The 109944-nt window shown below is 62.4% G+C and carries 112 protein-coding genes, 2 tRNA genes and 2 riboswitches (2 of these 116 running past the window's edge); of the genes, 59 read left to right on the top strand and 55 right to left on the bottom strand.

The features are described 5' to 3' along the window. The 4 genes in view from E4662_RS02420 to gspG are tightly spaced (each overlapping or abutting the next) and all read right to left on the bottom strand, a layout consistent with a single transcriptional unit that may run on beyond the window. A protein-coding gene (locus E4662_RS02420) for a type II secretion system protein GspJ (protein ID WP_136439668.1) crosses the window boundary here: on the bottom strand, positions 1–580 show its 5' portion. Its footprint begins 74 nt before the window's first position; the window shows 580 of its 654 coding nt (coding positions 1–580); the start codon lies at positions 578–580; the stop codon falls past the left edge of the window. Then, a complete protein-coding gene (locus tag E4662_RS02415) occupies positions 577–951 on the bottom strand; it encodes a type IV pilus modification PilV family protein (RefSeq protein WP_136439667.1) in 375 nt (124 codons plus the stop codon). Before E4662_RS02415 ends, E4662_RS02420 begins: the two co-directional genes overlap by 4 nt. Then, entirely contained in the window at positions 936–1394 is a 459-nt protein-coding gene (locus tag E4662_RS02410) for a pilus assembly FimT family protein (RefSeq protein ID WP_136439666.1), read from the bottom strand. Before E4662_RS02410 ends, E4662_RS02415 begins: the two co-directional genes overlap by 16 nt. Beyond that, complete coding sequence (gspG, locus tag E4662_RS02405) at positions 1379–1840, bottom strand: type II secretion system major pseudopilin GspG (protein WP_136439665.1); 462 nt, start codon at positions 1838–1840, stop codon at positions 1379–1381. The genes E4662_RS02410 and gspG overlap by 16 nt, the downstream gene beginning before the upstream one ends. 78 nt (positions 1841–1918) lie before the next feature. Here gspG and E4662_RS02400 point away from each other — a divergent pair, with 78 nt between their 5' ends. The 3 genes from E4662_RS02400 to E4662_RS02390 all read left to right on the top strand — a co-directional run bounded on the left by E4662_RS02400 (position 1919) and on the right by E4662_RS02390 (position 5533). Further along, entirely contained in the window at positions 1919–2677 is a 759-nt protein-coding gene (locus tag E4662_RS02400; RefSeq protein WP_136439664.1) for a prepilin peptidase, read from the top strand. A gap of 94 nt (positions 2678–2771) precedes the next feature. After that, complete coding sequence (locus E4662_RS02395) at positions 2772–4325, top strand: SEL1-like repeat protein (RefSeq protein WP_136439663.1); 1554 nt, start codon at positions 2772–2774, stop codon at positions 4323–4325. Further along, the gene (locus E4662_RS02390) at positions 4322–5533 is read left to right on the top strand and encodes a tetratricopeptide repeat protein (RefSeq protein ID WP_136439662.1); all 1212 of its coding nucleotides are present in this window, start codon (positions 4322–4324) and stop codon (positions 5531–5533) included. Before E4662_RS02395 ends, E4662_RS02390 begins: the two co-directional genes overlap by 4 nt. 1 nt (position 5534) lies before the next feature. Here E4662_RS02390 and E4662_RS02385 read toward each other — a convergent pair whose 3' ends face one another. Then, positions 5535–6047: an outer membrane protein assembly factor BamD gene (locus E4662_RS02385; RefSeq protein WP_136439661.1), complete on the bottom strand. Its 513-nt coding sequence runs from the start codon at positions 6045–6047 to the stop codon at positions 5535–5537. Positions 6048–6158: 111 nt separating this feature from the next. Between E4662_RS02385 and E4662_RS02380 the strand changes: the two genes are divergently transcribed. Beyond that, positions 6159–6647 carry a hypothetical protein gene (locus tag E4662_RS02380; protein ID WP_136439660.1) on the top strand — a complete coding sequence of 163 codons (489 nt, stop codon included), beginning with the start codon at positions 6159–6161 and terminating at the stop codon, positions 6645–6647. A gap of 2 nt (positions 6648–6649) precedes the next feature. Here E4662_RS02380 and E4662_RS02375 read toward each other — a convergent pair whose 3' ends face one another. Genes E4662_RS02375 through gspD form a run of 3 tightly spaced genes read right to left on the bottom strand, consistent with a single transcriptional unit; the run spans position 6650 to position 11161 of the window. After that, positions 6650–7858: a type II secretion system F family protein gene (locus tag E4662_RS02375; protein WP_136439659.1), complete on the bottom strand. Its 1209-nt coding sequence runs from the start codon at positions 7856–7858 to the stop codon at positions 6650–6652. After that, positions 7855–9378 carry a GspE/PulE family protein gene (locus E4662_RS02370; protein ID WP_136439658.1) on the bottom strand — a complete coding sequence of 508 codons (1524 nt, stop codon included), beginning with the start codon at positions 9376–9378 and terminating at the stop codon, positions 7855–7857. Before E4662_RS02370 ends, E4662_RS02375 begins: the two co-directional genes overlap by 4 nt. Then, a complete protein-coding gene (gene gspD, locus E4662_RS02365) occupies positions 9314–11161 on the bottom strand; it encodes a type II secretion system secretin GspD (RefSeq protein WP_240705098.1) in 1848 nt (615 codons plus the stop codon). The genes E4662_RS02370 and gspD overlap by 65 nt, the downstream gene beginning before the upstream one ends. Positions 11162–11542: 381 nt before the next feature. On the opposite strand from gspD, the gene E4662_RS02360 reads away from it, so the two are divergent. Both E4662_RS02360 and E4662_RS02355 read left to right on the top strand, forming a co-directional pair. Beyond that, positions 11543–12004, top strand: coding sequence for a GNAT family N-acetyltransferase (locus E4662_RS02360; protein ID WP_136439657.1), 462 nt, complete (start codon positions 11543–11545; stop codon positions 12002–12004). A 63-nt stretch (positions 12005–12067) separates the two neighbouring features. Further along, positions 12068–12144 (top strand) — tRNA-Arg (locus tag E4662_RS02355). A gap of 153 nt (positions 12145–12297) precedes the next feature. On the opposite strand, the gene E4662_RS02350 is transcribed toward E4662_RS02355, so the two are convergent. The 3 genes from E4662_RS02350 to E4662_RS02340 form a co-directional block, all read right to left on the bottom strand. After that, a complete protein-coding gene (locus E4662_RS02350) occupies positions 12298–14292 on the bottom strand; it encodes an ABC transporter permease (RefSeq protein ID WP_136439656.1) in 1995 nt (664 codons plus the stop codon). Position 14293: 1 nt separating this feature from the next. Beyond that, complete coding sequence (locus E4662_RS02345; protein WP_136439655.1) at positions 14294–15322, bottom strand: quaternary amine ABC transporter ATP-binding protein; 1029 nt, start codon at positions 15320–15322, stop codon at positions 14294–14296. 137 nt (positions 15323–15459) lie between these two features. Beyond that, positions 15460–16368, bottom strand: coding sequence for an ABC transporter substrate-binding protein (locus E4662_RS02340; protein WP_240705124.1), 909 nt, complete (start codon positions 16366–16368; stop codon positions 15460–15462). A gap of 225 nt (positions 16369–16593) precedes the next feature. On the opposite strand from E4662_RS02340, the gene E4662_RS02335 reads away from it, so the two are divergent. Next, positions 16594–17286 carry a response regulator gene (locus E4662_RS02335; RefSeq protein ID WP_136439653.1) on the top strand — a complete coding sequence of 231 codons (693 nt, stop codon included), beginning with the start codon at positions 16594–16596 and terminating at the stop codon, positions 17284–17286. Here the strand turns inward: E4662_RS02335 and E4662_RS02330 are convergent. Further along, positions 17267–20113 (bottom strand): sensor histidine kinase, encoded by a 2847-nt coding sequence (locus E4662_RS02330; protein ID WP_168797872.1) that lies wholly within the window; start codon positions 20111–20113, stop codon positions 17267–17269. The genes E4662_RS02335 and E4662_RS02330 overlap by 20 nt on opposite strands. A gap of 122 nt (positions 20114–20235) precedes the next feature. Between E4662_RS02330 and torT the strand changes: the two genes are divergently transcribed. From torT to E4662_RS02315, 3 genes are all read left to right on the top strand, one after another. Further along, positions 20236–21279 (top strand): TMAO reductase system periplasmic protein TorT, encoded by a 1044-nt coding sequence (torT, locus tag E4662_RS02325; protein WP_240705097.1) that lies wholly within the window; start codon positions 20236–20238, stop codon positions 21277–21279. A 113-nt stretch (positions 21280–21392) separates the two neighbouring features. Next, a complete protein-coding gene (locus tag E4662_RS02320; RefSeq protein ID WP_136439651.1) occupies positions 21393–23273 on the top strand; it encodes a cation:proton antiporter domain-containing protein in 1881 nt (626 codons plus the stop codon). After that, positions 23270–24673 carry an MATE family efflux transporter gene (locus E4662_RS02315; RefSeq protein WP_136439650.1) on the top strand — a complete coding sequence of 468 codons (1404 nt, stop codon included), beginning with the start codon at positions 23270–23272 and terminating at the stop codon, positions 24671–24673. The genes E4662_RS02320 and E4662_RS02315 overlap by 4 nt, the downstream gene beginning before the upstream one ends. A 32-nt stretch (positions 24674–24705) precedes the next feature. Here E4662_RS02315 and E4662_RS02310 read toward each other — a convergent pair whose 3' ends face one another. After that, entirely contained in the window at positions 24706–25176 is a 471-nt protein-coding gene (locus E4662_RS02310; protein ID WP_136439649.1) for an RrF2 family transcriptional regulator, read from the bottom strand. A 122-nt stretch (positions 25177–25298) separates the two neighbouring features. On the opposite strand from E4662_RS02310, the gene E4662_RS02305 reads away from it, so the two are divergent. The 9 genes from E4662_RS02305 to E4662_RS02265 all read left to right on the top strand — a co-directional run bounded on the left by E4662_RS02305 (position 25299) and on the right by E4662_RS02265 (position 34463). Further along, on the top strand, positions 25299–26936 hold the full coding sequence (locus E4662_RS02305) for an ABC transporter ATP-binding protein/permease (protein ID WP_136439648.1): 1638 nt from the start codon (positions 25299–25301) through the stop codon (positions 26934–26936). Then, on the top strand, positions 26933–28570 hold the full coding sequence (cydC, locus tag E4662_RS02300) for a thiol reductant ABC exporter subunit CydC (protein WP_240705096.1): 1638 nt from the start codon (positions 26933–26935) through the stop codon (positions 28568–28570). The genes E4662_RS02305 and cydC overlap by 4 nt, the downstream gene beginning before the upstream one ends. Positions 28571–28702: 132 nt before the next feature. Continuing rightward, the gene (locus E4662_RS02295; protein WP_136439647.1) at positions 28703–30316 is read left to right on the top strand and encodes a cytochrome ubiquinol oxidase subunit I; all 1614 of its coding nucleotides are present in this window, start codon (positions 28703–28705) and stop codon (positions 30314–30316) included. Positions 30317–30321: 5 nt separating this feature from the next. After that, on the top strand, positions 30322–31485 hold the full coding sequence (gene cydB / locus E4662_RS02290; protein WP_136439646.1) for a cytochrome d ubiquinol oxidase subunit II: 1164 nt from the start codon (positions 30322–30324) through the stop codon (positions 31483–31485). Positions 31486–31500: 15 nt separating this feature from the next. Beyond that, positions 31501–31962, top strand: coding sequence for a DsrE family protein (locus tag E4662_RS02285; protein ID WP_136439645.1), 462 nt, complete (start codon positions 31501–31503; stop codon positions 31960–31962). An 18-nt stretch (positions 31963–31980) separates the two neighbouring features. Continuing rightward, positions 31981–32118, top strand: a complete 138-nt coding sequence (cydX, locus tag E4662_RS02280; protein WP_136439644.1) for a cytochrome bd-I oxidase subunit CydX — start codon at positions 31981–31983, stop codon at positions 32116–32118. 111 nt (positions 32119–32229) lie between these two features. Beyond that, positions 32230–32667 carry a DsrE family protein gene (locus E4662_RS02275; RefSeq protein ID WP_136439643.1) on the top strand — a complete coding sequence of 146 codons (438 nt, stop codon included), beginning with the start codon at positions 32230–32232 and terminating at the stop codon, positions 32665–32667. A gap of 110 nt (positions 32668–32777) precedes the next feature. Further along, positions 32778–34091 (top strand): NAD(P)/FAD-dependent oxidoreductase, encoded by a 1314-nt coding sequence (locus E4662_RS02270; protein ID WP_136439642.1) that lies wholly within the window; start codon positions 32778–32780, stop codon positions 34089–34091. Positions 34092–34103: 12 nt separating this feature from the next. Continuing rightward, positions 34104–34463, top strand: a complete 360-nt coding sequence (locus E4662_RS02265; RefSeq protein ID WP_136439641.1) for a DUF5368 domain-containing protein — start codon at positions 34104–34106, stop codon at positions 34461–34463. A gap of 10 nt (positions 34464–34473) precedes the next feature. On the opposite strand, the gene E4662_RS02260 is transcribed toward E4662_RS02265, so the two are convergent. Next, positions 34474–35421, bottom strand: coding sequence for a GlxA family transcriptional regulator (locus tag E4662_RS02260; RefSeq protein ID WP_240705095.1), 948 nt, complete (start codon positions 35419–35421; stop codon positions 34474–34476). 132 nt (positions 35422–35553) lie between these two features. Between E4662_RS02260 and E4662_RS02255 the strand changes: the two genes are divergently transcribed. Genes E4662_RS02255 through E4662_RS02240 form a run of 4 tightly spaced genes read left to right on the top strand, consistent with a single transcriptional unit; the run spans position 35554 to position 40022 of the window. Next, complete coding sequence (locus tag E4662_RS02255) at positions 35554–36261, top strand: GntR family transcriptional regulator (protein WP_240705094.1); 708 nt, start codon at positions 35554–35556, stop codon at positions 36259–36261. 7 nt (positions 36262–36268) lie between these two features. After that, positions 36269–37192 carry a dihydrodipicolinate synthase family protein gene (locus E4662_RS02250; RefSeq protein ID WP_136439639.1) on the top strand — a complete coding sequence of 308 codons (924 nt, stop codon included), beginning with the start codon at positions 36269–36271 and terminating at the stop codon, positions 37190–37192. Beyond that, on the top strand, positions 37189–38685 hold the full coding sequence (locus tag E4662_RS02245; protein WP_136439638.1) for an aldehyde dehydrogenase: 1497 nt from the start codon (positions 37189–37191) through the stop codon (positions 38683–38685). Before E4662_RS02250 ends, E4662_RS02245 begins: the two co-directional genes overlap by 4 nt. Continuing rightward, positions 38682–40022: an NAD(P)/FAD-dependent oxidoreductase gene (locus E4662_RS02240; RefSeq protein ID WP_136439637.1), complete on the top strand. Its 1341-nt coding sequence runs from the start codon at positions 38682–38684 to the stop codon at positions 40020–40022. The genes E4662_RS02245 and E4662_RS02240 overlap by 4 nt, the downstream gene beginning before the upstream one ends. Positions 40023–40049: 27 nt before the next feature. On the opposite strand, the gene E4662_RS02235 is transcribed toward E4662_RS02240, so the two are convergent. Next, a complete protein-coding gene (locus E4662_RS02235) occupies positions 40050–41534 on the bottom strand; it encodes a phosphatase PAP2 family protein (RefSeq protein WP_136439636.1) in 1485 nt (494 codons plus the stop codon). Between the two features lie 254 nt (positions 41535–41788). Between E4662_RS02235 and E4662_RS02230 the strand changes: the two genes are divergently transcribed. Then, positions 41789–43843 carry a S8 family serine peptidase gene (locus E4662_RS02230; RefSeq protein ID WP_136439635.1) on the top strand — a complete coding sequence of 685 codons (2055 nt, stop codon included), beginning with the start codon at positions 41789–41791 and terminating at the stop codon, positions 43841–43843. A 99-nt stretch (positions 43844–43942) separates the two neighbouring features. On the opposite strand, the gene E4662_RS02225 is transcribed toward E4662_RS02230, so the two are convergent. Beyond that, entirely contained in the window at positions 43943–45034 is a 1092-nt protein-coding gene (locus E4662_RS02225; RefSeq protein ID WP_136439634.1) for a phosphatase PAP2 family protein, read from the bottom strand. 164 nt (positions 45035–45198) lie between these two features. On the opposite strand from E4662_RS02225, the gene E4662_RS02220 reads away from it, so the two are divergent. Next, positions 45199–46803: an AfsR/SARP family transcriptional regulator gene (locus tag E4662_RS02220; RefSeq protein ID WP_136439633.1), complete on the top strand. Its 1605-nt coding sequence runs from the start codon at positions 45199–45201 to the stop codon at positions 46801–46803. Between the two features lie 4 nt (positions 46804–46807). Here E4662_RS02220 and E4662_RS02215 read toward each other — a convergent pair whose 3' ends face one another. Beyond that, positions 46808–47998 carry a lytic murein transglycosylase gene (locus tag E4662_RS02215; protein ID WP_240705093.1) on the bottom strand — a complete coding sequence of 397 codons (1191 nt, stop codon included), beginning with the start codon at positions 47996–47998 and terminating at the stop codon, positions 46808–46810. A gap of 186 nt (positions 47999–48184) precedes the next feature. Beyond that, on the bottom strand, positions 48185–48622 hold the full coding sequence (locus tag E4662_RS02210; protein WP_136439631.1) for a 6,7-dimethyl-8-ribityllumazine synthase: 438 nt from the start codon (positions 48620–48622) through the stop codon (positions 48185–48187). Positions 48623–48693: 71 nt separating this feature from the next. Further along, a riboswitch (FMN riboswitch) is annotated at positions 48694–48831 on the bottom strand. Between the two features lie 165 nt (positions 48832–48996). On the opposite strand from E4662_RS02210, the gene E4662_RS02205 reads away from it, so the two are divergent. Then, a complete protein-coding gene (locus tag E4662_RS02205; protein WP_136439630.1) occupies positions 48997–50559 on the top strand; it encodes a trimethylamine methyltransferase family protein in 1563 nt (520 codons plus the stop codon). Between the two features lie 82 nt (positions 50560–50641). Continuing rightward, a complete protein-coding gene (locus E4662_RS02200; RefSeq protein WP_136439629.1) occupies positions 50642–51040 on the top strand; it encodes a c-type cytochrome in 399 nt (132 codons plus the stop codon). Between the two features lies 1 nt (position 51041). Here the strand turns inward: E4662_RS02200 and E4662_RS02195 are convergent, their stop codons facing one another. From E4662_RS02195 to E4662_RS02170, 6 genes are all read right to left on the bottom strand, one after another. Beyond that, complete coding sequence (locus tag E4662_RS02195) at positions 51042–51728, bottom strand: hypothetical protein (protein WP_136439628.1); 687 nt, start codon at positions 51726–51728, stop codon at positions 51042–51044. Positions 51729–51769: 41 nt separating this feature from the next. Continuing rightward, entirely contained in the window at positions 51770–52261 is a 492-nt protein-coding gene (locus tag E4662_RS02190) for a hypothetical protein (protein WP_136439627.1), read from the bottom strand. A gap of 42 nt (positions 52262–52303) precedes the next feature. Continuing rightward, positions 52304–54262 carry a DNA topoisomerase IV subunit B gene (parE, locus tag E4662_RS02185; protein ID WP_136439626.1) on the bottom strand — a complete coding sequence of 653 codons (1959 nt, stop codon included), beginning with the start codon at positions 54260–54262 and terminating at the stop codon, positions 52304–52306. Between the two features lie 306 nt (positions 54263–54568). Beyond that, positions 54569–55342 (bottom strand): hypothetical protein, encoded by a 774-nt coding sequence (locus E4662_RS02180; protein WP_136439625.1) that lies wholly within the window; start codon positions 55340–55342, stop codon positions 54569–54571. After that, the gene (locus E4662_RS02175) at positions 55323–55835 is read right to left on the bottom strand and encodes a dihydrofolate reductase (RefSeq protein ID WP_136439624.1); all 513 of its coding nucleotides are present in this window, start codon (positions 55833–55835) and stop codon (positions 55323–55325) included. The genes E4662_RS02180 and E4662_RS02175 overlap by 20 nt, the downstream gene beginning before the upstream one ends. Before the next feature lie 40 nt (positions 55836–55875). Next, positions 55876–56667 carry a thymidylate synthase gene (locus E4662_RS02170; protein ID WP_136439623.1) on the bottom strand — a complete coding sequence of 264 codons (792 nt, stop codon included), beginning with the start codon at positions 56665–56667 and terminating at the stop codon, positions 55876–55878. A 206-nt stretch (positions 56668–56873) separates the two neighbouring features. Here E4662_RS02170 and E4662_RS02165 point away from each other — a divergent pair, with 206 nt between their 5' ends. From E4662_RS02165 to E4662_RS02150, 4 genes are read left to right on the top strand one after another with little or no spacing between them, the layout of a single operon-like run. Further along, positions 56874–57857: a hypothetical protein gene (locus tag E4662_RS02165; RefSeq protein WP_136439622.1), complete on the top strand. Its 984-nt coding sequence runs from the start codon at positions 56874–56876 to the stop codon at positions 57855–57857. A 3-nt stretch (positions 57858–57860) separates the two neighbouring features. Next, entirely contained in the window at positions 57861–59255 is a 1395-nt protein-coding gene (locus E4662_RS02160; RefSeq protein ID WP_136439621.1) for a surface lipoprotein assembly modifier, read from the top strand. 30 nt (positions 59256–59285) lie between these two features. Further along, complete coding sequence (locus tag E4662_RS02155) at positions 59286–59720, top strand: VOC family protein (RefSeq protein ID WP_136439620.1); 435 nt, start codon at positions 59286–59288, stop codon at positions 59718–59720. A gap of 7 nt (positions 59721–59727) precedes the next feature. Next, complete coding sequence (locus tag E4662_RS02150) at positions 59728–60411, top strand: DUF1194 domain-containing protein (protein ID WP_338113489.1); 684 nt, start codon at positions 59728–59730, stop codon at positions 60409–60411. Between the two features lie 6 nt (positions 60412–60417). Here E4662_RS02150 and E4662_RS02145 read toward each other — a convergent pair whose 3' ends face one another. Together E4662_RS02145 and E4662_RS02140 are read right to left on the bottom strand one after the other, a co-directional pair. Next, positions 60418–60819: a hypothetical protein gene (locus E4662_RS02145; protein WP_136439618.1), complete on the bottom strand. Its 402-nt coding sequence runs from the start codon at positions 60817–60819 to the stop codon at positions 60418–60420. Positions 60820–60830: 11 nt separating this feature from the next. Further along, on the bottom strand, positions 60831–62033 hold the full coding sequence (locus E4662_RS02140; RefSeq protein ID WP_136439617.1) for a pyridoxal phosphate-dependent aminotransferase: 1203 nt from the start codon (positions 62031–62033) through the stop codon (positions 60831–60833). 99 nt (positions 62034–62132) lie between these two features. Between E4662_RS02140 and E4662_RS02135 the strand changes: the two genes are divergently transcribed. The 5 genes from E4662_RS02135 to E4662_RS02115 all read left to right on the top strand — a co-directional run bounded on the left by E4662_RS02135 (position 62133) and on the right by E4662_RS02115 (position 64930). Continuing rightward, positions 62133–62531: a helix-turn-helix domain-containing protein gene (locus E4662_RS02135; protein WP_136439616.1), complete on the top strand. Its 399-nt coding sequence runs from the start codon at positions 62133–62135 to the stop codon at positions 62529–62531. Position 62532: 1 nt separating this feature from the next. Further along, the gene (locus E4662_RS02130; protein WP_136439615.1) at positions 62533–62796 is read left to right on the top strand and encodes an FAD assembly factor SdhE; all 264 of its coding nucleotides are present in this window, start codon (positions 62533–62535) and stop codon (positions 62794–62796) included. Between the two features lie 145 nt (positions 62797–62941). Continuing rightward, positions 62942–63439, top strand: coding sequence for a MarR family winged helix-turn-helix transcriptional regulator (locus tag E4662_RS02125; RefSeq protein ID WP_136439614.1), 498 nt, complete (start codon positions 62942–62944; stop codon positions 63437–63439). Positions 63440–63734: 295 nt separating this feature from the next. Continuing rightward, complete coding sequence (locus tag E4662_RS02120) at positions 63735–64046, top strand: hypothetical protein (protein WP_136439613.1); 312 nt, start codon at positions 63735–63737, stop codon at positions 64044–64046. A gap of 95 nt (positions 64047–64141) precedes the next feature. Next, the gene (locus E4662_RS02115) at positions 64142–64930 is read left to right on the top strand and encodes an inositol monophosphatase family protein (protein ID WP_136439612.1); all 789 of its coding nucleotides are present in this window, start codon (positions 64142–64144) and stop codon (positions 64928–64930) included. Between the two features lie 12 nt (positions 64931–64942). Here E4662_RS02115 and E4662_RS02110 read toward each other — a convergent pair whose 3' ends face one another. Together E4662_RS02110 and putA are read right to left on the bottom strand one after the other, a co-directional pair. Next, on the bottom strand, positions 64943–65686 hold the full coding sequence (locus E4662_RS02110) for a rhomboid family intramembrane serine protease (protein ID WP_136439611.1): 744 nt from the start codon (positions 65684–65686) through the stop codon (positions 64943–64945). A gap of 45 nt (positions 65687–65731) precedes the next feature. Continuing rightward, on the bottom strand, positions 65732–69175 hold the full coding sequence (gene putA / locus E4662_RS02105) for a bifunctional proline dehydrogenase/L-glutamate gamma-semialdehyde dehydrogenase PutA (RefSeq protein ID WP_136439610.1): 3444 nt from the start codon (positions 69173–69175) through the stop codon (positions 65732–65734). A gap of 144 nt (positions 69176–69319) precedes the next feature. On the opposite strand from putA, the gene E4662_RS02100 reads away from it, so the two are divergent. From E4662_RS02100 to E4662_RS02090, 3 genes are all read left to right on the top strand, one after another. Continuing rightward, on the top strand, positions 69320–69790 hold the full coding sequence (locus tag E4662_RS02100) for an Lrp/AsnC family transcriptional regulator (RefSeq protein WP_136439609.1): 471 nt from the start codon (positions 69320–69322) through the stop codon (positions 69788–69790). A 30-nt stretch (positions 69791–69820) separates the two neighbouring features. Beyond that, positions 69821–70363, top strand: a complete 543-nt coding sequence (locus tag E4662_RS02095) for a tetratricopeptide repeat protein (protein WP_136439608.1) — start codon at positions 69821–69823, stop codon at positions 70361–70363. Between the two features lie 63 nt (positions 70364–70426). After that, a tRNA-Leu gene (locus tag E4662_RS02090) sits at positions 70427–70512 on the top strand. Between the two features lie 44 nt (positions 70513–70556). Here the strand turns inward: E4662_RS02090 and E4662_RS02085 are convergent. The 3 genes from E4662_RS02085 to E4662_RS02075 all read right to left on the bottom strand — a co-directional run bounded on the left by E4662_RS02085 (position 70557) and on the right by E4662_RS02075 (position 73323). Then, entirely contained in the window at positions 70557–71117 is a 561-nt protein-coding gene (locus tag E4662_RS02085) for a cupin domain-containing protein (protein ID WP_240705092.1), read from the bottom strand. Between the two features lie 49 nt (positions 71118–71166). Beyond that, a complete protein-coding gene (locus E4662_RS02080; protein ID WP_136439607.1) occupies positions 71167–72471 on the bottom strand; it encodes a glycosyltransferase family 2 protein in 1305 nt (434 codons plus the stop codon). Positions 72472–72669: 198 nt separating this feature from the next. Continuing rightward, complete coding sequence (locus tag E4662_RS02075; protein WP_136439606.1) at positions 72670–73323, bottom strand: hypothetical protein; 654 nt, start codon at positions 73321–73323, stop codon at positions 72670–72672. 165 nt (positions 73324–73488) lie between these two features. On the opposite strand from E4662_RS02075, the gene E4662_RS02070 reads away from it, so the two are divergent. From E4662_RS02070 to E4662_RS02060, 3 genes are all read left to right on the top strand, one after another. Further along, positions 73489–74340 (top strand): glucosamine kinase nucleotide-binding domain-containing protein, encoded by an 852-nt coding sequence (locus E4662_RS02070; protein ID WP_136439605.1) that lies wholly within the window; start codon positions 73489–73491, stop codon positions 74338–74340. Continuing rightward, positions 74337–75449 (top strand): N-acetylglucosamine-6-phosphate deacetylase, encoded by a 1113-nt coding sequence (nagA, locus tag E4662_RS02065; protein ID WP_136439604.1) that lies wholly within the window; start codon positions 74337–74339, stop codon positions 75447–75449. Before E4662_RS02070 ends, nagA begins: the two co-directional genes overlap by 4 nt. A 109-nt stretch (positions 75450–75558) precedes the next feature. Next, on the top strand, positions 75559–76149 hold the full coding sequence (locus tag E4662_RS02060; RefSeq protein ID WP_136439603.1) for a hypothetical protein: 591 nt from the start codon (positions 75559–75561) through the stop codon (positions 76147–76149). A gap of 269 nt (positions 76150–76418) precedes the next feature. Here the strand turns inward: E4662_RS02060 and E4662_RS02055 are convergent, their stop codons facing one another. The 6 genes from E4662_RS02055 to trmB all read right to left on the bottom strand — a co-directional run bounded on the left by E4662_RS02055 (position 76419) and on the right by trmB (position 81491). After that, positions 76419–77417, bottom strand: a complete 999-nt coding sequence (locus E4662_RS02055; protein ID WP_136439602.1) for an aldo/keto reductase — start codon at positions 77415–77417, stop codon at positions 76419–76421. An 11-nt stretch (positions 77418–77428) separates the two neighbouring features. Then, positions 77429–78040, bottom strand: a complete 612-nt coding sequence (cmk, locus tag E4662_RS02050) for a (d)CMP kinase (protein ID WP_136439601.1) — start codon at positions 78038–78040, stop codon at positions 77429–77431. Between the two features lie 98 nt (positions 78041–78138). Next, entirely contained in the window at positions 78139–78759 is a 621-nt protein-coding gene (locus tag E4662_RS02045) for a hypothetical protein (protein WP_136439600.1), read from the bottom strand. Beyond that, positions 78756–79292, bottom strand: coding sequence for a hypothetical protein (locus E4662_RS02040; RefSeq protein ID WP_136439599.1), 537 nt, complete (start codon positions 79290–79292; stop codon positions 78756–78758). The genes E4662_RS02045 and E4662_RS02040 overlap by 4 nt, the downstream gene beginning before the upstream one ends. Further along, positions 79285–80628: a 3-phosphoshikimate 1-carboxyvinyltransferase gene (gene aroA, locus E4662_RS02035; RefSeq protein WP_136439598.1), complete on the bottom strand. Its 1344-nt coding sequence runs from the start codon at positions 80626–80628 to the stop codon at positions 79285–79287. The genes E4662_RS02040 and aroA overlap by 8 nt, the downstream gene beginning before the upstream one ends. A gap of 146 nt (positions 80629–80774) precedes the next feature. Then, the gene (gene trmB, locus E4662_RS02030; RefSeq protein WP_136439597.1) at positions 80775–81491 is read right to left on the bottom strand and encodes a tRNA (guanosine(46)-N7)-methyltransferase TrmB; all 717 of its coding nucleotides are present in this window, start codon (positions 81489–81491) and stop codon (positions 80775–80777) included. A gap of 257 nt (positions 81492–81748) precedes the next feature. On the opposite strand from trmB, the gene E4662_RS02025 reads away from it, so the two are divergent. Both E4662_RS02025 and E4662_RS02020 read left to right on the top strand, forming a co-directional pair. Beyond that, on the top strand, positions 81749–82423 hold the full coding sequence (locus E4662_RS02025) for a VPLPA-CTERM sorting domain-containing protein (RefSeq protein WP_136439596.1): 675 nt from the start codon (positions 81749–81751) through the stop codon (positions 82421–82423). A 242-nt stretch (positions 82424–82665) separates the two neighbouring features. Beyond that, positions 82666–83235 (top strand): VPLPA-CTERM sorting domain-containing protein, encoded by a 570-nt coding sequence (locus E4662_RS02020; protein ID WP_136439595.1) that lies wholly within the window; start codon positions 82666–82668, stop codon positions 83233–83235. Positions 83236–83238: 3 nt separating this feature from the next. On the opposite strand, the gene E4662_RS02015 is transcribed toward E4662_RS02020, so the two are convergent. Then, positions 83239–84111, bottom strand: a complete 873-nt coding sequence (locus E4662_RS02015) for a LysR family transcriptional regulator (protein ID WP_136439594.1) — start codon at positions 84109–84111, stop codon at positions 83239–83241. A gap of 98 nt (positions 84112–84209) precedes the next feature. Between E4662_RS02015 and E4662_RS02010 the strand changes: the two genes are divergently transcribed. Continuing rightward, complete coding sequence (locus tag E4662_RS02010; RefSeq protein WP_136439593.1) at positions 84210–84491, top strand: DUF1330 domain-containing protein; 282 nt, start codon at positions 84210–84212, stop codon at positions 84489–84491. Between the two features lie 55 nt (positions 84492–84546). On the opposite strand, the gene metK is transcribed toward E4662_RS02010, so the two are convergent. The 9 genes from metK to miaB form a co-directional block, all read right to left on the bottom strand. Continuing rightward, the gene (gene metK / locus E4662_RS02005; protein WP_136439592.1) at positions 84547–85725 is read right to left on the bottom strand and encodes a methionine adenosyltransferase; all 1179 of its coding nucleotides are present in this window, start codon (positions 85723–85725) and stop codon (positions 84547–84549) included. A gap of 6 nt (positions 85726–85731) precedes the next feature. Further along, positions 85732–85779, bottom strand: a riboswitch (SAM-SAH riboswitch). Between the two features lie 37 nt (positions 85780–85816). Beyond that, positions 85817–87334: an apolipoprotein N-acyltransferase gene (gene lnt / locus E4662_RS02000; protein WP_136439591.1), complete on the bottom strand. Its 1518-nt coding sequence runs from the start codon at positions 87332–87334 to the stop codon at positions 85817–85819. A gap of 2 nt (positions 87335–87336) precedes the next feature. Then, entirely contained in the window at positions 87337–88254 is a 918-nt protein-coding gene (locus E4662_RS01995) for a hemolysin family protein (RefSeq protein WP_136439590.1), read from the bottom strand. Positions 88255–88303: 49 nt separating this feature from the next. Then, positions 88304–88804: an rRNA maturation RNase YbeY gene (gene ybeY, locus E4662_RS01990; protein ID WP_136439589.1), complete on the bottom strand. Its 501-nt coding sequence runs from the start codon at positions 88802–88804 to the stop codon at positions 88304–88306. Positions 88805–89207: 403 nt separating this feature from the next. Then, positions 89208–90176 (bottom strand): PhoH family protein, encoded by a 969-nt coding sequence (locus tag E4662_RS01985; RefSeq protein WP_420819256.1) that lies wholly within the window; start codon positions 90174–90176, stop codon positions 89208–89210. A gap of 118 nt (positions 90177–90294) precedes the next feature. Next, positions 90295–91074: a GNAT family N-acetyltransferase gene (locus E4662_RS01980; RefSeq protein ID WP_136439587.1), complete on the bottom strand. Its 780-nt coding sequence runs from the start codon at positions 91072–91074 to the stop codon at positions 90295–90297. Between the two features lie 75 nt (positions 91075–91149). After that, on the bottom strand, positions 91150–91458 hold the full coding sequence (locus E4662_RS01975; RefSeq protein WP_136439586.1) for a hypothetical protein: 309 nt from the start codon (positions 91456–91458) through the stop codon (positions 91150–91152). 14 nt (positions 91459–91472) lie between these two features. Next, positions 91473–92072: an OmpA family protein gene (locus E4662_RS01970; protein WP_240705090.1), complete on the bottom strand. Its 600-nt coding sequence runs from the start codon at positions 92070–92072 to the stop codon at positions 91473–91475. Positions 92073–92275: 203 nt separating this feature from the next. After that, entirely contained in the window at positions 92276–93601 is a 1326-nt protein-coding gene (gene miaB, locus E4662_RS01965; RefSeq protein ID WP_136439585.1) for a tRNA (N6-isopentenyl adenosine(37)-C2)-methylthiotransferase MiaB, read from the bottom strand. A gap of 115 nt (positions 93602–93716) precedes the next feature. On the opposite strand from miaB, the gene E4662_RS01960 reads away from it, so the two are divergent. Then, entirely contained in the window at positions 93717–94586 is an 870-nt protein-coding gene (locus tag E4662_RS01960) for a glycosyltransferase family 2 protein (protein WP_136439583.1), read from the top strand. Positions 94587–94619: 33 nt separating this feature from the next. Here the strand turns inward: E4662_RS01960 and E4662_RS01955 are convergent, their stop codons facing one another. Next, complete coding sequence (locus tag E4662_RS01955) at positions 94620–94853, bottom strand: hypothetical protein (RefSeq protein WP_136439581.1); 234 nt, start codon at positions 94851–94853, stop codon at positions 94620–94622. An 80-nt stretch (positions 94854–94933) separates the two neighbouring features. Between E4662_RS01955 and E4662_RS01950 the strand changes: the two genes are divergently transcribed. After that, entirely contained in the window at positions 94934–95560 is a 627-nt protein-coding gene (locus E4662_RS01950; protein ID WP_136439579.1) for a hypothetical protein, read from the top strand. A 28-nt stretch (positions 95561–95588) separates the two neighbouring features. On the opposite strand, the gene E4662_RS01945 is transcribed toward E4662_RS01950, so the two are convergent. Further along, positions 95589–95801 carry a hypothetical protein gene (locus E4662_RS01945; RefSeq protein WP_136439578.1) on the bottom strand — a complete coding sequence of 71 codons (213 nt, stop codon included), beginning with the start codon at positions 95799–95801 and terminating at the stop codon, positions 95589–95591. A 106-nt stretch (positions 95802–95907) separates the two neighbouring features. Further along, positions 95908–96795: a sulfotransferase family protein gene (locus E4662_RS01940; protein ID WP_136439576.1), complete on the bottom strand. Its 888-nt coding sequence runs from the start codon at positions 96793–96795 to the stop codon at positions 95908–95910. Between the two features lie 127 nt (positions 96796–96922). On the opposite strand from E4662_RS01940, the gene fabB reads away from it, so the two are divergent. The 3 genes from fabB (at position 96923) to E4662_RS01925 (ending at position 99759) form a co-directional block, all read left to right on the top strand. Continuing rightward, positions 96923–98152, top strand: coding sequence for a beta-ketoacyl-ACP synthase I (fabB, locus tag E4662_RS01935; RefSeq protein WP_136439575.1), 1230 nt, complete (start codon positions 96923–96925; stop codon positions 98150–98152). A gap of 490 nt (positions 98153–98642) precedes the next feature. Continuing rightward, entirely contained in the window at positions 98643–99431 is a 789-nt protein-coding gene (locus E4662_RS01930; RefSeq protein ID WP_136439573.1) for an enoyl-ACP reductase FabI, read from the top strand. Positions 99432–99456: 25 nt separating this feature from the next. After that, positions 99457–99759: a hypothetical protein gene (locus E4662_RS01925; RefSeq protein ID WP_136439571.1), complete on the top strand. Its 303-nt coding sequence runs from the start codon at positions 99457–99459 to the stop codon at positions 99757–99759. Positions 99760–99765: 6 nt separating this feature from the next. Here the strand turns inward: E4662_RS01925 and E4662_RS01920 are convergent, their stop codons facing one another. Beyond that, positions 99766–100476, bottom strand: a complete 711-nt coding sequence (locus tag E4662_RS01920; RefSeq protein WP_136439569.1) for a PEP-CTERM sorting domain-containing protein — start codon at positions 100474–100476, stop codon at positions 99766–99768. A 177-nt stretch (positions 100477–100653) separates the two neighbouring features. On the opposite strand from E4662_RS01920, the gene E4662_RS01915 reads away from it, so the two are divergent. Continuing rightward, complete coding sequence (locus E4662_RS01915; protein WP_136439567.1) at positions 100654–101220, top strand: VPLPA-CTERM sorting domain-containing protein; 567 nt, start codon at positions 100654–100656, stop codon at positions 101218–101220. A 77-nt stretch (positions 101221–101297) separates the two neighbouring features. On the opposite strand, the gene fabA is transcribed toward E4662_RS01915, so the two are convergent. Beyond that, positions 101298–101807 (bottom strand): bifunctional 3-hydroxydecanoyl-ACP dehydratase/trans-2-decenoyl-ACP isomerase, encoded by a 510-nt coding sequence (fabA, locus tag E4662_RS01910; protein ID WP_136439565.1) that lies wholly within the window; start codon positions 101805–101807, stop codon positions 101298–101300. Positions 101808–102015: 208 nt separating this feature from the next. Here fabA and irrA point away from each other — a divergent pair, with 208 nt between their 5' ends. From irrA to E4662_RS01885, 5 genes are all read left to right on the top strand, one after another. Further along, positions 102016–102432: an iron response transcriptional regulator IrrA gene (irrA, locus tag E4662_RS01905; RefSeq protein ID WP_136439563.1), complete on the top strand. Its 417-nt coding sequence runs from the start codon at positions 102016–102018 to the stop codon at positions 102430–102432. A 76-nt stretch (positions 102433–102508) separates the two neighbouring features. After that, the gene (rpsA, locus tag E4662_RS01900) at positions 102509–104434 is read left to right on the top strand and encodes a 30S ribosomal protein S1 (RefSeq protein WP_338113487.1); all 1926 of its coding nucleotides are present in this window, start codon (positions 102509–102511) and stop codon (positions 104432–104434) included. Positions 104435–104593: 159 nt separating this feature from the next. Beyond that, positions 104594–105268, top strand: coding sequence for a VPLPA-CTERM sorting domain-containing protein (locus E4662_RS01895; protein WP_136439559.1), 675 nt, complete (start codon positions 104594–104596; stop codon positions 105266–105268). A 262-nt stretch (positions 105269–105530) separates the two neighbouring features. Continuing rightward, on the top strand, positions 105531–106121 hold the full coding sequence (locus tag E4662_RS01890) for a glutathione S-transferase family protein (protein WP_136439557.1): 591 nt from the start codon (positions 105531–105533) through the stop codon (positions 106119–106121). Positions 106122–106246: 125 nt separating this feature from the next. Beyond that, the gene (locus tag E4662_RS01885; protein WP_136439555.1) at positions 106247–106903 is read left to right on the top strand and encodes a VPLPA-CTERM sorting domain-containing protein; all 657 of its coding nucleotides are present in this window, start codon (positions 106247–106249) and stop codon (positions 106901–106903) included. On the opposite strand, the gene E4662_RS01880 is transcribed toward E4662_RS01885, so the two are convergent. Beyond that, positions 106900–107427 (bottom strand): chloramphenicol phosphotransferase CPT family protein, encoded by a 528-nt coding sequence (locus E4662_RS01880; protein ID WP_136439553.1) that lies wholly within the window; start codon positions 107425–107427, stop codon positions 106900–106902. The two genes, E4662_RS01885 and E4662_RS01880, sit on opposite strands and share 4 nt — an antisense overlap. Before the next feature lie 350 nt (positions 107428–107777). On the opposite strand from E4662_RS01880, the gene ihfB reads away from it, so the two are divergent. From ihfB to E4662_RS01865, 3 genes are all read left to right on the top strand, one after another. Next, entirely contained in the window at positions 107778–108059 is a 282-nt protein-coding gene (gene ihfB, locus E4662_RS01875; protein WP_136439552.1) for an integration host factor subunit beta, read from the top strand. 8 nt (positions 108060–108067) lie between these two features. Beyond that, positions 108068–108427 (top strand): LapA family protein, encoded by a 360-nt coding sequence (locus E4662_RS01870; protein ID WP_136439551.1) that lies wholly within the window; start codon positions 108068–108070, stop codon positions 108425–108427. Positions 108428–108501: 74 nt separating this feature from the next. Next, a complete protein-coding gene (locus E4662_RS01865) occupies positions 108502–109164 on the top strand; it encodes a phosphoribosylanthranilate isomerase (protein ID WP_136439550.1) in 663 nt (220 codons plus the stop codon). A 152-nt stretch (positions 109165–109316) separates the two neighbouring features. Here E4662_RS01865 and arsC read toward each other — a convergent pair whose 3' ends face one another. Continuing rightward, positions 109317–109661 carry an arsenate reductase (glutaredoxin) gene (arsC, locus tag E4662_RS01860; RefSeq protein WP_136439548.1) on the bottom strand — a complete coding sequence of 115 codons (345 nt, stop codon included), beginning with the start codon at positions 109659–109661 and terminating at the stop codon, positions 109317–109319. Further along, positions 109652–109944: the 3' portion of a quinone-dependent dihydroorotate dehydrogenase gene (locus E4662_RS01855; protein WP_136439546.1), read on the bottom strand. The gene runs 766 nt beyond the window's last position; 293 of the gene's 1059 nt are visible here — the last part of the coding sequence; its start codon lies beyond the right edge, outside the window; the stop codon is at positions 109652–109654. The genes arsC and E4662_RS01855 overlap by 10 nt, the downstream gene beginning before the upstream one ends.

Below are 109944 nucleotides of genomic sequence, written 5' to 3'. Positions count from 1 at the left end.
AGCCGCTGGAATAACTTGAGGCAATGAGCGCTCCTTCGTCGCCGTCTACCGCCTGGTCTTGTGTGTTGGATGGCACGCGCAGACCCTCGACCCAGCCGACATCCGGCAGATAGCTGCGCAGCCGCAGCGCGTCGACGCCTTGCATCACCGGCTGGTCCGGGGTGGGGCGCACGGTGGCGGCTGGGGTCAGCGTGGGCCATGTGCGACGGATCAGCGTACCGTCTTCGATGCGCCAGCTGACGCGGCTCAGAGGAATGTCGTTGTCGCCGGTCAGCATCCCGCGCTGTCCGCCGACGGACAGGCCAAGCTCACCGGACTCAAACAAAATTGCGGACTCGGCGTAGGAAACATCCGGCGCAAAGAACAGCATGGGGATGGCGGCGGCCATATCCGCGCGCAGCAGGCTGGTCGCTTCGGCCAGCGCAGCCGCGTCATCGGAACGGGCCGTAATTCCGTTGCGCATCCGCAGCATCCCGGTCAGCGTTTGCGCGCCCATGATGGCCACCAGCGCAAAGATCGCCATGGCCACCACCAGCTCGATCAGGCTCAGGCCCTTGTCCCCTCCGCCGCGCCCGTTCACAGCCCGGCCCCCGGCAGGTAGACCACCAAGGACGCGCCTTCGCCGCTTTCGGTCCGGGCGGTCACGGTGGCGCGGATCAATCCGCCTGCGGTGCGTTCGGTCTCTGTCACTAAGGTGATCAAGCTCTCGCCAATCTGCGTGCTGGCGGGCAAGGTACTGAACAGCGGGGCGGCAAGACGCAGTTCCTCGGCCCGGTTCATGGCTGCGATACGCGCCAGCAGGCGGGGCATTTCACCGCCCACCACGCGTGCGGATTGATCGGCGGCGCGCAGGGCGGCGATGCTGCCGATCGACAGCACAAGAATGGCAACCGCCAGTTCGACCAGCGTCAATCCCTTGTCGGAACGGCCCCGCTTCAGTCTCCGGAACATGTCAGCCCCGTCCAGCCGTCACTTTCGCAAAATCCACTGGAGCCAAAGGCGACGCGAAAGGCGTTGGTCTGTCCATTCGCCAGAAAAACCAGATCCGGCGCAGGCACGCCCGGCGGCGCGGTACGGTCAGCGGACAGCGACACGCGGCCTCGCCAGCGCTGCAACTGTCCGGGTTTTTGCCAGCCCGACAGGTCCTTGGTCACGGACCGTAGCCCGCCCGGAGCAATGTCCAAACCCATGGTTTGCTGGCCAAGCACAGCCATCTGCCGTGCGGTTTCATAGCGGCTCTGGAACAGGGACATGTCGCTTTGTTGCTGGCCGGTCCCGCGCGAGACGGCAAGGCTCGCGCCGACGGACAGAACAGAGATGATCGCAACGCTGACCAGAAGCTCGATCAGCGTGAAGCCGTCGTCTTTCGCGTCAGGCGTTACTGCACGGTCCATGAACCGATGTCCGCATCCGCGCCCGATCCGCCCGCAACACCATCCGCGCCATAGGAAAACACGTCAAACTCTCCGTGCACGCCCGGTTCAAGGTATTGATAAGGCTGCCCCCAGGGATCCACGGGCATCCGGTCCATATAGCCGTTGGCGGCATAGTTGGCGGGCACCGGATCGCTGGTTGGCTTGTCAACAAGCGCAGACAACCCCTGCGCGGCGGTTGGATACCGGAAATTGTCCAGCCGGTAGAGATTGATGGCGCTGACGATGGCGGCGATGTCCGATTGCGCCCGCGCGGCGCGTGCCTGATCCGGGCGGTCGATGACGCGCGGCACGATAACCAGTGCGAGGATCGACAGGATCACCACGACAACCATCAGTTCCAACAGCGAAAATCCTTCGTCTCGGCGAGAAGGGTTCGGGGCGGTCTGGCAAGGAGTCGGGGTCATGGTACGCTTTCGTCTGAATGGGGGTATGATAAGGTGGCTTTCAAACTTTTGTCCATTCCTCGCACCAAGTCCCCCCGGATGACCAGCCCCGAAATCGACACAGTGACCCAAGCCGCGCTGCTCATCATCCTGTCGCCCTTTATCGGCTCGCACCTCGGGGTGCTGGTGGATCGTCTGCCGCGCGGGGAAAATGTGGTGACCCGTCCGTCTGCGTGCCGTGCCTGCGGCACCCGGCTTGCCGCGCGCGATCTGATCCCGATTTTGTCGTTTGCCCTGAACGGCGGGCGGTGCCGTAGCTGCCGGGCAGCTCTGCCCGCATGGCTTCTCTATATCGAAATCGCCGCACTGGGTGTGGGCGTCTGCGCGGTGGCCTCTGGGGCGTCAGGTCTGACCCTCTGGCTGACGGCAGGGTTTTTGTGGGTGCTTCTGGCACTTGGGTTTGCAGACGCGCTTTGGATGCGCCTGCCTGATGTATTGAACGCGATGCTGTTGGTGCTGGCCCTGGCTCTGGCCTGGTTTGCCGGATCCTTGCAGTTGGCGCTGATCGGTGCCTGCCTCGGCAGCGGGGCCTTTTTCCTGATCCGCGTTCTTTATCGGACCTTGCGGGGGCGCGAAGGGCTTGGGCTCGGGGATGTCAAACTGATGGCTGGCCTCGGAGCCTTTGCCGGGCCGTTCGATCTGCCGCTTCTGGTCCTGATCGCCTCTCTCGGCGGGTTGATCGCGGCGCTGGTTCTGCGCGCGGGGCAGATCAGAGCAGATCAGCGATTGCCGTTCGGTGCTGCCCTTTGCGCGGCGGCGGCCGTGCTCTGGGTTCTCCGGGCTGGCGGGGCGATATAGGGTCAGCGTTGCAATCGAAGCACCCTGACTCTAGGCTCCGCCTGACGCCGGGTCGATTTGCCCGAATGCGTCGCACCAAACGATCGAGAGACCCATGCCTTTTTCAAAGTCCGTATTGCCTCTGACCCTTCTGCTCGCCCTGTCTCCGCTGCCCGCACTGGCACAGGAAACCGCGCAAGAGCCGCTCACCATGACCCAGATCGAAGCAGCCTGGGCCGCCGGAGATTTTGTGACGGTTCGCGAAGGTCTCAAAACTCTGGCGGAAACCGAAGGCACGCCTTTCGCCATGTACCGCTATGGACGGGTGTTGATCGAAGGGCGGGGCGGTCCGGCGGACTTGATGGGCGCGCGTGACTGGCTGGAGAAAGCCTCGACGGCCAATCAGATCGACGCCATGGTTCTGCTTGCCCGGCTCTACCTCAGTGGCGCGCAGGGCGGGCCGGAGCGCAATCCTGAACGCGCCGTGAGCTTGCTCAAGAGTGCGGCAGCGCGAGGCAACTCAGAGGCGCAGTATTATCTTGGCCTGCTCTATGCGCGCGGCACCGGGATTACGCAAAGCGCCGAGGATGCGGTGACATGGTTCCTGGCCTCCGCCGAAAACGGCAATGTGTCCGCGATGTTCGAACTGAGCCGCGCCTACGCGCGCGGCGTGGGCGCAGAACAGAACACCGAGCAGGCCGTGCGCTGGCTGACCGAAGCCGCTGCTGGCGGCCATGCGGAAGCGCAGTACTTCCTGTCTTTCGCGCTCGATAGCGGTCAGGGCTTGGCGCAGGACAGGGCGCAGGCGGCCAATTGGCTGCGCCGCTCTGCTGAAGCTGGCTTCATTCGGGCTCAGACCGCTTTGGGGCGGAAGTACCTCAAGGGCGATGGGCTGGAGCAGAACCTGGGCGAAGGTCAACGCTGGCTACAACAGGCGGCAAACAGTGGTGACATGACGGCCATGACCGATCTTGCCGATGCCTTTCGCGGCGCCAACGGGGTAACACCGAACCCGGCATTGGCGATGCAGTTTTATTCGCGCGCCGCCGATGCCGGGTATCCGCGCGCCATGCTGGGAATGGCCCGCCTGCTCGAAGACGGGTTCGAGGGGCAGCCGGGGGATATGGAGAAGGCGGTCGAGTATTACCGCAAGGCGGTTGAGGCCGGCAGCGAAGAGGCGATTTTGGTGCTTGGCCAGCGCGCTGGAGAGGGCAAACTCGATGGCTTGCTTGCCCCGCACCGCGCCGTACCCTGGGCTATGGCCGCCGCGCAGAACGGCGATGAAGCCGCGCTTGCCTGGCTCAAAGCGCGCTCCGACGAAGGGCTGCGCCCCGCGCGCACGGCGCTTGCGCTCTGGTTGCTGGCTAACGACGGCGATCCTGCAGAAGCATCGGCTTTGCTGACCACGGCGGCTGAGGCGGGAGATGTTGTTGCACAGCATCAGCTTGGACTGGCCTACATGAAGGGCACCGGGGTCGAGCAGGACTATATCACGGCGCACAAATGGCTGAACATTGCGGCCGCTGGCGGCAGTTCTGACGCGTTGGAAATGCGCGGGATCGCTGCCGATCTGATGACCGCCGAACAGGTTGCCGAAGCGCAGACCGCCGCGCGCCAGTTCTTTGAACAGGCCCGCCCGCCGGCGCAGGCCACAGGAGCAGGCGAATGAGCCGCAGGATTGCGTCCACGCTGGCGCTGATCCTGGCCCTCTCGGCAAGCCCTACCTTGAGTGAAGAAGGCAACCGCTGGCAGTCGGCCCCGTTGAATGAGGTTCAGACAGCTGCGACCGGCGGCGATGTGTCTGCGCAATTCGCGCTTGGCCTGCGGCTTGAGAACGGGGAAGGGGTTTTGCAGAACTACGCCTCTGCTGCGGCATGGTTTACTAAGGCAGCGGAGCAGGGCAGCGCCGCAGCGGCGCACCGGCTCGGCCAGTATTACTTTACCGGCATCGGTGTCGATCAGAACCGCGCGGCAGGGCTTTCATGGCTCGCCAAGGCGGCACAAACCGGCGAAGCGCGGTATTTGCATGACTATGGCACGGCGCTGGAAACCGGCAGCGAAGACCCGGCAGATTTTGCCCGCGCCGCCGAAGCTTACGCAAAAGCAGCTGAGCAGGGGTTTGAGGACGCATCCGTCAGTCTCGGCGTCCTGTACCAGAACGGCAAAGGCGTCGCGCAGGACCTGCTCCGCGCCAAAGCGCTCTATGAAGGCCCGGCGGAACGCGGCCATGCACGAGCGCAGAACAACCTCGGTCTGCTTTATGTACGTGGTGAGGGTGTGCCGCAGGATTATGCGCGGGCCGTTGCCTTGTTCGAGTCAGCCGCATCGCAGGGGTTGGACGTGGCCCTGCGCAATCTCGGGGTCATGTTTGAAAACGGCTTTGGCGTGGATCAGGATGAGGCCCGCGCGCATGAGCTTTACCGCTTGGCAGCCGGGGACGCTCAAGCGCCCGGCGCGCCCGCAGGGCTGCCCCGCGTCGTCTTTGATCCGCGTATCCTGCCGCCAGACATGAGCGAAGAGGGCATGGCCAAGATCCAGAACGGTGTGCGCGCGCGCGATCCACTGGCGCTGTTTTCCGCCGGATGGATTCTGATGCAGCTCGAAAACCCGGGCTTCGCCGACATCCAGCAGGCGGCTCAACTGTTCAATGCAGCGGCGCAGGCCGGGAACCCGGCGGCCATGACCAACCTTGCCCTGATGTATTTCGAAGGCCGCGTGGTGCCGCAGGACTATGCCACCGGCTACATGTGGCTGGTGTTGGCAGGCACGGCCGGTTTTGATCAGGCTTTGGATCTGAGCGCCGCCTTGGCCAGCCGGATGACACCCGGCCAGATCGCAGAGGCACAGAAGATGGCCGAAGCCCGCGTTCAGCAGTAGGTCAGAGCGTTTTCAGCGTCTTGCGAATTTGGCCCAATCGCCCGGCAAGCGAGCCGATCGGATCGAGATCCGGATGGTCCTTGATCACCGTCGCCAGAGCTTTCTCGGCGCCTTTGAGTTGCTCTTTCGCGCCGGATTTCTGCCCTTCGGCAAGCAGTTCCAGCGCCAGTTCGTGCTGCGCCGTGCCTTGTACGGACAAAGAAGAGGCGCGCGCCTTGCCGCTTTGGGAGGCGGCCAGATTGGAAGCAATGCTTGCGGCCTGCGCGTAGTTTCCGCTGCGCAATTCGGCATGGGCATATTCAAGCTGCAGTCGCGAAGCCAGCGGTCCGGCTTCCTTGATCAGCGCGAGATACTGGCGTTTGGCACGATCATACTGACCGTTCTCAAGCGCATCACGGGCCACGGCATATTTCGCCTTGAAGCTGCCGCCGGAAACGGCCGTTTCGTCACAACTGCTCAACGCCAGCAGTGCCACACCGGCAAAGCCGGCCCGGAGGATAGAGGTTACCTGCATGTCTGCTCTCTTTTACGCTTGTTTCTTGTCGCGTATTATCAAAGGAGTATAGGCAATACGGGTCCATGCGTCTACGGCGCGGCGGGCTGAACACTGATTTGGGCGGATTTGATGCGCGTCTTGGCGTGGATTGTGACCTTTGCGCTACTGGCTTTCGCCGGGCAAACGGGGTTTGCGCTCTGGACGGCTGTGAATGCGCCCGAGCCGGAAGTGGCCTTGGCGGCTGTGCCGGACGGCGATACCGGAACGGCAGAACCGGCCCCGCCAGTCCCGCCACGCGGCTGGCCCGCCGTCTTTGGCGAGCCGCAGCCGCCCAAGCCGCCCAAGCCGCCCGCACCACCGCCCCCGCCGCCGCCGCGCGAAGAACCGCAACCGCCCAAGCCCCCCAAACCGCCGCTCGAGACCTTGGGCTATGAGCTCAAGGGCATGGTGCAGATGGAGGATGTGACCTGGGCGATGATCAACCACGCCACCGGCGAACAGCTTGTCAGGCCCGGTCATATGCTGCGCGACGGTATTGAAGTTGTGCGCATTGACGACGCGGGCGTCTGGGTCTCCCGCGACGGCGATGCACCCGAGTTGCTGGAGTTCGTCGAGTAACGTCAGCCTGCCACGGCGGATTGAAGATCGAAGACCGGCAACAGGATCGCCAGAACGATCACCAGCACCAAACCGCCAACCACCATCATCAACATAGGCTCAAGCAACGCTGCAATTCTTTTGCGTTCTGTGGTCAATCTGTGCTCGGTTAATGCGGCGGCGCGGTCTGTCATGCGGGCCAGGCGCACAGAAACCTCTCCTGCCGCAATAAGTTGGCGCGATACGGGTGGAAGAATGCTGAGCGATTCCAAGGCGGAGGCGAGGCTTTGCCCCTGCCGCACGCCGGTGCCGACGTCTTGCGCTTCGGTCTGAAACGCCTCGATTGTCAGAACCGAGGCCGCGCTGTCCACCGCGCTCAGAACCGCGTGGCGGGAGCCGAGCACAAGCGCCAGCGTGCGCATGTATTGCACCGCCTCCGTGAGCCGCGCCAGACGCCCGAGCACCGGGGTTTTGAGCAGAACACGATCTTTGGCCCGTTTCAGGGCTGGCACGCGAGGGATTGCCAGAAACAGCAGGATCAGCGCGGCAACTCCGCATGAAATCAGCTCCCAATGCGCACGAATTGCGTCCGAGACGCCCATCACGAAAACCGTGAGAGGCGGCAGCGGGCGGCCGGTCATTTCGAACATCGCCACAATCTCGGGCGCGACATTGACCATGAGAATGCCGCAGACCAGCAGCGACACAGCGGCGACGAAAGCCGGGTAGATCAGCGCCGTGGCGATCTGGGCTTTGCCGGTGTTTTCCTGCTCCAGGTGATCCGCCAATTCGCCGAACACCGCCGCCAACTCGCCCGCGTCTTCGCCCGCGCGCATGGCGGCGATGTAATAGGGGGGGAAGCCTGCGCCCGATTGTTCCAAGGCGTCCGAGAGCGCCGCGCCGTCGAGCAGATCGGCGCGCGCCTGCGCGGCAACGGTTTCAAGCGCCGGATGTCCGCCAGTTCTGACGGCCTCCAAAGCGGCATCCACCGGCAATTCCGCCGCCAACATCACCGCCATCTGCCGGGTGAAGACCGCCTGCAAGTCCGGCACCAGTTTTCGGGCAAAGAGGCTGCGTTTGCCGGTTTTGGCCGCGCCGGTTTCCGTCAGCTCCGAGGTGAACAGGTCCTGCTCGGCCAGTTGTTCTGTCGCATGGGCCTCGGTCTCGGCCACAATTGTTCCGGTCTTGCGTTTGCCGGAGCTGGTGTAGGCCGTGTAGCTGTAGGCTCTCATGTGGCGTCCCCGACCACGCGCAGCGCCTCTTCAAGGCTGACACGCCCATCGGCTACGGCCTGAAGGCCCTGTCCGGTCAGCGTGTCGCCGGGCGCGAGGGCAATCGCCTTGATTGCCGCTTCGCTTTCGCCGCCGTCGATGGCGGTGCGCAGACGTTCGTCTACCTCCGTTATCTCGAAAATCCCCATGCGCCCGGCGTGGCCTGTGCCCTGACATTCAGGGCATCCAACTGGGTGGTAAGTGACATTGGGCAAAGCGATGCGATGGCGATCAAACAGACGTTCGTGTTCTTCGGCCAGAGGCTCGGCTTCGGCACAATGCGGGCAAAGCTTTCGCAGGAGGCGTTGGGCGATGACACCACGCAGGGTGGCGGCGATGAGGAAGTTTTCCAGCCCCAGATCGCGCAGGCGCACGATGGCGCCGACAGAGCTGTTGGCGTGTAGGGATGAAAACACGAGGTGTCCCGTGAGCGCGGCCTGCGCGGCGGTGCTGGCGGTTTCGCCATCGCGGATTTCGCCGACGAGGATCACATCCGGGTCCTGACGCAGCGTGGCGCGAAGACCGGCGGCAAAGGTCATGCCGATCTCGGAGTTGATCTGGCTCTGGCTGACGCCGGGCAGGTCGTACTCGATGGGGTCTTCCACGGTGACAATGTTGCGCGCGTCGCGGTCGGCCAGTTGCAGCAGGGAATAGAGCGTCGTCGTCTTGCCCGCGCCAGTTGGCCCGGTGGCAAGGATCACGCCGTTGGGGAAGGCGGCGAGGCGGCGTAGCAGCCGCTCCTGGCTCTCTGAAAGGCCCAGATCGACCAGCGGCATCAAGCCGGTAGAGCGGTCGAGAATCCGCAGCACGATGCGCTCGCCATAATGGCCGGGCAGCGAGCTGACGCGGGTGTCGATCACCTTGCCGCCAAGCGAGAGAGGAATGCGCCCGTCCTGCGGCAGGCGGGTTTCGGCAATGTCCAGTCCGGCCATGACTTTGAGGCGCGAGACAATCCGGCGCACGGGGACATCGGGGCGGTTCAGAACTTCCTGCAAGACACCATCAATGCGCATGCGCACGCGAAGACCGCCTTCGTGTGGCTCGATATGCAAATCTGAGGCCGCGCTTTGCACCGCGCGGCGCAGAAGTTGGTTGACCAGTTGGATCACCGGGGCGTCGCCCGGCTCGTCCAGCAGATCACGCTGGCGGCGGGCAAATTCGGCCTCTTCAAGATCAAAGCTGATGTCATCACCTGCGGCGGCGGCACTGTGTTCGCCATCGCGGTAGGCATCGGCCAGCGCCTTGTCAAAGGCGATCTGGTCGACCTCGATGACCTCTATCGGATCAAGCCCGACGCGCCGTTGCACCTCGCGCAGACCAAGCTGCGTGGCATTGGGCCCCAGCGTCACCCGCGCGCCCTCCAACACAACCTGCTGGTCCTGCGCAAAGGAAAACGGCAGGTGCCCGAGCGAGCCGCTATTTTCCGTCGAAACGGAGGCGGCCCGGGAGCGGGGGGAAGTTTCGGCTTTGGGCGACGTCATCAATGAATCCGGCATCAAAAGGTTGGTTCAAGTCAACCCCGTCGAAGGGCAGGCTGTTGATATGTGATGTCGGGTACTTTCCATCATCCAGCGGCGCGATGGAAGCGGCGGTTTGCTTGGCCTTGCGGGCAAGCTGGCGGCTGATGCGGGCGGCTTCGCTGTCGTTCGAGACGACCTGAGGGCGCATCATGACCAACAACACACGTTGGCTGCGGTTGGCATTTTTGCCCCGGAACAGCGCGCCAAGGACCGGCAGTTTCGACAGGCCGGGGACAGCTTGCCGCGCGGTGCCGTTGCCGTTCTCCAAAAGACCGCCGAGCATGATCACCGAACCGTCGCTGACCAGCGCCGCGGTCGACAGAGAGCGTTTGGTGGTGATCTCGCCGCCCGAGGAGGCGTTGGAGTTGGTCAGGTTTGAAACCTCCTGCTTGATCAGCAGGCGCACGGTGCGGTCGGCGTTGATCTGTGGGGTGACGTTTAGCGTCAGGCCCACGTCCTGCCGTTCGATGGTCTGAAACGGGTTTTCGACGGCGCTTTCGCTGACCGTGGTGAAGCTGCCGGTCACGAAGGGCACGTTCTGGGCCACCACGATTTCCGCTTCCTGATTGTTCAGGGTCAGGATTGAGGGGGTGGACAGCAGGCGTGTGGAGTTGACGGAGGTGATGGCGGTCAGAAGGCCGACAAAGCCGTCATCGCCGCGTTGTCTGCCGAACCCGGCCACGCCGCCCGCACCCGGATCCGGCGTGTTGCCGGCGTTGAGGCTGGAGACGAGGTTCACAAGGGACGAGCGCCCCGGCAGGGTGAATTGCGTGCCACCAATGAGCGCGTCGTTCAGCACCGCGCCGAACTGGGCGGAGAGATCCGAGAGGCCCTCGACGGTCATCTCAAAGATCACGGCCTCGACCAGAACCTGCGTTGGGCGTTTGTCCAGGTAACGCACCATGTCCGCGATCTCATTGATGCGCTCGCGCGGGGCGGAGATCAGCAGAGAGTTGGTCTGAAGCTCCGGCACGATGCGGATGGGCGCACGGGTGCCCGTGGGGTCTTCGGTGGACAACGTGCGGGTGACAACGTCGGCGATGGAGGCGGCGTCGGCATAGTTCAGCGCGATGGCGCGACTGACCACGGTGTCGCCCTGTCGGTCCAGCTCGCCAACCAGAACACGCACGCGGTGGCGCATGCCTTCGGAGCCCGAGATCACCAGCGCATTGGAGCGCCGGTCGACGCTCACCGCTGCGCCTTGCTCGATGATTTCCATGGATTGTACCACCTGCAGCACATCGGCGGCATTGGCGTTTTGAAGGCGGATGATTTCCACCGGTTGATTGGCCGAAGGTTTGTCGAGCTGGTCAATCAGCTTGGTGATCCGCGCAATATTCGCGGCGCGGTCCGATAGGATCAGGCGTTTGGAGTTCGGGACGGCAGAGATGATCGCCTCGGAGGGCAGCAACGGGCGCACCACTTCGATGGCTTCCTGCGGCGTGATGTTGGTCACGCGAATGACGCGGGTTTCAAAGCCGCCGGGCAGGCGCGACGCGCCGGAGGCCAGCTCGCGTGCGGTGTTCATCGGCACGATCCGATCCGCTCCGCCGCCTTCGACGATTGTCAGCCGGTTCAGCTCCAGCACCGCCAGAAACACCTCGTAAAGGGCATCGTTTGACATCTCTTCGGGGGAAAGCACCGTCACGGTGCCGCGCACGCCGGGGTCGAGCACAAAGCTGCGGCCCGTGGCTTCGGAAACAATCTCGACGAAGTTGCGCAGGTCCGCATCGCGCAGGTTCAAAGTGACCTGTGCACGGCTCTCAATAGCGGTGCCCAGAAGGAGAAAAAGGGAAAGGACAATAGAAACAATAGGTTTCGACCCGAAGATCCGAAAAACTGGACTCAGGTAGCGGCCGGATTCCGGCTTTGGACGCATCACGCGCTGCATCATGGTCTGCTCTCTGCTCTGGGGGTATGCGGCCTTTTGCGGCCCCCCGCCTCATATGTTTTTCTGCACAATAGGCGAAAACCTGTGCAAAGGCACGAGATTTGACGCGCAAAGCCTGTCTCGGCAGCAGCGCGCCGATAGGGTGCTGCAATTTTGCATCCCGCGCCAATTTCGCTTGAACCCGGCTCTGGCGGCGGCAAGGGTGCGCGGGAGAACACATGAGGGAGCCGCGACGTGACCAGCATAACCCGAGTTGAGACAGCCGATCCCGCCGTGGAAGCCATCCTTGAGCGCCATCACGAGGCAATGCGGGCGCAGACGCCTGAGGAAAGTTGCCATGTGATGACATCCGAGGCGCTGCGCGCGTCCGGCGCATCTGTCTATGCGCTGCGCGATGAAAGCGGTGCCGTCTGTGCGGTTGGTGCGTTGAAACCGATGGGCCAGGCAGAGACCGAGTTGAAGTCGATGCATGTCCCCAGCGAAATGCGGGGCCGGGGGTATGGCGCGGTGTTGCTTGCGCATCTGCTGGACGAAGCGCGCAAGACACAGGCGCAGGCTGCGTTTCTCGAGACCGGATCCGAGGACGGGTTCGCCGCGGCGCGCGGTCTCTACGAGGCTGCGGGCTTCACCTACTGCCCGCCGTTCGGGGACTATGTGTCAGACCCGCTGAGCGTCTTTATGACCCTTCGGCTCTGAGTGCGGCTTTTTTCGCAACGACGGTTGCCCCCGCCTGCGAAAATCGGCAAGTACAGATGTAGCGGTCCCTTAGCTCAACTGGATAGAGCAGCTGACTTCTAATCAGCAGGTTGAGGGTTCGAGTCCTTCAGGGATCGCCATTCATTTCAAGTTGTTGCCGGGTCAAAGGCTCAGCGTCTTGGCGGTCGCAAACTGCTGACAACGTGCGTTCAATCGATCAGACCCGCTTCAGGGGTCTGATCCTCCGTTGTAGCCCGTTCAGAACGCAGCCTGCCGACGCCCTTTTGAACCGGTTAGCGGGCCGACAATCCAAGCATCTTGTTCTTCTTCCCGGCCCAGCTCATCAGGGTCAGATCGAAGGTCAGGGCCATCAGCGCAACGTTCATACCGAGCACAAAGTTCTTTCCCAAATCCGTACCCGCCAAGGTGCGCTGCAACTCCTGCCCCAGATCCTGGGTGCCGATGAAGGCGGCGATGATGACCATGAAAAATGCGAACATGATGGCCTGGTTGAACCCGACGGCCATGGTTGGCAGCGCCATGGGAAGTTGCACGTTCAGCAGTTTTTGGCGGCGCGTCGCCCCGGACATATCGGCAGCTTCCGTCATCTCCGCCGGAACATTCCGCAGGCCTTCGATCGTGTAACGGGTCAGGGGAACCGTGGTGAAAATGACAATCGACAGCACAACCGTCACGTCCGACACCCCAAACAACATGATCGCGGGCAACAGGTAGATGAAACTGGGGAACGTCTGTGCCGTATCGCAAACCAGCAGAATGCGCGTGGCCCAGGTTTTTGACCGGGACGCAAGGATGCCCAGCGGGACGCCGATCATGACCGACAGGATGACCGCGGAAATCACAGAGTAGAGCGTGATCACGGAGCGGTCCCACCAGCCCGAAAAGGCAACCGTTGTGAAGAAGGCCGTCGCAAAAAGCGCTGGGCGTTTTCCGCCGAAACCCCACGCAAAGGCCACCACGACAAGGATGAAGGCGGGCGTCGGGATCCACAGCAACGCGTTGCGGAACGGGATCAGTACCCAGACATTGAGCACGTACCGGATGGTCTCTGTCACGGACTTCACGGCATCAATGGCCAGCGCGCCTTTGATAACAGTGTCAATCTCGCGACCCATGGACAGAGATTGCTTGCGGCCGACCTTGTCGAGGATATCGACGAACTGGCTGAGCAGCAGGAAGAACACAAACGCGGCCACAGCCATGACCAGATATTTGTGCCGAATATGCCAAGGGGTGCCACGTTCGTGGTGCACGGGCAGTTTGACGACCCAGGCCTTGGACATGCGGTCCAGCGTGATCGCGACCAATACAATGGTCACACCAATCTCGAAGGATCGGCCAAGTTTGAAGCTGTTCATCATCGCCAGAAGTTTGCCACCCAGGCCGGGCATCCCGATGAACGCCGTCAGAACCACCATGGCCAGACACAGCATGATCACCTGATTGACCCCAACCAGGATTTCCGTGCGGGCGGAGGGGATGAAGACCCGGAACAGCATTTGCAGCCGCGTGCAGCCGGACATCTTGCCCGCCTCGATGATCTCCGGGGCGACTTTCTTGAGCCCGAGCGTTGTCATGAGCACCATTGGCGGGATCGCGTAGATCGTTGTGGCGATGGCGCCCGCCGTCGGGCCTACCTTGAAAAAGATGACCGCTGGTAGCAGGTAGGTGAAGAAGGGGATAGTTTGCAGGATCGCCAGAACGGGTTTGATCATCCTTTCGAACCAGCCCCATTTCCAGGCCATGATGCCGAGGGTCAGCCCAATGAGAAATGCCAGAGGCGCAGCCACCGCGAGCACCGAGAGGGTTTGCATCGCGATCTTCCATTGCCCGACAAGCGCTGTCCAGACGAAGGTCCCGCCGCCCAGAAGCGCCAGCCGCCAACCGCCAAGGTAATAGCCGATCACAGCCGCAACCGCCGCCACCGTCGACCACGGCAAAGGGTCGAAAAAGGGCCAGCGGTGTTTGCCTTCGAGCAAGTTCGCCGTCACACCAAGCAAAAACGCCAGCGGACCTTCGGCAAACCATCGGGTCAGATGGATCAAACCCGGACGTCCGGTGTCGAGATCGCCTTTGATAAACTCGAAAAAAGTATCCAGCCAGTTTGCCAAGGGCGGCACCCAGGCTTCGGGGACACGGATCAGGAAATCGGGCAGGATCGGTTTGGCGAAGCAGAGCAGCGCGGCGAGGCCCAGAAGCGCGATAATGACCGGATCATAGGACACGGAGCGCCGTATGGGCGCAATGGGAGACGCAATCTCGACCATTTCAGCCGTCCCCCAGCAACACGTCGAGCGCCGTCTGCCGGTTCAGGACGCCAATCAGCGCCCCGTCCTTGCCCGCCACGGGCAAGTTGTCGCGTGTATCGCCAACGAGCTGCCGGGCCAGTTGGTGGATGGTCAGATCCCCCGCCACGGGATCGCCTTCGACCGCTGTGCCGTTGATCGGCTTTGCCAGAACCCCTGCATGCACAACCCGCGATTTCTCGATCTCTTCGGTGAATTTTCGCACGTAAGGCGTACGGGGCTTGAGAACAATCTGATCAGGGGTGTCGCACTGCTCAATCGCGCCGTTTTTCATGATGGCGATGCGATCTGCCAGTCGCAGCGCCTCGTCAAAATCATGGGTAATGAACACGATGGTCTTGCCCAGCATTTCCTGAAGGCGCAGGAACTCGTCCTGCATTTCGCGCCGGATCAGGGGATCAAGCGCGGAAAAGGGCTCGTCCAGAAACCAGATATCCGGTTCGATTGCCAGTGAGCGCGCAATGCCCACGCGTTGTTGCTGACCGCCGGACAGTTCGCGGGGAAAGTAATCCTCGCGTCCTTCAAGACCCACCAGCTTGATCACTTCAAGGGCACGTTCGCGGCGGTCATGGCGATTCTGGCCGCGCATTTCCAAGGGAAAGGCCACGTTGTCGAGGACCGTGCGATGCGGCAGAAGCCCGAAGGACTGAAACACCATGCCCATTTTTGAGCGGCGCAGTTCGATGAGCTCTTTCTCGGAAAGCGCCATCACGTCCTGGCCCTCAACCTCGATGGTGCCGCCCGTGATGTCGTGCAGACGTGAAAAACACCGGACCAGCGTGGATTTTCCGGAGCCGGACAGGCCCATGATCACCAGCATCTCCCCACGGCCGACATCCACGGAAACATCCTTGACCCCAGCGATGTAGCCATCTGCGTGAATGTCTTCATAGCTGCGCCCGGCTGGCATGGTCTTCAGGTACTGTTCCGGGTTGGCCCCGAACAGTTTCCAGACGTTGCGACAACGAATGACAGGGGTCTGTGTGCTCATGTTTTGGTGCTCTCTCGCCAAGCGGTCATGGGGCAGGCCGCTTGTTTTTTGGCCCCGTTCCGTCACGAGGCGCAGAAATGTTGAATGCCCTGCCCGGATGCGGCCCGGACAGGGCAGGGGTCATTGATCGCCGGGGATCAGGATCCGCTGGGCAGCCAGCCTCTCCAGACATCTTCGTTGGCTTCCAGCCACTCGGCGGCGGCCTCTTCCGGCTCAAGCTCATCCACATCGACCAGCTTTGCCATTTCCGCGATCTGGGCATTGGTGAACGAGACCTTGGTCAGCGTCGCATAGGCATCCGGCCACTTGTCTTTCATACCGTCCCAGGCGGCTTTCTTCAGATAACCCTGTGCCGGGTTGCCGCAATCATAGAGCGCGTCCGGATTTGGCCCGACCGACGGATCCTTGTCACAGCCGTCCACCCATTCGGGGAACTCGACAAACTCGCCGGGCCAGACGGCCTCGGCAAAGTTGGGGGTCCAGTTGAAGACAACGACAGGTGTCTTGTCGGCCTCGGCGGCCCCGATCTCGGCCCAGAGCGCGGCGGCGGAGCCTGCGTTGATCACGACAAAATCCATACCCAGCGCTTCGACACGCTCCTTGCCGTGCTTGAGCCAGTCTACCGGACCGTCAAGATAGCGGCCTTTCCCGCCGGTTTCGGCGGTGGCAAAGACGCTGGCGCATTCGTTCAGGGCTTCCCAGCTGGGCAGTCCGGGGCAGGCGTCCTTGGTCCACATCGGGTACCACCAGTCCTCACGCGTCACCGCATTGTGGTCACCGGCATCATGCAGTCCGCCCTTTTCCAGAGCGGCGCGGAACGAGGCGCCAAAGGCCCCTTCCCAGACTTCAAGCTCCAGCGTGACATCACCCAACCGCACGGATTCATAGACGGCCTGGCTGTCTGTTGTGACGTATTCAACGTTGTTGCCCATCTCTTCGAAGATTTGCCCAACCACGTTGGACATGACGATTTGGCTGGACCAGTTGTGGATCGGAATGACGATCGGGTCGGACGAATCCTCCGCAAACCCGACCGTGGCCGTCATGGACAGAGCGGCTGTACTGGCAAGCAAATTGGCTCGGAAATTCATGTATTTCTCCCTGATGGAATGCCACCGATTGAGCAGGTGGTCATGCAAGTCGGAAGCGGCGCTTCCCATGGAGAAACTAAGAAGCGAATGTGAACAGGTCAGCCCGAGCGGATGAACGACTTGTCTCCTGTTGTTAAAAAATGTTAACAGAGAGTGAAATCTATCGAGGCAAACCCGGTGATGGACAGAATCCTCATCATAGAAGACGAGGCCGTGACCCGTGCGACGCTGGCCAGCTATCTGGAGGCACAGGGGTATGACGTTGTCGAGGCGGAGTCCGCGGAAGTTGCCGAGGCGTCGCTCGAGGGCTCGGACTTTGATCTGCTGATCGTTGACGTGAAGCTGGAAGGCAAGTCCGGATTGCAGATCACCCGCGAACAGCGGGCGAAATCAAGCATCGGGATCATTCTGCTGACCGCGCTCGACGATGATGTGGACCGCATTGTCGGGTTGGAAATGGGGGCTGATGACTATGTCTGCAAACCGTTCAACCGGCGCGAACTGCTTGCCCGGATCAGGAACCTTCTTCACCGCACTGCCGAGGCGCGCCGCCTCTCTCGCCGGGTTGTCAGGTTCGAAGGGTTTGAATTTGAACGCGAAACCCGCAGGCTGACCAATCCCGAGGGCGAGGATGTTCCGCTGACGCGCGCGGAATACGAAGTGCTGAACCTGCTTATCTCCAAGGCCGGCGGGGTCGTGACGCGGGAGGCATTGATGACAATTGTCACGCACCGGAAATTTGGCACCAACCCGCGTACCGTGGATGTTCTGATCCGCAGGCTGCGTGGCAAGCTGGAACCGGACCCCGCCACTCCGAAGCTGATCACCACGGCCCATGGCGAAGGCTATGTCTTTACCGGGCGGCTGAACTGACGTCCTGAAGCGCTGCCAGGGCCTCCGACAACTCCGCGCAAACCGTGTCAATTTCGGCCGCAAGCCCTTCGAGACTGTCTTCTGAAGGGCTGTTTTCGATGCGCGCCAGCATGTTCATGAGTGGATAGAAGTCGAAATTCCCGGCAGCGCCTTTCATGCGATGGGCGATTTTTGACGCCGCTGATGTTTGACCTGAGAGAATGGCCTCGCGCAGTCTCTGTTGGTCTACTTCCACCTGTTCCAGGAACATGCCTGCGATACGGCGCGTGGCCTCCGCTCCAAAATCCACCACGTTTTCCCTTAGGACATCATGCACCGACTGTTCCGCCACATGTTGTGGCCGGGTAGACGGAAAGACGCTCCTTTTGCGGCCAGCGGCCACGTCGCTCAGAGCCTGCTCCAGTCGAACCGGAGAAATCGGCTTTGCAACAAAGCAGGTCATTCCGGCGTCGAGTTGTGATGTGACCTCTTCCTCCATGACATGGGCGGAGATCCCGATTACCGGCAGGTCTGAAAAGCGGGGGTGGGCGCGCAGCCGTCTTGTGGCCTCGGTGCCGGACATGCCGGGCAGGTTCACGTCCATCAGGATGACATCGAAGTCCTCTTCCTCAAGCCGGACAAAAGCCTCCTCGGCGCTGGCCACGCAAACACAGCCATGACCCATGCGCTCAAGGAAGCTTTTGGCCACCATCTGGTTGATTTCGTTGTCTTCAACAACCAGTGTTTTCAGAGGGTTCTGCGTGACAGGCAGGATCTGCGGCTCGCTTCGCGTTTCGAGATCGGCAACCTCCCCGACATGCATGTCCACAACCAGCGTGAACACCGATCCTACGCCCTTTGTGCTTTCAACACTCAATCGTCCATCAATCGCCTCTGCCAGTCGTTTGCAGATGCTCAAGCCCAGCCCGGTTCCTCCGAAGGTTCTGGTCGTGGTGCCGTCCTCCTGTTCGAAGGCATCGAATACGCGGGCTTGTGCGTCTTCGGAAATGCCGACTCCTGTGTCGCTGATTTCAATTGTCATCCGGGTCCGGCCGGGTGAGGCCGCGCCTATGCGCAAACGCAGGATGACCTCGCCTTCCGTGGTGAATTTGACGGCATTGGACAGCAGATTGAACAGGATCTGACGCAATTTGCCAATATCGCCCACAACGGCCGCCGGGATGTCATCGGGAAGGTCCAGCCACAGGTCCAATCCCTTCTCGGCCGCGCTTGGCTGCATCAGCGTTGTAATGTCTTCAAACAGAACACGTGGGGAGAAGGTTTCGTTGTCTGTAACCACCCGATCGTGCTCGACTTTCGAGAAATCGAGAATGCCATTGAGGATCTCAAGCAGGTTCTGCCCGGAGGCGATGGCGGTACGGAGCCTGTTGTTTTGCCGGTCTGTCAGGCGGTCTTCGCCAAGTCCGCGCAACATGCCCAGAACACCGTTCATCGGTGTTCGGATTTCATGGCTCATCATGGCCAGAAACTCCGACTTTGCCTGATCGGCGGCCTCGGCCTTTTGCCTTGCGGCGTCGTGGGCTTCGACTTCGCGTTTCAGCTGCTCCGTCTGTTCGGCAACCAGCGTTTGCAGGTTGTTGCGATGCGCCACCAGCTCCCGCTCGGCCAGGTCGCGCTCACGCAAAAGTTGCCGGTTGGCAATTGCCTGTTGCCGAAAGACCTCCACCGCTTCCTCCATCTGACCGATCTCATCGGATCCACGCACTGACACTTTGCGGTTCATATCGCCCCCGGCCAGTGCCGCCATGCCGCCAGAGATCCGATCCAATCTCCGTGTGATCGTGCCGCGAATGATGAACCACAAGACAGCGAGGGAGAGACCAAACGCCGCCACCGCCGCGACCCCGTTTCGTATTTGTGCCGTGCGGACGCTCTGAGCCGCCATGTCGCCTGCTTCGATGGCCTGCGCTTGAAACATATCGGCAAGGGCATCTGCCTCGCGACCAATCTGATTGGCCACGTTTTGCAGGTCTGTCTGGAGAAGCGTGCTCTGCTCGCGCCCTTCCAACACGGAGTCCGCGAGGTCAAACACCCCATCACGAGTGGTCAACGCCGTCAGGGTTTCGAGATGCTGTCCTGCCTGTTCGGAGCGGCCGGGATCACGGATAGCCTGTGTCCGGCGCGACACCACTGCAAGCCGGTTTTGCAAGTCCTGACGGATCGCATCGAGGTCGTCTCGTGTCGCCGCATCTTCGATCTTGTTGAGCAAAAGACCGATTTCCGCCGTCTGGGACCGGAGCTCCAGCATCAGCCCCAACTGAAACAGGTCAACCTCCAGAAGCTTGTCCAACATGTCGGCGTGGTCGCTTGCGGGGGGCGAGAAATCATACAGGCTGGATATGACGGCCGTTGTGCCCATCTCCGCATTGGCAACAAGCGTATCGGCCATGTTCAAAAGGTCCGTCGCGGCGTCGAGCGCCTTGGACAGGTTTCCGCGCAGAACCTCGATCCGGGAAATGCGGCTTCCCACAACTCGGTTCAACCGATCAACCCCAAGCTCGATCTCGGCCAGCGTTTCGCGCAGGCGCTCCGAGCCGGATCCCCCCTCGCTTTCCAACCGGGTCAGACGGTGCTCAAGGGCGCGCACCTGATCCAAAAGGAACGTGGCGCTGCGGGTGCGCTGGCTCTGGGTGCTGACATCGGCAAAGTCCGGAGCCATCGCAACAAGACGCGTGCTTTCCTCTGCAATACCGCGCACTTCGGAGATAATCGGAATTGTCTGGTTGATGACCTGCGTCTGGGCCCGGGCAAGGCTGCGCAGTTCGATCATGCCGAGGATGCCGGCAATTGTCGGCAGACCGGCAATCACCAGAAACGCGAGGATCAATCGGCTTCCTAAGCCAAAACGCAGGCCGGGTTCCTTGGGCATGAATGAGCATAAACAGCAACGGATGCCTTTGCCAAACACAACTGTCCTCCTATGATCGCGTGACAAGGAGAGGTTCCCGAATGTCACTCAAGAGCATCCTCGTCGGTCTGTGCCTCCCTGCCATGGCCATGGCGGAGACTTGGCCGCTTCAGGCGCCAGCCGTGCCCTTCAACTATGACAGCCCATCCCGTGCCATCGACTATCAACCCCTGACCTCTGCGCGTGAGGCCTGGCGGATTTGCGTCTCGTTCCCCCACCTCAAGGACGCTTACTGGCTCAGCGTGAACTACGGAATGGTCGAAGAAGCGCGTCGGCTTGGCGTTACTTTCCGTCTGGTCGAGGCGGGTGGATACCCAAATGTGGACCGCCAGATCCAACAGATCAAAAATTGCACGGACCACGGGGTTGATGCTCTGATTGTAGGCACCGTGTCCTATGAAGGTCTGACTGAAACAGTGTCCGCCATCGCGCAGGACATCCCCGTGATTGCTGCCGTCAACGACATTGCCGATCCCGGGATCAGCGCGAAATCCGGAGTGTCCTGGGAAGACATGGGGCGGGCTGCGGGGGAGGTTCTGAGCCGTCGGCACCCGAAAGGATCAGCGCCCGTCGATGTGGCCTGGTTTCCCGGCCCGGAGGGGGCGGGATGGGTGAGCTTCGTGGAGAAAGGCTTTCGCGGCGCGCTTGAACACAGCTCTGCCCGCATCGTCACCACGAAATTCGGAGACACCGGACGCGAAATTCAGGTTCTTCTGGTTGAGGAAGCGCTCGATGAGCATCCGGACATTGACTATATCGTCGGCTCTGCCCCGGCGGCGGAGGCCAGTGTCTCGATCCTGCGTGCGCTCGGGTTGCAGGATCGGGTCGGCGTCATTTCCGACTACATGACCCATGCGGTCTATCGCGGGATCCGGCGGGGCAGGATCATTGCCGCCCCGTCCGATCACCCGGTTCTTCAGGGGCGACTGGCCATCGAACAGGCTGTTCGCGCCATCGAAGGGGAGTTGGACCTGCCCCACGCGGGGCCCAGAATTTCCCTGTTCAATCAGGCCACACTGACAAACGATTCCATGCGCGAGACATTGGCTCCGCCGACGTTCGTACCAATCTTTGAGCTCAAGTAACCCGCATTCGCTGTGATGCGCGGGGCCCTGTGCGCGGGTAGAGAGTTTCCTCTTGCGTCCTTACCGCTCAAAATGGGTAAGGTCGCACAATGGTTTGCGAATAGGGGGGTGTCGTGACCGACTTTCTGCTTCTTGCCTTTATTTTCCTGATTGCCGGTGTGTTCTCTGTCCCGCTGGCCACGCGGCTGGGGCTTGGCTCTGTGCTGGGCTACCTGATTGCCGGGATCGCGATCAGTCCGGTCTTGGCGGTTCTTCACGTGGACGTTGTGGCGCTTCAGCACTTCGCCGAGTTTGGCGTGGTGATGATGCTCTTCCTTGTCGGGCTGGAACTGGAGCCGAAGATGCTCTGGTCCATGCGCGCGCGCCTGCTGGGGCTGGGCGGTGGACAGGTCGGATTGACCACGCTTCTGGTGATGGCGGTGGCCATGGCATTCGGGCAGGTCTGGACCGTGGCCCTTGCCATTGGCCTTGTGCTGGCGCTCTCCTCTACCGCGATTGTGCTGCAAACGCTGGGTGAAAAGGGGCTCATGAAGAGCGATGGCGGCCAGTCGAGCTTTTCCGTGCTGCTGTTTCAGGACATTGCCGTCATTCCGATGCTTGCCCTTATTCCACTTCTGGCCATGCCGGAACTGGCGGAGTCCCTGTCTCATGCGGCCGGTCATGGCGATCATGGTGGTGAAGGGGATCATGGCGCCAGCCTCAGCCTGGTTGATGGCCTTCCCGGTTGGGGCGTTGCGCTGGTGACAATCGGTGCCATCGCTGCCGTGATCGGTATCGGCTCCTATCTCACCAGCCCGCTGTTCCGTTTCATCGCCGCCGCCGACCTGCGCGAATTGTTTGTGGCCACGGCGCTGATGATGGTCATCGGCATTGCCCTTCTGATGACGCTGGTCGGCCTTTCCCCGGCGCTTGGCACCTTCCTTGCAGGCGTTGTGCTGGCCAACAGTGAGTACCGGCACGAGCTGGAAAGCGACATTGATCCGTTCAAGGGGCTGCTGCTTGGCCTCTTCTTCATGACCGTTGGTGCAGGGATCAACTTTGGCCTGCTGTTCGACAATTTCGCCATCATCCTTGGGTTGACCCTTGGCCTGATCCTGCTCAAGGCGGCGGTTTTGTTTGTGCTGGCCATCGTCTTCAAGATCGAAGGGGCGGATCGTTACCTCTTTGCGCTGGGCCTCGCGCAGGCGGGTGAATTTGGCTTTGTGCTGCTGTCCTTCACCGTTGCCAACGCGGTTATACCCGCCGCCGTGGCCGATCAGCTTTTGCTGGTTGTGGCCTTGTCGATGCTGCTGACCCCGGCGCTTTTCATCCTGTACGATCGGGTGATTGCGCCGCGCTACAGCGGTGCGGACGAGCGCGAGATGGATCAGATCGAAGAGCCCAGCAACATCATCATCGCGGGCCATGGCCGGGTTGGCGGGATCGTGGCGCGGATGCTGCGCGGTGCGCGGCTTTCGCCGACGGTGATCGATTTCAGCGCGAAACAGCTGGAGATTCTGAAAGTCTTTGGCGTGCAGGCTTATTTCGGGGACGCCACGCGGCCTGATCTGCTGCATGCGGCGGGCATTCATGATGCCAAGCTGATGGTCATCGCGATTGACGGCAAGGAACAGATCACCGAACTGGTGAAATACGTCCGCCACCATTATCCCGATGTGCACATCGTGGCGCGTGCCGTAGATCGCAGCCATGTCTATGATCTCTGGGCCGCAGGCTGCCGCGATATCATCCGCGAAACCTATGACAGCTCGCTGCGCATGGGCCGCTCTGCGGTGGAGGCTCTGGGCTATTCGCGGGATCAGGCCGAAGGCGTCGTCGACGCCTTTCAGGAGTTTGACCGCAACGCCATGCTGATGGCTGCAGATCACTACGATCCGACGATCCCGATGCATCAGAACGAAGAGCTGCTCGAACGGTTCCACGAAATGCGCGAAGGCTGGGAGGCAGATCTCTACGCCCGGATCGAAACCATCCTGTCGGAGAAAAGCGCATGAGCGACAGCCAGGCGCGTTTCCTCACCGGTAGCCTGACCCGTCATATCGTGGTCATGTCGCTGACCTCGGCGGTGGGCCTTCTGGCGCTCTTTGTGGTCGATCTGGTGGACATGGTGTTCATCTCCATGCTCGGCGTGTCGGAACTTGCGGCGGCGGTGGGGTTTGCCGGGTCGATCCTGTTCATGACCACCTCCGTCAGCATCGGGTTTTCGATTGCTGCCGGGGCGCTGGTTGCGCGGGCGTTGGGCGAAGGACGTGGGGATCGGGCGAGCGAAGTGCTGACCCATGTCATGGTGCTCGGATTTCTCTTTGCCGTCGGCTTTGCGGCGCTTGTGTTCATCAGCCTGCCTGCGCTGACCGCGCTTGTAGGGGCAGCAGGGCAGACACAGGATCTGGCGATTTCTTATTTGCGCATCCTGATCCCGACCATGCCCATCCTGATGATCGGCATGATCGCCTCCGCCGCCCTGCGCAGCCATGGCGCGGCGAACCTGTCGATGATGGTTACGATCATCGGCGGAGCCGTGAATGCGGTGCTCGATCCGATCTTTATCTTTGTGCTGGATATGGGGCTCGACGGCGCAGCATGGGCTTCGGTTGCGGCGCGCCTGTCCATCGCCGGATCGGGGCTCTGGTATGTCATCCGGCGCTATGGCGGGCTGACAAGCTGCGCACCGTTGAAGATTGTCAAAGACATAAGCCTGATTGCCGGGCTGGCCACTCCGGCCATGCTGGCCAACATCGCGACCCCGATTGGCAGCGCCTATGTCACCCGCGCCGCGTCTGCTTTTGGAGAAGAGGCCGTGGCCGGGATGGCCGTGGTCGGGCGTCTGACGCCGATTGCCTTTGCCCTGATCTTTGCCATGTCGGGCGCGATAGGGCCGATCATCGGACAGAATTTCGGTGCGGGGCAACATGACCGGGTGCGCAGTGCATTCCGCCGGGCCATTGAACTGACCGTGGTGTTTGTCGTCCCGGTTGTTCTGCTGCTGTTCCTCCTGCGCGGGCCAATCGCCGATCTGTTCAACGCGCAAGGAACGGCACGTGATCTGATCTATCTGTTTTGCGGGCCTCTGTCGCTGGCGTGGATTTTCAACGGGATTATCTTTATCGCCAACGCCTCCTACAACAACCTCGGTCACCCGTTCTATTCGACATGGATCAACTGGGGCCGCAACACCTTGGGTGTTGTGCCGTTTGTCGCCATTGGCGCGGCGGTCCTTGGCGCCGAAGGGGTTCTTGTCGGGCAAATGGCGGGCGGCGTGCTTGTCGCGCTGGTCTCCCTTTGGCTTGCCAGGCGCGTGATGTCTCAGGCGGAGGTGACGGAACCGGAAAAACCGGAGCGTCCGGCGTTCTCGACCCATCGCAGGCATTTTACCATGCTGAACCACCGCCGCTGAGGCCCGCCGAACAGCCTGCTTGTCGCGGGGTCTCAGGGGCGCGTGGTATCGCAGTGATCCGGCAGCGCGGGCTGCATCGCCAAAAGCTGCTGAAGGCCGCAATTGCCGCGCACTAGGTCATCAAGCGTGACCATGTCCAGCTCATGGTAGAATGCCTCAAGTGCCCGCGTGATGTAGTTGCGCAAACGGCAGGTCGCGGAGAGCGGGCAGGTGTTGGTTTCGGCGTCGAAACACTCGGCAAAGGGGATATCGGCCTCGAACAGGCGAAACACGTCCCCGATGGAAATCTGGTTGACCGGCAAGGCAAGCCGAATCCCACCGGTCCGCCCGCGCGTCGTCCACAGGAAGCCCGCCGCGTTCAGACGTTGCACCACATGCGCCGTATGATTGGTAGAGCAATTGCACAGGTCCGCGATTTCCGCAGTTCTGAGCAGGCGATCGGGGTTGATCGCGCAGGCCATCAGGATACGGGCGGCGAGGTTGGTTCTGGTGGTCAGGCGCATGGGGTGCTCGGGTTATGTCTCGAGAAATACTTGCACCAAAAATACCGATATTCCTTGAGATGGATCAAGTCGCCGCTCTGCTGTGCGTTATAATACCCATTTGAAATGTGGATTATAGTTCGATGCTCGCTGCGCAACCCCTTTCAGAACACAGCCTCAAAACCGGAGAGCGAACCGGAGCTTTGCTTGCCGTTCTGGCCGGGCTGATCTGGCCATTGCAGGCCGCGCTGCTCGCATGGGTCATGGCGGAGTTGCTGAAGGCACCGGCAACGGCTCCGGTCCTGATCGCGCCGATGGGCTTTGCCGCGCTGGCGGTTGTCCGCGCGTTGATCGATGTGTCGTCTCAGCGCATTTTGGCAGAGGCCGCCGATGTGCGCATCATGGCGCTACGTTCGGAAATCGTGGCGCGCGAAAGCACCCTGTCGCAGGACTCCCGGTTCGGCAACGCCGGCGCTCTGGCGGCCATGGCAGCGGAGAAACTGGAAGCGGTGCGTCCGTGGTTGCTGCGGTACAAACCGGCACGCACCAAGGCCGCTGTACTGCCGCTCGTCATCTTCTTCCTGGCGCTTTGGCACAGTTGGGCAGTGGCGGTTGTGCTTTTGGCAGCTGGCCCGCTGATCCCGGTCTTCATGGCCTTGGTCGGCTGGGCGGCCAAGGCAGCCAGCGCGCGGCAGATGGTTGAGGTTGGGGCGCTGAGCGATTTGCTGGTGGACCGCCTTGCAGCGCTGTCCGACTTCCGGCTGATCGGGGCAGGGGATGCGGTGATCGACGGCTTTGCCGCTGCTTCCGACAGCTTGCGAGACCGCACCATGGCGGTCCTGCGCGTCGCTTTCCTGTCGTCGACCGTTTTGGAGCTTTTCTCGGCAATCGGCGTGGCGATGGTCGCGGTCTGGGTTGGGTTCAGCCTGTTGGGAGAGTTGAAATGGGGCGCATGGGGCGGAGCGTTGAGCCCGATTGCAGGGATCTACCTTCTCCTGCTTGCTCCGGATTATTTTCAGCCGCTGCGAGATCTGGCAGCGGCCTGGCATGACCGCGCCGCCGCAGAAGCCGTGCTGCAGGAGTTGCAGGACTGGCGAACAGAGGACAGGCCTTTGCGGATGGGCGGCGGCGCAACCGATGCCGATTTGCGGGGCGCCGAGGTGTATGTCTCCGGCCTACATTTCCGCAATCGACGGTATCCCGATCTGACGGTGTCTCCCGGTGACAGCTTGGCAATCATCGGGTCAAGCGGCAGTGGTAAAACGTCGCTCCTGCGGCTTCTGGCTGGACTTGAGCGCCCGGATCGCGGCGCGATTTTGCTGAATGATCAGATGCTTGATGATGACGTGGCCGAAAGCTGGCGTGCCGGGATTGGCTGGATGCCGCAGGCCCCGCATTTCCTTGATCGCAGCCTGCGGTATAACATCGGGTTTGGTGCGCGCCTGGATCCGGCGGTGATCGACGCGGCGCAATTGCATGGCGTGCTTGCCGCGCTGCCCGAAGGCGATCAGACCCGATTGGGCGCGCGCGGCGCGGGGCTGTCGGGCGGCGAAGCGCGGCGGATCACGCTGGCCCGCGCCTTGCATGGTGCGCCCAGGCTCTTGCTGGCCGACGAGCCAACCGCTGACCTCGATGCGCAGACCGCCGATGAGATTATCGACAGCCTGCTGGCGTTCTCCGCTGCGGGTGGCACGCTGATGGTCTCGACCCATGATCCGAAGCTGATCGCCCGGCTGGATCGCGTCATCCGGCTCGATGCGCCGTTGGGGGACTCCGCGTGAAAGCATTGCTTGACCTCATGCGGATCATGCTCCGCGAAGTGCGCCGCGCCTTGCTGTACGGGTTCGCGCTTTCGGTGGCGGTGCTGGTCATGGGCGTCGCGCTTCTGGGGCTGTCCGGCTGGTTCATCACGGCGGCGGCGGCGGCCGGAATGGCGGGGCTTGGCATCCTGTTCAATGTGTTCATTCCGTCGTCCATGGTCCGTTTCCTGGCCCTGGGGCGGACCTTTGCCCGCTATGGCGAGCGGGTGCTGACCCATGACGCCACCCTGCGCGCGCTTTCGACGCTGCGGCGGCAGGTGCTGCAAGGGTTGATGAGCCGCCCGTTTCGCTCGCTGGAGCGTCTGCGGGCCAATGCCTTTCTGAACCGGGTCACTGCCGACATTGATGCGCTGGACGGCGCGCTTTTGCGCCTGTTTATCCCGGCTTTCGCGGGGTGGCTCGTCATTCTGGCTGCCACGGCGGTGATCTGGTGGCTGGTGCACCCGGCTGTCGCGCTTCTGATCGGGCTGGGCTACCTGCTGCTTCCAACCCTTGTTTTCCTGCTTGGCCAACGTGTGGCGCAAGGCCATGCACGTCGAACAGAGGCAGCGTTGCAGGCGGCGCGATCCCGGTTGATTGACCTGATCGCAGGGCGCGATGACCTGGCGGTTTACGGGCAGATCAATGCGACGGCGGCCCATGTACAACAGGCGTTTGCCCGCCATGCGGCTGGGCGCCAAAAGCTGGACCGGATCGAGCGGCACTGCGGGGCGGCGTTGGACCTGATTACGGCATTAATCACGGCGTCGGCTCTCGCGATTGGTGGGATGCTGGTTCAGGCGGGTGAGCTGAACGCGGCGCAGGCGGCGATTGCGGTTTTTGCCGCGCTGGCACTTGGGGAAGCGGTGGCCCCAGTGCGGCGGGCCTTGTCGGAGATCGGACGCATGGTGCAGGCAGCACGCCGGGTGTTGCCATTGATCGAAGCAAACGATGAACCGTCGAAACACCTTGGAACCGCGGAGTCCGGCGATCTGATCCTTGAGTCCGTCAGCTATGAGAACGGTGCCGGCAAACGGCGGATCCTGCGTGACCTGTCGTTGACTGTCGCGCCGGGGGAGATGTGCGCTCTGACCGGGCCAAGTGGCGTGGGAAAAAGCACTGTTCTGCTTGTGGCCGCCGGGGCGCTGGCGCCGTCGCGGGGTTTGGTCACATGGGCAGGCCAGCGCTTAGAGAACCTGCCGCCGCAAACGGTTGTCCTTGTCCCGCAGCGCAGCGCGTTGATCTCTGGAAGCATCGCCGAGAATCTGCGTTTTGCGGATCCGGAGGCCTCCGATGATTGCCTGTGGGACGCTTTGAACGCGGTTTGTCTGGCCAATACGGTTCAAGAAAAAGGCGGCCTCAGCGCAGAGTTGGGGTTCCGCGGTGCGGGGCTGTCTGGAGGCGAGGCACGCCGGTTGGTGCTGGCGCGCGCGATCCTGTGCCGCCCGGCTGTGCTTCTACTTGATGAGCCGACAGAGGGACTGGACGAAGCCACCGCTGCCCGTGTGATGGCAGGCTTGCGCGCGGCTTTGCCGGATGCTGCGATTCTGATGGCCAGCCACCGATCCGTTGAGGTCGCGGCAGCGGATCATGTCCTGACACTTAGCAACGCCTGAAACTCCCCCATACTCAAAATTCCGTATTTGTGATGCGGAATTTGATCTGGGTCAAATCTGCATTCCAGAATCGGAATATAAGCAGTTTTAATCCGCATCTGTGATGCGCAATAACTGCCAAGGAGACTTGATATGGAGTTCGGACTGGTCGAGCTGTCGCGATTACAATTCGCGCTGACAGCCATGTATCACTTCCTCTTCGTGCCGCTGACGCTGGGTCTGTCGATCCTCGTGGCGATCATGGAGACCGTCTATGTCATGACAAACCGCCCGATCTGGCGGCAGATGACGAAGTTCTGGGGCACGCTGTTCGGGATCAATTTTGTCCTTGGCGTCGCCACCGGCATCACCATGGAATTCCAGTTCGGTATGAACTGGAGCTACTACAGCCACTATGTCGGCGACATCTTCGGCGCGCCGCTGGCCATCGAAGGGCTCATGGCCTTTTTCATGGAAGCAACCTTTGTCGGGTTGTTCTTCTTCGGCTGGGACAAGCTCAGCAAGGTGGCGCATATGATCGTGACCTGGCTTGTGGCACTGGGCTCGAACTTCTCGGCCCTGTGGATCCTGATCGCCAATGGCTGGATGCAGAACCCGGTCGGCGCAGAGTTCAATCCCGATACCATGCGCATGGAGATGACGTCGTTCTTCGAGGTGCTCTTCAACGAAGTGGCGCAGGCGAAATTTGTGCATACGGTCTCTGCCGGTTACGTGACGGCGGCGATCTTCGTGCTCGGCGTCTCGGCGCTCTATTTGTTGCAGGACCGACACAAGGACCTCGCCCGCCGCTCCATTGCGGTGGCGGCGGCCTTTGGACTGGCCTCGGCGCTGTCCGTTGTGTTGTTGGGGGACGAATCCGGGTATTCCGCGAGCCACACCCAGAAAATGAAACTCGCGGCGATCGAGGCGATGTGGGACACGGAGCCCGCTCCGGCCTCCTTCACGCTGGTTGGCTTCCCCGATCAGGAGGCGCGCGAAACCCATTACGCCATCCACATCCCGTGGGCGATGGGGCTGATCGGCACGCGCAGCCTGACCGAAGAAATTCCGGGCATCAACGAGTTGGTGGCCGAATCCGAGGCCAAGATCCGCAGGGGCATCATCGCCTATGACGCGCTGATGACCATTCGCGAACAGCGCGGCGATGCGCCCGCCGAAGCGCGCTTTGTCTTCGAACAGAACTCCGACGATCTCGGCTATGCCTTCCTGCTGAAGAAATACATCGACGATCCGCGCGAGGCGTCCGAAGCGCAGATCAAGATGGCCGCCGATGATACGGTGCCCGGGGTGTTCCCGCTGTTCTGGGCTTTCCGCATCATGGTGGCGCTCGGCTTCAGTTTCATCGCGGTGATGCTCTACTTCTTTGTCCGGGCGTCTTTCTATCGGATGCAATTTCCGCGCTGGTCGCTCTACGCCGCCGTGGCCATCATCCCGACGCCGTGGATCGCGGCAGAGATGGGCTGGTTCGTGGCCGAGTTTGGCCGCCAGCCGTGGACCGTGGACGGGGTGCTGCCCACGGCGCTGAGCGCCTCGCACCTGAGCATTGCGGACCTGCTCATCACGCTTGCCGGTTTTATCCTCTTCTACTCGGTCCTCTTCGTGATCGAGGTGAGCCTGATGGTCAAATACATCCGCAAAGGCCCCTATCAGGACGTTGCCGAAACCGAAGCCTGGCAAGCGCGCCATGAGCACCGCCTGCGCACCCACGACGGGCAAGGCCCCTTTGCATCGACGCCAGCGGAGTAAGACAGATGATCCTCTATGAACTGATCGATTATGACATTCTTCGCGTGATCTGGTGGGCGCTTCTGGGCGTGTTGCTGATCGGATTTGCCCTGACGGACGGGTTCGACATGGGCGTGGGCGCTTTGCTGCCTTTCGTTGCCAGATCGGACATCGAACGCCGCGTGGCGATCAACACCGTGGGGCCGGTCTGGGAAGGCAACCAGGTTTGGTTCATCCTTGGCGGCGGCGCGATCTTCGCCGCCTGGCCGCCGCTTTATGCGGTATCGTTCAGCGGCTTCTACCTTGCCATGTTCGTGGTGCTGGCGGCGCTGATCGTGCGGCCCGTGGCCTTCAAATACCGCTCCAAACGCGAGTCCGCCACGTGGCGCAACGCGTGGGACTGGGCGCTGTTTGCAGGGGGTGCGGTACCGGCGCTGCTCTTCGGGGTGGCCGTGGGCAATGTCCTGCTGGGCGTGCCGTTCTACCTGACCGAAGACCTCATGCCGATGTACGAGGGCAGCTTCTACGGCAAGTTCCTGGGTCTGTTGCATCCCTTCGCGCTGCTGGCCGGTGTGGTGTCCCTTTCCATGCTGCTCATGCATGGCGCGGCGTGGCTTCTGCTCAAGGCTGAAGGCCCGGTTGCAACCCGCGCCCGCGCCATCGGGGTGATTGCGGGCTGTGTCGCCATGGGCGCCTATGCTCTGGCTGGCCTGTGGCTGGCCTTCGGGATCGACGGCTTTGCCCTGGTCCAGGAACCGGTCGCCAGCGGCCCGTCGAACCCGCTGTACTCGGACGTTACCCGCGAGGGGTCCTGGCTGGCCGCCTACACGTTGCGCCCATGGATCGCTGTGGCTCCGGTCATGGGGTTCCTCGGCATGGCCATGGCCATTCGTGGCCTGAGAGCCGGGCACGAGGTCGCGACCCTGCTCTGGTCCAAGATGGGGATCACAGGCGTGATCGCCTCTGTGGGTCTGACCATGTTCCCCTTCATTCTGCCGTCCACGGTGGATCCGAACAGCTCGCTCACCGTCTGGGATGCCTCGTCGTCGCACCAGACCCTGTTCATCATGCTGATCGTCACGCTGATCTTCATGCCTCTGATCCTGATGTACACCGCGTGGGTCTACAAAGTGCTCTGGGGCAAGGTCACCGAGGCGGACGTCACCGAAAACACGCATTCCGTTTACTGAGGAAGGACCCTGATCATGAAACGTATCGCAACTCCCCTTGCCGCCATTGCCATCGCCTTGGCCAGCCTCTCCGCCACGGCCCCTGCCTTGGTCGCAGAAGAGGCCAAGCCCGGCTTGTTCGTGAACCTGACAACGGACGATACATGGTCCGCTGCCAAGGCCATTATGTTCGCCCATGACAAGGCGCTCAAGAACGGCCATGAACCGGTTGCGATTTGGCTGAACGTGCGCGGCGTCTACCTTGCGGACAAGAAACGCGCGAGCCATGTGCACGGATTGATGGCCGAGAGCGGCACGTCCATTCAGGACATGCTGGCCGCCTTCATCGCGGATGGGGGGCAGGTGATCATGTGCGGCGCTTGCTCCAAGGCAGCGGGGCTGACCAAGGCCGACTATATTGACGGTGTCACCATGGGAACATGGCCGGTGGTCGAAGGGCTGCTTTTTGATCCCAATGTCAAAACTCTTGCCTGGTAACCGGGAGGTGCTCTGACGATGTGGTATTTTGCCTGGCTGCTTGGCCTTCCGCTTGCCGCGCTCTTCGCGGTTCTGAACGCCATGTGGCTAGAACTGCGGACGGACGCCTGCTTCTCCGAAGAAGGTGACTGCCCGATGGGCGAGCATAAACACTGAAGACATGCGGGGGCGTCGTCCCTTCCTGCCCCTGCACCGGGGGCCGGGCATTGGCCGCTGCGCTGATGCCCGGTCCTCCGAATTCCCTTCCCTAATGAAAGACCCCAATCCATGAAAAAACTTGTTCTTTCGGCCTGCGCTGCCTTGTCTTTTGCGGCCCCTGTTCATGCACAGGATGCGCCACAAACACTGGTGACCATCCTGACCGCCCCGGAGCCGCAGACCCAGTTGATGGCGATGGTGCTGGCCATGCAGGCCGCGCAGCAAGGTGTGGCGCAGCACGTTCTGCTCTGTGGCCCGGCTGCTGACATCGCGTTGAAGGACGCCCCGGCCTCGGCCACCTCTGGCCAGCCGCCCAAAGGCATGAGCCCGCAGGGCCTTATGAGCAAGATCGCGGCTTTGCCGGGATCGAAGGTGGAGGTCTGCGCAATTTACCTGCCGTCGAAGGGCGCAAGTCCCGACGTCCTGCTGGATGGCATCACCGTTGCCCAGCCGCCTGCCATGGCGACCGCCATGATCGCGCCGGGCGCGCGGGTCACGTCCTACTAATCTAAAAGCACGGCACCGCGTCCCGATGGGGCGCGGCTTGATCTGTGTCAAAAACACATCTGATTTTCGTGATATTAGATGTTTCGAATATATCTTCCGAGGAGAAAACCATGACCAAGCTGAACGCGACGCGTCGGCAGTTTTTCGGGCTGGCCGCCGCAGGGGCTGCTGCGGCCACCTTGTCTGCGACCAAGGAAGCCGAGGCCCAGGTCGCCACCTCCGCCAAGATCGTCATCATCGGGGCCGGGGCAGGGGGCACGGCTTTGGCCAACCGTCTTGTGCGGCGGCTTGATGGGGCGAAAATCACCCTGATTGATCCGCGTGTTCAGCATCTCTATCAGCCGGGCCTGTCGCTCGTGGCGGCGGGTCTGAAACCGGCCGATTACGTGGTCAGCAAAACCACCGATTGGCTCCCCGATGGTGTCACGCTCATCGCCGAAAAGGCAGCGGCGATTGATCCCGAAGCCAAGACCGTTGCGACGGACGGCGGCGAGACCGTGCCGTATGATTTCCTCGTGGTGGCTCCGGGTCTGATCCTTGATCATGATGCCATCGAAGGCTTCAGCCTCGATATGGTCGGCAAGAACGGCATCGGTGCGCTCTATGCCGGACCGGAATATGCCGCGCGCACGTGGCAGGCCGCGGGCGAATTTATTGAGACCGGCGGCATGGGGCTTTTCACCCGGCCCGCGACAGAAATGAAATGCGCGGGCGCGCCGCTCAAGCACACTTTCCTGATCGACGATCTGGCCAAGCGGGCGGGCAACGGCAGCAAGATCGACATGCACTATGCCGCCCCGCAAGGCTCGCTTTTCGGCGTGCCGATCGTCGCGGAAAAGGTGCGGATGCTGTTCGGGGATCGCGGCGTGACCCCGCATATGAAACATACGCTCAAATCCATTGATGCCGAGAAGAGGCGCGCCACCTTCGCGGACGCCGATGGCATCGATCTGGAGATGGACTACGACTACATCCACATCATCCCGCCGCAGCGCGCACCAGAGGTGATCCGCCAGTCCGGCCTGTCCTGGGCCAACAAGTGGGAAGATCAGGGTTGGGTCGAATGCGACAAGTTCACCCTGCGCCACCTGCGCTATGACACGATCTGGGCGCTCGGCGATGTGGCAGGCGTGCCGAAAGGCAAGACGGCGGCTTCCGTCAAATGGCAGGTGCCGGTGGTCGAGGACGGCCTTGTGGCCGCGATTGAGGGCCGCGAGAGCACCGACTTCTACGACGGCTACACCTCCTGCCCGATGATCACACGGGTCGGGCGCGCCATGCTGGTCGAGTTCGACTACAACAACAACCTCGTCCCCAGCTTCCCGGGCATCATCGCTCCGCTTGAGGAGCTGTGGATCAGCTGGCTGATGAAGGAAGTCGCCCTGAAAGCAACCTACAACGCCATGCTGCGCGGCAAAGCCTGAGGAGATTGGGACATGAAAAAACTGACACTTGAAACCCTGATTGCCGTCTTCGAGGAAATCTTTGGACGCGGGTTGTTCTGGGCCATGGCCGCCGCCGCGGCGCTGGTCACGGTGGGCTATCTGTTTGTGCTGGTCCGGGATCGCAATATCAGCTGGCGCAAATTCCTGCTGGCGCAGTTGTCGATGCCGTTCGGGGCCGTTGCGGCGGTCTGGTTTGTCATGGTGATGACCAATTCGAAGCTCGCAAACATCGGCGGGCCGATAGACGTGATCGTGCTTATGATGGTGGCGGTCGGCGGCGCCGTGGGTGGCGCGATCCTCGTCTACACGCTCGAATCCCTCTTCGCCCGCTCGGCGCGCGGGAGCGAGTAACCGCTGCGGGTTACCCCTTGCGCCCTCTTTGTCCACTCGGCGTGGTGCCAAAGCTGCGCCGATACAGGCGGGAGAAATGGCCGACGCTCTGGAAGCCGCTGGCGATGGCGATCTCTGAAACGGAGAGTTCCGTCTGCATCAGCAGGTTCCGGGCGCGGTCAAGCCGCAGCTCCATGTAGTAGCGGCTCGGGCTGGTGTTGAAATAGCGGCCAAAGAGCCGCTCCAGCTGCCGTACCGAAATCCCCAGCTCCGCTGCGATTTTCATCGGCGGGACGGGTTCTTCCAAGGCCTCTCGCATCAACTCGATGGCCTTGGCCACATGTGGATTGCGCATGCCATAACGCGACTGGAGCGAGATTTTCTGCTCCACATTGGCTTCCCGTGCGCCCGCGTAAACCATCATGTCAGACACGGCGACCGAGAGATCATAGCCATGATCCTCGTCAACGAGATGCAGCATCAGGTCCGCCGTGGCGGTGCCACCAGAGGCGGTGATGTGTTTTTCATCCGCCACAAAAACGCTGCGTACCAATGTGATGTCGGGAAAACGTTCTTCAAAGGCGTCGTGATACTCCCAATGGATCGCTGCTTTCATCCCGTCCAGAAATCCGGCCTCGGCCAGGATCCAAGCCCCCGAACACAGCGCTCCGACCTTGGCGGGCGACGTTTTCGCCTTGCGCAGACAGGTCAGCAGGGTGGGGGTGATGTAGTTGGTCATATGCAGCCCCGGAATGACAAACAGCCGCGCGCATTTCGGCAGATCGTCAAAGCGATGCTGGACCAGCGTCACCGTGCCGTTGGACGCGGTGGCGGAGACGCCGTCTTCGGATGCGTAGGACCAGCTGTAGAGCGTCTCACCGCTGATCATGTTGGCGATGCGCAGCGGTTCCGTGGCGCAGGCCAAGGTCAGATGCGTGTGGTTCTCGACGAGAAGGAAAACGAAGTGCTGCGTGGCCAATTGAGGTGAATCCTTTGCGATGTCGTCATTGAGGTCGCGCGTGTCGCAATACTTTATACAAAGATTGTAAAGTTGGTACAGGCTGATTATGCAATGGCATCGACCTATTGGAATCGGACCGGGAACACAGGCGTGAGCGAGACGAAAAACACCAAGGCAAAGCTGCTTGAACACCTGCGGCTGGAAATCCTTTCGACCCGCATGGCACCGGGGGCGGATATCGACGAGGCCGCTCTGTCCGAAGCCTTTGCCATTTCCCGAACCCCGCTGCGCGAGGTGCTGCGTCAGCTCGCGGGCGAGGGCTATGTGCAACTGCGCGAAAACCGCTCGGTGCGGGTGATGGACATGTCCTTTGCCACCATGCGCGATTTCTTCGTGGCGGCACCGATGATTTATGGCGCGGTGCTGCGCCTTGCGGCGCTGAACCGGACCGGTGACCAGCTGAAAGCGCTTTGCGCCGCTCAGGATGGCTTCCGCGCCGCCCTGCGCAGCGGCTCTCCGGTGGACAGCGCGCTTGCCAACAACCGCTTTCACGAGATCACCGGCGAGATGGCGAACAACGTCTATCTGCGCCCCTCCTTCCGGCGTCTGCTGATCGACCACGCGCGCATCGGGACCACCTTTTATCGGCCCACCACCTCCGAGATGGCAGGCAACCTTGGCAAGGCCAGTGACCAGCACGACCAGATCATCGCCGCCATCCGCGCGCAGGATGACCTGCGCGCCGGGCAACTTGCCGATGAACACTGGGCGCTCTCGCGCGACCAGATCGAACTCTACGTGATGCCGGGCGGGCTGGATGTGCCGCTTGGCTCGCTTCCGAACACAAGAACCGGATAAGACGCTCATGACCCCACGTTTCCGATTTGACGGGATCTATACGCCTGTCGTTACCCCCTATGCCGAGGACTACAGCGTCCGATGGGACGCTTTGGGCGATGTCATCGACTGGCTGATCTCCCAAGGTGTGCACGGGCTGATCTCCGGCGGCTCCACCGGCGAGAACTATGCCCAGACCGTTGCGGAACGCATCGAGATTGCACGCTTTACCGTGGATCACGTTAAAGGCCGGGTGCCGGTGGTGATTGGCACCGGGGCGATGCTGACGGACGATTCCGTTGCCCTTGCTCGGGCTGCGCGGGAGATGGGCGCGGATGCGATCCTCTTGGCCTCGCCGCCTTATGCGGTGCCGACGGACCGGGAAAACGCGCTGAACGCGCTGGCCATCGACAAGGCCGCTGACCTGCCGATCATGCTCTATAACTACCCGCACCGCACCGGGACGATGATGGGCGAAGAATTTCTGGATCGTGTGGGCCGGAGCCGCAACTTCTGCGGGATCAAGGAAAGTTCAGGCGATATCAACCGCGTGCATCTTCTTGCCCGGGATTATCCGCATATTCAGCTCGGCTGCGGCATGGATGATCAGGCGCTTGAGTTCTTTGCCTGGGGTTCGCCCTTCTGGGTCTGCGGCGGCTCCAACTTCCTGCCTGCCGAACATGTGGCGCTCTACGAGGCCTGTGTTCTGGAAGGGGATTTCACCAAAGGCCGCCGCATCATGTCAGCCATGATGCCCCTGATGCGGGTGCTGGAGCAGGGTGGCAAGTTCATACAGACGATCAAACACGGGGTGACAATGACGGGCATTGATTGCTCGGTTGTGCGGCCACCACTGAAAGCCTTGAACAAGGACGACAAACGCGCGCTGGAACAGGTCACGCGTGTGTTGAAACAGACGATTGCCGAGATCCGGGCGGAGGGCGCACAATGAGCTTGCTGACAAAAGACGAATACAAGGCGATAGCCGCAGCGCTGGACCTGCCGACCATGGCCTTTGTCGACGGCGGCTATCGTCCGGCGATCTCTGGCGAGACCTTTGCAACGGTGAACCCGGCGACGGGCGAGGACCTGGCGCAGGTGGCATCCTGTGGCGCTGCCGATGTGGATGTGGCGGTGGCCAAGGCGCGAGAGGCGTTTGACGATGGCCGCTGGTCGCGCCTGCACCCCTCCGAGCGCAAGGATGTGCTGATCCGCCTGTGCAAACTGATGACGCGGAATGCGCGCGAACTGGCCGTCATGGAGAGCCTCGACAGCGGCAAGACGATCTATGATTGCGAGACGGTGGATGTGCCCGAGACCATCCATTGCATCAAGTGGCACGCGGAACTGATCGACAAGATCTATGACCAGGTCGCGCCCGCGTCGGACGATCACATCGCATTGGTGGTGCGCGAGCCGATTGGCGTGGTGGGGCTGGTCCTGCCATGGAACTTCCCGCTTTTGATGATGGCTTGGAAGATCGCGCCGGCTTTGGCGGCGGGCTGCTCGGTGGTTTTGAAACCCGCCGAAGAGACCTCACTTACAGCGCTGAAACTGGCGGAACTGGCGGTTGAGGCGGGCCTGCCGCGCGGCGTGCTGAACGTGCTGCCCGGCGGCGGGGCCGAGGTGGGCGAACCCATCGGGCGTCATGCGGATATCGACATGGTCAGCTTCACCGGCTCTACCGTCACCGGCAAACGGTTCCTTGGCTATTCGGGAGAAAGCAACGCCAAGGAAGTGGTGCTTGAGATGGGGGGCAAGAACCCGGCCATTGTCATGAATGACGCGGAAAACCTCGACCGTGTGGCGGCGCATGTGGTGAACGGGGCGTTCTGGAATATGGGCGAGAACTGCTCGGCCACCTCGCGGCTGATCGTGCATCGTGACGTCAAGGACGATCTGCTCGCCCGCATTGCACATCACGCGAAGGAATGGACCGTTGGCGATCCGCTGGATCCGGAAACCCGCGTCGGCGCGCTGGTCAGCGCGGCGCATTTCGACAAAGTTTGCGGGTATCTGGAACAGGCGGAGACCGTGGTTTTCGGAGGCAAGGCGGACGGCGGTTTTGTCGAGCCGACGGTGGTGGATGTGGCTGCAGGGGACAGCCCCCTTGCGCGCGAGGAGATCTTCGGCCCTGTGCTGTCCGTGATCACCGTAAGCAGTTTTGACGAGGCAATCGCAGTGGCGAATGACAGCGACTACGGCCTTGCGGCCTCTCTCTTCACCGCCAACGCCAAACGCGCCCTGCGCGGCGCGCGCCAGCTCAGGGCGGGGACGGTCACGGTGAACAGCTATGGCGAGGGAGACATTTCCACGCCCTTCGGCGGTTACAAGCAATCCGGCTTTGGCGGGCGCGACAACGGCATCCACGCGCATGACCAATACACGCAGATCAAGACGATCTGGCTCGACCTGAGCGACGACGCGGACGAGGCCGTCGATTGATCGGCTACCGGGCCAAACGTCTGCCGGTGCAGCTTGGTCCGGCGGCATGGAACGCGATCCTGCCGCCGCAACCCGATGCAACGCCTCTGGAGCGGGAGATCACCGCCGATGTGGTGGTGATCGGTGCGGGCTTTGCCGGTCTGTCCGCCGCACGGCGGCTGCGCCAGATTGACCCCAAGCTGCGCGTTGTGGTTCTGGAGGCCGGGATGCTGGCCGAAGGGGCGGCGGGCCGCAACTCCGGCTTCATGATCGACCTGCCGCATGATCTGCAATCAGAGGATTACGCCGGGTCGGGGGATGACCGCGCGCAAATTGCACTCAATCGCAAGGCCATCGGTTTTGCCCGCGAAGCCGTCGAAGAGTTTGGCATAGACCGCAACTTCTTTGACGAGGCAGGCAAGGTAAACGGTGCGGTCAGTGCGGCGGCGCAGGCACACAACCAAACCTATGCCAAGCATCTGGAAGGTCTGGGTGAGGCCTGCGAACTGCTGGATGCGCAGGAGATGTTGGCCCTGACCGGCTCCTCGCATTACCAATCCGGGCTTTATTCGCCGGGCACGGTGATGCTGCAACCGGCGGGCTATATTCGCGGGTTGGCGATGGGTCTGCGTTGGGATGGCGTGAAGATCTTCGAAGACACCCCTGCGCTTGGCTTTGAAAGGGTCGGGCCGGACTGGCAGATCGAGACACCCAAAGGGCAGGTGACCGCGCCGAAGGTGATCCTGACGGTGAACGGTCATCTGGAGAGCTTTGGCTTCGCGCGCGGGCGTCTGATGCAACTGTTCCTCTATGCGGTCATGTCGCCGGAACTGGACACAGAGATGCTCAAACGACTTGGCGGTCAGGCGCGCTGGGGGATCACCCCGTCCGACCCGATGGGCACCACCGTCCGCCGGATCGACACAGGGCAGGGGGGCAATCGCATCGTCGTGCGGACCTGCGCAAGCCTGCGGCCGGGCATGCGCCCCGGTTCCGGCGGACTGGCTCGTGCCCAGACGGTAATGCAGCGCAAGTTTGACCAAAGGTTTCCGCAGCTTGCCGGGTTGAAGATGGCCCATGCCTGGGCCGGGCACCTGTGTCTGAGCCTCAACGGCGTGTCGGTGACGCGTCAGCTCGACACCGGGCTTTGGTCGGGCTGTGTCCAGAACGGGCTTGGCACCGCGCGCGGCACGTTGGCCGGCATTGCGGCAGCCGAGATGGCCATGGGCGAGACGAGCGCGATCAGCACACATTTCAATTCAGAAACTGCACCCCGGCGTCTACCCCCACAGCCGTTTCAGCAGATCGGGGCAAACGCGGTGTTGCGGTGGAAAGAATGGCGGGCGCGGGCAGAGTAGGCCGCGCGCGCTTGGGCTGAAATGTCTTCAGACAACAGCCGTCAGATGCGTATCCTGCCGCGCTGTGCCCCTTGGCCAGCCCATCCATTCTGATTCGACCTGCAGTTTCGCCGCACCCCGGCCCAGTGGGCGGGCCTGCGCCTGCAGCCGCAGCGCGCGGCCGTCGAAATCCCGCAGGGCGAGGCTTGCATCAACGTTGTCCCGTTCAAGCGCATCGCGCAGCACCTGCAGGGCGATGTTTTGCCCAACCCGCATGTCCTGATGGTTTTCCGATGGATAGTAGCCGTTCAATGTCCGCGCCATGGCGATGTTCGACACCGCCTTGTCAAGCTCCAGCGCCAAATCGACGGCATCGGAGGCGGGACGGCCCAGGCGCAAACGCGCGGGGGAGGACGTGTCGAGGACGGCTTTGAGCACCGTTGCCATGGCCCCCGCAACAACCATATGTGTCGCTGCGTCGACCGGGTGGAACGGCGCATTTGCAGCGCCCACGGGCAGGAACAGGGAGCGTTCGAAGCGTACCCGCCCCCGGCCGAAAGCGTTGGCTCGGCTGACCCAGAACAGCAGATCCGGAGCGGCAAGGCTCAGCTCGTCCGCCGCGTGCCTGTAGGTGTCGTCCTCCGGCGTCTCGTGACGTTCCTCGCGGGCGAGATAGACGGTCATTCGCGCTGCCGTGACGGCCGGGCGGCTGAGCCGGTCCTTTGCGGAGAGTTGGTCGAGCGCGGCAAAGCGCGCGCGCCGCTCCACCTCTTCGAGCAGCGCCAGCAAGCGGCCACCGGTCCAGAGCGCGTTTGTCTCTGAAGTCTCCGGCAGGCCGGGGTCCAAAGGTGCATCATTGGACAGGGCCGCGAGCGCGGTGTTGTAGAACAGGCGGCCAGCGGGCGCGCCAAGGCAATGCTGTGCCATGTCCTGATGGGTTTGCAGATCGGCGATTTGCTCCGCGCGTCCGGGAAGTTCCAATCCCGCGCCGCTGTGCTCCGCGCTCCAGCGCAGCCATTCCGACAAAGGCGCGGCTTCGCCCGGTCCGTCGATCGGGCCAAAGGCGTCACCCCGCCTTGCGTCCGTCTCAAACAGGCGTGACAGGCGGCTGGCCTGCCCACAGGGCAGCTGTACGCCGCCGCGGAACAGGGTGCCGAGCGTCAGTTGGCGATCACCGTTCCAGCGCAGCTTGCGCCGCTGATGGGCGGCCAGCCCGTAGGCGGGAGCCGCTTCGGCCAGTGGCGTGCCAGCATCGCACCAGGACAGGCTGCGCATCTGGCATAGTACCTCGTGCAGGCTGACCGTTGTGCCGGGGCTGACGGGCACCTCTGTATGCGGATCGTCCAGCGTCGAGACAGGGACGCGAGACAGGAGGCTGGCGGTGAAGATCTCCGCCATGTCAGCGGCCAGCTCATGCGCCGAAAGCTGTGGCACAACGGGCGCGGTTACGTCCGGGATCGGGCGGGCGGGGGCAAACTCACTACAATCAATCAACTGAAAACGACGGTCACTGTTTGGAATTGGGCGTGTCATCGAAGTCACCTTGAGGATGGAGCGCGCTGGGAGGCGCAGTTAACGAAGGGTTAACGTCACCCTGCGTCTCTTGCGTGACTGCATCGCATTTCTTGCGTGAATGAACTGTGAATCCCGTAAATTTCCGGAGGCAAATCCCGGCGATTGCCCGGAACTGCGTGAATTTTGCGTGAAGCCGGGCGGATCGCTTGACGGACGCTGCCCCGGAGGACTTACTTTCTGTTAATACTTTGACATGTTTTCAGGAGGTCCCCATGGCGCTTGCATGGACACCCAGCCAATCCGCCACCTTCGAGGATGCCTATCTTGACTGGTCCGTGATGCTGGATCGCCGCCGGGCCGGTCTTGCGCCAGCCGAAGACGACTGGGGGGTGCTCTACAGGCCGATCTTTGTCCGGCTGACGGGACCGGAGGCGCGGCAGGGGCTGATAACGGCACTGGCAGCGGACGATTCGCTGCTCATGGATGGCCATGAATATGCGGAGCTGAGTGCTCGCGCCGGGGCGCAGGACTCGCTTGCGGGCCTGCCCGATGAATACGCCCTGTACCAAAAAGTCGACGGTGCCGGAGACCACGACGCGCTGTTCACCATTCTCGACAGCGGCATGCCGGTGCGCGTCGCCACCGGCCCGACAACAGCACCCGCGACCCATCAGGCGACGCCGAGTGAGACACCCGGCCAGCCCATTGTGGCTATCGTGGATGACGGCCTTGGTTTTCTGAACAGCCGGTTCCTGCGGCAAGCGGCGGACGGCTCTAAAACGTCACGGTTTCATGCGCTCTGGCTGCAGGCGCTCGAACAGCGCAGCGGCAATGCGCGGGTGACGCTGGGGGAGACGTTCACGCAGGCCGAGATCTCCGCCATGCTGGGCGGTGAGGAAAGCGCGACCTATGCGGCGATCAACGCCCGGATCTATGAAGGCACGCGCCAGAGTACGGGCTTTTCCACGTCCCATGGCACCCATGTGCTTGATCTGGCGGCGGGCGCAGAGCCGGGCACCGGTGATCCGGCCGAGGACTGGCCTTTGCTCGGGGTGCAACTGCCGCCGCAGGCCATCGAGGACACCTCCGGCACGCGGTTCGAGAGTTACACGGTGCAGGCGGTGCGCTGGCTGTTGCGCCGCGCGGGCGAGGTGGATGCGACCGCGCCGGTGATCATTAACCTATCGCTGGGCATTCTGGCCGGACCCAAGGACGGCACACGCTTTGTCGAATATCAGATCGCCCGCGAAGCCGCGGAATGGGAGCGCGTGACCGGCCAGCCTGTGCGCATTGTCTGGTCCTTTGGCAACAATTACGAAAGCCGTCTGGTGTCGCATCATGGTTATGCGGCGGGGGCGATCCGAAGCAATCCGCAGCGCAAATCCACTTGGCGCGTGCAGCCCGCTGACCAGACGCCGAGCTATCTGGAAATCCGCGTGCCGAAAAGCGCGCCTGGGGCTTTGAAGCTTGAGCTGAAAGCGCCGGGCGGTCCGAAGTCCGGCTTTGACGATATTGCGCCCGGCGCATGGCGCACGCTCAATCGCGATGGCGAGGCGGTCGCGCGGATCTACCACGTGCCAGACCGGGATTTAGGCAATGGCGTGGTCAGCCCGGCGCATTACGTTCTGGCCATCGCACCGACAGAAGGACGCAAGGCAGGCGAGCCCGAAGCGCCTTCGGGGGCATGGTCCGTCCGGATCCGTCATGAAGGGCCGGAGGCGCTGGACGTGGTGTGCCAGATCCAGCGTGACGACGGGCTGCGTGGCTACGGCGCACAGGCACGCCAGAGCTACTTCGACGACAAACATGCCTTCGAGTGGGACGCCGAGCGGCAGGCTTACACCGGCCTTGCGGACAAAAGCCCGATCACACACGATGGATCGCACAGCGCCATGGTCACAGCGCCTGCGCGGCAGGTGTTCAGCGTGGGGGCGGCGGTAGGCAGTGGCACGCGGAACAGAGTATCGCCCGCACGCTATACGGCTGCCGGGGCGGATTGGTCGGTGGACGGGCCAACGGTTTCTGTCATTGCCGATGACACCCGCGTGCACCGGGGGATTCTGGCCAGCGGTACGTTGACCGGCAGCACCCGCTCCTTGGGTGGAACCAGCGCGGCGGCTGGACGTTTGACCCGGGCACTGGCCCTGTCGGCGGCGCAGATTGCCGCGAATGCCGCCTCGCCGCACACCGCCGATCTCTCTGCGAGCGCGGCACCGCTGCTGGGCGTTGCGCCGGAAGACGCCGCGCGGCTGGGGCAGGGCGTTGTGGCCCTGCCGGACGCGCGTGCCCGCGTCAGGCGCGGAGATGCGACTCCGCTGATGGTCTGAGGGTACGAGGCAAGAAAAAACCGGGACATCAGCGATGTCCCGGCGCACTCACAAACATCAGTAGGGAACGATGCCCCCGCTTCTACTGACCAAAACCGATTACCATTCATCCTTTGCGGCGGCCCAAAGCTGCGACAACCAAAAAGGCACCTGACCACTCGGCAACGGCGAAGAGGCGATCTCCACGATGGAGGCATCGTTCAGTGCCGAAGAAAGCAGGGAAAGATTAAAATCACCCTTATAACTTTCGCCGTGATAGAGCCGTGTCGGTGTTTCTGTCTCACCGTCCAAAAGCCGCACAAGCGCCTCTGCCACAGTCACGCCTAGCACCGCGCCCGCCATGCTGTCACTCGGGAAATGCACGCCCGCAACAGTGCGGTTCATGGCGATGCGCGCGGCGTGCCGATAAAGCTCGTTGCCGTTTGCGATCTCGGTCTTCGGATCAAATGCCCGGTTGTAGAACAGCCGCGTCAGCAGCGTTGCCAGGGCAAAGGCCTCCGTGGCATGGCCGGATGGCCAGGCACCGTGGCCGGGCGTCTGAATGATCGGCTGCACCTTGTAGGACATGGAAATCGGGCGCGCGACGTCAAAACCGAACTTCAGCGGCTGGTGCAGGCTGGCGATCAGGCGCAGCACGGCGAAATGCATCGCCAGCGTCCATTTCGTTGCGCTGGGGGACATATGACCAACCAGCCCGAAAAAGGACTTCAGATTGCTGATCTGGACCTTGATCTCGCCGATCCGGTCCGGGCGCAGGTCTGCGGCGGTGCGCAGATAGTGCAACTGGTTGTCCGCGAGGAAGGCATTGTCGGGCTTGTTCAGCGTGACAATGGTCTGGCCAAAGCACTGCACGGTCCCGGTTGTATTGGCCTGTTGCCCGCTGTTCAGCGTCACGCCGAACATCGCGCCAAGTGTTTTGTCGAGAACCTGCGCCTTGGGCTTGCCGCCAAGCGTCTGGTAAGCCTTCCAGCTGTCTTCGTGGATCTTGGGGGTGCGATCGGGCGTGCCGTCCCAATGGCCAACGGTGCCGTCCCGGGCGCTGCCTACCGCGCCGCTGGGTGTCCCGCCGCCACCGCGACCGTCGTACCCATCGTAGCCGTCATAGCCATCGTATCCGTCGTAGCCATCATACCCGTCATAACCATCGTACCCATCATAGCCATCGTATCCGTCATACCCAAAACGCGGCATTTCCTGTCCCCTCAAATATCCTTACGTTAACCTTTGTTCAAAGTTGTGCGCAGGTCAAAGACCGATCACGCAGCAGCCTACAAATTAACGAAATATTCACGCCTGTTGCTTGACCTCCCCTCAGGTGATAGCGTCCATAAGGGTTTTGGACTGCACCTGTTATTATGAGCACGCAGCAATTTCGCCTTCATGTGTCGGTACTCGGGCCGTTCCAACTGACCGGGCCGGATGAAGTCGTGCTTACGCCAAAAGGCGCCAAGAACCAGGCGCTCATCGCGCTGCTTGCGCTCAGCCCCGGCATGTCCCGTCCGCGCCGCTGGCTCGAAGACAAGCTCTGGTCGACCTTCGGTCCCGAGCAGGCCAGCGCCAACCTGCGGCAAGCTCTGAGCAAGCTGCGCACCGCTCTTGGCGCGCAAAGCGATATTCTGCAGACGGACCGATCCACGGTGTCGCTGAAGGCTGGAGCGGTCACGGTCGATCTGATTGACGAAATCCTGCCCGTCGATGAACGCATCGACATGTTGCAAGGGCTGGATGTGCGTGATCCGGAGTTCGAAGAATGGCTTCGGATGGAGCGCGCGGAGCTTGAGAACCGCGTCAGCCGAGCCCGCCCCATTGCCGCCACCGGCATCCTGATCAACTGCTCTTCTGCATCGGACGGCACGATGCAGGAGACCTTTCTGGGCGAGGTTCTGGCGAACCAGATCGGCGAGAACATCAGCGAGCAGATCCGCGCCTGGCGGCAATCTCAGGACGTGCCGGAACTGGCAGAACAAATGCCGGTTGCGGATGTGGCGGTTAGCTCGCAATTGCTGCGCGACGGCTCCGGCCATGCGCTTTTCGTCAAGGCCGTGCATCAGTCCAGCGGACGCATCCTCTATTCCAAACTGCAGCACATCGAGCGACTACACGACATTCTGGAAACGCCCGAACACATCGGAAAAACCGTGTTCGAGGCGGCAGACCAGATCATCGGCAAGCTGCCGCAGGTGCTCGACAGCTCTCGCCCCGAAGCCCGCGCCACCGCGCTATCCAGGCTCGGGCTTTACCGGATGTTCAGCTTTGAAGGCAAAGCGTTGAGCGAGGCCTACGGGCTGATGAAGCAGGCCTATGAGCACGATCAGAACGGAATCTATCTGGCGTGGTCGGCGTTGATCCGGATGATCCAGATTGTCGAACGCGCGGAAGGCGATCCGCAGGCGCTGCGCGAAGAGGCGGTCGACCTGCACTATCGGGCGCTTGAGGATGGCGCTGACAACCCGCTTATCCAGGCGCTGGCCGGCAAGGTGCGCGGCACCACGCTGCGCGATGGCGCGGGCTTTTTCGAATTGGCGGAGCGGGCGGTGGAACGCAATCCCGCCAACGCCATTGCGTGGAACTCGCTGGCCGAGGCGCATCTGTTTGCGGGCAACCACGAAGAGGCCCTGTCCGCCTCGAAACGCGCGAGCCACATCGCCTCGACCTCGCCGTTCAAGCACTGGTGGGACACCGGCCGCTGCCTGATTGCCATCGCCTGCAACAAGCCGGACGAGGCCATCGAGGCCGGGGAGGCGGCCACCCGATCCGCCCCGCTGTCGCGCCCCGCGCACCGCCAGCTTCTGGCGCTTTATGCGCTGAAGGGCGATCTTGCAAAAGCGCAGGCCGTGGCCGACAAGCTGACCAAGATCGAGCCGGGGTTCTCGGTGGATCGGCTGGTCAATGACGGCAATTATCCGGTCACCTTCCTGCGCAACAATGGCATGCTGGAGCCGATCCGCGCGCTGCTCTGACGCGCTATGTCAAAGCCTGCAGCAGCGCTTTCGAAGGTGTGCCCGTCACCGCGAGACCGGCAGATTGCTGGAAAGCCCGGATGGCCGCTTCGGTCTTTTTGCCAATCACCCCATCGGCCTTGCCCGCGTCAAAGCCGCGCCGCGTGAGACCGGCCTGAATGGCTTTGCGATCTTCCAAAGTCAGCCCGTATTTGTCCGGCCCGAAAGTGCCGCGCAGCGGCCCGCCGCCGTTCAGACGATCCGCCATGTAACCCACGGCCAGCCCATAGTTTTCCGACGGATTGTAGCGCAGGATCATATTGAAGTTGTGATACACGAGGAAGGTCGGACGCGAGAGGCCCATCGGCGCGAGCAGCGCCGCAGAGCCATGATCCGGCAGGCTGCCGCCCTTGGCCGCGCGGATGCCCAGGTCACGCCATGAGACCACGCTGCGCCGGTTCTTGCGCCCTGTCGGGCCGGAATAGCCCGCAGGAACAGTCACTTCGAGCCCCCACGTCTGCCCTCGCCGCCACCCGGCGCGTGACAGGAAACGGGCGGTTGTGGCGAGCGCATCGGTCGGATCATCGGTCCAGATGTCACGTTTGCCATCGCCGTTGAAGTCGACCGCATTGGCCTGATAGGCGTTCGGGATAAGCTGCGTGTGGCCCATCGCCCCGGCCCAGCTTCCCACCAGTTGCGCAGGCCGCGCGTCCCCCGTCTGAACAATCCGCAAAGCATCCATCAGGTTGGATTCAAAGAACCGCCCGCGCCGCCCTTCCCAGGCCAGCGTCGAGGTGGCCGAGATCACCGGGATCGTCCCGCGTTTGGTGCCGAAATAGCTCTCCAGACCCCAGACCGAGGCGAGGATATGCGGCGGCACGCCGTATTGTCCTTCGATCTGCGAAAGGGTTCCGCGCTGGCGGGCATAAAGCGGTTTGCCGAAGCGGATCTTCTCCTCCGGCGCGACAATGGCCAGATAATCCTCGAGCGAGCGTTTGAATTCCGTCTGGTTGCGATCCCGTTCGATCACGCCCGGCAGATAGCCTTGCCCCCGAAAGGCCGCGTTCAGCGTCTGCGCGGTAATCCCCCGCGCCATGGCCCGCTCCCGGAACGCCGCCACCCACGCATCATAAGAGGCATTCGGCTGGGGGCGCAGCCCCGGATCGGTCACCGGATCGGGCCGCGCCACCTGCGGCGCACTCAGCCCCGTGCTCATACATCCGGATAAGGAAAGCGCCACCGCGCTGAGTGTAAAATGCCGCCTGTCCATCGGTTTGCCCCGCAACTGTTTGTGCTCGTTATTCTACGGCACAATCGTAGCGCGCATCCGCTCCCCGGAAAAGACTTCTTGACCGCCTCGGCAAGGATCGGCGCGCGGGGCCTGCCGCGCGCCGCCCCAATCTCAAATCTCCAGATCGGCGATCATCAAAACCGCATCGGCGGCCTCGGCGCCTTTCTTGACGAAATGCTCGGTGTAGAAGGTGATGTGCACTTCCGTCGGCTGGAAGTGGTGCGGGGTGAGCGAGACCGAATAGGTCGGAACACCCGTTTCCATCTGTGCCTGCATCAGCCCGTCGACCACCGCAGCGGCGACAAAATCGTGCCGGTAAATCCCGCCATCGACCACCAGAGCGGCGCAGACCACGGCGTCAAACTTGCCGCTTGCGCCGAGTTTTTTCGCCAGAAGCGGCATCTCGAAAGCCCCCGGCACGTCATAGGCTGTAACCTCGTAAGGTTTGCCCGACGCGGCCATACGGGCCTCAAAACCCTTCAAAGCCTGATCGACAATCTCGCTGTGCCAGCGCGCCTTCACAAAGGCAATTTTCAGTTTTTCAGTCATGGAACCATCCTTGAGTTTGTCCAAAATGGTCCCAAGGCGTCTACAGCCGGACGGGTGCAAGACACCCGCCGGTTGGTTCTCTTCCATCCGGACTTTCACCGTCGGCGCCGGAATTTCACCGGTCTCTGCTGACCCTTTCGGTTTTACGCAAAAGGCGCTCGCGGGCTGTCACCGCCGGTAGGGAATTTCACCCCGCCCTGAGAACAGGCGCAGGTTTGGCCGCCCGAAGCGCAAAACGCAAGGGGCAAAGGTGGGGTTTGACCCTTGTGTCGCGCCGTTTGATCGGGAGTCGTTTCCATCTCCGGGATTTCGCAATCATCCGCATCGCGCCGCGCGCTCTGCGTCACACTCGGGCCAAGCAAGGAGACCGCGCCATGAACGCTCAAGCCCCCCAGACCCGCACCCGAAGCCGCGCCGGAGGCCGCTCGGCCCGCAGAAGTCTGCGCAGCGCCCGGGATTTCACCATGTTGCCGGGATTGACCAACGTGCTGCCGCGCTGCGAAGTCATGGATGGCGCACAGGTGGAGCGGATCGACGCGGCCTCCATGGACATCCTCGAAAACGTCGGTGTGGTGTTCCGCGATCCCATCGCGCTGGAAGACTGGCGACGGGCCGGGGCGAAGATTGACGGAGAAACGGTTTATCTCGATCGCGGTCTTGTGCGCGAATTGATCAAGACAATCCCGTCCGATTTCACCTACCACGCCCGCAACCCGGCCAACAATCTGCGGCTCGGCGGGCGCAATGCGGTCTTTGTCCCGATGACCGGCGCGCCCTATTTGCGCGATCTTGACGACGTTCGCCGCAATCCGACGCTGGACGATCTGGCGATGTTCCACAAGCTCAGCCAAATGTCCCCGGCGCTGCACTCCACCGCGCATCACATCGTTGAACCCTACGATCACCCGATCAGCCAGCGCCACCTGCGCATCACCTATTCGTCGATGAAACACTCGGACAAGATGTTCATGGGCATGACCACATCGCCCAAGAACGCCGAAGACGTGATGGACATGTGCGCGATCCTCTTTGGTGCGGAGTTCATGGAGGAGCACCCGGTCACCACGGGCAATATCAACGGCAACTCACCGCTGGTCTGGGATGAAACCATGCTCGGCGCGCTACGCGCCTTCTGCCGCCGCAACCAGCCTGTGCTCTGCTCACCTTTTGTCTTGGGTGGGGCCAACACGCCTGCCTCTGTCCCGGCCACGGTGGCGCAGCTTAACGCCGAAGCCCTCTCGGCACTTGCCTATACGCAGGTTGTCCGCAAAGGCGCGCCCGCGATCTATGGCCACTATCTTTCGACCGTCAGCATGAAATCAGGCGCGCCGATGGCAGGAACCCCGGAAATCAGCCTTATGAACTTCATGATCGGCCAGATGGCGCGGTATTATGACGTGCCTTGGCGCACCTCCAACACGTTGGGCGGGGCCAAGACTTTTGACGCACAGGCTGGCTATGAAAGCGCCACAACGCTCTCTTCGGTTATGCACGCCGGGGCCAATTACATCTGGCATTCTGCGGGCTGGAACGAGGCCGGAATGCACTGTTCTGTCGCGAAGTTCATCGTGGATGTGGAGCAATGCGCCATGGCGTATCGCATGGCTGAAGGACCAAAATGGGGTGACTTTGATGAGGCGTTGAAGGCGGTGCCGGACGTGGGGCCGGGGGGGCATTATCTCGGCCATCCGCACACGCAGGACAATTTCCAGACAGCCTACTTCATGCCAGAGCTGTTCGACAACAACTCGATCGAGCAATGGATGGCCGATGGCTCCAAAGAGATCACCGCGCGGGCTTTGGAGCAGGCGCGGGCGCTGTTGGCGGACTATGAGGAACCCAAACTGGACGAGGCCAGGAACGAAGAGCTTCTGGAGTACATCGCCCGTCGCGAAAGGGAGATTCCGGCGGCGGAGGCCCTCAATCAGGATCACTGAGCGCGCTTCACCTTGACCCGTGTCAAGGACGTGATCCTCCGGTCATGCCAATGTCAAGGCGGGGCAAACGGAGGATCACGCTATGAAAGTTCCATTCATCTGTCTGGCTCTGCTGGCCATGCCAGCCTTTGCGCAGGACGCCGACATAGGCCGCTCGCACTACCACACCCATTGCGCCACCTGTCACGGGCTTGAAGGGCGCGGCGATGGGCCGATGGCCGGAGTGATGTTGATCAAGCCGGTCGATCTCACCGAACTTTCGGCGCAGAACGGTGGGCGGTTTCCCTTGGAGCGCGTGGTGATGCGGATCGACGGACGCGATCCCTTGGTCAGCCATGGCTCGCCCATGCCGGTCTTTGGCGATTACTTCGAAGGCAGTTTTGATGTGCCGATCAAGGCCCCGTCCGGCCAGCCGGTGCTGACCTCGCGGCCAGTGGTAGATCTGGTGACGTACCTGCAGGAAATCCAGCGCATCGAATAGGTTAGCGCCTGCAAATGCCTCTCGTCTGTGCTCCTGCCCAGGGCAGGCGCACAACCCCTTTGCCAAGTGCGCGATCCAGTCCCTCAATGGGCATATGCTTGCCAATCATCGCCCGAAGCCGGGCGGTGCGTGGTGCCTTTGAGTCGAGCAGGCGGCAGCAGACGTACTCTTCGACAATGCTGGCCTGCTGTTCATAGCCATAGCTCAGGAAATCGCGGGTGTTGTCCGGATCAAACAGGTAGGGATCGGCGCTCGCTGCGTGCTCGGACAGCGCTTTGAGCGGTGTGAAGCCCGTCCGTTTGCGGTTCTGCCACTGCCAGACATGGGTCGCCTCATGCGCCAGCAGCATGGCCCGGAACAGATCTATCCGCTCTGGCCATCCGGCCATCAGATTGTCTTCGAACAGATCTTTTCGATAGAGGATCCGATTGTAGATCACCGTGGCGGCGGGGGAGACCTCAGCAGTCTTTTCCTCCGTGATCGGCGGCCAGATGCGCTCCTGACAGGTTGTGCGCGGGCGCACCGGGATATTGTAGACGAAAGAGCCTGCAAAATGCCCGTCGATGATCCGTATGCGCGATGTGTCAAGCTGATCACCCTGGAGCGCGGTCAAATAGGCCGTCTCGGACGGGGTCAAAGGACGACCGCAGGCGGCGAGGAACAAGAGCAAGATCAACAGGATACGCATGGCTTCATCAAACGGCGCTTCACACTGTTTGGCAAGCGTATTCAGAGGTTTGGATGCGTGTTGGTGCCCTGATCGGCGGTGTCGATGACCATCAGATCCGCCTCGTCGTTTTGGCGGCTCAGAATCCGCTCCGCAACCCAGGTATGGCTGTGTCCGGGAAACGGGGCGCGAAACCGCTCGATGAGGCGGCTGTAGCTGAAACCCAACTCGGACGCCTTGCAGAGCCGCTCGCCATTGAGCCGGTGCAAGGCCAAACCGCCACCGGCTGCGCGGAACTCGAAATTCATGGCCGCAAGGCGGCTTTGAAGCGTGTCCCACCCTTGAGCCTCCGCAATCACGGGAGCGAGGCGCGCTCGCAAGGGCGCGACAAGCTGTTCGTCCGCCCGATTGGGCGGCCTCGCGTTCTTGCGTCGAGAGATTTCCGAGGCCAACAGATTACGCACCAATTGGCCAACCGTGATGTCGCGCTCTCGCGCCATCTGCGCGGCGACAACAAGCATGTCATGCGGGAGCTGAAAGTAGACCTGTTCCATGATGCAACAAAGGTGCCGCAACTTGGTTAGCAATTCGTTTCTTCAGACGTCCAGTTCTTCAACGAACTTCGCATTCTCCTGAATATACTGGAACCGCAGCTCCGGCTTCTTGCCCATCAAGCGCTCCACCAGATCACCGGTTTCACCCGGTTCATCCTCGTCGATGGTCACCCGGATAAGCGTGCGCGTCGCCGGATCCATCGTCGTCTCCTTGAGGTCCTTCGCGTCCATCTCGCCCAGGCCTTTGAAGCGCTGCACGTCGATTTTTCCTTTTCCGCCCAATCCCTTGGCCAGTAAAGCATCCTTCGCCGGATCATCCGCCACGTAGATCCGTTTCGCCCCTTGCGTCAGACGATACAAAGGCGGGCAGGCCAGATACAAATGCCCGTTGTCGATCAGTGGCCGCATCTGCGTGAAGAAAAACGTCATCAGAAGCGAGGCGATGTGCGCGCCGTCCACGTCCGCGTCCGTCATGATGATGATCTTGTCATACCGCAGGTCATCGAGGTTGAACTTCGTCCCGAGTCCAACCCCCATCGCCTCACACAGATCGCGGATTTCCGCGTTGGAGGTCAGCTTGTTCGACGCCGCCCCCAGTACGTTCAGGATCTTGCCCTTGAGCGGCAGCAAAGCCTGCGTCTCGCGGAAACGCGCGCCTTTGGCCGAGCCACCCGCCGAGTCGCCCTCCACGATGAACAATTCCGTCCCCTCGCGGTTTTTCGCGGTACAATCCGTCAGTTTCCCGGGCAGACGCAGCTTCTTCGTCGCCGACTTCCGCGCCGTTTCCTTCTCCTGCCGCCGCCGCAGACGCTCTTCCGCCCGCAGCACCAGAAAATCCAAGATCGCGCCCGCCGATTTCGTATCCGACGCCAGCCAGTTGTCGAAGTGATCCCGCACGGAATTCTCGACCAGCCTTTGCGCCTCGGTCGTCGCCAAACGGTCTTTTGTCTGCCCCACAAACTCCGGCTCGCGGATGAAACAGGACACCAAGGCGCAGCCGCCTGTGATCAGGTCATCGCGGTTGATCTGGCTCGCCTTTTTGTTCTGGATCAGCTCGCCGTAGGCCTTCACGCCTTTCAGGATCGCGGACCAGAACCCGGCCTCATGGGTGCCGCCTTCGGGCGTCGGGACGGTGTTACAATAGGACTGGATGAAGCCATCGCGCGACGGGGTCCAGTTGATCGCCCATTCCACCTTGCCCGGCACGCCGAACTTCTCCTTGAAGTCCACCACACCCGCAAAGGGCTTCTCGCTGTAAGTTGTTGAACTGCCAAGCGTCTCTGTCAGATAGTCCGCCAGACCGCCGGGGAAGTGGAAGGTCGCCTCGGTCGGCGTTTCCTTGTCATCAATCTCCGATTTCCAGCGGATTTCCACGCCGGAGAACAGGTACGCCTTCGACCGAACCATCTTGAACAGACGCGCCGGTTTGAACCGGTGATGGCCGAAGATTTCCTCATCCGCGTGGAAGGTCGTCGCCGTGCCGCGCCGGTTCGGGGCCGCGCCGACCTTTTCCACCGGTCCAAGCGGAATCCCACGCGAGAATCGCTGCTCATAGAGCTCTTTGTTCTTGGCCACCTGCACAACCATCGAATCCGACAGCGCGTTCACCACAGAGGCACCAACCCCGTGCAGACCGCCCGAGGTCTCATAGGCATCACCCGAAAATTTCCCGCCTGCGTGCAGCGTGCAGAGGATCACCTCCAGCGCCGATTTGCCGGGGAACTTCGGGTGCGGATCAATCGGAATGCCGCGCCCGTTGTCGCGGATTTCTACTGCGTAATCAGCATGAAGGATAATCTCGATCCGGTTCGCATGGCCCGCCACGGCCTCGTCCATGGAGTTGTCGAGAATCTCGGCCACCATGTGATGCAGGGCGCGCTCATCGGTGCCGCCGATATACATGCCGGGGCGTTTGCGCACGGGCTCCAGCCCTTCGAGCACCTCGATGGAGGAGGCGTCGTAGTCCTTGACTTCGGCGGCTTGCAGAAGATCGTTTGCCATGCTCGTGCCCTGTTTGTTCTTATCGGGATTGAAAGGCATTATGGCAGAGCGCGCGGCGGGGGGGAAGGCTGCGTTTGCGCCCTTGCACCACCCGTCCCGGGCTTGACCCGGGACCTCTCTTTCCGTGTCGCTCTCCACACCCTTCGGCGCGGGCTGCAAGCCCGGGCCACGCCCGACCCTCCCCCCGGGAGGGCGTTTTTGCGCTGTTGGATGTAAAAGGATCGTTGGTCAGTGTTGGAGCGCTACGCGAGCCACAAAGGGAGTGAAACGCCCACCCAGGGTCGGGCGTGGCCCTCTGGAATTACGCTATGCGATTTTTTCACCGGATCTCTTTTTTTGCCTTGCGGCTTTTCGAGTGCAAACGGGAAGCACTTCAGTGCGAGGGCCGTTGGCTGGCCATTCAAGTAAAGTGCTTTTGATTTCAGGTATGGCAGTTTGAATAATATCGCGCAGCCAAATAAATCCGTAGCGAGCGATTTCTTCAGCGGTATGGCCTCGGCCAAGCTTGGTGCAGTAAGGTGCCGGAATGACCTCTTTTTGAGACGTCAATATAGTGCCGGGGTAGAATGATTCTTCGATCACTGCTCCTGTTATATTTCCATAGGCAGCAAACCCTTGGCCTTCGCTGTCAGATTTTACTTGGCCATTGAGTGGTTGACCGTTCAGTGAGCAGTTTACAAACGAAATGCTAGAGTTGCGTCCAATAGATGCAAAAGGCTTTCCGTTGGGAAACTGGACCTCGAAAGAGTGAGGTCGATATTCCCCTCCAACAAGGTTGTCTTTCCCCTCATCCTCGGGGTGATCGATGTGATTTCTAGACTCGCGAATAAATTGAATAACAGAATCAAAGCGTTGTTCGTTGTTTTTTCGTTTGTAGTACGAAGAAAAGTCTTGATCGGCTTCTATGATTTTTAAGGATAGTTTGATGGCCTGATAGAGGCCTCTAGCCGTATTCGCCCAAGCTAAGTGGCCATCAATATCATCTTTTGCTGTTCTAATCTCAACAATACCCCTCCTTATCCCGTGGAGTTCTATGTTGAGCCTTTTGACAGATCGCGTTCTATTTGAGTTTATAGCCATTCTTGTTCTCTTGCGCTTGGTATCTCACCAATTCCCGAACCCTACACCCCGGCCCCTCTTCCCTCAATACTTCTGACGCTATTTCGCGCCACTCCCCTTCGTCAAACGAAGGAAAAAACGCATCCGCCCCGTCCACGTCCAGATCGACCTCCGTCACCAGCATCCGGTCCGCCAAGGGCAGCAGCGCCTCGTAGATGCTCTGCCCGCCGATTCCGTAGGCGCGGAAGTAGCCCTGCGCGCGGCACAGGTCCAAAGCCGCCTCGACGGACGGTGCGGTGAACTCGGTTAAATCCGGGTTCGACGTGACCACCACATTCAGCCGTGATTTCAGCGGCTTGACGGGCAGGGACTCCCACGTCTTGCGCCCCATGATCAAAGCCCCGCCCAGCGTTTCGCGTTTGAACATGGCGAGGTCTTCGGGCGCGTGCCACGGGATGTCTCCGTCTTTGCCAATGGCTCCGTTGCGGGCGCGGGCGGCGATGAGGGTGAGCATGTCAGAAGTCCTTTATACAGCCACAGTCTTGATGTGTGGCCTAAACGGCCACGGGGGCTTTGATCGCCGGGTGCGGGTCATAGCCGTCAAAGGCAAAATCGTCATAGCGGAAGTCAAAGAGCGACGGCACGTCCCGCGTGATGCGCAAGGTCGGCAAGGGGCGGGTGTCGCGGGAGAGTTGCTCGCGCACCTGATCCATATGGTTCGAATAGATATGCGCATCGCCAATCGAATGCACAAAATCGCCCGGCTCATAGCCCGTCACATGGGCCAGCATATGGGCGAGCAGCGCATAAGAAGCGATGTTGAACGGCACGCCGAGGAACATATCGGCGGAGCGTTGATAGAGTTGCAGGTGCAGTTTTCCGCCCGAAATGCGCACCTGCCAGAGCGTATGACAGGGCGGCAGCGCCATGTCCGGCACATCGGCGGGGTTCCAGGCCGAGACGATCAGGCGGCGTGAATCGGGCGAGGTGCGGATCATCTCCAAAAGCGTTTCGATCTGGTCGATCTCGCCTTTGTACCCCGGCCAGTGGCGCCATTGATGGCCATAGACCGGGCCAAGATCGCCGGTTTCATCGGCCCATTCATCCCAGATCGAGACGCCGTTTTCTTTCAGGTATCCGATGTTCGTATCCCCCGCCAGAAACCACAAAAGCTCATGCACGATAGATTTCAGATGCAGTTTCTTTGTGGTCACCAAGGGGAAGCCATCGGCCAGCGGATAGCGCGCCTGCAGACCGAAATAGCTGGTTGTGCCGGTGCCGGTACGGTCCGTAGACGGCGTGCCGTGGTCCAGAACGGTGCGCAGGGCGTCAAGATATTGCTGCATGGAATTCTCCCGGGGGCGCGTCACAGTATGAGTCGCTGCCGACTATATCTGGTGGAGCGGGGGAGGGGGAGGCCGAGATGCAGTAGGGACTGAATTGCCTCACATTTGGTGAAATTGCGCCCGAAGGCAGGCCGGGATTTGACATGTGCGGCGCTCGCGCGCAGGCTGATCCGCAAAATATAACGGGCAAGACCTGAGGCAGTCACATGAAACGAACATTTGTTGCGCTCGCGCTGGCGAGCGTGCTTGCCGCCTGTGAGGGTGGAAATCCGGCGAGCGATGGCGAGAGCGATGGTGTTGGCACCGGGACGCAGCCGCTCGTCGATGAGCCCATGCCGACAAACGTGCCGACCGAAGGCACGGGCAACACCGGACCGGATGCCTATGGCGGCGACATCAACGACGATCTGACGATGAACAACGTCGAGTTCGACACGGCGACGGGTGAGCTTGTGCTCAACAACCTGCCGTTTGATGGCAACGATAACACCTATGCGCGGGACGCCGGGGTTTCGGGTGCCTTCACCGGCAATGGCTCAAGCTTCTCGGCCTACCGCAACGTTGAAGGGACGAACCGCTACTACGCAGTCTTCCGCCAGTCGCAGATGGGCTATGCTCAGGCCACGGCTGTTGGCACGGACAACTATGTCACCTTCGGCTTTGGTGGCGCGGCGGCGCAGCGGCTGGAAGGGTCGGGCGCGCTGCCCGATGCGGAGGAAAGCTACATCTTCGACGGCGAATATGCCGCCGTGCGTACGGTCATTGACCCCACCACCGGATCTGAAATGCAATATGTGATCGGCACGGTGCGCATCCGTGTCGATATCGAGGATTTCGATGACATTGGCGCGGTCGAAGGGTTCATCGCGGACCGGACCTTCTTTGACAACGCGGGTGTGCCGATCAACGATCTGAATGGCAGTAACGAGCGGATCTCGCTGGGCACGGCACAGATCGACTTCAGCAACTGGACGATCGAAAGCTCCACGGCCTCCGTCTACAACGGCAATAACACCAATGGGGTTGGCGCTACGGGGACATGGGAAGGGCTGTTTGCGGGGCCGAACGGCGAAGAAGTGGCCGGCATCGTCGTTGTCGAAGGGCTTGGCCCGATCGGAATTGACCCGGACACCGGCGAGTATATCGAGGTCGATGTTCGCGAAGTCGGCGGCTTCGTGGCGACGCGCTAAGCAATGCATGGTCTTGGCCGCCTTTGGCGCGCCCTGCGGGTCGCTGGCCTGTGTCTGGGTGTCGCCGCCATAGCGGGCGCTCCGGTTGTGCCGCGCGCCGCCTTGGCCGAAGCCCGGGTCAGTCTCGAAGAGGCGCGGGACATGGCGGGGCAGCTGTTGCAGTACAAACGCCCGCAAGAGGCATTGTTGCTCGCCGAAGGAATTTTGCAAGGCGCGCCGGAAGACATTCCGGCGCTGGTTCTCAAGAGCCGTGCCCTGCGCGATCTCGGACGTCTGGACGAGGCCAACGCGGTGGCCGCCGAAGCGCGCGCGCTGGCGGGTACCGACAAGGACCGGTTCTTTGCCGCGCTGGTCACGGCGCAGGCGCAAGCCTCCAGCGGCAACAAGGGCTTTGCGCAATACTGGCTGCGCCGCGCGGCGCAGGTGGCTCCGGATGACCGGACCCGCGCGCTTGCGGTGCGGGACTTTCGCCATGTTCGGAGCACCACGCCCTGGCGTCTCAAGCTGAATTTCTATGCGCAGCCGTCTGACAATCTCAACGGCGCGCCCAAAACCAACGCCTTCACCTTTGCCGGGCTGACCTTTGAAAACCCGGCCGCCGTGCCGCTCTCCGGGATGCGCTATGGCGGGGATGTCGCCTTCACCTATCGCTTCGCCCTGAGCGAACACAGTCGGGTCAATCTCGGGGCCTCGGCGGGGATCGAACGGGTGCGCTTCTCCAAGTCCGCCCGCGATACGGTGCCGGGCATCGACAATGCCGACTACAGTCGCGACCGGCTCGGCTTTTCGCTTGGGTATGAGCGCAAGAGCGCGGACAAGGCCTGGCTCGGCTCTGCCAAGCTCTCCGTGTCGCGCTACTGGGGCGGCGGGCAGCATATTTCGGATGCGGCGCGGCTCGACCTTGGCATCGCCCGCCGTCTCGCCGAAGGCTGGACCGGGCGTCTGCAACTTGGGATCGAGGATGAAACCCGCCACGATTCGCGCCAGCGCAGTGCGCAAACGCAGGAAGCCACCGTCACCCTGACCCGGCACCTGGACAAAGCCGCGATCAGCCTGCAACTCAGCGCCGCCGATGTGGCCTCTGACTCGCGGCTGGTAGAGCGCAGCAGCCAGATGGCGGCGGTCAAATACAGCGTCACGCGCCCGGTGGCGGGCATGTTGCCGAGCCTGACGCTCAGCTACGCGGTGGACGACTATGCCGAGGCGCCGTTTGGCTGGTGGGTGGATCCGCGCCGGGACGAGGAATGGGGCCTGTCGCTCGACGTGCTGCTGCCGAAAATGGACTACATGGGCTTCGCCCCGGAAATCGGGGTTTCCTTCCGCGACAGAAGCTCCAATTACTCCCTCTATGAAACGCAAAGCACCGATTTGCGGTTGGGGCTCAAGTCGGTATTCTGACGGCTGACACGAGCAGGACGGGAGGAACCCATGGGAACGCGCTATCTTCACACGATGGTCCGGGTCAAAGACCTTGATGCATCCATCGACTTTTACAAGCGGCTTGGGCTGATTGAACGCAATCGCAAGGAAAGCGAGGCCGGGCGGTTCACGCTGGTTTTCCTTTGCCCACCCGATCAGGCGGATGGCCATGCGGATGTGGAACTGACCTACAACTGGGACGGCGATGACAGTCTGCCGTCGGATTCGCGCCACTTTGGCCACCTCGCCTACACGGTGGAGAACATCTACGAGATGTGCCAGTCGCTGATGGACGCCGGGATCACCATCAACCGCCCGCCGCGCGATGGCCACATGGCCTTTGTCCGCTCGCCCGACAATGTCTCGATCGAATTGTTGCAAGAGGGCGAGTCGCTGCCGCCGCAGGAGCCATGGGCCTCCATGGAAAACACCGGGCACTGGTGAGATCGCCTTGCGGGCGCTGATCGCTTTCTTACTGCTCTGTGCATTGCCGGGCGCGGCATGGGCACAGGGCCATTGCCGTCTGGCCTTGCTCTTGGCGATGGACGTGTCCAGTTCGGTGGACGCGGAGGAATACGCGCTGCAACGGGACGGCACGGCGCAGGCCTTGCTGTCGCCCGAGGTCAAGGCGGCGATCCTCTCCGAAGGCGGCGGATCCGTTGCGCTGGCGGCGTATGAATGGAGCGGACGGCGGCAATCGGTGGTGATCCTCGACTGGACCATGCTCCGCAGCGAGGCGGACATTGAAACCGCTGCGGAAACGCTGCGCAGCGCCCGCCGCTCTTACGCCCGCTTCCCCACGGCGCTGGGCTATGCCTTGGGTTATGGCGCCACGCTGCTGCAACGCGCCCCGCGCTGCGACCGGCAGGTGATCGATGTATCCGGGGACGGCATCACCAACGACGGCTTCGGTCCGGAACTGGCCTACAAGCACTTTCCCTTTGACGGGGTGACGGTGAACGCGCTCGCGGTGCTGGGCGCCGACCCGGCGGTCGAGGATCACTACGAGTTCTTCGTGCTGAAAGGGCCGGGGGCCTTTGTCGAAACCTCGGACGGCTACGCTGGCTTTTTCGAAGCCATGCAGCGCAAGCTGCTGCGCGAGATCAAGGTGCGGATTTTCGGGGCTTTGAGGTGACCGCCGTCACCCCTTGAGAACCCGGTCCGCCTTGCGGCGGACCAGCACGAGCCGCAGATCGTGCATGGCCAGCAGAAGCTCATCTGTCACCGCCTCCAAAGCCTCCGGCTCCGCCCGGCTTTGCGCCCATTGCGCCACTTGGTGCAGATGATCCACCGTGCGCCGAATATCGTCGATTTCGCGCGCAGCCAATGCTGCTTTGCGCTCGGCCATCCATGTCTCGATGGCGTCAACCTCGGCCTCGGTCAGCACGTGATCCCCGTGCGGGCGGATTTCGCCCTTGTTCAGGTTGACCACGGCAATCTGGTCGAGATCGATCCGGCGTTGACGGTTTTCCGTGTCCACGCGGAAAACCATCGCGCCATTGTCACGCGTGCGGAAATAGAACTCGGGCAGATCGGTGGACATCGCGTTCCCCTTCAGCTCAGACCGTCGCAGAACGCCTTGATCCGGGCGCAGGCCTCGGTCAGCTGTGCGTCAGAGGCCGCATAGCTCACCCGGAAACAGGGCGAGAGGCCAAAGGCCGCGCCAAAGACTACGGCCACGCCATGCTCTTCAAGCAGCGCTTTGCAGAACGCCTCGTCGTCGCTGATCGCTGTGCCGCCTTTGCTGGTCTTGCCGATGCAGTCCGAAATGTCCGGATAGACATAAAACGCCCCTTCCGGCACCGGGCAGGTGATGCCGTCGCAGCCGTTCAGCCCGGCCACAACCAGATCCCGCCGCCGCAGGAAGGCGTCATTGCGCTCGGCCAGGAAATCCTGCGGCCCGTTCAGCGCTTCGACCGCCGCCCATTGCGAGATCGACGAAGGGTTCGTGGTGCTTTGTGATTGCAGCTTGCGCATGGCGGCGATCAGATGCTCCGGCCCGCCGGCGTAGCCAATCCGCCAGCCTGTCATGGCATAGGCCTTGCTCACGCCGTTCACCGTCAGCGTCCGATCATACAGGCCCGGCTCCACCTGAGCAGGCGTGCAGAACGCGAAGCCGTCATAAGCAAGGTGCTCATACATATCGTCCGACATGACCCAGACATGCGGATGGCGCATCAGCACGTCAGTCAGCGCTTTCAGCTCATCGCGCGTATAGCCCGCGCCGGTGGGGTTCGACGGCGAGTTGAAGATGAACCACTTCGTCGCAGGGGTGATGGCCGCTTCCAGGGCTTCGGGCGTGATCTTGTAGCCCATCTGGCGCTCGCCCTTGACGATCACCGGCTCGCCACCGCCAAGCCGCACCATATCCGGGTAGGACACCCAGTAAGGGGCCGGGATGATCACCTCGTCGCCGGGGTTCAGCGTGGCCAGAAGCGCGTTGTAAAGCACCTGCTTGCCGCCCGTGGAGACGGAGATCTGCGACGGCTTGTAATCCAACCCGTTCTCACGCTTGAACTTGTCACAGACCGCCTGTTTCAGCTCGGGAATGCCATCGGGTGCCGTGTATTTCGTTTTCCCACCCTGAATCGCCGCAATCGCAGCGGCCTTGATGTTGTCCGGCGTGTCAAAGTCGGGCTCGCCAGCGCTGAGGGAGATGATATCCCGGCCTTGATCGGCCAGGTCACGAGCCAGCTGCGAGATCGCCACCGTGGGAGACGGCGAGACGCGGGCCAGCGTTTTGGAAAGGAAAGACATGCGGGTCATCCGTTTGTAATGTGCCGCAGTCTGTCATAGGGTCTGGACCCGATCATTGTCCAGCCTTAGCAACGGGCAAGCCCCGGAAGGAAGGAAGTTATGACTGACACCACCGCTGAAATCGACTGGTATGGGCCGGAAGCGGCCACCTTCGGTGATCGTCTTGCTGCCGGGCGCGAAGCCGCTGGCATGACTCAACAGATTCTGGCCAAGCGTCTGGGCGTCAAATTGTCCACCCTGCAAGGCTGGGAAGATGACGTCTCGGAGCCGCGCGCCAACAAGCTCTCCATGCTTTCGGGTGTGCTCAACGTCTCGATGGTCTGGCTGATCACCGGTGAAGGCGAGGGCCTCAGCGCACCCGAAGACGAAACGATCACGCCGGAAATGTCCGACATCCTGGGCGAGATTCGCGCCATGCGGGTCAAAATGAAATCACAGGCAGACAAACTGGGGCGCCTCGAGAAATCCTTGCGCCTGCTTTTGAAGGAAAACGGCTGAAATGGTTGAAGATCGCGAAACCCGCAAGAAACGGCTTGCCATGCGCTCCATGCGGCGCGGAACCAAGGAGATGGACATTCTCCTGATCCGCTACAGCAATGCGCGGCTTGCGGGCATGAGCGATCCGGAACTGGACGCCTACGAGGCACTTCTGTCTGAAAACGATCAGGATCTGTACCAGTGGATCTCCGGCCAGGTGCCTGCGCCCGAGGCCCATGCGCCGCTGGTCGAAAGCATCCGCGACGTGGCCTCCGGGGCGGGCTGAAGCATCCCCGCAGGGGCAATCCGCGACGTTCGATTGAAATGCGGCGAAAATATACGTCGCATTTTCCACATTATCGCAGCCATTTAACGCTATATTGGTCTTTCCCCTTCAGTTTCCGCTCAGTTCAAATCAGGCGGAGACCGATATGAGTATACATTCTTCGATGGCCAAGCCCTCTGAGCAAGGGTACATGGCCAGCTATCTTGACGCGCTCAGCCTCGTGGAACGGCTCCACCGGCTCTTGCTGGACGTGATCAAGGATGAGTTCGAGCGGCTCGGTATTATCGACGTGAACGCGGTGCAGGCGCTCTTGCTGTTCAACATCGGTGACAACGAGGTGACGGCGGGCGAATTGAAATCGCGCGGCTACTATCAGGGCTCCAACGTGAGCTATAACCTGAAAAAGCTGGTCGAAATGGGCTACATGCACCATCAGCGCTGTGAGATTGACCGCCGCTCCGTGCGTGTGCGTCTCACCCAGCGGGGGCGCGAAATCCGTGACATCGTCGCTGAGCTGTTCCAGCGCCATGCCGAAGGACTTCAGGGCAAAGGCGTGCTGAGCATCGACGGCATTGATGAGATCACAACCTCGCTGCGCCGTGTCGAGCGCTACTGGACGGATCAGATCCGTTACATCTACTAAACCCCGTCGTCAGGCCGACAATCGCAGGCAGAACGCCGCGCGGCCACGAAAAACCGGCAGAGCGAACGGATCGGCAGAAGGCCGTTCAGGCTCCTGCTCTTGCCCGCGCCCCTTTGCGGCGCCCCTCCCGTCATTCCCCGGATTCCTTCCCTTGCTTGCGGCGCGGTTGCGCGGGATCGCTCGGGAATTTCGATCAAATCCCCGATTTCACACAGTAAAAAATTGACTTGAGCGACCCGACTGATAGCCTGCGTTGCAAACAACCACACTTTTTCCGGTCACGATGGGGGACATCATGCGTATTCTTGGAACACTCGGCCTCGCGGCAGGCTTTGCAATGACCGCCGGCGCGGCATTCGCCTGGGGTGACATGTACATGGGCGACGCGACAAACGATCCCAACTCCAACTTCCTCGTGCACAGCTACAAGGCCCCGAACATGTGCCCTGCTGGCCTGCAGCCGGTGACCATGGGCGGTGTGATCTGCTGCGGCACCCCGAACGCCGGGCCGTACATCAACCGCGCGGGCGGCAAGAAGCACAAAGTGCGCCACAAGGCTCCGGCCGCCTACGCCCCGGTGGGCGAAAAAGGCGTGGTTTACCGCTAATTGCGATCCGCGCCCCGCTGCGGGCGCTACACCCTTGGCATTTCAGGTCAGGCCGCGTATACGCGCGGCCTGATTGCTTATGAAGGGCCGAACCGATGCAGGGCAGCGCGAATCTTAACATCATGATGAAGGCCGCGCGCAAAGCGGGCCGCAGCCTCGTCAAAGACTTCCGCGAAGTCGAGAACCTGCAGGTCTCGCAGCGCGGGGCGGGCGATTTTGTCAGCCGCGCCGATGCCGCCGCCGAAGAGATCCTGAAAGAAGAGCTGATGACCGTGCGCAGCTACGGCTGGCTCGGCGGGCGCAGCGGTGAAATTGAAGGTCAGGACCCGACACGCCGCTGGCTGGTGGATCCTCTGGGCGGCGCATCGAACTTTCTGCACGGTCTGCCGCATTGGTGCATCTCCATCGCGCTGGAGCACAAAGGCCAGATCGTCTCCGCCGTCATTTTTGATCCGGCTAAAGACGAGATGTTCTACTCCGAGCGCGGCGCGGGCGCATGGCTCAACGATTCCAAGCGGATGCGCGTCTCTGGCCGTCACCGCATGAACGAGGCGCTGTTCGCCACCGAAGTGCCTTTCAGCACCCGCCGCACGCTGCCCGCCACGATCAAGGACCTCGCCAAACTCATGCCGGAATGCGCAGGCGCACGGCAGTGGGGTACCCCGGCGCTTGATCTCGCTTATGTCGCCGCAGGCCGCTTCGATGGCTTCTGGGCGCGCGAAATGGAGCTGCATCGCATCGCGGCAGGTACGCTCATCGCCAAGGAAGCGGGCGCGTTGCTCGAAGGCGTCCGCGCCGATCAGGACCGGCTCGACAGCGGCTCGGTCCTTTGCGCCAGCAACAACATCTTCGATCCCTTCGCCAAGATCATCCGCTCCGTCTGATCTTCGACAGGCTTAACGGCGCGGGATCTTCGGAATCCGCGTGCGCGCATTGGTGTAATCCGCGTCGGGATGCGGCGGATGGCCGTCCGTGCGCCGCCAGAACGCCGTCCCGCCCAGTCGCAGCCAAAGCGGCAGGGCAAACAGCACCCCAAGCGCAAAGCCGCCCGCGTGGGCCCAATAGGCCACACCGCCCGCACCGGCCGGGGTGCCAAAGCCGCCGAACAGCTGCATGCCGAACCAAAGCGCCAGCACGGTCCAGGAGGGCAGGGGGATGATGCGGAAAATGACGATCAGGATCACCAGAATATCGACGCGCGCCTTCGGGAACAGCAGCAGGTAACCGCCCATCACCCCGGCAATCGCGCCGGATGCGCCAACCGTGGGAATGGTAGAATACGGCCCGCTGAGATAATGCGTCAGCCCCGCGCCCAACCCGCAGGCAAGATAGAAGATCAGGTAAGGGCCATGGCCCATCTCATCTTCGACGTTGTCACCAAAAATAAACAAAAACAGCATGTTACCGCCCAGGTGCGCAAGGCCCCCGTGCAAGAACATGGAGCTGAGAAAGCCCGTGTAACCGTAACCTTCGGTCACAAAGGCGGGCACAAGTGCCCAATCGGCATAAAAACGGAACAGCGCACGCTGGTCGCCGTGCAGGTGCCACATGCTGAGGAAAATGCCGACATTGGCGATGATCAGTATGTATGTGACGTAAGGAATGCGCCCCGAAGGGTTGTGATCTCTGATTGGAAACATGCCCCGCAGAATGACCCCGGTTTGGCCGGGGTCAAGGGGGTATGGTCAGCTTTCCTCTCCGGCCAGCAGCGCGGCGTTGCCGCCCGCCGCCGTGGTGTCGATGCAGACATGGCGTTCGGCACGGGCGTGGCCCCGGTCCGGCGCACCGGTGATCAGCGTCAGGATCGCGCCGTCTCGTTTGGCCAGAGCCTGACGATAGGCGCGCGCGTTTTCCACGTCTCCCCACCAGATCGCCGAAGAGAACCCGCCCAAGGTCTCCAAAACCTCCGGGGCAAGTGTGCCAGTGGCCGCGACGGCCTGTCCGCCCATGGCCCGCACGGCCTCTGCCTGCGCCTCTGCCGCCGCGCCCGGCCCAAGGCAGAGCACCGGCGGGCGGGCAAAGGTGCCGTATTGGTTGGCCTCGCCAGTGGGTCCCGGCAGTTCAATGCGCGTGTCTGCGGGGGGCTTTCTAGGTGTTTTCAGAGCGGCCTGCAGCGCGCCGGGATCCTGCGCCTTGTCAAAGGCTGCGGCTTGGGCCGGGGCAGGGCGTTTGCGGAACCGATCCACGTAAAGCGGCCCGCCTGCCTTGGGGCCGGTTCCCGAAAGCCCCTCGCCGCCAAAGGGTTGCGAGCCGACAATCGCGCCAATCTGGTTGCGGTTGACGTAGATGTTGCCCGCATGAACGGCCTCCGTCACGTGCTGCACCCGGTCGTCGATCCGCGTCATCAGGCCAAAGGTCAGCCCATAGCCCGTGGCGTTGATATCGGCGATGACCTTGTCCAACTCCTGAGAGTCAAATGTCGCCACATGCAGGACCGGGCCAAAAATCTCCCGCTCCAGATCGCTGATCCCGTTCACCCGGATCAGGGTCGGGGCGACATAGTACCCGCTGTCCGGTGTCGGATAGGTTTTCAGAACCCGCCCTTCCGCCTGCGCCGCGCGGATATGCGCAACGATGCCGGCGCGCGCCTCTTCGTCGATCACCGGGCCGAGATCCGTGGTCAGATCCCACGGGTTCCCCACCACCAGCGCATCCATCGCGCCTTGCAGCATGTCTAGGAAAGGCTCGGCAATGTCCGACTGCACGTAAAGGCAACGCAGGGCTGAGCAGCGCTGGCCCGCCGATTGGAAGGCGCTTTCGACGATGGCCTGAATCGCCTGCTCCGGCAGGGCGGTGCTGTCGACGATCATCGCATTCAGCCCGCCGGTTTCCGCAATCAGCGGCGCGCCGGGGGCGAGGTGCTTGGCCATGCTGCGGTGAATGATCTGCGCGGTCTCGGTGGAGCCGGTGAAGGCAACCCCGTCGGTATTCGCGTTGGACGTCAACGCCCCGCCAACCTCGCCTGCGCCGGGCAGCAGTTGCAGAGCGCTCAGCGGCACGCCCGCCTCGTGCAGGAGTTGCACGGCGCGATGGCCCACCAGCGTGGTCTGCTCAGCCGGTTTGGCCAGAACCGCGTTGCCCGCAGCGAGCGCGGCCGCAACCTGCCCGGAAAAGATCGCCAGCGGGAAGTTCCACGGTGAAATGCAGGTAAAGACGCCCTGCGCCGGATCGCCCGCGCTGCGCGCCGCGTAGTAGCGCAGGAAGTCCACCGCCTCGCGCAGTTCCGCCACCGCATCCAGCATCAACTTGCCCGCTTCCCGGTGCAGCAGGGCGAACAGCTCGCCATAATGCGCCTCATAAAGGTCCGCGGCCTTGTTCAGCACCGCCGCGCGGGTCTCGGGACTGGCATCCCATGGCGCCGCCGCGTCCGCCGCCTGCGCCACGGTTTCCGGCGTGGCCCATGTGACAGCGCCAACCGTATCGGAGGGCATCGCCGGGTTTTTCACGGGTGTCTGTGCGCCCGTCACCGCATCCCCCGCGACCAGCGGGCCAGCCGACCACTGATGTCCGGCAAAGGCCTCCCGGGCCGCTTCGATTGTCTCCAAAGTCGGCCGATCCCGCAGATCGAACCCCATGGAATTGGCCCGCTCCGGTGCAAACAAATCCGGCCCGGTGGTCAGCTCCGCGGGCTCCAGCTGATCAAACGGATCAGCCGCGACCACCTCTGGCGGTACATCTTCATCGACAATCTGGTTCACAAAAGACGAGTTCGCGCCATTCTCCAGAAGCCGCCTCACCAGATAGGCGAGCAGGTCGCGATGCGCGCCCACCGGCGCATAGATCCGGCAACGGGTGCCTTCCTTGTCCTTGACCAGAGCATGCAGGGTCTCGCCCATGCCGTGCAGGCGCTGGAATTCGTAAGCGCTTGGATCCAAACCCATATCGTCCGCCATCTGCAAAATCGCGGCAACCGTATGAGCGTTGTGTGTGGCAAATTGCGGGTAGATGCGATCCGCCTGTCCCAGCAGTTTGCGGGCATTGGCGATGTAAGACACATCCGTCGCGTGTTTCGATGTGAACACCGGGAAGCCATCGACGCCCATCACCTGTGCGCGCTTGATTTCCGTGTCCCAATAGGCGCCTTTGACCAGCCGCACCATGATCTTGCGGTCGAGCCGCTGCGCCAGTTCGTACAGCCAGTCGAGCACCGCGGGCGCGCGCTTGCCATAGGCCTGCACCACCACGCCAAAACCCTCCCAGCCCTTCAGCGACGGTTCGGCCAGAACCGTTTCGATCACGTCGAGCGAAATATCCAGCCGATCCGCCTCTTCGGCGTCAACGTTCAGCCCGATCCCGGCAGAGCGCGCCAGTTGGCACAAGGTCCGCAGACGCGGCATCAGCTCTTCCATGACGGCCTGTTTCTGCAACGTGTCATAGCGCGGATGCAGGGCAGAGAGCTTGACCGAAATGCCCGGATTGGTGCGGATGTCATTGCCCTTGGCGGCCTCTGCGATGGCGCCAATCGCCCGAGAGTAGGCCAGATGATAGCGCTTTGCGTCCCCTTCGGTACGCGCCGCCTCGCCCAGCATGTCATAGGAGTAGGTATAGCCCTTCTCCTCCATGCCAGATCCACGTTTCATCGCCTTTTCAATGGTTTCGCCCAGAACAAACTGCGCGCCCATTTCCTTCATGGCGCGGCTGACGGCGGTGCGGATCACCGGCTCGCCCAGTCGTTTGATGGCCGAGCGCAGCGCGCCCACGGGGCTGGGTTTGCCTTCGTCCAGAACCTTGCCGGTCAGCATCAGCGCCCAAGTGGAGGCGTTGACCAGCGGCGAGGTCGAATGCCCCATGTGTTTGCCCCAGTCGGAGGGGGCGATCTTGTCTTCGATCAGCGCGTCGATGGTCTCCGCATCCGGCACGCGCAGCAGGGCCTCGGCCAGACACATCAGCGCCACGCCCTCATCGGTCGACAGCCCGTACTCAGCGAGGAAAACCTCCATAAGGCCCGGATTGGTCGTGCCGCGGATGTCCCGCACGAGGGATGCCGCCCGCGCGACAATGGCCTTGCGGTCCGTCTCGGACAGATCCGCCTGCCGGATCAGGGCCTCGACAGTCGCGGCCTCATCGGCATAAGCGCCATGCAGAATCCGCTGGCGCGGTGAGCGGGAAACGGTGTGATCGAGGGACATGGCGAGCCTTTCAAAGTGACAGGCTCAGGTTATGCTATTCTTTGCAGGACTTTTGCCTTATGATTGGGGGAAGTTCAGGCGAAATGGCGAAAAATGCCATAACTCGCAGGAAAAGTGAAAAGATATTTGGCGATTGGAAGGCCGATGAAGACGGAAGATCTCGACAGCTTCGATCACGCGATTCTCAGGGTTCTGGCAGAAGAGGGCCGCGTCTCTGTTACAGAATTGGCGCGCCGGATCGGATTGTCAAAGTCGCCCACGCAGGCGCGCCTCAAACGGCTTGAGGAAAGCGGTGTTATTCGCGGCTACCGCGCGATCCTCGATCCGATCCGGCTCGGGCTTGATCACGTGGCTTTTGTCGAAGTGCGTATGAACGACACCCGCGAAGCCGCGCTCGAGGCGTTCAACACCGCTGTGGCCGCGATCCCGGAGGTAGAATCGGCGCACTTGATTGCCGGGAATTTCGACTACCTCCTCAAGGTGCGCACCGCCGACATGCGCGCCTATCGGCGGTTTCTGGCAGAAAAACTTTCGAGCTTGCCGGGCATGTCCGTCACCTCGACCTATGTTGCCATGCAGGCGGTCAAGGACGACGGTCTCGCGGATGTGATTTGATTTTTGCGCCTGCGCGGGGAGGCTTGGATCATGTGGAAAACCTCTGCTCTTCTGGCCGTCATGGCCAGCGCGGCCCTGGCCGATGGCTGCCCGGTCGCGCCGAAAATCGAAGCCGAACAGGCACAGCTTCTGGAAAACTTGCAGGCGGCGCCCAACTACATGACAGCGCGGGGCCTGACGGCGCAACTCTGGACGCTGTGGCTCCAGACTCCGGATGAGGCCAGCGGGCGGATGCTGGACGAAGGCCGCTCGGCGCAGCGCGTCTCCGATTGGGACGAGGCCGAAGCGCGGTTTGACGCGCTGATCGGCTACTGCCCGTTCTATGCCGAAGGCTACAACCAGCGCGCCTTCACGTCCTTTCTGCGCGGCAACTATCTGGCCGCTTTGCCGGATCTGGACGAGGCGCTGCGGATCAACCCGGCGCATGTCGGGGCGCTGTCGGGGAAGGCGCTGACCCTGATGCGGCTCGGGCGCGAAGACGAGGGGCAAGAGACGCTGCGCGCGGCGCTTGCGCTCAATCCATGGTTGCCGGAACGCGGGTTGCTCAAGACGCCTGCCGAAGACAAGCTTTGATCGCTTTTAAGCGTGCCATTCCCTCTGTACTTCCGCCCCGCGCTTGGTAGACAGGGGGCGCTGGCCCGCGTGGTGGAATGGTAGACACAGGAGACTTAAAATCTCTAGGCCTTAGTGCCGTGCCGGTTCGAGTCCGGCCGTGGGTACCAGCTATTAAAAGGCAAAGAGCGACGCGACCCTGCGCAAAACGAGGTCACCAGCCTTTGGCATCCGGCCCGAAATCGTAAGGGATAAGCGGCGTATCAAGCGGCAGGCGTAGCTTGTCCGGCGCACCGTGGTTGTAGAGAATCGTCGGAAAGTTCACCACCAGCACGTCCTTGTCGCCAATATTGTGATCCGCGTGCCAGACATTGCGCGGCACGTTTACGATGCTGGGTTGATCTTCGCTCAGAACGATCTTGGACACCTGTCCGTAGGTGCTGCTTTCGGGGCGCACGTCATAGAGGATCAGCTCCATTTCACCCTGCAACAGGAAGTAGCGGTCTTCATGGTGCTGATGCAGCCCCCAGCCTTTGACCACGCCCGGGCGAATGGTGAAGCGATAGACAAACTCGACAGGATCCGGGTGCCAATCCCAGCGTTTGTCGAACATCTCGATAATCGAGCCGCGATCATCAATGTGCTTGCGCGACATGCGCTGTGTCATGCCATCGGGCAGGGTGCGCACAGGCTCGCCTTGGTCTGACACGGTGCGTTGGTCGGCTTGCGCGGCCGCAATGGTTTTTTCGAGCAGGTTGTCTTGAATTTTGGTCATGGCTCATCCGATCTCAAATGCGGAACGCGGTAAACGGGTATTTGCGAGGTCACTTTTGTGGCTTTGTCTGTTTTTGCCAGGGACGCATGGCGGACGGGCTGGCAAACGACGTGACAACGCTCCGGGCGTTGGCAAAATCAGCCCCGTCCTGCCATGTCTCCGGCGTCTCGTTCAACAGGCGTTGTGCGGTGGCGGTGTCGCCCGTGCGCGCGAGAAGCACCATGCGGAGGAAATGCGCGGGGCGATCCGAGTCCGGCACTGCCTGCTCCAGCAGATCCACACCCGCCAGCGCCGCCTCCGGATGGTCCTGGTTCAGGATGTGCAGCGTCTTGATCCATGCGCCGCGATCTTTGCCAAGGGACTGCGCCAGAAGCTCTTTGGGCGCGGCGTTCTCCTCGCCCCTCGCCAGACAGCGCAGCGCGAGCCAGGCATTCTCCGCCTCCTTGCGCTGTGCGGGCATCAGGCCAAGATCCATCGGCGCGCCGTTCACGGCGATATTCGGTTGCGCATCGGGCTCGCAAAGCCGCAGCCCCGCCATGGCACAGGCCTCCTCAACGCTTTGCGCCATCGCACCGCCACAGGCCGAAAACAGCCGGGCAATCTTGAACTGGATGCTGGCCTCGCGCTTCATCTGGTTCAGAAATCCGGGCCGTCCGATCCTGGCCAGCCAGGTCCCCAGTTCAACGGCCCGCGCCTCGGGTGTCGCGGCAAACCGTTCCGGCGTATGGCTGGTCAGTTTCAGCGCGCCAGAGGCGCCGGTGCTGGCAATACGCAAATCACCCGCGTGCATGAACTTGGCCCACATGTACAGATCGGACTGGCCGTACTCCCAGGGCGCATCCTCCCAGCCCACCGGCAGATCGACATAGGTTTGGCGGCGGTAGGCGACGTAGTTCAGCCCGCTCGACAGGTGACTGTGGCGCCGTACCGCCTCGCGGATCGACGGCACTCCGTGGTTGAGCGCGCCCCATTGCACGGCCCCGTTTGGAAGCAACCTGATCTCTGACTGCGTTACCCAATCGGCCTCTTCCAGCAGTCCGAGCATGATCGACAAATGATCCGGCGCCCACAGGTCATCATCGCTCAAATGACACACGTACTTTGCCGCGCTTTCGCGAATAACGGGATCCCTGTAGGCCTCGCCATACCGCGGCCCCTTGGGCTGCGCCACGTAGCGGATCCGGTCATCCTGCCTTGAGAACTGCTCGACAATCTCGGCGGTGCGCTCAGGCGCGCCATCGCCAATCACAACCATTTCCCAGTCAGTGAAGTCCTGCGCCCGGACGCTCGAGATTGACATGAACAGCGCGTCGGCGTGGTTGAAGGTTGGGCAAATAACCAAAAAGGTCGTCATGGGAAGAGCGCGTCCAACAAGAAAACCAATATGTCCCAAGTGACTTGGTCGTCATGCGATTCTGACGCATTGCGCGATGGCTTTCAAGCCCACCACCATAGGTAGCAAGCTTTCCGTTTTCATATTTCCGTATGGTGCGACAATGAGCGATCCGCTCCGGCTGTGCGTGCCGGTGAATTCAAGCCCGCAGAAGCCGTCTCAACCGCGCCTGCGCCGGACAATCCCGAGCCCGCCACCAGCCAGAAGCAAAAGCCCGAACGCGCCGGGCAGAGGCACCGCCGAGAGCGTGCCAGCGGTCAGCGTGGCTCCCGCAGGATCAGAAAAGCTTGCCGCCCCGCCGGTCCCCTGAGACGCCAAAAGATAGGCGGAGAAAACCGCGCCCGTCAGGTTGACCTCGGTGCCGTCAGGCGGCGGCGCAGCGTTGCCATAAGAGGTCACGGAGAAGTTGAAGCTGCGAAATCCATTGGTCCATTCCGCCACCGATCCGGCCCCCGTGGTGCCGATCCGTTGCGGGCTAAAGATGGTTCCGCCATTCCAGTACATACCCGGTTGAGAAGGACCGCCTGTCTGTTTGTAAGTGTAGCTGCCATTCCAAAGCGCGCCCGCGCCAATGGCCCCGGAAATCGTGGTGACCCAATCCCCACCAACGCCAGCATATTGGTATGCTTCGTATCCACCGGTAAACGCCGCCGGACTTTCCCAGGTCAGAAGGCCGGTGATGCTGGTCTCGACCGTTGCGCCATCCAGAATATGTGCCGGATCATCGATCAGCAGTTGTATGTATGTGGTCGCCTGAGCGGCAACCGGGCTGACAAGCAGCGCAAGCGCGGCAATCCATCCGGTCAGTTTCAAGACACATCCCCCCCTGTTCCCCTGACCGACGGTAGCCGAGTGGGGCAGTCCCTTTCCGGATAAGGTGCAAAACGCCTCGTGGCACAAGCCGGTGGAAAAGCCACGTGGCCTGACTTAAAACGGACGGCAACACCCGGATCGGGGCGCAGTTTTGGGTGGCATTTCATGACAAAGACAGTCCTCATCGGCGTTGACGGCGGCGGAACGCTCTGCCGCGCGGCCGCCCGTGTGGGGGGGACCCGCTTCGAAGTGGAGGGGTCGGGGGCCAATGCCTCGTCTCATCCCGATTTATGCGTCACCCGCCTGCGCGCGGTTCTGGACAGCCTTGCGCAAGAGGCGGGTCTGACACCGGATCAGCGCGCTGCGGCGCAGGTCTATATCGGCCTCGCCGGGGTCACCGGACCGCAGATCGCCGCCCAAATCCGATCTGGTCTTGGCCTGCCACGCGCCGTGATCGAAGAGGACCGCGCGGCGGCGGTGGCCGGGGCACTCGGCACAGAGGACGGCTGTCTCGCAGCATTGGGCACCGGCTCGTTCCTGGCGCGGCAATCGGACGGGGCGGTGCGCTATCAGGGCGGCTACGGTCTGCGGCTCGGCGATGAGGCCTCCGGCGCGTGGCTTGGCCGCGAGATGCTGAGCGCCGCGCTGCGCGCACAGGACGGGTTTGGTCCTCAAAGCGATCTGGGCCACGCGCTCCTGACCCGGTTCGGCGGTCCTGCCGGGGTGATTACCTTTGGGTTGGAGGCCAGCCCACAGGCGCTGGCCGAACTGGCCCCGGACATCACCGCTGCGGCGGGCGCGGGGGATGCTTTGGCGACAACTCTTTTGATGCGCGGCGCGGGGTACATCTCGGACGGGCTGATGGCCCTCGGCTGGCGCGTTGAGCCTGTGGTGCTCACCGGCGGCCTCGGCCCACGCTACGCGGCTTGGTTGCCGGAGCCGATGCAAGCCTCTCTGAGAGAGCCTAAAGGCAGCGCCCTCGACGGCGCTCTGATGCTGGCGGAGCGCAGGACATGACGCAGGTCTACACAGGCGCACGGATCTTTGACGGGAAGGCGTTCCGCGACGGCCCGCTGGTCGTGTCGGAGGGTACCATCGCCGAGCACGGCGCAGGCGAGACCGTCACGCTTGACGGCGGGCTGCTTGTCCCCGGCTTTGTCGATCTGCAGGTGAACGGCGGCGGCGGGCGCATGTTCAACCACAGCCCCGATGTCGAAACCCTTCGGATCATGGCCGAGGCCCACGCGCGGCTCGGCGCAACCACCTTCCTGCCGACCCTGATCACCGACACGCCAGAGATCACAGCCGCCGCCATCACCGCCGTCCGGGACGCCATCGCGCAAGGCGTGCCGGGCATAGCCGGTCTGCATCTCGAAGGCCCGCACCTCGCCCGTCCAAAAGCCGGGGCGCATGATCCGGATCTCATCCGCCCCATGACACAAAGCGATCTGGCGCTGCTGCTGGAGGCGGCATCCTTCCTGCCTTTGCTCAAGATCACCGTCGCGCCTGAAACCGTGACGCCAGACCAAATCGCCCGGCTTGCAGGTGCAGGCGGTCTGGTCTCGCTCGGCCACAGCGATTGCGATTTTCCAACGGCGCAGGCGGCGGCAGGCGCGGGGGCGCGCTGCGTCACGCATCTGTTCAACGCCATGAGCCAGATCACCTCCCGCGCGCCCGGTCTCGCGGGTGCGGCGCTGGCCGATGGCCGCCTCTCCGCCGGGCTGATCGCCGACGGCATCCACGTGCATCCGGCCACCATGGCGCTTGCGCTGGCAGCCAAACAGGGGCCGGGGCAGGTCTTTCTGGTGAGTGACGCCATGGCCGTGGCCGGAAGCGATGCGCAGGGCTTTTCTCTCAACGGTCGCACTGTGTTGCGCGCGGAAGGGCGGCTGACGCTGGAAGACGGCACGCTTGCAGGCGCTGATCTGGACCTCGCCACGGCCATCCGCAACGTGACCGCTCTCGACATTCCGCCCGACCAGGCGCTCGCCATGGCCACGCGCATCCCGGCCGAGATCGCAGGGCTTGATGCAGGCCGTCTGACACCGGGCGCGGCGGCGGATATGGTCTGGCTCTCCGAGAACTTTGACCTGCGCGGCGTCTGGCGGCGCGGCGTTCGGCTCTAGCGGACAAAAGTCATCCATGACTTTTGCAAATTCCTTCGAAGGAATTTGCGATTCACCCTCCCGTTGAAACCCTTTAGGATGCGCCGGCGAACAGAATTCAGGTTTTCCCATGTCCCGTGCAGAAGAAATTTCCCAACGTATCAGCGAATTGGAAGCAGAGCTTGAAGCGGAACGCGCCCGCCGCGCCTGTGACGGCTGCTTCAAGATGAAAGGCGGCAAGCCTCATTTCGATCCCGAAACCCGCACAGAGCACCGCAAGCACCGTGTCACGCTAAAGGAACTGCGCCACCGCACGCCCATCGGGCAATTGCTCACCGGGCCGGTGATCTTCAGCCTGATCGTGCCATTCGCCATCATTGACCTCTGGGTCACGCTCTACATGTGGATCTGTTTTCCGGTCTACGGCATCCCGCTTGTCCGCCGCAGCGCATATGTCAAAATCGACCGCCATCTGCTGGCCTATCTCAACGTCTTTCAGAAAATCTATTGCGCCTATTGCGGTTACTGCAACGGGGTTGTCGCCTACGTGCGCGAGGTGGCGGGGCGGACAGAGGCCTTCTGGTGCCCGATCAAACACGCCTCCAAGGTTGCCGGATCGCATCCGCGCTATGCCGGGTTCCTGGAGTATGGCGATGCAAAAGACTACATCACGCGGCTCGACGAATCCCGTGCGCGGCTGAAAGATGCGGGGCCTGAGTAAGGGGCACCGCACGCTGTCCCAACCCTTTGTTTACATCCCCGCAGCAGATTCCTCCCCGGTACCAACTGGAAAACCGGATTGAACCGCTTAGGCTCTGACAAAGCCCGCGCGGACCGCCCCAAAGGGGGATGTTCGATCTGATCAGACGTGCAAGCCGGGTTTGAACGCCCTGGCCTTGAATATCCGTGACTTGGCGGCCGCCTCTTTCAGGCTTTCACATCAAAGACATGCAAGACCCGTCCGGCAAACCCGCCGTGGCGGGCGACCGTTCAGCAATAGCGCTCCGGCCCGATCCACTGCTCATCGTTGTATCGATCGCCATGCGCCCAGCCGACCGGCAGGATCGCGTCAATGCGAGCCAGATCGTCGGCGCTCAACTCTGTATTCGCCCCTTTCACCAGTTCCGCAAAATGCGCCACGGAGCGCGTGCCGGGGATCGGCAGCATATGTGCGCCCTGCGCCAGAACCCAGGCAATCGCCAGCCCGGCGGCGGGCAGTTCCATCTCGGCGGCCAGCTTGCGGAACGGTTCGGTCAACGCGAGGTTGGCCGAGAAGTTCGGCTCCGCAAAGCGCGGCGCGGCTTTCAGGAAGGGCAACGTTGGGATGATCTCTGCCGCCAGCGGTGTGTCCGTCAGCAGCGAGCGACACACCGGCGAGAACGCCACCAGCGCCGTGCCCAGTTCCTTGCAGGTCTGCACCAGCCCCAACTCCGGGAAGCGCGTCGCCAGCGAATACTCCGACTGCACCGCCGCCACCGGGTAGACCGCATTGGCCCGGCGCAGGGAGCTTGGCGCTATCTCAGAAAACCCAATGGACTTGCATTTGCCCTTGGTCACCAGCGCCGCCATAGTCTGCGCCACCTCTTCGATGGGCCGCTCCGCCTCGCGCCGGTGCACGTAATACAGATCAACACAGTCAATTCCGAGCCGCTCCAGCGAGGCATCCAGCATCGCCTCCAGATGCTCGGGTGAGTTGTCAAACCGCCGGGTGCCATCCGCATCCGCCGTGATCCCGCCTTTTGTGGCGATGTGGAACTGATCCCGCGCGCCGGGGTTCGCCTTCAGATAGGTGCCAATCGCCGTCTCCGACCGCCCCATGCCGTAGACATTCGAGGTGTCGATATGGGTCACCCCGGCCTCAAGCGCCGCGTCGAGAATGGCATAGGAGTTTTCTTCGGTTGTCGGCCCGTAGAAATCTGCAAAGGACATGGCACCGATGCCAAGGCAGGAGGTCTTGGGGCCGTTCCGGCCAATCTGAACCTGTTTCATCTTGGATCTCCTCAGGCGGTGCGGCGGGCGTCGATGGCGGCGATGGCGGCGGCGATGGCCTCGTCGATGCCAAGGCTCGACGTGTCAATCAACACCGCATCCTCCGCCGGTTTCAAGGGCGCATCGGCGCGGTTCATATCCCGCGCATCCCGTTCCTTGACGTCTTTCAGCACGGTCTCAAAGCCCGTGTCATGGCCACCGGCCATCAGTTCCTTGAAACGGCGTTCCGCCCGCACCTCGGCGCTGGCGGTGACAAAGAGCTTGGCCTCGGCGCTCGGGCAAATCACCGTGCCTATGTCGCGCCCATCCAGAACCGCCCCGCCGGAACGGCGGGCAAAGGCGCGCTGAAAATCGGTCAGGGCCGCGCGCACTTCGGGGATCGCCGCAACCTTGGACGCCGCCTGCGCCACCTGCGGCGTGCGCAGATCGCTGGCTTCAAGATCCTCCGGCGTCAGCGCCTCCGCGGCCGCTACAGCCTGCGTTCCGTCCAGCGTCTTGCGCCCCACGGCCCGATAGAGCAGCCCCGTGTCGAGATGGGCAAAGCCGTAATGCGCCGCCACGGCCTTTGAAATCGTACCTTTCCCGGCCGCCGCCGGGCCATCAATGGCAATGGTAAAGCGCATGGTTTCACTCCTGTCCCGTTACAACAGAGGCGACCCGTCAGGGTCGATGATGGGCTTCCGTCTTATCTCGCCAAATCGCCCGCATCTGGCGCGCCCCGTCAATCCGCCTCGTAGACAAAAGCCGGTGAAAAGCTCGGCGCGCCGGATTGCCCGGCCTCCGCTACGATCTCCAGCAGCGGCCAGTCGTCGTCATACTCATCCGCGCTCGCCTCGGCGCTCTCGCGCAGGTCTTCGAGCCGCTTGAGGCGCACCCCGCTGCCGTCCAGCACTTCCAGCAAAACCCGCAGCGCCTCTTCCGGCGTGCCGGGGCAGGCGGCGAGGGTCAACTCACCCGCATAGGGCTCGCCCCCCTCCATGGACGGATCATAGACGTCGAGCACGGCGATGCTCACCCCGCTCGCCACCTCCGCGCCCCAGGGCTCAAAGCTGTAGGCAGGTGTGCTGACCATCCCGGCCCTGGCATCCTGCGCCATCGCGCCCACGTCCGCCGGGAAGGGAAAATGCTCGTCCAGATACTCCGACAAAGGCCCCGCATGGCCGATCCGCAAAAGGCGGCAGCTCTGATCGGCAATCGCCTCCACAACGTCCAGCAGCGCCTCCGCCAGCCCCTCGGCTTCAACCACGAACAGCTGCGCCGCGCCGCCATACTGACCGCCCTCGGCCAGCTGCAACGGGCCAAGCGGATCATAAAGATGCAGGCTGATGTAAAACGGGCTCATACCGCGTCCTTTCGGCTCAGAAACATGCGCGCCGGCGTGTAAACCGCCGCCAGCACCGCCAGTCCCAGCTTGATTGGGGTCACGGTCGAAATCACCGTCAGCACCTTCGGGTCCGCCATGCCGCTCTCGATCACCGCTGGTTCCGCCACCTGAATGGCGCTGCGCAGCTGGTCCAGATAGGCAAAGAGCAGCGCGTTTTCGGTGATCTCAAGCCCGGCGTAGACCACGATCACGATCAGCGCCAGGACCCTCGGGCGCATGGCAAAAAACAGCCAGAGCGAGAAGAGCAGCACAAAGATCGGATCGACCCACTGCAAGAGCGGCTCATAAAGATCAAAGCGATCCGGGCGCGCATCGAGGTTCACCACAAAGGTAAAGAAATCCCCCGATGTGTAAGGGCCGATCTGCATCTGCGGCAGGAACCCTTCCGTCACCGGCGCGATCAGCCCAAGCAATACCCCGGCCTGTATCAACAGCACCACAAGCGCCAGCACCCCGACGCGGTTGGCGGTTTGCGCGCGCGCGTCAGTCACGGCGGATCACAGCCCCCAGATCGCCCATCAGGCGCTCGAAAATCGGGAAGGAGGTGGCAATGGGCTGGCCATCATCCACGCTCATCGGCGCTTCGGTGGCAAAGCCCATGACAAGGAAAGACATGGCGATGCGGTGATCGAGATGGCTCTCGGCGGTCACCCCGCCCGGCACATCGCCAAAGCCGCGCCCATGCACGGTCCACCAATCCTCGCCTTCATCCACGGTAATTCCGGCGGCGCGCAGCCCGGTGGCCATGGCATCAATGCGGTCGCTCTCCTTGACGCGCAGCTCCTTCACGCCGGGCATATGCGTCTTGCCTTGCGCAAAAGCCGCCACCACGGACAGCACCGGATATTCGTCAATCATGCTCGCGGCCCGCTCCGCCGGAACCTCGATCCCCTTGAGATCCGGCGAAAACCTCGCCCGCAGGTCCGCCACAGGCTCGCCGCCTTCCTCGCGCATGTTCTCGAATGTCAGATCCGCACCCATGTCCTGCAGGGTAAAGAACAGGCCCGCCCGCGTCGGGTTCAAACCGATGTTCGGCACCAACACGTCCGAGCCTTCGGTGATCAAAGCGGCACAAACCGGGAATGCGGCCGAGGACGGATCGCGCGGCACGACAATGGTCTGCGGCTTGAACTCCGGACGCCCCTGCAGCGTGATCACGCGGCCCTCCGCGCTGTCCTCGCTGGACAGGGTCGCGCCGAAACCGGCCAGCATCCGCTCCGAGTGGTCCCGCGTCGCCTCGCGCTCGATCACCACCGTCTCGCCGGGCGCATTCAACCCCGCCAGCAGCACCGCACTTTTCACCTGCGCGGACGGTACAGGCGTCGCATAACGCACCGGAACCGGCTCCTTCGCGCCGACAATGGTCATCGGCAAACGCCCACCCGAACGGCCATAAGCCTTCGCCCCGAACAGCGCCAACGGATCGGTCACCCGCGCCATGGGCCGCTTGTTCAGGCTCGCATCTCCGGTAAAGGTCGCGGCAATCGGGCAGGTCGCCATCGCTCCCATGATCAACCGCACCCCGGTCCCGGAGTTGCCACAGTCGATCACATTCTCCGGCTCGGCAAAGCCGCCAACCCCGACACCATGAATGTGCCAGGTCTCCCCCATTTTCTCGATATCCGCACCAAAGGCCTGCATCGCCTTCGCGGTATCAAGCACATCCTGCCCCTCCAGAAGCCCTGTGACCTTGGTCTCGCCCACGGTCATCGCGCCAAGGATCAGGCTGCGGTGCGAGATCGACTTGTCGCCGGGCACATGCGCCTCCCCGGTCAGCGGGCCGCTCTTGTGCGATGTCATCGGAATGGGTGTGCCGTGGGCAGACATGGGGGGACCTCCGGAAAACTGCTCGCAGCCTGATAAACGCTGCCGCTGTTAGCGTCCAGACCGTGTTTCTTTGGGCCCGCAAATACCTCGGGGGTCCGGGGGCTGGCCCCCGAATGAAAATTTTCACCGAAAAATTTTCGCCCCGATCAGCCCAGGCGCCGGAACGTCATGTAATGCGGGGTCCGGCCCTCGCGCAGGGCCTTCTGCTCGTAGCGTGTCGAGAGCCAGTCGTCCCAAGCCACGCGCCAGTCTTCGGGCCCCTCGGCCGGCCACTCGAACCCGGCTTTCGGCACTTCCAGCAAGGTCTGCCGCACGTAGTCCGGAATATCCGTCGCCACGCGAAACTCTGCGCCCGGCTTCATCACCCGGGCCAGCGGCTTAAGGTGCTCCTGCGTGACGAACCGGCGCTTGTGGTGGCGTTTCTTTGGCCAGGGATCGGGGTAGAGCAGGAAGGCTTTCTCCACGGACTGCTCGGGCAGCACGTCAAACAGGTTGCGCACATCGCCCGGATGCACCCGCAGGTTTGTCACCCCGGCCTTGCGGATCTTGCCCAGCAGCATCGCCACCCCGTTCATGAAGGGCTCGCAGCCGATGATGCCGATGTCGGGATAGGTCTGCGCCTGATGCACCAGATGCTCCCCGCCGCCAAAGCCGATCTCCAGCCACAGCGGCCTTCCATCAAACAGCGCGTCCACATCCAGCGGTTCCCGCTCCGGGTTCTCTTCCCAATCCACAGCCCCCGGCGACAGCGCGTCGAGGTCCTCCTGCAGGTAAGCCTCCTGCGCCGGTTTCAGCGTCTTGCCCCGCACGCGACCATAGAAATTGCGCCAGGGCGCGTCGGGATGTTTGTTCGAGGTTGTCATGGGCCGCGCTCATAGCGCGTGGAGCGACGGTGGATCAAGGGGATTGAACCATAGGGATCAAATGCGCTTCTGTCGTAGGTGCTTGGGGACGGAAAGGAACCCTCTATAAACACTTGTGACGGCGTTGCACAGACCGATTGCGTCTCTGTTTGTCGGTCCATCTAAAGGTGATTTATGTTGTAAGGTTAAGAGACTCCAACTACCGTCCTTCAGTTGGGGCAAACACCCCAGAGTTATTTCAAATATTGAGGGACTACATGAAATTCAGTTTCTTGGGCGCGCTCGCCTTTGGAGTTATGCTGTCTGGTGCTGCACAGGCTGCAACGTTGACAAATGGATCGCTCACAGGGGGCGTGGCGAATGGGTTCGTTCCTTCTGGTTGGTCGTCAACATCCGGATCTCCTGATACAAATGACCTGTCCAACAACGTTGGCTTGTCCAGCATTGGATTTAATGCTCCCCCAAGTGGCGCTTCGCCCGATGGTGGAACATGGGTGGGTATTGGTGCCGCGACCTCTTTCAACGAAGGCTTCGCTCAGACAATTTCCGACTTTTTGGCCGGGGCAACCTATTCGCTGTCATGGTATGCTGGAAACTTTGGCGCGCTGTCTTACACCTCGACAAATTCGATTTCCGTCTTTCTTGATGGACAACTCGTTGGGACCGGCTCGGCATTGACGCTTGGCTCTTCATGGATCGCAGAGTCGATTTCCTTCACAGCAACGTCCGCATCACAAGTCTTGTCCTTTGCGTCCACGTCCAACGTTCCGTCCTATCTGTCAATTGACGGGATCGCTTTGTCATTGTTGTCAGAACCTGGGCCCACAACGCCAGAAACGTCAGAAGTGCCGCTGCCCGCTGCGGGTGGTTTGCTGACCCTTGGGCTCGGAGGTTTGGCCTTCATGCGCCGCCGCAAGTCGCGCGAAGTCTAGTAAAAGCCTGAAGCACAGGCGTCCTGAAAAGCAGCAGGGTGCAAAACCACATTGGAACGGCGGTCAGCTCGGATGCAGACCGCCGTTTGTCGTAAGCACTATGTGCGAATTGGTGTTCGCGGATTGGGTGAGTCATTTGTGCAACGCGCTGGAGTGGGTTGCGCAAATCATTCCGCGTGCACTTGCGGGCTGAGACTCGCCTTGAGAGAGAATCGTCATCCTTTCTCCAAACGGACACCCAAATGATGATCAGTCGCTTTTTTGCCCCGCTCCTTGCCGCCGCCACCTTCGCCAGCGCCGCCCCGGCCTCGGTTGTGGTCAACATCACCGAAGACGGCTCTGACCTCGTCATGCAGGTGACCGGCAGCCTGAACACCGACAGCCTGCTCAAATATTTCGGGTCCTTCTCGAATTACGGCAGCAGCTTTTCCACCGATTACTTCGGCATTCGCACGCAAAGCTACAACTTCTACGATGCGGATCTGTCGGGAGGGGTCAGCTATACCCTGTCGCCCACGCGCAACACGCTCTTCAACACCGGCGATACCTTCTGGTTCAACCACGATGGTGAGACGATCGGCCTCGCGACCACCTATGTCTCCGGCAGCGCGATCTCCAGCTCGGCCCGCTTTACCAGCGGCTCTCTCGCCACGTTGGGGCCGGATCTGGGTAGCTATGTCTGGACGCTGGGCAATGGCGAGACGATCACGCTGAATGTCGGCATCAGCCCGGTGCCGCTGCCTGCCGGTGGCCTTCTGCTGGCCGGGGCGCTCGCGGCCCTGGGCCTGCGCAAGCGCCGCAAGACCGCCTAGGGGTCAGGCCACAAACAGGGGCCGCGCGGTCTTCATGTCTGGTACCAGAATATCCCGGAATGCTTTCACCCGCGCGCCCGTCCAGACATCGGGATGGGCGACAATCCAGATGTCGGCGTAGGATTGCGGCGGCAGGCAGGGCACCTGCACCAGCCCGGGCAGGGCGCGGCCCAGAAACATCGGCATCCGCACGATCCCCAGCCCGGCCTGCGCCGCCCCGGCCATGGCGATCATATCGTCAAACCGGTAGCGAACGCGCGCGCCGGGATAGGCGCTTTGCACGCTTTTCGGCAGGTCCGAGTGATCGGCAAAGAGGATCCAGTCGTGCGGGCCTTTCGGGTCATCGCGGATGCGATCGGCCCAGTCCTTCGTGGCAAAGCTGGCCGTGTGCTGCTCGGTCAGGCGCAAGCCTTTCAGCGTATCGCCGGGCGCGCGGCTCACACGGATCGCAACATCCGCCTCGCGGCGTGTCAGGTCCAGCAGATCGTTTGTCGCCCGAACCTGCAACGAAACGTCCGGGTAGGTCTCACGGAAGCGCTTCAAACTTGGGGCGAGCACATGGGCGATGAGCAGCTGCGGGGCGGTGATGGTCAGCGGCCCGCTCAGCCGTGCATCCGCCCCGGCCAGTTGCCGCAGCAAACTGTCGGTCTCCGCCGCCATGGCCGCCGCGCGCTCCGCCACGCGCAGGCCCGCCTCTGTCGGCTGATAGCCGTCGGCCAGCCGTTCAAACAACGTCAGCCCAAGCGCCGTCTCCAGCCGCGACACCCGGCGCGCGACGGTGGTGTAGTTGACGCCCAAAGCCTCTGCCGCCGCCGCAAGGGTCTTTCCCCGCACCAGCGCCAGAACGGTTCTGAGATCATCCCACTGTGGCTCCATGGCATGCGTTTTCGCATGCTCTGCGTGCAAACACACGCGTTTTCGCGCCGACCGTCGCGCCGTATCTCTGCTTGCATCACCAGACAGAGGAGCCTGCCATGATCTATGCCGTTGTGGAACTGACCATCTCGGACCAAGCCAGCTTTGACGCCTACGCCAAACAGGCCGGGGCGGCGCTTGTCAAATACGGGGCCAAGCCCGAAGCGATGAGCACGGAGCCGACGCAAATCGAAGGGGCAGGGGCCGCGCCGGGGCGCATGGTCTTGCTGTCTTTCCCGGACAAGGCGGCGGCGCTGGGCTGGATCGAAGACCCGGAGCTGCGGGAGGTCCACGCGCTGCGCCGCGCCTCCGGCGATTGCCGGATCCGGCTGATCGGGTAAAGAAAAAGCCGGGCAGAGAGATCTCGCCCGGCTTTCACTGTGATCCTGAGAAACCTCAGACCGCTTTTTTGAGCGCCTCGACGAGGTCCGTCTTCTCCCACGAAAAGCCGCCATCCGCGTCCGGCGCGCGGCCGAAGTGGCCATAGGCCGCGGTGCGCTGGTAGATCGGCTTGTTCAGCTCAAGATGCGTGCGGATGCCGCGCGGGGTGAGGTCAATCACCTGCGGGATCGCCAGTTCGATGTCGCGCGCTTCCACGTGGCCGGTGCCGTGGGTGTCCACATAGATCGACAGCGGCTTGGCCACGCCGATGGCGTAGCTGAGCTGCACCGTGCAGCGATCCGCCATGCCCGCAGCCACGACGTTCTTCGCCAGATAACGCGCCACGTAAGCCGCCGAACGGTCCACCTTGGTCGGGTCCTTGCCGGAAAACGCGCCGCCGCCGTGCGGCGCCGCGCCGCCGTAGGTGTCCACGATGATCTTGCGGCCGGTCAGGCCCGCGTCGCCATCCGGCCCGCCAATGACAAACTTGCCGGTGGGGTTCACGTGCCATTCGGTCTCGTCCGAAAGCCAGCCTTCGGGCAGGACCTCGGTGATGTAGGGGGCAACGATGGCGCGGATGTCCTCCGAGGTCAGCGCCTCATCGAGATGCTGCGTCGAGAGCACCAGCGAGGACACGCCCACCGGTTTGCCATCCTCGTAACGCACCGACAGCTGCGATTTCGCATCCGGGCCAAGCGCCGGTTCGGTGCCGTTCTTGCGCACCTCTGCCAGACGGCGCAGGATCGCATGGCTGTACTGGATCGGCGCGGGCATGAGCGCGTCGGTCTCGTTGGTGGCATAGCCGAACATGATGCCCTGATCGCCTGCGCCTTCGTCGCCGCGCTCACCGGTCACGCCTTGCGCGATATGGGCCGATTGCTCGTGCAGCAGGTTGGTGATCTCGCAGGTGGCGTGGTGGAACTTGTCCTGCTCGTAGCCGATGTCCTTGATGCAGGCGCGGGCGATCTCGTCGATCTTGCCCATGTATTCGGTCAGCTTGGCCTGATCGGTCAGGCCCACCTCGCCGCCGATAACAACGCGGTCCGTGGTTGCAAAGGTCTCGCAAGCCACGCGCGCCAGCGGATCTTCCGCAAGAAAGGCGTCAAGAACGGCATCGGAAATGCGGTCACAAACCTTGTCCGGATGGCCTTCGGAGACGGACTCGGAGGTAAAAGTATAGTTCTTGCGGGTCATGAAGAGTGCTCCATTGAGGTCCACCGCCACGCCAGGAAGCCGTTGTGACGGGATAAGATGGGATACGCGTTACGCGTGTGGGCAGGCGGGGTCAATGCCAATCGCGGCGACCGCGCAGCAATGACGCGGCGCAAAGCACGATCAGCGACAGGAGCCACGGTAAATCGCCGCTGCGTGAGTAAAGCGTTAAGCGTGCGGGCGGTGGCAGGGGCGCGTCGATGAACCCGGTTTCCCCAAGCGGCAGCGCCGCCATCACATGTCCGCCGCCGTCGATCACCGCCGAGACGCCGGTGTTGGCGGCGCGGATGATGGGCAACCCCTGTTCAATCGCCCGGATGCGCGCCTGCGCGAGATGCTGATACGGGCCGGACCATGTGCCGAACCAGGCGTCATTGGTGATCTGCAGCAGGAACGCCGGGCGCTCCGGCGCACGGTGCACGTCCTGCGGAAACACCGCCTCGTAGCAGATCAGCGGCAGGGCCTTGCCCAGCGGGCCAAGGTTGATCAGCTGTGGCCCCGGTCCGGCGGCATAGCCACCGCTGGCCCGTGCCGCGAGCCCGGCGATGTTCCAGCGCTGGAACAGGGCGGCGGCGGGCATGTACTCGCCAAAGGGGACAAGGTGATGCTTGTCATAGACCTGCGCCACGTCGCCATAGCCATCGAGCACCGCCAGCGAATTGTAATAACCCGCCCCGTCATAGCGCTGAATGCCGACAATCGCCGGGGTGCCCTGCGCAGCTTCAGTGATCGAGGCCAGCGCCGACGCGGCGTTGTGCAAAAGGGTCGGCACCGCCGTTTCGGGCCATACGATCAGGTCGGGGCGCGGCGCGCCGTCCTGTGGCGGGGCGGCGGTGAAGTCGATCTGACGCTGGAAGAAGATCGGGATCAGCCGGCGGTCCCATTTCTCGTGCTGCGCGGCGTTGGGTTGGATCAGGCGCACCGTGGGGCGGCCGCTCAGGTCTTGCTTGGCCGGTGTCAGCAGGAAACCCCCACCCAAAAGCACCACCAGCGCGGCCGCAGGCAGGAGCGCGCGGCGCGGCGCCGGGTTCTGGATGGTGTGGGCGAGCAGCGCTGCCGTGGTCAGCGTCAGCAGGGTCAGCCCGTGCGGTCCGATGACGGAAACCCATTGAATGGCCGGTGTCGGCTCCCACAGATACCCCACCAGTCCCCATGGAAAGCCGGTCAGCACATAGGCGCGGGCCAGTTCCGCCGCACTCCAGTAGAGCACGAGGCGCAGCAATGGGTGCCGCCCCGCCGCCGCGCCCCAGAAGGCCAGCGCCCAGAACAGCGACAGCCCGCCAGCCAGGCCCAGCAGGCCAAAGGGGGCCATCCAACCGGTTTGTTCGATGTCCACCAGAAACGGCTCGATGATCCAGCCCATCGACAGGCCGAAATAGCCCAGCCCAAAGGCCCAGCCTGTGCCCGCTGCCGTCACCCCCGGCGCGGTCCGGCCAAACAGCCAGACGATCCCGGTCAGCCCGGCAAAGGCCAGCGGCCACAGGTTGTAGGGGGCGGCACCCAGCCCCAGCAGAATGCCAAAGCCAAGCGCCAGAGGCAGCCGGGTCCAGCGCGGCAGGGCGCGCGTCTCGGCTTCGGCTGCCTGTGGCATGGTCAGGCCTCGGGCTGCGGCGCGGTCTGTGCCGCGGACGGCACCGTGCCCGGCAGCCGCACGCGCAAGCGCTTGATCCGGCGCGGGTCCGCATCGACCACCTCGAAATCAAGCCCTTCGGGATGGCGCACCACCTCGCCGCGCGCCGGGACATGCCCGGCCAGCATGAAGACCAGCCCGCCCAGCGTGTCGATTTCCTCTTCGTCGATCTCTTCGTGTTCGGTCAGGGCCATGCCCAGTTCCGCCTCGAATTCGGTCAGCGGTGTCTTGGCCAGCGCGAGATAGCATCCGCTGCGCTCGCGCGTCCACAGGTCCACCTCTTCGGTGTCGTGCTCGTCCTCGATCTCCCCGACCACCTGTTCGATCAGGTCTTCGATGGTCACAAGCCCGTCCACGCCGCCGTATTCGTCGATCACCAGCGCCATGTGCATCCGTTCAGTCTGCATCTTGGTCAGCAGAACGCCAATCGGCATCGACGGCGGCACAAACAGCAAAGGCCGCGCCATGCGCTGCAGGTCAAACCGCTGGCCGGTGCCGTTGAAGCCGTGGCTGAGCGCAAAGTCCTTCAGGTGCGCCATGCCGACAGGGTTGTCGAGCGTGCCGTCAAACACCGGGATCCGGGTCAGCCCGCTGTCGCGGAACACCTGCACCAGATCGTCTTTGGATGTGGTGGCGGGCACGGCGACGATCTCCGCCTTGGGAATCGCCACGTCCTCGACGCGCATGCGTCGCAGGTTGATCATGCCGTGCTGAGGGGTGTCGGGCAGTTTGGCAGCCGTGCCGTTCTGGGGCGGCGCGCTGTCGCTCTCGCCGCGTGACCAGCCAAACAGCCGCCGGATCAAACCGGGGCTTTTGCCGTTCATGGTTTCCATGTCGTGCGCGCTCTGCGCCGCGTTAGACGAGTCGTCGGTGTCGCCCATCGGTTCCTGTTTGTCCTGTTCTGATCCAACATGCCCCGAAGGGCCGTACTCAAAGGCCTTGCGGGCCGTTACTCTCTCTATATGGGTCGTCAATACCCAGTTTGCCAAGTATGGCGGTTTCCAGCCCTTCCATCACCGTGGCATCCGCGTCACGGATATGATCATAGCCCAGCAGATGTAACACCGCGTGAACGATCAGATGGGTGACGTGATCGGCAAAGGTCTTGCCTTGCTCTTCGGCCTCGCGTTCGCAGGTTTCAAAGGCAATGGCAATGTCGCCCAGTTCCTCCATCTCCGGTGCAAGCGGAGCGCCGCCGGGATCGTCTGCGGAGAGGTCCTCGGATGGCCAGCTGAGCACGTTTGTGGGGGTGGGCTTATCCCGGAACTGGGCATTCAGCTCCGCGATGCGCGCGTCATTGCAGCCCAGAACGGCGATCTCGAAGGCGCCATGGCCCAGATGATCCAGCACGGCCTTGGCCGCCCGCTCCGCCAGCGCGGGCAGATCGGCGGCTTGCCAGGAGTCGTCTTCGAGAATGGTATCGGTCAACATGCAGGCGCTCATAGGGCAGATCGGGTGGGGGAGTCGATTGATGGATTGCCGCATGGCGGCCTTGGGAACACCGCGTCCCGGACTTGGTCCGGGACCTCATGACTAGAGAACAAGCCACGCCGTCGACGGGCCGTGGTCCGGCGATCCAACCCTTGGTCCCCTCGATTTATCCCTGCCACTGGCGCGCTCGTCTTGTGTGGCTCGATACGACAACCCAATCGCCGTGCCGTCACGCCAAAGGCGTGCCGAGATCTTGTTGGCGCACCCTTGGTGCGACGGGACGGCCCGTCATGTCGGAGACATGCTTCCAGCATGATTGGCGCGGCTGCCTGCGGCCTTTATTCCGCGCTGGGGGCCGCTGACCATGGGGTCCCGGATCAGGTCCGGGACGCGGTGTTCCGGCTCACCCGACCTTTTCCGCATCCTTTTCATAGGCTTCGATGATGGCCGCCACCAGCGGATGGCGCACCACGTCCTTGCCGGTGAAATAGTTGAACGAGATGTTCGGGATCATGTTCAAAAGCCGCTCCGCATCCGCGAGCCCCGACGGCACCCCGCGCGGAAGGTCGATCTGCGTCCGGTCCCCGGTGATCACCATGCGCGAGCCTTCGCCCAGACGGGTCAGGAACATCTTCATCTGCATCGAGGTGGCGTTCTGCGCCTCATCAAGCACCACAAAAGCATTCGACAACGTCCGCCCGCGCATGAAGGCCAGAGGCGCAATCTCCACCGTCTTCTCTTCGATCATCTTGGCCAGCTGCTTGCCCGGCAGGAAGTCGTTCAGTGCGTCATAAAGCGGCTGCATGTAAGGATCGACCTTGTCCTTCATGTCGCCGGGCAGGTAGCCGAGCTTTTCGCCCGCTTCCACCGCCGGACGGGAGAGGATGATCTTGTCCACCGCACCGGTGATCAGCATGTTCACACCCACCGCCACGGCCAGATAGGTCTTGCCGGTGCCCGCCGGGCCAATGCCGAAGGCCAGCTCATTCTCGAACAGGGAGCGCACATAGGCTTTCTGCGCGTCGGTACGCGGCTCCACCAGCTTCTTGCGGGTCTTGATCTCGACCTTGCCGCCGCCGAACATCTCAAGCTGACCGGGCGATTGATCTTGCTCATCGTCGTGCAGGCGGAACTGGCGGTCAATCTCGCCGCTGCCGACCTCACGGCCCTGCTCAAGGCGCTCGTACAAGGCACGCAGCACTTCTGTCGCTTCGGCCTGCGCTTCGGGTTCGCCGTGGATGGCAAGCTGGTTGCCACGCCGCAGGATCTGCACGCCGGTTCGGCTCTCGATGTCGGTGAGGTTGCGGTCGTACTCGCCGCACAGGTCTATCAACAGACGGTTGTCAGGGAATTCAAGGATGGCTTCGGTCATGGTCGCCGTGTTCACGCATCTCTCCTGCGAGGGGTTCTGTCTATATATGGTGCCAACTGCCCCCGAGTCGCGCAAGTCTGGATAACCAATTGTCATGGAAATCCGCGCACTTTGTGTTTCACTTGGGCAATGCATCGTGTTCAGGAGGGCGCAGTGCAAACGACAGCAACTGGTGGTCTGACCGGAAACCGGCCTTCTCCAGCGTCGCTTTGGAAGCCAGATTGCCCGCACCGCATCCGCAGATGGCCCGCCCGCCAAGCCGCGCGACATCGTCGGCAAGGGTGCAGGCGATATAGGTCCCGAGCCCTGTGCGCCGGAAGTCCGGGGCGACCATCATGCCGATGTCCACCGCGTTGCGGCTCTCGATCACCCGGTTGGTCAGGCCGCAGCCTGCGATCTCGCCGCCCAGGGTGACGGTCCAGAGCGCGCCTGCGCGAAGCTGATCGGCCACTTCTTCTTCGCTGTCAAAAAAACCATCGTTCATGTGCCAAAGCGGCGCGATGTCACCCTGCGCGGCGGCGCGGATCTCGGCACCATCAAAGACTGCGGGCGGGCGCGGCAGGCGTTTGCGGAACAGGTGCCCTCCCACTTTGGAGACCCAGCCAAGCTGCTGACAGGCTTGCACAACGGGCCGGTCAAAGGATTTGACCAGCGCCGTGGCAATCGGGATCTGCGCCAGAAAAAGCCGCAACCGGTCTGTGCAGAGCGCCCGATCCGCGCTGAAAAACTCGACGAGGGTCGCGCCCCGCAAGATTGCATAGCTGCCGTCCGCATGGCCCCACGCTTCGCCGGAGCGGACCATTTCTTCAAGGAACCACTCCTGCGGTTCTGGCAAGGACGCAAGGTAGTCCTGCCGTTGGGGCAGAGCCGGGGAGGGCGCGCGGGCAAACTCAGACAAACGGGCCGCTCACATGAAAACGCCCCCGCAAACCTGCGAGGGCGTTTCTTGTCTGTTTGAAGGCAAGCCCAAGGATCAGAGCGGGTCGCCGATGATCGAGGTCGAACCTTGCTTGAAGTCGCCGCTGATCATCGTCGGCGGAGCCGCGCCAGAACAGACCGGCTTGCCGTATTTGTCGAGACGCGCCGAGAGGTAGCCCTCGACACCGTCGTCGATGATCCAGTGATCACAGCCGTTCGGATCGACCCAGATACCAGCCTGCATTTCGCTCAGACCATCACGGTCAAAGGACTGGCGGTCCTGGCTCTTGTCCGGGCCAACCGGATCACAGGCGGCAAGGGCGGCGATGACGCCAAGCGCGAAGAAGGGTTTGAACATGGTCATATCTCTTTATCCCTTCAGCGCAGGCAGATGATTTCGACGCGGCGGTTCTTCGCCATGCCGGTGCGGGTGCCGTTCGAGGCCACCGGCCAGCGTTCGCCATAGCCGCGCACATCCACGATGTTTGCGCCAATGCCCTTGGCCACGCGGGCAACAGACATGGCACGGTTGAAGCTGAGCTTCATGTTGTACTCATCCGATGCGCGGCTGTCGGTGTGGCCCGAAATGATGAAGGCCCGCGCGGATGCGCCCTTGAAGAACTCGGTCAGTTTCGCCTTGCCGTGCTTCGAGATGCGATAGCTGTCGGTGGCAAAGAACTGATCGGTGTTCATCACGCCGCAGGTGTTGCCACGGTTGCAGACCGGGATGCCTTTGCGGGTGACGTGCGGGGACATGTAGCCCTCGATCCCGTCATCCATGACCCAGTGCTCGCAGCCGTCCGGATCAATCCAGATGCCCGGGATGTACTGTTCGCCGTCCCCAGCGGTGGCCCCTTGGGTTGAAATCACCGGCGTCCGTGTCTCCGTCCCGTCAGCATATCCCGGCGCAGTCGCCGAGAGAGCCGTCAGGGCGGAAAGCGCGAGAACACCGATGGCTTTGGAAATACGTGTCACCACAGCCTCTGTCCCTTTATTTGGTTGCTTCCCCCTGCGTGCATGAGGCCCAATTGGCAGCGGGCGCACGCAAATTTACTATAATCAACACATTAGCAAACAATGTCCGCGTGTGAAGCGAAAAGCTCAGGCGATTGGCGCGGAATCGGAAACAATTCCCGCCTTATTGGTGCGAGATTGTGGATAATTCGAACCCGGCTTGGATTTCAGGCAGTTGCGGTGTGAAGTTCAGGGATCAACGCGCCCTTGAGCGAGTTCGGCCCGGAGGAGACGATTCGCACCTTGGCCAGATCGCCGCGCTGATGCTGATCGGTCTCCACATGCACCGCGTGCAGATATTCGGATTTGCCGACCATCTGACCGGGCAGGCGGCCCGCTTTTTCGAACAGAACCGTCACATCGCGGCCCACCATGGCGTCCTGCAACTCGCGCTGCTGCTTGGTGAGCAGGGCCTGCAGGCGCTGAAGCCGGTCGTCTTTTTCGTTTTCGGGCACCTGCGGGCGCTCTGCGGCGGGGGTGCCGGGGCGCTCGGAGTATTTGAAGGAGAAGGCGCTGCCGTATTTGACCGCCTCGATCAGCGCCAGCGTGTCCTGGAAATCCGCCTCGGTCTCTTCGGGGAAGCCGACGATGAAATCACCCGACAGATGCAGATCAGGCCGTGCGGCGCGCAGGCGCTCGATCAGTTTGAGATATTGTTCAGCGGTGTGCGAGCGGTTCATCCGCTTGAGAATCTTGTCCGATCCCGCCTGCACGGGCAGGTGCAGATAGGGCATCAGTTTCTCGCAATCGCCATGGGCGGCAATCAGCGCCTCGTCCATGTCATTGGGGTGCGAGGTGGTGAAACGAATGCGCTCCAGCCCGTCGATCCCGGCCAGTTCCCGGATCAGCCCGGCAAGACCGCCGTCATGGCCGTGATAGGCGTTGACGTTCTGCCCCAGAAGGGTGATCTCGCGAACGCCGCGCTCCACCAGATCGCGCGCCTCGGTCATCACGCGCTGCGACGGGCGAGACACCTCGGCCCCGCGCGTATAGGGCACAACGCAGAAGGCGCAGAACTTGTCGCAGCCTTCCTGCACCGTCAAAAACGCGGTTGGTCCGCGCTTGGCCTTGGGGCGGGCCTTGAGATGCTCGAACTTGTCCTCTTCGGGGAAATCCGTGTCGAGCGCCTTTGCGCCGTTGTGCGTGCGCTGGGTCAGTTCCGGCAATTTGTGATAGCTCTGCGGGCCAACCACCAGATCGACCATCGGCTGGCGCCGCATGATCTCTTCACCCTCGGCCTGCGCCACGCAGCCTGCCACGCCGATCTTCAGATCAGGCTTATCCGCTTTCAGACCTTTGTAACGGCCCAGTTCGGAATAGACCTTCTCGGCGGCCTTTTCGCGGATGTGACAGGTGTTGAGCAGGATCATGTCCGCGTCTTCGGGCTTGTCCGTGGTGACATAGCCTTCGCCGCCCATGGCCTCGGCCATACGCTCACTGTCGTAGACGTTCATCTGGCAACCGTAAGTCTTGATAAAGAGCTTCTTGGTCATGGGCTATCCTGTCGCGTCCGCCGTTTCAGAGGCCGCAGATACCCCGAATCCCCCTTGTCTTGCAATGCACGAGATTTTCACCGATTTTGTGCCAAAAGGCCGGGCAGAGGCTCTCATGCGATACCAGTCACTCAAGCAATTTATCGAAGCCGACCGCGCCGCCCTGCTGCGCGGGCCGATTGCCATGGTCTTTGCCGAAGATGACGTGGAGCTGGCCACCACCCTGCGCCACCACCGCCAGCTTGGGTTCGAGACGACGCTTGCCTTCATGGAAGGGCGCTTTTCCCTGCCGCAGGATTTGCGCAAGAAGGTCATCCGCATCGACCACAACCCCCGCCAGGACGGCGCGCTGCAGGAGGCGGTCAACACGGTGATCGCCGCCGCGCCGGGGCAATGGGTCTATTACTGCTACAACGCCGAGTATCTGTTCTATCCCTTCTGCGAGACGCGCCGGGTGACGGAACTGCTGGCTTTCCACGCCGAAGAACGCCGCGATGCCATGCTGGCCTACGTGGTGGATCTTTATGCGGGCGACCTGAACCGCTGGCCTCTGGCGGTGTCCCTGGACGATGCCCACATCGACCGCTCGGGCTATTACGCGCTGGCGCGGAACGATGCGGCCAACCACAACCACCCCAAGGAACGGCAGCTGGATTTCTACGGTGGCCTGCGCTGGCGCTACGAGGAACACGTCCCGCAGGCGCGGCGCAAGATCGACCGGATCGCCCTGTTCCGGGCCAAATCGGGGCTGAAACTGCGCGATGACAACACGCTCTCGGACGAGGAATACAACACCTATGCCTGCCCATGGCACAACAACCTGACAGCGGCGATTGTCTCTTTCCGCACCGCCAAGGCGCTGAAAAGCAATCCGGGCAGCACCTTCGACATTCCAACCTTCAAATGGCACAACTCCGTGCCGTTCGAATGGCATTCCCGGCAACTGCTGGATCTGGGTCTTATGGAGCCGGGGCAGTGGTTCTGAAGCGCGCTTTGCACGGGGCGGCGGCCCCGCCGGTCAGTGCAGGCTTAACACCACCGCGATGTCCCGCGGGCTGAGGCCCTGAACCAGCGCGCGCTCTTCGGGGTGCAGCGTGGCGCCCCGTTCGATATGCGCCGCGATCAGCTGGGCGATCTCGCTGGTGGAGCGGTAATAGAGGTCCGGATTATCCCTTCCGATTTCTTTGAGCAGCCGTTCCAAGAGCGGTTTGCGCCGCTCCGCATCCAGATCCTTGCGGTTGTCCTGTAGCATGGGCTGGCCCCTCCGCCTCTGTCGCCTACTTCTCTGAGGTAAGCGCCCGCGCGCCTTTGTCCAGATCAGGAAAGCCCGCCATGCTCCGATGGATCACGAACCGCCTGACCCCGCGCGTCACGCCGTATGTGCCGCTCGATGCGGAAGGGCGCGCGCGGGCGGTGGCGTTCGCCGCAGAGCTGTCCGTGATCGACAAGGACCCCTACCTGATGGTCGCGGACCGGGGTCGGCGGCTGATCTCGGTGTTCGACGATCTGCGCTATGACCGCTCGGACATGGACATGATGGCCGGGCCGATGCGCCGCCACGTGGTCGGGGCGCTGGCACCGCTGGGGTTTCGGCAGGTCACGGGCTCCGTGCTGGAGAACCCGGATCTCGACATCCGAATGCTGTTCCCGAAGTTCCGCGCGCTTGGGGCGTCACCCTTTGACGCGATCCGCGACACGCCGCGCCGGGCGCAGGATTATTACGTCCTGACCCCGACGCAAGCGGCCTGCCAGATTGTCCAGCACTATCCGGTGGATGAGGCGGTGATGCGGATCAAGGCGCTGGTGGTCCGGCACCCGATCAACCTGCTGCGGCTGTCGGATTACCTGGAGCAAATGCGCGACCACCAGGACTTTCTGCGCGCCATCGGGCACCTGAAATACGTGCAGCGCGTGGCGGTCGAAAGCGAGCCGCTGAGGCAGCGGCGGGCCTTGAAATAAGAGGCCGTTTTGGCGGCCCCTTCAAAAATCAAAGAATGAAATCAAAGCTGTCGGTGAAATCCGGCGGCACGTTGTCTTCCCACTGCGGGGCAGGCTCGTCGGCCTTTTGTGCCGCCTCGCGGGACTTTTCGAGATGATCGAAGGCCATGTATTCGCGGATGTCCGCCTCGATCTGGTCACCGATGGGATCCACGCTGCCTTTGATGGACGGCTTGAATGAGAAAATTGTGTCTTCGGCCATTGTTTTGTCTCCTGAAAAGGCCCTTTTGCCGGTCTCGGCGGGGGCTTTGAAATTCTGAGATCAGGATACGACTTTGACGTTAGGGGAGGCAGTCCGGAAAACCTCATTACGGTATTCCATGCCCTGCGCGCGCCCACTGCGGTGGCACATCCGCGCCAAACCGCTCTGCGCAGAAGCGATATTGCGGGGCAAGCTGCGCGCGCAGCGCGGCCGCCAGCCCCTCTGGCATCTCTGCCTTGCCCTTGGTTTCATTGTGTTTCGTGGCGGTGTCCGCCTCGGCATACTCTAACCCGGCAAAACCGCAGAGCCTCCGAAGGCTCTCCTCTTCGAACAGTTTTTCATAAAACAGACAGAGCCGCTCTTCGGGGGCAAACACCGCGTCCATCGCGGTGACAATGCCTGCGTAATCGGCGCGGGCGGTGAGCGGCAGAGCCGTGATCGCCTCGCGCCAGCGGTTGGATATGTCATTGCCCGGATTGACCTGCTCCAGATGGCGCAGCTGTGACCAGAAGCGCGCCACCGGATCGCGCATCACAAAGAGCACGCGCAGGCGCACGTCCTGCGTGGCGGCGAAGTCCTTGATGCGCTGAAACCCCTCCGAACCAATGGCGGAATAGCCGGGGGTGATATCGCAGAAAGCCTTGCTGTCCGGCCCGCAAAGCCGCGCGAAATGGGCGAAGTAGGCGTTGTCGTCATAGCCCATCTGCACCCGGTCGACGCTGGCCTGAAAGAGCGGATCCGCCCCCGGATCGCCCCCCTGTTCCAGACGCCATTTCAGACGCCTGCGCGCGAGGCCCTCCAGATCGCCCAGCGCTGTCTCAGGGTGCTTTGTATCAAAGAAATGCACCTCCTTGAGCGGCGAGACCACGGCCCCTTCCAGCCCGGCGAGATAGTGGTAGAGCCAACTGGTGGCACATTTCGCCGCCCCGATGCAGAGAAAGAAGGTCTTGCCGCTGAGGGCGGGGTTTGGGAGGGGGGAAGTCTGCACCTTCATCGTTACCGGTTCCTTTCCCGGACAGTCGCCAAAAGCCTACAGGCAAAGCGCTTCCTTTCACCACCCCACCTTGCGCCTCCCCCCTCGCTTCCCCTAGATAGAAAGCAACACATCGAAGGGAGGCCGCATGCGCCGCGTTGTTGTCACAGGTCTGGGGGTTGTCTCCTCCATCGGGAACACTGCCGAAGAGGTTCTGGCCTCTTTGAAGGCCGGGAAATCCGGTATCACCGCCAATGAAGCCATGAAAGAGCATGGTTTCCGCAGTCAGATTGCCGGGGACATCAAGCTGAACCCCGCCGATCACATCGACAAACGCACGCTGCGGTTCATGGGGCCGGGCGCGGCCTATGCCTATATCGCCATGGATCAGGCGATCAAGGATTCCGGTCTGGAAGAGGCGGATATCGTCAACCCGCGCACCGGCCTTGTGGCGGGTTCCGGCGGGCCGTCGACCTCGGCCATGCTGACCGCGCATCAGACCGTTCTGAAATCCGGCGCAACCAAGCGGATCGGGCCGTTTGCCGTCCCGAAGTGCATGTGCTCGACGGTTTCTGCGAACCTTGCGACCGCCTATCAGATCAAGGGGATCAACTATTCGATCACCTCCGCCTGTTCGACCTCGCTGCACTGCATCGGCAACGCCGCCGAGCAGATCATGCTGGGCAAGCAGGATGTGATGTTCGCCGGCGGCGGCGAGGAACTGGACTGGACGCTCTCCTGCCTGTTCGACGCCATGGGCGCGATGTCCTCGAAGTACAACGACACGCCGGAGAAGGCCTCGCGCGCCTTTGACGCCAACCGCGATGGCTTTGTCATTGGCGGCGGCGGCGGGATTGTCGTTTTGGAAGAGCTTGAGCACGCCTTGGCGCGCGGTGCGAAGATCTATGCCGAAGTGACGGGTTATGGCGCGACATCGGACGGCGCGGACATGGTTGCCCCGTCGGGTGAAGGCGGCGAGCGCGCGATGCGGGTGGCTCTGAGCAACCTGCCCGAAGGCCGTTCGGTGAGCTACATCAACGCGCACGGCACCTCGACGCCGGTGGGCGATGTGGGTGAGATCGAAGCGGTGCGCCGGGTGTTCGGCGATGGCTCCACCCCGCCTGTGTCCTCTACCAAGTCCATGACGGGGCATAGCCAAGGGGCGACGGGCGCGCAGGAGGCGATCTATTGCCTGCTCGCTCTGGAGCACGACTTCATCATCCCGTCGATCAACGTCGAGACGTTGGACCCGGCGCTGAAGCCCGAGGAAATTGCGACGTCTTTGGTTGAGAACGCTGGCCTCGACTCGGTCATGACCAACTCGTTCGGGTTTGGCGGGACAAACGGGTCCATGGTGCTGTCCAAGTATCGGGGATAATGCTGGGGAAGCCGCCCGGTCCCCGGGCGGCGACGGTCTGAACTGGCGGACGCTGCCTCAGTCTTGAGCCGCTTTTTCCATAGGGTGCGGCACTAGAGCTGGTTGGGCCTGATGCAGCCGTTCTCCTCACCCCAGGCGCGGAATCAAGGCCGCAGGCCGCCGCGCCAATCGCCGGGCCGTCCGCACGGCACGGCGATCGGCTAAACGTACCGAGCCAAACCGGCCTAGCGCGCCAGTGGCTGGGATAAATCAAGGGGTCAACGGGTGCATCGCCGCACCACGGCCCGTCGATGGCGCGGCTTGTGCTCTAACCTTGAGGTCCCGGATCAAGTCCGGGACGGGAGAGGCGAATGACCCGTCCTGACCCAAACGCCCGAGGTTGCGGCGCCAAACGACCTCCTCAAAACCCGCCCGGCAAGCCAATCCTCCCCCAAAACTTGACCTCCCCCCCCATTCCGTACAGTTAGGGAAAAAACGCCGGAGAGGGTTTATGACGATTTCATTGAACGGCAAGCGCGGGCTTGTGATGGGTGTGGCGAACGAGCGGTCCATTGCCTGGGGCATTGCCAAAGCCTGTGCCGAAGCCGGGGCGGAGCTGGCGTTTACCTATCAGGGCGAAGCCTTTGGCAAACGTCTGGAGCCGCTGGCCGCCTCCGTGGGCAGCGATTTCATGGTCGATGTGGACGTGACCGATGACGCCAGCCTCGATGCGGCGTTCGAGGCGCTGGGCGCGCGCTGGGATCGGATCGATTTTGTCATCCATGCGATTGCCTATTCGGACAAGAACGAGCTGACCGGCCGCATTCTCAACACCAGCCGCGAGAACTTCAAGAACTCGCTGGATATCTCTGCCTACAGCTTCATCGACATCGCCCGCCGGGCGCATCCGCTGATGAGCGAAGGCGGCACTTTGCTGACGCTGACCTACATGGGCAGCACCCGCGTGACGCCGAATTACAACGTGATGGGCGTGGCGAAGGCGGCATTGGAGAGCGCGACGCGCTATCTCGCCAATGATCTTGGCCCCGATGGCATCCGCGTGAATGCGCTTTCGCCGGGGCCGATGAAAACGCTCGCCGGGGCCGCTATTGGCGGCGCGCGCAAGACCTACAAGCACACGGACCAGAACGCCCCGCTGGGCGGCAATGCCACGCTGGAGGCCGTGGGCGGCACCGCCGTCTGGCTGATCTCTGATGCGGGCGCCTGCACAACAGGCGAGATTGTCCGCGTCGATGGCGGCTATCACGTGCTGGGGATGCCGCAGTACGACAACCTTTGATCGCCCAAAAGCCGAGGAGCGCGCCATGATCCGTATGTCTTTGATTGCCGTTTTGGGACTGACCCTTGCGGGCTGCACGGACGGTCCCGCGCCAACCGCCGCCAAAGCCGCCACGAGGCTGACGCCGGGCATGACCGAAGAGCAGGTCTTTGACATCATGGGCGCGGAAGCGGGACATGTGCGCAACCCGGACAACTGGGATCAGGCCTGCATCAGCTATGGCAGCGAAGGGGCGTACACCCATGTGGTCTTCGAGGGCGGCGTTGTGCTGCGCGCCTCGGGTGGCCATGCCGGGCTGTGTGACTGGGGCGTTTCGGGCGGGGCCTGATCCCCGTCAGTCCCGTCTGCGCTGCCGCGCCAGCCCCAACCCGCCAGCCGCAAGCAGCAAAAGCGGCAGGGTGGCGGGCAGGGGGACCGCGGCGGTTTCGATCGTCAGCCGGGCGAAATCCATGGCGAAAAGATCCACGGGATCCGACGCGATCCCGCTCCCGTCGATAGTGAGCGTCAGCACGCCGCTTGTGGTGCCGCTCAGAAGTGCGGTCACATCAAAGCTGCTGAGCTTGACGCTTTCCTCCAGCGGGCTGCCCGCGGGGCCCGTGGACGAGGCGAGGAAACTTCCCAGCCCCAATGGGCCGCCGCCCGCATCCCCTGTGACCGCCGCCGCGCCAAAACCGGGGGCGCCGGAGCTGCGCAGGCCAAGCGAGCCATGCTGAACCCCGACAATCGCGCTGGTCAGCGGGCCGAGGCCGGTCATGTTATAGGCGAAAGTGAAGTGAAACGTGTAGTTGGTGGCGGGCGAGACCGAGTTCACATCAAGCGCGGCCTCATTGCTGTATGTTCCGGCAGCAATCACCCCGAGCCCTGCGGCTGCGGCGTTGGAATAGGGCTGTCCCGGCGTGGCCATGACACCCTGCGTGCCGCCAAACCCATCGTCATCCCCGATCAGCAGGATCATCGTGGCGGCCTTTGCGGCCATGGGGTTTGCGGCGAAACCGGCGGCGAGAAGGCACAATAGCAAAAGTGAACTGAGACGAAGACGCAGCATGACACGCTCCTTTGCAGATGGAAAATGGCGATTTGAATAGGTCACCAGTCTACCGAAACGCTTACCGTTACGTCAACTTCACGCGCTCGGCTTGACGCATCGACCCTTCCTTTGCCAGTCTGCGTCGGGATATTCAGACCGGGGGCTTTGGCCACCGCAGGACCTTGGGGGGACCACATGGGCGCGATCCGCAATCTTCTTTTGGCAGGGGTGCTTGCCAGTTTGTCCGGCGCGGCGCAGGCCGCGACCTATACCGTGAACCTGGCGCCGGGATCGGGGTCCGTTGTCGGATTTTTTGAGACCGACGGCACATTGGGGCAATTGAGCTATGGAAGCATTCTTGATTGGAGCCTGACCATCACCACAAACGGCGGGACGGACACGATTAACCCGGGCAACGCCGGGTTCAGCTACAACTCCGGATCGACGGCCTGGACCGCGACAGCCACCGAACTGCTGTTCGATTTCTCGGACCCCACGGGCGACCACGTGCACTTCCAAGGCGGGCTTAACTATGCAACCTTCCTGTGCATTCAGGCCACACCCGGATGCGGTGGCGGGGCGAACGGACTGGCCATTGGCCGCGACGCGGGGGGCAGTCTGACCGATCTCACCCCGCTTTCCGGTGTGCATGTGGTGGCCACGGCGGCGGTCTCCGAGGTGCCCTTGCCCGCTGCGGGCTGGCTGCTGGTTGGCGGTCTGGCCGGGCTTGGCGCGGCAGCCCGGCGTCGCCGGAAAGCCTGAAAAATCTCTTGTATTCAGACGTGAAAAAGGCCCCGCAGTTTCCTGCCGGGGCCTTCTTTTATCATTCGTGGACCGTGTCAGCTCTCGCTGAGCGCCACCTTCATGCCTTTGACCTCGTAGATCACCTCGCCGTCCGCCTCGACGATGCCGTCGGCGACACCCATGGTCAGGCGGCGGGTCTGGATCGCCTTGGTGAAGTCGATCTTGTAGGTCAGCATCTTGCGATCCGGGCGCACCATGCCGGTCAGCTTCACTTCGCCAACCCCAAGCGCATAGCCGCGCCCCTGCCAGCCGCGCCAGCCCAAGTTGAACCCGGTGAGCTGCCACAGACCGTCAAGGCCGAGACAGCCGGGCATGATCGGGTTGCCGGGGAAGTGGCAGTCAAAGAACCACAGGTCCGGCGTGATGTCGAACTCCGCCAGAACGTGCCCTTTGCCATGCGCGCCGCCGTCCCCCGAAATATCGGTGATGCGGTCCATCATCAGCATCGGCGGGGCCGGAAGCTGGGCGTTGCCCGGACCAAACAGGTCCCCTGCGGCGCATTTCAGAAGGTCTTCCTTGCTGAAGCTGGTCGGAAAATCGGCCATGTCGTGCAGGCTCCCGTTTGTTTTTTCGTCGTCATAAGTCCGGCTTCCACTATCACCGCCCGCTCGCGCCGCGCAAGGGGGATCGGGGCGGGGCAGGGCGCGGGGAGCCCCCGGTTGCGGCAGAATCGCGACAGGCGCCAAACCGATTGAAATCTGCCCCCATGTGCGACTATATATACGGTCAGCGCTAAGGCAGATGGAGCCACCGATGCAAAAACAGGCGATTGATCGTGGTCAGGAATGGCTGGGCACGTCAGAACTGCGTCCCACGCGGCAGCGTGTGGCACTGGCCGCTTTGCTTGTCGGCGATGGCAAGGACCGCCACGTGACCGCCGAAGGTCTGTTCGATCTGGCGCGCGGGGCCGGGGAGAGCGTCTCGCTCGCAACCGTCTACAACACGCTCAAGGCGTTCTGCGAAGCGGGCTTGATGCAGGAAGTGACGGTCGACGGCTCCAAGAGCTACTTCGACACCAACACCCACGACCACCCGCATTTCTACTGGGAAGACGACAGCCGCCTGTCCGACGCCCCGTCGGAACAGCTCGAAATCGTCCGCATCCCCGAAGCGCCGGAAGGCATGGAGATTGCCTCCGTGGATGTGGTGATCCGTCTTCGCAAGAAGTAAGACGTCCGATCTGATCAGCTTTGCCTGAACATGAGACTTTCGTGCCCCGGATCGCTTGTCGATCCGGTTTGCGCCAATGCTCGTCAGACCACCCCGCGCTTTGCCCTTGATCTACAGGCCTCTCCGGCGTATACGCGCGCCTGTTGACAAGGTGAAAACGCCGCAACGCATGGACGATGGGCAGGGTCGGGTAATCCGGCCCTCTTTGTTTTGTGTTTGTGCCAGACGCGCCATCGCGGATGTTCTGCCTTGCCAGCCAACGCAACCAAGACCGGTGGAGACAACCACCCGGCCAGAAAACCGCATAAAAGGAATGAAGCGCCACATGGCAAATGCAACAATGGAAGAATTCGAAGCCCTCTTGAACGAGAGCCTCGAAATGGACACGCCCGATGAGGGCACTGTCGTTAAAGGCAAGGTTATCGCGATCGAAGCGGGCCAGGCCATCATCGACGTCGGCTACAAGATGGAAGGCCGCGTTGAGCTCAAAGAATTCGCAAACCCCGGCGAAGCCCCTGAAATCGCTGTTGGCGATGAGGTTGAAGTGTTCCTGCGCGCCGCAGAGAACGCCCGCGGCGAAGCTGTCATCTCCCGCGAGATGGCGCGCCGTGAAGAAGCCTGGGACCGCCTGGAAAAAGCATACGCAGACGACGCCCGCGTCGAAGGCGCGATCTTCGGCCGTGTCAAAGGTGGCTTCACCGTCGATCTCGGCGGCGCCGTGGCCTTCCTGCCCGGTTCGCAAGTTGACGTCCGCCCCGTGCGCGACGCAGGCCCGCTCATGGGTCTCAAGCAGCCGTTCCAGATCCTCAAGATGGACCGTCGCCGTGGCAACATCGTTGTCTCGCGTCGTGCGATTCTCGAAGAATCGCGTGCCGAACAGCGCGCCGAAGTCATCGCCAACCTCACCGAAGGTCAGGCTGTGGACGGTGTCGTCAAGAACATCACCGAGTACGGCGCATTTGTCGACCTCGGCGGCGTTGACGGCCTGCTGCACGTGACCGACATGGCATGGCGCCGTGTGAACCACCCGTCCGAGATCCTCTCGATCGGCGAGACGGTGAAGGTTCAGGTCATCAAGATCAACAAAGAGACTCACCGTATCTCCCTCGGCATGAAGCAGCTGCAGGAAGATCCGTGGGATCTGGTTGGCGCCAAGTACCCGCTGGCCTCCGTGCACAAGGGTCGCGTTACCAACATCACCGATTACGGTGCCTTTGTTGAGCTCGAGCCGGGCGTCGAAGGTCTGGTCCACGTCTCCGAGATGTCCTGGACCAAGAAGAACGTGCACCCGGGCAAGATTGTCTCCACCTCCCAGGAAGTGGACGTCATGGTTCTGGAAATCGACGGCTCCAAGCGCCGCGTTTCCCTCGGTCTCAAGCAGACCCAGCGCAACCCGTGGGAAGTGTTTGCAGAAACACACCCCGAGGGCACGCAGGTCGAAGGCGAAGTCAAGAACATCACCGAATTCGGTCTGTTCATCGGCCTCGACGGCGAGATCGACGGCATGGTGCACCTCTCCGACCTCAGCTGGGATCAGCGCGGCGAAGAAGCCATCCAGGAATACCGCAAAGGCGACATCGTTCAGGCGGTTGTCTCCGAGGTTGACGTCGAGAAGGAGCGCATCTCGCTCTCCGTCAAGGCACTGGGCGGCGACAAGTTCGCGGATGCGACCGGCGGCGTGAAGCGCGGCTCCATCGTGACCGTCGAAGTGACCGCGATCGAAGACGGCGGCATCGAAGTGGAATACGAAGGCATGAAGTCCTTCATCCGCCGCTCCGATCTCTCCCGTGACCGTGCCGAGCAGCGCCCCGAGCGCTTCAACGCCGGTGACAAGGTCGACGTGCGCGTGACCAACATCGACATGAAGACCCGCCGTCTGGGTCTGTCGATCAAGGCACGCGAAATCGCCGAAGAGAAAGAAGCCGTGGAACAGTTCGGTTCCTCCGATGCAGGCGCATCGCTGGGCGACATCCTCGGCGCGGCGCTCAAGGGCGACAAGTAAGACCGGGGTCAATTCCCGATCTAACGGACCCGCGGCCTCCCCGGCCGCGGGTTTTTTCATGTCTTGTCGTCAGATCGGCAGAATTGATCGACAAGCGCATCGGTGCTACGCTGCGTTTCTGATTTTCGTCAACCGATACCCATTTTTTGCGATCTTTTCTTGGAGGAAAACATGAAGACTGCGATCTTGATCGCTGCGGCAACCGGTTTTTTCGGGTTTGCAACCCAGAGCGAGGCGGCCCTGGCAAGTTACAGCGATCTGGCCAGCTTTGCGTCCGCGACCTCATCGACAACTCTGCTTGATTTTGAAGGCAGCTCTTTTGCTGGCCTGACGGCCGGAACGAATGTCTGGAGCACAAGAGACGTTGCCGGATTCAGCATTGGTGATGCGACGTTCACGGTAACAGGCGGCACCTATCAGGCGGTCATCGCGCCAGCGTATTATCCAACCTATTACGACCGGGGAACAGGAAACGTCTACCACGCGGAGCGCGGTGCGAATGTTGTGATCAATTTTTCGTCCGCGATCACATCGTTTGCATTTGAACTGTCGACCATCCGCCGGTTTGGAGGCAGTGCAACCCTCCAGTTTTCGAATGGCGATTCAGCGACGGCGTCTTTCGGAGATCCGCTGCAGTTCCACGGTTTCGTCTCCGACACCGCGTTCACCTCTGTTTCGATTTTGAACCCAGCCGGCTCGGACTACATTTTGTTCGACAACGTGCGGTTCGGCGGCAATGTCGCCCCTGTTCCTCTGCCTGCCGGTCTGCCGCTGATGATGGCCGGTGTCGGTGCGTTGGCTTTGCTGAAACGGCGGAAAAAGCGGCAAGGGTAACGGGGCCGTACACTCGCTCTGCGCGCCATGACCCCGGCCTCCAGAGAACAGGCCAGTCTTGCCTCTGAAACCGCCACAGGCGCAGCGCTCAAGGGCTACGAACAAGACCGGGGCACATCCCCGATCAATCGGACCCGCGGCCTCCTCTGGCCGCGGGTTTTTTTCATGCCTGCCCGTTATGCCTGCCATCACCACTTCTCGATTGTCCTGCGCTTCGGGTCGGCTAAAGTCACCGGCGCACCGGAACAGAAGAGACACGCCCATGACCACCCCCGACATCACCCTCTACGGCTCTCCCGAAAGCGGCCACGCCTGTAAGGTCGCGCTGGGGCTGGCGCTCTGCGGTGTGCCGCATCGCACGGTGCATGTGGACATCTCGCTCCCCCGCGATCAGCGTCAGCCGGAGTTCCAGCGCATCTCGCCCTTGGGCGAAGTGCCGGTGCTGGTCATGGATGGTCAGGTGCTGTTCCAGTCCGGCGCGATCCTGATGACCCTCGCGGACCGCTTTGCTCCGCTCGGCCACGGGCTGGAGCGCGGCCGTTCGCTGCTGATGTGGGAGGCCAACCGCATCGGCCTGTGCCTGCCGCAACTCAAGGGCGGCGGATTGAAGCCGGACGTGGTGGACTGGCTCACCGCGCGGTTCGAGATCGACCGCGACAACTTTGACCGCCTGCTGGGCGATGGGCCCTTCTTCCACGGCGACACCCCCGGCATTGGTGATTGCGCCATCTGGGGCTATGTCCAATGGACCGAAGAGGCGGGCATGACCCCAAGCCCCGCCATGCAAGGCTGGATCTCCGCCATGAAAGCCCTGCCGCAGATGCGCGCGCCCTCGGACTGGTTCGCAGGCTGACGCAGGGCAACGCCCCTAAAACAGGCCGCACTCTCTCCGGCCTGCCGCTCCGATGGTTTTTGTTTGGCGCAGCCGCACCTGCGGGCTACAGTCCTGCAAAAGTGATTTTGCCACCGGAGATTTCCATGACCGCCTTGCGCGCACTCCTTCCCATTGCCGCCGCCGCTCTGACGACCACCGCCGCCGATGCCGCGACCTACACCTTCTCCGAAGCGGATTTCCTGCCCGGAAGCATGATTGTCGAGGCCGCGGCCGGACCATCCGGCGGGCAGGCCGCAAGCGGCGCGGGCGGCACCTATACGGTCACCACCGGCACCGGGGCCACCACCTACACCGCCCATTTCATGACCGGGGCCAGCCTCGATCTCGTGGGGGAGACCATCGAAGAGATCGACTTCCTGATCGATTTCAACGTGCAATCCCTGCAACACGCCTTCGGCCTCGTGATCGAACAGGGCGGCACCTATTTCATCAACTACCACCTCACCGGCTTTGTCACCGGTTGGGATGTGCTTTCGGTGGACGATCTCGTTGCCAGCAACATCATCGGCATTGATGGCTCCGGCAACGGCACCGGGATCAACCCGAACTTCGGCGCGGGGGCGGACACCCTGCGCTTCGGCTTTTTCACTGCCAACAGCCTCTCGAACGGGGCGTCGGTGATCTACGACAACCTGTCCATCACCGTGACAACCGCCCCCGTGCCGCTGCCTGCGGGCGGCGCGCTCCTGCTGCTTGGTCTGGGTGGTCTCGGCCTCGTCCGTCGTCGCCGCAAAGCCTAGGCTCCGGCGAACTCCGAACACCGCCGCCCCGACCGCCACGCCGCCAGAACCCGCTCTGCGCTTTTGGCGGTCGGCTCCCGGTCCGTATTGATCCTGAGATCATAAACCCGGCCTTTGTGCACCGTGTGATAATCCTGCTCGGCGCTGCCCACGGGGCGATCTCCCCGCGCGGCCTCGCGCGTTTTCAGATCCTCCAGCCCGCAAAACACCCCGACAAATAACACGTCAAAGGGCCGCAATAGTCCCTTCAACTCCGGCGCCCAGTGCGGGGTGTCCAGAATATGCTCGACGATCAGATTGTTCCCGGCCTCCGCATAAGCCGCTAGCGAGCGATGGAAACCGTCAAACACCGGCCCGCGCAGCGTGGCCCAGTCAAACCGCGCAGCTGGCAGCGCGCCGCTGCCGCGCAGATGGTCAATGGAGACATGCCAAAGCGGCACCTCCGCCGCCTCCCGGATCGCCCGGGCCAGCGTGGATTTCCCGCTGCTCGACGGGCCGTGCAGGATGATGATCTGGCCGGACATGGCACCTCTCTGCGGGCGGGCTGCACGCGGGATCACTCTTAGGCGATCCTGCGGCTTTGGCGAACCCCGCGCCGCGCCAGATTCGACCAAAGCGCAAAGCCCGGCTTGCGTTGGCGCTAACGGCTTTGACCCGCAGCAGCGCCGAATCGCCGCAGCGCCGCAAGGGCCCCAAGCGCGGCTCAATGCGCGAAATCCCGCGTCTTTCGCAATGCTGCCCCGCCCAGAAAGGCGCAAACTGCTGCAAATCATGGTTTTTCCGCGAAGTTGCCGGTTTCGCAAACGATTTGCTATCAGTATAGTCCATAAGCGAGAAGCGTTAAAAACAAGACGCAGCAGGGGGATTTGTGATCATGATACGATCGGAACTGATCCAGAAGATTGCCGACGACAACCCGCACCTGTATCAGCGGGATGTGGAGCGGATCGTGAATACGATCTTCGAAGAGATCACCAATGCCATGGCCCGGGGCGACCGGGTCGAACTCCGGGGCTTCGGGGCGTTCTCCGTCAAGAAGCGCGACGCACGGGTGGGCCGCAATCCCCGCACCGGGGAATCGGTCCAGGTCGAGGAAAAGCACGTGCCTTTCTTCAAGACCGGCAAACTGCTGCGTGACCGGCTGAACGGAAAGTAAGACGTTTTATGCGGTATATTCGCTATGCCTTCCTCGCGGCGCTGGCCATCGTGCTGGTGACGCTTGCGCTCGCCAACCGGCAGAGCGTGACCCTCAACACCCTGCCCGAAGGGCTGCGCGCCTTCCCGGGATCGGGGATTGTCGATTACTCCATCGAACTGCCCCTGTTCATCGTGATCTTTGGCGGGATCGTGGCGGGGATCCTGCTCGGGTTTGTCTGGGAATGGCTGCGCGAGCACAAGCACCGCGCCGAAGCCAGCCGCAAAACCGGCGAGGTCAAGAAACTGGAGCGCGAGCTGAAAAAGACCCAGGCCGAGCGCGACAAGGACAAGGACGAGGTTCTGGCGCTGCTGGACCAGGCCAGCTAAACCAGCATCCATTGACCGAAACACAGGCGGGGGCTGCGGCCCCCGTTTCTTATGGGACCAAAGGAAAGACCTCTATGGTGGACGTGCGCGTCAAAATTTGCGGGCTGAAAACCCGCGCCGACGTGGCCGCGGTGGCGGCGGCAGGCGCGGCTTATGCGGGCTTTGTCTTCTTTCCCAAAAGCCCGCGCAATGTCTCCCCTGAAACCGCCCGCGATCTGGCCCTATCCGCTCCGGAAGGGCTGGCCAAGGTCGCGCTTGTGGTGAACGCCGACAACGCCCTGCTCGATACGATCTGCGATGCGGTGCCGCTCGACATGCTGCAACTGCACGGCAAGGAAACGCCCGAGCGCGTGGCCGAGGTCAAAGCCCGCTACGGGCTGCCGGTGATGAAGGCCGTAGGCATCGCCGATGAGGCCGACCTGCCGCAACTGGGCGTCTACGCACAGGTGGCCGATCAGCTTCTGGTCGATGCCAAACCACCCAAAAACGCCGACCTGCCCGGCGGCAATGGCCTCGCCTTCGACTGGCGCCTGGTCGCGGGCAAACGCTGGGCCAAACCCTGGATGCTCGCGGGGGGCCTGACCCCTCAGACCGTCGCCAACGCGGTCAGCCTGACCGGCACATCCCAGGTCGATGTCTCCTCCGGCGTCGAAAGCGCTCCGGGCGTCAAAGACCCCGCCCTGATCCGCGCCTTTGTCACCGCTGCCACCACCAGCCGCGTCATCCCGCGTCTCTAAAGGCTCGCGCCCCTGCGCTTCTTTGGGCCTCAAATACCTTGGGGTCCGGGGCAACGCCCCGATCAAAATTTTGTCCCGGCAAAATTTTCGAGCCCTACAGCCAGCCGGGGCCAAGCCCCGGCCTACAGGCCGTCACGCCAGCCAAAACCGGGTCAAAGCAGAGACAAGACCTGCTCCGGCGGTCGGCCGATCGCAGCCCGATCCCCGGCAAACAGAATGGGCCGCTCGATCAGCTTCGGCTGCTCGGCCATGGCCGCGCGCAGCGTGGCGTCGTCATCCGCCTTGCTCAGCCCCATCTCCTTGAACACCGCCTCCTTGGGGCGCATCATCTCGATGGCAGACACCCCGAGCGCCGCCTGCGCGGCCTCGATCTCCGCCAGCGATGGCGCGTCCTCAAGGTATTTGCGAATGCGGAGCGTCACGCCGCGCTCTTCCAGAAGCGCCAGCGTTTGCCGCGACTTTGTGCAGCGCGGGTTGTGCCAGAGGATCAGCTCCATGTCTCTCTCCCGGTTCCGACGGCCTCGGCCACAGTGGCAAACCCGTCCCGTTCCAACAACGTATCCAGCCCGGTGACGATCTCCTGCACCAAAGACAGCCCGCCATACACCAGCGCCGTATAGAGCTGCAGCGCAGTCGCCCCGGCGCGGATCTTCTCATAGGCCTGCTGTGCCGACCCAATGCCGCCCACGCCAACCAGCGGGATCTGCCCCTCTGTCAAAGCATGCAGCCGCGCCAGCGTGCGGGTGGATTTCTCGAACAACGGCTGGCCCGACAGCCCGC

This window comes from Pacificoceanicola onchidii, from assembly GCF_004804335.1.
Taxonomy (GTDB): Bacteria; Pseudomonadota; Alphaproteobacteria; order Rhodobacterales; family Rhodobacteraceae; genus Pacificoceanicola; species Pacificoceanicola onchidii.
Note: the sequence above shows the minus strand (reverse complement) of the source record. Positions and strands in the feature narration are given on the sequence as shown.

What these genes read in the sequence shown, in the direction of transcription:
- E4662_RS02370 (WP_136439658.1), bottom strand. Translation starts at nt 9,378, where the DNA reads ATGACGTCGCCCAAAGCCGAAACTTCCCCCCGCTCCCGGGCCGCCTCC.
- E4662_RS02180 (WP_136439625.1), bottom strand. Translation starts at nt 55,342, where the DNA reads ATGGCTATAAACTCAAATAGAACGCGATCTGTCAAAAGGCTCAACATA.
- E4662_RS02225 (WP_136439634.1), bottom strand. Translation starts at nt 45,034, where the DNA reads ATGCCGCGTTTTGGGTATGACGGATACGATGGCTATGATGGGTACGAT.
- E4662_RS02070 (WP_136439605.1), top strand. Translation starts at nt 73,489, where the DNA reads ATGACAAAGACAGTCCTCATCGGCGTTGACGGCGGCGGAACGCTCTGC.
- E4662_RS02295 (WP_136439647.1), top strand. Translation starts at nt 28,703, where the DNA reads ATGGAGTTCGGACTGGTCGAGCTGTCGCGATTACAATTCGCGCTGACA.
- E4662_RS02120 (WP_136439613.1), top strand. Translation starts at nt 63,735, where the DNA reads ATGCGTATTCTTGGAACACTCGGCCTCGCGGCAGGCTTTGCAATGACC.
- E4662_RS02265 (WP_136439641.1), top strand. Translation starts at nt 34,104, where the DNA reads ATGAAAAAACTGACACTTGAAACCCTGATTGCCGTCTTCGAGGAAATC.
- E4662_RS02165 (WP_136439622.1), top strand. Translation starts at nt 56,874, where the DNA reads ATGAAACGAACATTTGTTGCGCTCGCGCTGGCGAGCGTGCTTGCCGCC.
- E4662_RS02160 (WP_136439621.1), top strand. Translation starts at nt 57,861, where the DNA reads ATGCATGGTCTTGGCCGCCTTTGGCGCGCCCTGCGGGTCGCTGGCCTG.
- E4662_RS01975 (WP_136439586.1), bottom strand. Translation starts at nt 91,458, where the DNA reads ATGACCATGTTCAAACCCTTCTTCGCGCTTGGCGTCATCGCCGCCCTT.
- E4662_RS02205 (WP_136439630.1), top strand. Translation starts at nt 48,997, where the DNA reads ATGAACGCTCAAGCCCCCCAGACCCGCACCCGAAGCCGCGCCGGAGGC.
- E4662_RS02310 (WP_136439649.1), bottom strand. Translation starts at nt 25,176, where the DNA reads ATGCGCCTGACCACCAGAACCAACCTCGCCGCCCGTATCCTGATGGCC.
- E4662_RS01955 (WP_136439581.1), bottom strand. Translation starts at nt 94,853, where the DNA reads ATGCTACAGGACAACCGCAAGGATCTGGATGCGGAGCGGCGCAAACCG.
- E4662_RS02220 (WP_136439633.1), top strand. Translation starts at nt 45,199, where the DNA reads ATGAGCACGCAGCAATTTCGCCTTCATGTGTCGGTACTCGGGCCGTTC.
- cydB (WP_136439646.1), top strand. Translation starts at nt 30,322, where the DNA reads ATGATCCTCTATGAACTGATCGATTATGACATTCTTCGCGTGATCTGG.
- E4662_RS02395 (WP_136439663.1), top strand. Translation starts at nt 2,772, where the DNA reads ATGCCTTTTTCAAAGTCCGTATTGCCTCTGACCCTTCTGCTCGCCCTG.
- E4662_RS02315 (WP_136439650.1), top strand. Translation starts at nt 23,270, where the DNA reads ATGAGCGACAGCCAGGCGCGTTTCCTCACCGGTAGCCTGACCCGTCAT.
- nagA (WP_136439604.1), top strand. Translation starts at nt 74,337, where the DNA reads ATGACGCAGGTCTACACAGGCGCACGGATCTTTGACGGGAAGGCGTTC.
- E4662_RS02400 (WP_136439664.1), top strand. Translation starts at nt 1,919, where the DNA reads ATGACCAGCCCCGAAATCGACACAGTGACCCAAGCCGCGCTGCTCATC.
- E4662_RS01885 (WP_136439555.1), top strand. Translation starts at nt 106,247, where the DNA reads ATGACCGCCTTGCGCGCACTCCTTCCCATTGCCGCCGCCGCTCTGACG.
- E4662_RS02275 (WP_136439643.1), top strand. Translation starts at nt 32,230, where the DNA reads ATGAAAAAACTTGTTCTTTCGGCCTGCGCTGCCTTGTCTTTTGCGGCC.
- E4662_RS02175 (WP_136439624.1), bottom strand. Translation starts at nt 55,835, where the DNA reads ATGCTCACCCTCATCGCCGCCCGCGCCCGCAACGGAGCCATTGGCAAA.
- E4662_RS01995 (WP_136439590.1), bottom strand. Translation starts at nt 88,254, where the DNA reads ATGGGCGACACCGACGACTCGTCTAACGCGGCGCAGAGCGCGCACGAC.
- gspG (WP_136439665.1), bottom strand. Translation starts at nt 1,840, where the DNA reads ATGACCCCGACTCCTTGCCAGACCGCCCCGAACCCTTCTCGCCGAGAC.
- E4662_RS01930 (WP_136439573.1), top strand. Translation starts at nt 98,643, where the DNA reads ATGACGATTTCATTGAACGGCAAGCGCGGGCTTGTGATGGGTGTGGCG.
- E4662_RS01920 (WP_136439569.1), bottom strand. Translation starts at nt 100,476, where the DNA reads ATGCTGCGTCTTCGTCTCAGTTCACTTTTGCTATTGTGCCTTCTCGCC.
- E4662_RS02235 (WP_136439636.1), bottom strand. Translation starts at nt 41,534, where the DNA reads ATGACACGCCCAATTCCAAACAGTGACCGTCGTTTTCAGTTGATTGAT.
- miaB (WP_136439585.1), bottom strand. Translation starts at nt 93,601, where the DNA reads ATGACCAAGAAGCTCTTTATCAAGACTTACGGTTGCCAGATGAACGTC.
- E4662_RS01870 (WP_136439551.1), top strand. Translation starts at nt 108,068, where the DNA reads ATGCGGTATATTCGCTATGCCTTCCTCGCGGCGCTGGCCATCGTGCTG.
- E4662_RS02140 (WP_136439617.1), bottom strand. Translation starts at nt 62,033, where the DNA reads ATGTCTTTCCTTTCCAAAACGCTGGCCCGCGTCTCGCCGTCTCCCACG.
- E4662_RS02245 (WP_136439638.1), top strand. Translation starts at nt 37,189, where the DNA reads ATGAGCTTGCTGACAAAAGACGAATACAAGGCGATAGCCGCAGCGCTG.
- E4662_RS02390 (WP_136439662.1), top strand. Translation starts at nt 4,322, where the DNA reads ATGAGCCGCAGGATTGCGTCCACGCTGGCGCTGATCCTGGCCCTCTCG.
- E4662_RS02095 (WP_136439608.1), top strand. Translation starts at nt 69,821, where the DNA reads ATGTGGAAAACCTCTGCTCTTCTGGCCGTCATGGCCAGCGCGGCCCTG.
- E4662_RS02345 (WP_136439655.1), bottom strand. Translation starts at nt 15,322, where the DNA reads ATGAGCACACAGACCCCTGTCATTCGTTGTCGCAACGTCTGGAAACTG.
- aroA (WP_136439598.1), bottom strand. Translation starts at nt 80,628, where the DNA reads ATGTCTGCCCACGGCACACCCATTCCGATGACATCGCACAAGAGCGGC.
- putA (WP_136439610.1), bottom strand. Translation starts at nt 69,175, where the DNA reads ATGTCCCTCGATCACACCGTTTCCCGCTCACCGCGCCAGCGGATTCTG.
- E4662_RS01925 (WP_136439571.1), top strand. Translation starts at nt 99,457, where the DNA reads ATGATCCGTATGTCTTTGATTGCCGTTTTGGGACTGACCCTTGCGGGC.
- lnt (WP_136439591.1), bottom strand. Translation starts at nt 87,334, where the DNA reads ATGCCACAGGCAGCCGAAGCCGAGACGCGCGCCCTGCCGCGCTGGACC.
- E4662_RS02195 (WP_136439628.1), bottom strand. Translation starts at nt 51,728, where the DNA reads ATGCGTATCCTGTTGATCTTGCTCTTGTTCCTCGCCGCCTGCGGTCGT.
- E4662_RS02055 (WP_136439602.1), bottom strand. Translation starts at nt 77,417, where the DNA reads ATGAAACAGGTTCAGATTGGCCGGAACGGCCCCAAGACCTCCTGCCTT.
- E4662_RS02110 (WP_136439611.1), bottom strand. Translation starts at nt 65,686, where the DNA reads ATGTTTCCAATCAGAGATCACAACCCTTCGGGGCGCATTCCTTACGTC.
- E4662_RS02010 (WP_136439593.1), top strand. Translation starts at nt 84,210, where the DNA reads ATGATCTATGCCGTTGTGGAACTGACCATCTCGGACCAAGCCAGCTTT.
- torT (WP_240705097.1), top strand. Translation starts at nt 20,236, where the DNA reads ATGTCACTCAAGAGCATCCTCGTCGGTCTGTGCCTCCCTGCCATGGCC.
- E4662_RS02375 (WP_136439659.1), bottom strand. Translation starts at nt 7,858, where the DNA reads ATGAGAGCCTACAGCTACACGGCCTACACCAGCTCCGGCAAACGCAAG.
- ihfB (WP_136439552.1), top strand. Translation starts at nt 107,778, where the DNA reads ATGATACGATCGGAACTGATCCAGAAGATTGCCGACGACAACCCGCAC.
- E4662_RS01940 (WP_136439576.1), bottom strand. Translation starts at nt 96,795, where the DNA reads ATGAAGGTGCAGACTTCCCCCCTCCCAAACCCCGCCCTCAGCGGCAAG.
- E4662_RS02170 (WP_136439623.1), bottom strand. Translation starts at nt 56,667, where the DNA reads ATGCAGCAATATCTTGACGCCCTGCGCACCGTTCTGGACCACGGCACG.
- E4662_RS02145 (WP_136439618.1), bottom strand. Translation starts at nt 60,819, where the DNA reads ATGTCCACCGATCTGCCCGAGTTCTATTTCCGCACGCGTGACAATGGC.
- E4662_RS01985 (WP_420819256.1), bottom strand. Translation starts at nt 90,176, where the DNA reads ATGACCGAAGCCATCCTTGAATTCCCTGACAACCGTCTGTTGATAGAC.
- E4662_RS02155 (WP_136439620.1), top strand. Translation starts at nt 59,286, where the DNA reads ATGGGAACGCGCTATCTTCACACGATGGTCCGGGTCAAAGACCTTGAT.
- E4662_RS02020 (WP_136439595.1), top strand. Translation starts at nt 82,666, where the DNA reads ATGATGATCAGTCGCTTTTTTGCCCCGCTCCTTGCCGCCGCCACCTTC.
- E4662_RS02415 (WP_136439667.1), bottom strand. Translation starts at nt 951, where the DNA reads ATGTTCCGGAGACTGAAGCGGGGCCGTTCCGACAAGGGATTGACGCTG.
- arsC (WP_136439548.1), bottom strand. Translation starts at nt 109,661, where the DNA reads ATGGAGCTGATCCTCTGGCACAACCCGCGCTGCACAAAGTCGCGGCAA.
- E4662_RS02080 (WP_136439607.1), bottom strand. Translation starts at nt 72,471, where the DNA reads ATGACGACCTTTTTGGTTATTTGCCCAACCTTCAACCACGCCGACGCG.
- E4662_RS01890 (WP_136439557.1), top strand. Translation starts at nt 105,531, where the DNA reads ATGACCACCCCCGACATCACCCTCTACGGCTCTCCCGAAAGCGGCCAC.
- E4662_RS02130 (WP_136439615.1), top strand. Translation starts at nt 62,533, where the DNA reads ATGGTTGAAGATCGCGAAACCCGCAAGAAACGGCTTGCCATGCGCTCC.
- ybeY (WP_136439589.1), bottom strand. Translation starts at nt 88,804, where the DNA reads ATGTTGACCGATACCATTCTCGAAGACGACTCCTGGCAAGCCGCCGAT.
- E4662_RS01945 (WP_136439578.1), bottom strand. Translation starts at nt 95,801, where the DNA reads ATGGCCGAAGACACAATTTTCTCATTCAAGCCGTCCATCAAAGGCAGC.
- metK (WP_136439592.1), bottom strand. Translation starts at nt 85,725, where the DNA reads ATGACCCGCAAGAACTATACTTTTACCTCCGAGTCCGTCTCCGAAGGC.
- E4662_RS02190 (WP_136439627.1), bottom strand. Translation starts at nt 52,261, where the DNA reads ATGGAACAGGTCTACTTTCAGCTCCCGCATGACATGCTTGTTGTCGCC.
- E4662_RS01865 (WP_136439550.1), top strand. Translation starts at nt 108,502, where the DNA reads ATGGTGGACGTGCGCGTCAAAATTTGCGGGCTGAAAACCCGCGCCGAC.
- trmB (WP_136439597.1), bottom strand. Translation starts at nt 81,491, where the DNA reads ATGACAACCTCGAACAAACATCCCGACGCGCCCTGGCGCAATTTCTAT.
- E4662_RS02060 (WP_136439603.1), top strand. Translation starts at nt 75,559, where the DNA reads ATGTCCCGTGCAGAAGAAATTTCCCAACGTATCAGCGAATTGGAAGCA.
- E4662_RS01880 (WP_136439553.1), bottom strand. Translation starts at nt 107,427, where the DNA reads ATGTCCGGCCAGATCATCATCCTGCACGGCCCGTCGAGCAGCGGGAAA.
- E4662_RS02385 (WP_136439661.1), bottom strand. Translation starts at nt 6,047, where the DNA reads ATGCAGGTAACCTCTATCCTCCGGGCCGGCTTTGCCGGTGTGGCACTG.
- E4662_RS02085 (WP_240705092.1), bottom strand. Translation starts at nt 71,117, where the DNA reads ATGACCAAAATTCAAGACAACCTGCTCGAAAAAACCATTGCGGCCGCG.
- parE (WP_136439626.1), bottom strand. Translation starts at nt 54,262, where the DNA reads ATGGCAAACGATCTTCTGCAAGCCGCCGAAGTCAAGGACTACGACGCC.
- E4662_RS01915 (WP_136439567.1), top strand. Translation starts at nt 100,654, where the DNA reads ATGGGCGCGATCCGCAATCTTCTTTTGGCAGGGGTGCTTGCCAGTTTG.
- E4662_RS02045 (WP_136439600.1), bottom strand. Translation starts at nt 78,759, where the DNA reads ATGAGCCCGTTTTACATCAGCCTGCATCTTTATGATCCGCTTGGCCCG.
- rpsA (WP_338113487.1), top strand. Translation starts at nt 102,509, where the DNA reads ATGCTCGTCAGACCACCCCGCGCTTTGCCCTTGATCTACAGGCCTCTC.
- fabB (WP_136439575.1), top strand. Translation starts at nt 96,923, where the DNA reads ATGCGCCGCGTTGTTGTCACAGGTCTGGGGGTTGTCTCCTCCATCGGG.
- E4662_RS02125 (WP_136439614.1), top strand. Translation starts at nt 62,942, where the DNA reads ATGAGTATACATTCTTCGATGGCCAAGCCCTCTGAGCAAGGGTACATG.
- E4662_RS01960 (WP_136439583.1), top strand. Translation starts at nt 93,717, where the DNA reads ATGCGATACCAGTCACTCAAGCAATTTATCGAAGCCGACCGCGCCGCC.
- cmk (WP_136439601.1), bottom strand. Translation starts at nt 78,040, where the DNA reads ATGCGCTTTACCATTGCCATTGATGGCCCGGCGGCGGCCGGGAAAGGT.
- E4662_RS02135 (WP_136439616.1), top strand. Translation starts at nt 62,133, where the DNA reads ATGACTGACACCACCGCTGAAATCGACTGGTATGGGCCGGAAGCGGCC.
- E4662_RS02115 (WP_136439612.1), top strand. Translation starts at nt 64,142, where the DNA reads ATGCAGGGCAGCGCGAATCTTAACATCATGATGAAGGCCGCGCGCAAA.
- E4662_RS02100 (WP_136439609.1), top strand. Translation starts at nt 69,320, where the DNA reads ATGAAGACGGAAGATCTCGACAGCTTCGATCACGCGATTCTCAGGGTT.
- E4662_RS02335 (WP_136439653.1), top strand. Translation starts at nt 16,594, where the DNA reads ATGGACAGAATCCTCATCATAGAAGACGAGGCCGTGACCCGTGCGACG.
- fabA (WP_136439565.1), bottom strand. Translation starts at nt 101,807, where the DNA reads ATGGCCGATTTTCCGACCAGCTTCAGCAAGGAAGACCTTCTGAAATGC.
- cydX (WP_136439644.1), top strand. Translation starts at nt 31,981, where the DNA reads ATGTGGTATTTTGCCTGGCTGCTTGGCCTTCCGCTTGCCGCGCTCTTC.
- E4662_RS02270 (WP_136439642.1), top strand. Translation starts at nt 32,778, where the DNA reads ATGACCAAGCTGAACGCGACGCGTCGGCAGTTTTTCGGGCTGGCCGCC.
- E4662_RS02210 (WP_136439631.1), bottom strand. Translation starts at nt 48,622, where the DNA reads ATGACTGAAAAACTGAAAATTGCCTTTGTGAAGGCGCGCTGGCACAGC.
- E4662_RS02350 (WP_136439656.1), bottom strand. Translation starts at nt 14,292, where the DNA reads ATGGTCGAGATTGCGTCTCCCATTGCGCCCATACGGCGCTCCGTGTCC.
- E4662_RS01950 (WP_136439579.1), top strand. Translation starts at nt 94,934, where the DNA reads ATGCTCCGATGGATCACGAACCGCCTGACCCCGCGCGTCACGCCGTAT.
- E4662_RS02285 (WP_136439645.1), top strand. Translation starts at nt 31,501, where the DNA reads ATGAAACGTATCGCAACTCCCCTTGCCGCCATTGCCATCGCCTTGGCC.
- E4662_RS02025 (WP_136439596.1), top strand. Translation starts at nt 81,749, where the DNA reads ATGAAATTCAGTTTCTTGGGCGCGCTCGCCTTTGGAGTTATGCTGTCT.
- E4662_RS02305 (WP_136439648.1), top strand. Translation starts at nt 25,299, where the DNA reads ATGCTCGCTGCGCAACCCCTTTCAGAACACAGCCTCAAAACCGGAGAG.
- E4662_RS02230 (WP_136439635.1), top strand. Translation starts at nt 41,789, where the DNA reads ATGGCGCTTGCATGGACACCCAGCCAATCCGCCACCTTCGAGGATGCC.
- E4662_RS02015 (WP_136439594.1), bottom strand. Translation starts at nt 84,111, where the DNA reads ATGGAGCCACAGTGGGATGATCTCAGAACCGTTCTGGCGCTGGTGCGG.
- E4662_RS02250 (WP_136439639.1), top strand. Translation starts at nt 36,269, where the DNA reads ATGACCCCACGTTTCCGATTTGACGGGATCTATACGCCTGTCGTTACC.
- E4662_RS02380 (WP_136439660.1), top strand. Translation starts at nt 6,159, where the DNA reads ATGCGCGTCTTGGCGTGGATTGTGACCTTTGCGCTACTGGCTTTCGCC.
- E4662_RS02340 (WP_240705124.1), bottom strand. Translation starts at nt 16,368, where the DNA reads ATGACGGCCACGGTCGGGTTTGCGGAGGATTCGTCCGACCCGATCGTC.
- E4662_RS02215 (WP_240705093.1), bottom strand. Translation starts at nt 47,998, where the DNA reads ATGAGCACGGGGCTGAGTGCGCCGCAGGTGGCGCGGCCCGATCCGGTG.
- E4662_RS02410 (WP_136439666.1), bottom strand. Translation starts at nt 1,394, where the DNA reads ATGGACCGTGCAGTAACGCCTGACGCGAAAGACGACGGCTTCACGCTG.
- E4662_RS02200 (WP_136439629.1), top strand. Translation starts at nt 50,642, where the DNA reads ATGAAAGTTCCATTCATCTGTCTGGCTCTGCTGGCCATGCCAGCCTTT.
- irrA (WP_136439563.1), top strand. Translation starts at nt 102,016, where the DNA reads ATGCAAAAACAGGCGATTGATCGTGGTCAGGAATGGCTGGGCACGTCA.